Origin of the sequence: Serratia sp. BNK-4, from assembly GCF_048685115.1 — a bacterium.
GTDB lineage: Bacteria > Pseudomonadota > Gammaproteobacteria > Enterobacterales > Enterobacteriaceae > Serratia > Serratia bockelmannii.
The window spans coordinates 4021759-4137101 of record NZ_JBLQTM010000001.1 but is presented as its reverse complement, the minus strand read 5'-3'; the positions used below and the strand labels follow the sequence as shown (position 1 = coordinate 4137101).

At 59.7% G+C, this 115343-nt stretch carries 98 protein-coding genes and 1 tRNA gene (2 of these 99 only partly in view); 41 read left to right on the top strand and 58 right to left on the bottom strand.

Annotated elements, in window-relative coordinates:
* On the bottom strand, positions 1-1509 hold the 5' portion of the coding sequence (locus ACMGGW_RS19725; RefSeq protein ID WP_197832248.1) for an alkaline phosphatase. It extends 24 nt beyond the left edge of the window; only the first 1509 of its 1533 coding nucleotides appear in the window; its start codon is at positions 1507-1509; its stop codon lies beyond the left edge, outside the window.
* A gap of 325 nt (positions 1510-1834) precedes the next feature.
* On the opposite strand from ACMGGW_RS19725, the gene ygiD reads away from it, so the two are divergent.
* Positions 1835-2617 carry a 4,5-DOPA dioxygenase extradiol gene (gene ygiD, locus ACMGGW_RS19720; RefSeq protein ID WP_025304317.1) on the top strand — a complete coding sequence of 261 codons (783 nt, stop codon included), beginning with the start codon at positions 1835-1837 and terminating at the stop codon, positions 2615-2617.
* 47 nt (positions 2618-2664) lie between these two features.
* Here ygiD and ACMGGW_RS19715 read toward each other — a convergent pair whose 3' ends face one another.
* A complete protein-coding gene (locus ACMGGW_RS19715; RefSeq protein WP_025304316.1) occupies positions 2665-3825 on the bottom strand; it encodes a glutathionylspermidine synthase family protein in 1161 nt (386 codons plus the stop codon).
* Positions 3826-3828: 3 nt separating this feature from the next.
* Positions 3829-4491, bottom strand: a complete 663-nt coding sequence (locus ACMGGW_RS19710) for a DUF1190 family protein (protein WP_049208368.1) — start codon at positions 4489-4491, stop codon at positions 3829-3831.
* 353 nt (positions 4492-4844) lie between these two features.
* Between ACMGGW_RS19710 and ACMGGW_RS19705 the strand changes: the two genes are divergently transcribed.
* From ACMGGW_RS19705 to dhaM, 4 genes are read left to right on the top strand one after another with little or no spacing between them, the layout of a single operon-like run.
* Positions 4845-5945, top strand: a complete 1101-nt coding sequence (locus ACMGGW_RS19705; RefSeq protein ID WP_049296259.1) for a glycerol dehydrogenase — start codon at positions 4845-4847, stop codon at positions 5943-5945.
* A 51-nt stretch (positions 5946-5996) separates the two neighbouring features.
* Entirely contained in the window at positions 5997-7067 is a 1071-nt protein-coding gene (gene dhaK, locus ACMGGW_RS19700; protein ID WP_043142075.1) for a dihydroxyacetone kinase subunit DhaK, read from the top strand.
* Positions 7068-7076: 9 nt separating this feature from the next.
* Complete coding sequence (dhaL, locus tag ACMGGW_RS19695) at positions 7077-7709, top strand: dihydroxyacetone kinase subunit DhaL (protein ID WP_043142078.1); 633 nt, start codon at positions 7077-7079, stop codon at positions 7707-7709.
* Positions 7710-7720: 11 nt separating this feature from the next.
* Positions 7721-9151, top strand: a complete 1431-nt coding sequence (gene dhaM, locus ACMGGW_RS19690) for a dihydroxyacetone kinase phosphoryl donor subunit DhaM (protein ID WP_197832249.1) — start codon at positions 7721-7723, stop codon at positions 9149-9151.
* Here dhaM and dhaR read toward each other — a convergent pair.
* Both dhaR and hasF read right to left on the bottom strand, forming a co-directional pair.
* Positions 9148-11097, bottom strand: coding sequence for a dihydroxyacetone kinase operon transcriptional regulator DhaR (dhaR, locus tag ACMGGW_RS19685; RefSeq protein ID WP_197832250.1), 1950 nt, complete (start codon positions 11095-11097; stop codon positions 9148-9150). The two genes, dhaM and dhaR, sit on opposite strands and share 4 nt — an antisense overlap.
* A 151-nt stretch (positions 11098-11248) precedes the next feature.
* Positions 11249-12766 (bottom strand): multidrug efflux transporter outer membrane subunit HasF, encoded by a 1518-nt coding sequence (hasF, locus tag ACMGGW_RS19680; RefSeq protein WP_049296255.1) that lies wholly within the window; start codon positions 12764-12766, stop codon positions 11249-11251.
* Positions 12767-13113: 347 nt separating this feature from the next.
* Between hasF and nudF the strand changes: the two genes are divergently transcribed.
* The 6 genes from nudF to ACMGGW_RS19650 all read left to right on the top strand — a co-directional run bounded on the left by nudF (position 13114) and on the right by ACMGGW_RS19650 (position 18530).
* Positions 13114-13746 carry an ADP-ribose diphosphatase gene (nudF, locus tag ACMGGW_RS19675; protein ID WP_043142088.1) on the top strand — a complete coding sequence of 211 codons (633 nt, stop codon included), beginning with the start codon at positions 13114-13116 and terminating at the stop codon, positions 13744-13746.
* Positions 13746-14171, top strand: a complete 426-nt coding sequence (locus ACMGGW_RS19670) for a DUF1249 family protein (protein WP_004937244.1) — start codon at positions 13746-13748, stop codon at positions 14169-14171. The genes nudF and ACMGGW_RS19670 overlap by 1 nt, the downstream gene beginning before the upstream one ends.
* Before the next feature lie 27 nt (positions 14172-14198).
* Positions 14199-15026, top strand: a complete 828-nt coding sequence (gene cpdA / locus ACMGGW_RS19665) for a 3',5'-cyclic-AMP phosphodiesterase (RefSeq protein WP_197832251.1) — start codon at positions 14199-14201, stop codon at positions 15024-15026.
* Positions 15026-15610, top strand: coding sequence for an esterase YqiA (yqiA, locus tag ACMGGW_RS19660; RefSeq protein ID WP_025304306.1), 585 nt, complete (start codon positions 15026-15028; stop codon positions 15608-15610). The genes cpdA and yqiA overlap by 1 nt, the downstream gene beginning before the upstream one ends.
* Before the next feature lie 46 nt (positions 15611-15656).
* Positions 15657-17552, top strand: coding sequence for a DNA topoisomerase IV subunit B (gene parE / locus ACMGGW_RS19655; protein WP_025304305.1), 1896 nt, complete (start codon positions 15657-15659; stop codon positions 17550-17552).
* An 81-nt stretch (positions 17553-17633) separates the two neighbouring features.
* Positions 17634-18530 (top strand): LysR substrate-binding domain-containing protein, encoded by an 897-nt coding sequence (locus tag ACMGGW_RS19650; protein WP_420279526.1) that lies wholly within the window; start codon positions 17634-17636, stop codon positions 18528-18530.
* 8 nt (positions 18531-18538) lie between these two features.
* Here the strand turns inward: ACMGGW_RS19650 and ACMGGW_RS19645 are convergent, their stop codons facing one another.
* Positions 18539-18847 (bottom strand): putative quinol monooxygenase, encoded by a 309-nt coding sequence (locus tag ACMGGW_RS19645; protein ID WP_025304303.1) that lies wholly within the window; start codon positions 18845-18847, stop codon positions 18539-18541.
* A gap of 33 nt (positions 18848-18880) precedes the next feature.
* A complete protein-coding gene (locus ACMGGW_RS19640; protein WP_049204421.1) occupies positions 18881-19462 on the bottom strand; it encodes an NAD(P)H-dependent oxidoreductase in 582 nt (193 codons plus the stop codon).
* A gap of 325 nt (positions 19463-19787) precedes the next feature.
* On the opposite strand from ACMGGW_RS19640, the gene parC reads away from it, so the two are divergent.
* The 3 genes from parC (at position 19788) to ftsP (ending at position 24590) form a co-directional block, all read left to right on the top strand.
* The gene (gene parC, locus ACMGGW_RS19635; RefSeq protein WP_025304301.1) at positions 19788-22061 is read left to right on the top strand and encodes a DNA topoisomerase IV subunit A; all 2274 of its coding nucleotides are present in this window, start codon (positions 19788-19790) and stop codon (positions 22059-22061) included.
* A gap of 246 nt (positions 22062-22307) precedes the next feature.
* Positions 22308-23042 carry a 1-acylglycerol-3-phosphate O-acyltransferase gene (locus tag ACMGGW_RS19630; protein ID WP_025304300.1) on the top strand — a complete coding sequence of 245 codons (735 nt, stop codon included), beginning with the start codon at positions 22308-22310 and terminating at the stop codon, positions 23040-23042.
* A 132-nt stretch (positions 23043-23174) separates the two neighbouring features.
* The gene (ftsP, locus tag ACMGGW_RS19625) at positions 23175-24590 is read left to right on the top strand and encodes a cell division protein FtsP (RefSeq protein WP_025304299.1); all 1416 of its coding nucleotides are present in this window, start codon (positions 23175-23177) and stop codon (positions 24588-24590) included.
* A gap of 17 nt (positions 24591-24607) precedes the next feature.
* Here the strand turns inward: ftsP and ACMGGW_RS19620 are convergent, their stop codons facing one another.
* The gene (locus ACMGGW_RS19620) at positions 24608-25519 is read right to left on the bottom strand and encodes a LysR family transcriptional regulator (RefSeq protein WP_049296253.1); all 912 of its coding nucleotides are present in this window, start codon (positions 25517-25519) and stop codon (positions 24608-24610) included.
* Positions 25520-25656: 137 nt separating this feature from the next.
* Between ACMGGW_RS19620 and xapA the strand changes: the two genes are divergently transcribed.
* Together xapA and ACMGGW_RS19610 are read left to right on the top strand one after the other, a co-directional pair.
* Entirely contained in the window at positions 25657-26478 is an 822-nt protein-coding gene (gene xapA / locus ACMGGW_RS19615; protein ID WP_197832252.1) for a xanthosine phosphorylase, read from the top strand.
* 81 nt (positions 26479-26559) lie between these two features.
* Positions 26560-27810: a nucleoside permease gene (locus ACMGGW_RS19610; RefSeq protein WP_025304296.1), complete on the top strand. Its 1251-nt coding sequence runs from the start codon at positions 26560-26562 to the stop codon at positions 27808-27810.
* 34 nt (positions 27811-27844) lie between these two features.
* On the opposite strand, the gene ACMGGW_RS19605 is transcribed toward ACMGGW_RS19610, so the two are convergent.
* Positions 27845-28777 (bottom strand): PfkB family carbohydrate kinase, encoded by a 933-nt coding sequence (locus tag ACMGGW_RS19605; protein WP_049296252.1) that lies wholly within the window; start codon positions 28775-28777, stop codon positions 27845-27847.
* Positions 28774-30171, bottom strand: a complete 1398-nt coding sequence (locus ACMGGW_RS19600; protein ID WP_049296251.1) for a purine-cytosine permease family protein — start codon at positions 30169-30171, stop codon at positions 28774-28776. Before ACMGGW_RS19600 ends, ACMGGW_RS19605 begins: the two co-directional genes overlap by 4 nt.
* Before the next feature lie 657 nt (positions 30172-30828).
* On the opposite strand from ACMGGW_RS19600, the gene ACMGGW_RS19595 reads away from it, so the two are divergent.
* Entirely contained in the window at positions 30829-31563 is a 735-nt protein-coding gene (locus ACMGGW_RS19595; protein ID WP_043142111.1) for a GntR family transcriptional regulator, read from the top strand.
* An 80-nt stretch (positions 31564-31643) separates the two neighbouring features.
* Positions 31644-33812 (top strand): YgiQ family radical SAM protein, encoded by a 2169-nt coding sequence (locus tag ACMGGW_RS19590; RefSeq protein ID WP_197832253.1) that lies wholly within the window; start codon positions 31644-31646, stop codon positions 33810-33812.
* 63 nt (positions 33813-33875) lie between these two features.
* Here the strand turns inward: ACMGGW_RS19590 and ACMGGW_RS19585 are convergent, their stop codons facing one another.
* From ACMGGW_RS19585 to yqhD, 3 genes are all read right to left on the bottom strand, one after another.
* Complete coding sequence (locus tag ACMGGW_RS19585) at positions 33876-34481, bottom strand: transglycosylase SLT domain-containing protein (RefSeq protein ID WP_025304291.1); 606 nt, start codon at positions 34479-34481, stop codon at positions 33876-33878.
* Positions 34482-34624: 143 nt separating this feature from the next.
* Positions 34625-35449, bottom strand: a complete 825-nt coding sequence (dkgA, locus tag ACMGGW_RS19580; protein WP_016930128.1) for a 2,5-didehydrogluconate reductase DkgA — start codon at positions 35447-35449, stop codon at positions 34625-34627.
* Positions 35450-35736: 287 nt separating this feature from the next.
* Complete coding sequence (yqhD, locus tag ACMGGW_RS19575) at positions 35737-36900, bottom strand: alcohol dehydrogenase (protein ID WP_089181352.1); 1164 nt, start codon at positions 36898-36900, stop codon at positions 35737-35739.
* A 226-nt stretch (positions 36901-37126) separates the two neighbouring features.
* On the opposite strand from yqhD, the gene ACMGGW_RS19570 reads away from it, so the two are divergent.
* Positions 37127-38014 (top strand): AraC family transcriptional regulator, encoded by an 888-nt coding sequence (locus ACMGGW_RS19570; RefSeq protein WP_227255625.1) that lies wholly within the window; start codon positions 37127-37129, stop codon positions 38012-38014.
* Positions 38015-38021: 7 nt separating this feature from the next.
* On the opposite strand, the gene ACMGGW_RS19565 is transcribed toward ACMGGW_RS19570, so the two are convergent.
* A complete protein-coding gene (locus ACMGGW_RS19565) occupies positions 38022-39050 on the bottom strand; it encodes a zinc-dependent alcohol dehydrogenase family protein (RefSeq protein WP_060448055.1) in 1029 nt (342 codons plus the stop codon).
* A 107-nt stretch (positions 39051-39157) separates the two neighbouring features.
* Here ACMGGW_RS19565 and ACMGGW_RS19560 point away from each other — a divergent pair, with 107 nt between their 5' ends.
* Entirely contained in the window at positions 39158-40078 is a 921-nt protein-coding gene (locus tag ACMGGW_RS19560) for a LysR family transcriptional regulator (protein ID WP_025304286.1), read from the top strand.
* Positions 40079-40088: 10 nt separating this feature from the next.
* Here ACMGGW_RS19560 and ACMGGW_RS19555 read toward each other — a convergent pair whose 3' ends face one another.
* Positions 40089-40751 (bottom strand): DedA family protein, encoded by a 663-nt coding sequence (locus tag ACMGGW_RS19555; RefSeq protein WP_025304285.1) that lies wholly within the window; start codon positions 40749-40751, stop codon positions 40089-40091.
* Between the two features lie 145 nt (positions 40752-40896).
* Positions 40897-42093, bottom strand: coding sequence for a cystathionine beta-lyase (metC, locus tag ACMGGW_RS19550; protein ID WP_043142120.1), 1197 nt, complete (start codon positions 42091-42093; stop codon positions 40897-40899).
* A 431-nt stretch (positions 42094-42524) separates the two neighbouring features.
* On the opposite strand from metC, the gene exbB reads away from it, so the two are divergent.
* Entirely contained in the window at positions 42525-43502 is a 978-nt protein-coding gene (gene exbB / locus ACMGGW_RS19545; RefSeq protein ID WP_072269874.1) for a tol-pal system-associated acyl-CoA thioesterase, read from the top strand.
* Positions 43503-43505: 3 nt separating this feature from the next.
* On the top strand, positions 43506-43928 hold the full coding sequence (exbD, locus tag ACMGGW_RS19540) for a TonB system transport protein ExbD (protein ID WP_004937307.1): 423 nt from the start codon (positions 43506-43508) through the stop codon (positions 43926-43928).
* A 55-nt stretch (positions 43929-43983) separates the two neighbouring features.
* Here the strand turns inward: exbD and ACMGGW_RS19535 are convergent, their stop codons facing one another.
* The 8 genes from ACMGGW_RS19535 to ACMGGW_RS19500 all read right to left on the bottom strand — a co-directional run bounded on the left by ACMGGW_RS19535 (position 43984) and on the right by ACMGGW_RS19500 (position 54994).
* The gene (locus ACMGGW_RS19535; RefSeq protein ID WP_420279525.1) at positions 43984-45027 is read right to left on the bottom strand and encodes a LacI family DNA-binding transcriptional regulator; all 1044 of its coding nucleotides are present in this window, start codon (positions 45025-45027) and stop codon (positions 43984-43986) included.
* A 21-nt stretch (positions 45028-45048) separates the two neighbouring features.
* Positions 45049-46458: a glycoside hydrolase family 32 protein gene (locus tag ACMGGW_RS19530; protein ID WP_167325045.1), complete on the bottom strand. Its 1410-nt coding sequence runs from the start codon at positions 46456-46458 to the stop codon at positions 45049-45051.
* The gene (locus ACMGGW_RS19525) at positions 46458-47828 is read right to left on the bottom strand and encodes a sucrose-specific PTS transporter subunit IIBC (protein ID WP_043142125.1); all 1371 of its coding nucleotides are present in this window, start codon (positions 47826-47828) and stop codon (positions 46458-46460) included. Before ACMGGW_RS19525 ends, ACMGGW_RS19530 begins: the two co-directional genes overlap by 1 nt.
* Positions 47829-47891: 63 nt before the next feature.
* On the bottom strand, positions 47892-49301 hold the full coding sequence (locus ACMGGW_RS19520) for a carbohydrate porin (RefSeq protein WP_192974146.1): 1410 nt from the start codon (positions 49299-49301) through the stop codon (positions 47892-47894).
* Between the two features lie 197 nt (positions 49302-49498).
* On the bottom strand, positions 49499-50425 hold the full coding sequence (locus ACMGGW_RS19515) for an aminoimidazole riboside kinase (protein WP_025304277.1): 927 nt from the start codon (positions 50423-50425) through the stop codon (positions 49499-49501).
* Between the two features lie 177 nt (positions 50426-50602).
* A complete protein-coding gene (abgT, locus tag ACMGGW_RS19510) occupies positions 50603-52129 on the bottom strand; it encodes a p-aminobenzoyl-glutamate transporter (protein WP_025304276.1) in 1527 nt (508 codons plus the stop codon).
* Between the two features lie 100 nt (positions 52130-52229).
* On the bottom strand, positions 52230-53681 hold the full coding sequence (locus tag ACMGGW_RS19505; RefSeq protein WP_167324608.1) for a M20 family metallopeptidase: 1452 nt from the start codon (positions 53679-53681) through the stop codon (positions 52230-52232).
* Positions 53678-54994: a M20 family metallo-hydrolase gene (locus ACMGGW_RS19500; RefSeq protein WP_025304274.1), complete on the bottom strand. Its 1317-nt coding sequence runs from the start codon at positions 54992-54994 to the stop codon at positions 53678-53680. Before ACMGGW_RS19500 ends, ACMGGW_RS19505 begins: the two co-directional genes overlap by 4 nt.
* A gap of 272 nt (positions 54995-55266) precedes the next feature.
* On the opposite strand from ACMGGW_RS19500, the gene ACMGGW_RS19495 reads away from it, so the two are divergent.
* Positions 55267-56163 carry a LysR family transcriptional regulator gene (locus tag ACMGGW_RS19495; protein WP_025304273.1) on the top strand — a complete coding sequence of 299 codons (897 nt, stop codon included), beginning with the start codon at positions 55267-55269 and terminating at the stop codon, positions 56161-56163.
* A 28-nt stretch (positions 56164-56191) separates the two neighbouring features.
* On the opposite strand, the gene ACMGGW_RS19490 is transcribed toward ACMGGW_RS19495, so the two are convergent.
* From ACMGGW_RS19490 to ACMGGW_RS19415, 16 genes are all read right to left on the bottom strand, one after another.
* Positions 56192-58315, bottom strand: coding sequence for a TonB-dependent receptor family protein (locus ACMGGW_RS19490; RefSeq protein ID WP_089181349.1), 2124 nt, complete (start codon positions 58313-58315; stop codon positions 56192-56194).
* Positions 58316-58475: 160 nt separating this feature from the next.
* Positions 58476-59612 carry an ABC transporter substrate-binding protein gene (locus ACMGGW_RS19485; protein WP_099816624.1) on the bottom strand — a complete coding sequence of 379 codons (1137 nt, stop codon included), beginning with the start codon at positions 59610-59612 and terminating at the stop codon, positions 58476-58478.
* Between the two features lie 86 nt (positions 59613-59698).
* A complete protein-coding gene (locus ACMGGW_RS19480) occupies positions 59699-61843 on the bottom strand; it encodes a phosphocholine-specific phospholipase C (protein ID WP_197832254.1) in 2145 nt (714 codons plus the stop codon).
* Positions 61844-61965: 122 nt separating this feature from the next.
* The gene (queF, locus tag ACMGGW_RS19475) at positions 61966-62805 is read right to left on the bottom strand and encodes an NADPH-dependent 7-cyano-7-deazaguanine reductase QueF (RefSeq protein ID WP_141999303.1); all 840 of its coding nucleotides are present in this window, start codon (positions 62803-62805) and stop codon (positions 61966-61968) included.
* The gene (locus ACMGGW_RS19470; protein WP_004937338.1) at positions 62783-63679 is read right to left on the bottom strand and encodes a queuosine precursor transporter; all 897 of its coding nucleotides are present in this window, start codon (positions 63677-63679) and stop codon (positions 62783-62785) included. The genes queF and ACMGGW_RS19470 overlap by 23 nt, the downstream gene beginning before the upstream one ends.
* Complete coding sequence (locus ACMGGW_RS19465; protein WP_089196268.1) at positions 63680-64294, bottom strand: helix-turn-helix domain-containing protein; 615 nt, start codon at positions 64292-64294, stop codon at positions 63680-63682.
* Between the two features lie 530 nt (positions 64295-64824).
* Positions 64825-66126, bottom strand: coding sequence for a cytosine permease (locus ACMGGW_RS19460; protein WP_060434746.1), 1302 nt, complete (start codon positions 66124-66126; stop codon positions 64825-64827).
* Positions 66127-66146: 20 nt separating this feature from the next.
* Positions 66147-66836 (bottom strand): helix-turn-helix transcriptional regulator, encoded by a 690-nt coding sequence (locus ACMGGW_RS19455; RefSeq protein ID WP_025304266.1) that lies wholly within the window; start codon positions 66834-66836, stop codon positions 66147-66149.
* A gap of 27 nt (positions 66837-66863) precedes the next feature.
* A complete protein-coding gene (locus ACMGGW_RS19450; RefSeq protein WP_019453029.1) occupies positions 66864-67274 on the bottom strand; it encodes a GNAT family N-acetyltransferase in 411 nt (136 codons plus the stop codon).
* A gap of 421 nt (positions 67275-67695) precedes the next feature.
* Complete coding sequence (locus tag ACMGGW_RS19445) at positions 67696-68610, bottom strand: alpha/beta hydrolase (protein WP_025304265.1); 915 nt, start codon at positions 68608-68610, stop codon at positions 67696-67698.
* A gap of 617 nt (positions 68611-69227) precedes the next feature.
* Positions 69228-70112 (bottom strand): ATP-grasp fold amidoligase family protein, encoded by an 885-nt coding sequence (locus ACMGGW_RS19440; protein ID WP_043142145.1) that lies wholly within the window; start codon positions 70110-70112, stop codon positions 69228-69230.
* Positions 70113-70162: 50 nt separating this feature from the next.
* Entirely contained in the window at positions 70163-71458 is a 1296-nt protein-coding gene (locus ACMGGW_RS19435) for a lysine N(6)-hydroxylase/L-ornithine N(5)-oxygenase family protein (RefSeq protein ID WP_025304263.1), read from the bottom strand.
* Between the two features lie 929 nt (positions 71459-72387).
* Positions 72388-73248 (bottom strand): hypothetical protein, encoded by an 861-nt coding sequence (locus tag ACMGGW_RS19430; protein WP_230201426.1) that lies wholly within the window; start codon positions 73246-73248, stop codon positions 72388-72390.
* A gap of 36 nt (positions 73249-73284) precedes the next feature.
* Positions 73285-73767: an Hcp family type VI secretion system effector gene (locus ACMGGW_RS19425; RefSeq protein WP_025304261.1), complete on the bottom strand. Its 483-nt coding sequence runs from the start codon at positions 73765-73767 to the stop codon at positions 73285-73287.
* 47 nt (positions 73768-73814) lie between these two features.
* Entirely contained in the window at positions 73815-74297 is a 483-nt protein-coding gene (locus ACMGGW_RS19420) for an Hcp family type VI secretion system effector (protein WP_025304260.1), read from the bottom strand.
* Positions 74298-75231: 934 nt separating this feature from the next.
* Positions 75232-75307 (bottom strand) — tRNA-Phe (locus ACMGGW_RS19415).
* A 706-nt stretch (positions 75308-76013) separates the two neighbouring features.
* Between ACMGGW_RS19415 and speF the strand changes: the two genes are divergently transcribed.
* Positions 76014-78179, top strand: a complete 2166-nt coding sequence (gene speF, locus ACMGGW_RS19410) for an ornithine decarboxylase SpeF (protein ID WP_049208424.1) — start codon at positions 76014-76016, stop codon at positions 78177-78179.
* Positions 78180-78229: 50 nt separating this feature from the next.
* On the opposite strand, the gene mltC is transcribed toward speF, so the two are convergent.
* The 3 genes from mltC to mutY all read right to left on the bottom strand — a co-directional run bounded on the left by mltC (position 78230) and on the right by mutY (position 80739).
* On the bottom strand, positions 78230-79306 hold the full coding sequence (mltC, locus tag ACMGGW_RS19405) for a membrane-bound lytic murein transglycosylase MltC (protein ID WP_197832255.1): 1077 nt from the start codon (positions 79304-79306) through the stop codon (positions 78230-78232).
* Positions 79307-79369: 63 nt separating this feature from the next.
* Positions 79370-79642, bottom strand: coding sequence for an oxidative damage protection protein (locus tag ACMGGW_RS19400; protein WP_004937404.1), 273 nt, complete (start codon positions 79640-79642; stop codon positions 79370-79372).
* Positions 79639-80739, bottom strand: coding sequence for an A/G-specific adenine glycosylase (gene mutY, locus ACMGGW_RS19395; RefSeq protein WP_197832256.1), 1101 nt, complete (start codon positions 80737-80739; stop codon positions 79639-79641). Before mutY ends, ACMGGW_RS19400 begins: the two co-directional genes overlap by 4 nt.
* A 177-nt stretch (positions 80740-80916) precedes the next feature.
* On the opposite strand from mutY, the gene trmB reads away from it, so the two are divergent.
* The 6 genes from trmB (at position 80917) to ACMGGW_RS19365 (ending at position 84424) form a co-directional block, all read left to right on the top strand.
* On the top strand, positions 80917-81636 hold the full coding sequence (trmB, locus tag ACMGGW_RS19390; RefSeq protein WP_049204213.1) for a tRNA (guanosine(46)-N7)-methyltransferase TrmB: 720 nt from the start codon (positions 80917-80919) through the stop codon (positions 81634-81636).
* Positions 81636-81962: a YggL family protein gene (locus ACMGGW_RS19385; protein WP_004937412.1), complete on the top strand. Its 327-nt coding sequence runs from the start codon at positions 81636-81638 to the stop codon at positions 81960-81962. Before trmB ends, ACMGGW_RS19385 begins: the two co-directional genes overlap by 1 nt.
* 215 nt (positions 81963-82177) lie before the next feature.
* The gene (gene glsB, locus ACMGGW_RS19380; protein ID WP_004937414.1) at positions 82178-83101 is read left to right on the top strand and encodes a glutaminase B; all 924 of its coding nucleotides are present in this window, start codon (positions 82178-82180) and stop codon (positions 83099-83101) included.
* 30 nt (positions 83102-83131) lie between these two features.
* Positions 83132-83854: a DUF2884 domain-containing protein gene (locus ACMGGW_RS19375; RefSeq protein WP_025304254.1), complete on the top strand. Its 723-nt coding sequence runs from the start codon at positions 83132-83134 to the stop codon at positions 83852-83854.
* Between the two features lie 95 nt (positions 83855-83949).
* A complete protein-coding gene (locus ACMGGW_RS19370) occupies positions 83950-84192 on the top strand; it encodes a DUF4160 domain-containing protein (RefSeq protein WP_004937418.1) in 243 nt (80 codons plus the stop codon).
* Positions 84176-84424, top strand: coding sequence for a DUF2442 domain-containing protein (locus ACMGGW_RS19365; protein WP_025304253.1), 249 nt, complete (start codon positions 84176-84178; stop codon positions 84422-84424). The genes ACMGGW_RS19370 and ACMGGW_RS19365 overlap by 17 nt, the downstream gene beginning before the upstream one ends.
* 36 nt (positions 84425-84460) lie before the next feature.
* On the opposite strand, the gene hemW is transcribed toward ACMGGW_RS19365, so the two are convergent.
* The 6 genes from hemW to ACMGGW_RS19335 are packed head-to-tail and all read right to left on the bottom strand — an operon-like array spanning position 84461 to position 88628.
* Entirely contained in the window at positions 84461-85603 is a 1143-nt protein-coding gene (hemW, locus tag ACMGGW_RS19360; RefSeq protein WP_197832257.1) for a radical SAM family heme chaperone HemW, read from the bottom strand.
* Positions 85596-86189 (bottom strand): XTP/dITP diphosphatase, encoded by a 594-nt coding sequence (locus tag ACMGGW_RS19355; RefSeq protein ID WP_043141349.1) that lies wholly within the window; start codon positions 86187-86189, stop codon positions 85596-85598. The genes hemW and ACMGGW_RS19355 overlap by 8 nt, the downstream gene beginning before the upstream one ends.
* A gap of 17 nt (positions 86190-86206) precedes the next feature.
* Positions 86207-86497: a DUF167 family protein YggU gene (yggU, locus tag ACMGGW_RS19350; protein WP_004948014.1), complete on the bottom strand. Its 291-nt coding sequence runs from the start codon at positions 86495-86497 to the stop codon at positions 86207-86209.
* Entirely contained in the window at positions 86494-87048 is a 555-nt protein-coding gene (locus ACMGGW_RS19345; RefSeq protein WP_025304250.1) for a YggT family protein, read from the bottom strand. The genes yggU and ACMGGW_RS19345 overlap by 4 nt, the downstream gene beginning before the upstream one ends.
* Positions 87049-87079: 31 nt before the next feature.
* Positions 87080-87901 (bottom strand): pyrroline-5-carboxylate reductase, encoded by an 822-nt coding sequence (gene proC / locus ACMGGW_RS19340; protein ID WP_099817520.1) that lies wholly within the window; start codon positions 87899-87901, stop codon positions 87080-87082.
* A 19-nt stretch (positions 87902-87920) separates the two neighbouring features.
* A complete protein-coding gene (locus ACMGGW_RS19335) occupies positions 87921-88628 on the bottom strand; it encodes a YggS family pyridoxal phosphate-dependent enzyme (RefSeq protein WP_060434540.1) in 708 nt (235 codons plus the stop codon).
* 20 nt (positions 88629-88648) lie between these two features.
* On the opposite strand from ACMGGW_RS19335, the gene ACMGGW_RS19330 reads away from it, so the two are divergent.
* Positions 88649-89671, top strand: a complete 1023-nt coding sequence (locus tag ACMGGW_RS19330) for a PilT/PilU family type 4a pilus ATPase (protein ID WP_197832258.1) — start codon at positions 88649-88651, stop codon at positions 89669-89671.
* Here the strand turns inward: ACMGGW_RS19330 and ruvX are convergent.
* The 6 genes from ruvX to ACMGGW_RS19300 all read right to left on the bottom strand — a co-directional run bounded on the left by ruvX (position 89668) and on the right by ACMGGW_RS19300 (position 93872).
* Positions 89668-90090, bottom strand: coding sequence for a Holliday junction resolvase RuvX (ruvX, locus tag ACMGGW_RS19325; RefSeq protein WP_025304246.1), 423 nt, complete (start codon positions 90088-90090; stop codon positions 89668-89670). The two genes, ACMGGW_RS19330 and ruvX, sit on opposite strands and share 4 nt — an antisense overlap.
* The gene (locus ACMGGW_RS19320; RefSeq protein WP_004937452.1) at positions 90090-90653 is read right to left on the bottom strand and encodes a YqgE/AlgH family protein; all 564 of its coding nucleotides are present in this window, start codon (positions 90651-90653) and stop codon (positions 90090-90092) included. The genes ruvX and ACMGGW_RS19320 overlap by 1 nt, the downstream gene beginning before the upstream one ends.
* Before the next feature lie 147 nt (positions 90654-90800).
* Positions 90801-91751 carry a glutathione synthase gene (gshB, locus tag ACMGGW_RS19315; RefSeq protein WP_043141334.1) on the bottom strand — a complete coding sequence of 317 codons (951 nt, stop codon included), beginning with the start codon at positions 91749-91751 and terminating at the stop codon, positions 90801-90803.
* A 10-nt stretch (positions 91752-91761) separates the two neighbouring features.
* Positions 91762-92493 carry a 16S rRNA (uracil(1498)-N(3))-methyltransferase gene (gene rsmE / locus ACMGGW_RS19310; protein WP_197832259.1) on the bottom strand — a complete coding sequence of 244 codons (732 nt, stop codon included), beginning with the start codon at positions 92491-92493 and terminating at the stop codon, positions 91762-91764.
* A gap of 69 nt (positions 92494-92562) precedes the next feature.
* Positions 92563-93258, bottom strand: a complete 696-nt coding sequence (gene endA, locus ACMGGW_RS19305) for a deoxyribonuclease I (protein WP_025304243.1) — start codon at positions 93256-93258, stop codon at positions 92563-92565.
* A gap of 101 nt (positions 93259-93359) precedes the next feature.
* On the bottom strand, positions 93360-93872 hold the full coding sequence (locus ACMGGW_RS19300) for a SprT family zinc-dependent metalloprotease (protein WP_004937462.1): 513 nt from the start codon (positions 93870-93872) through the stop codon (positions 93360-93362).
* 349 nt (positions 93873-94221) lie between these two features.
* Between ACMGGW_RS19300 and fumA the strand changes: the two genes are divergently transcribed.
* Both fumA and ACMGGW_RS19290 read left to right on the top strand, forming a co-directional pair.
* Positions 94222-95868 carry a class I fumarate hydratase FumA gene (fumA, locus tag ACMGGW_RS19295; protein WP_025304241.1) on the top strand — a complete coding sequence of 549 codons (1647 nt, stop codon included), beginning with the start codon at positions 94222-94224 and terminating at the stop codon, positions 95866-95868.
* Positions 95869-96018: 150 nt separating this feature from the next.
* Positions 96019-96885, top strand: coding sequence for a helix-turn-helix domain-containing protein (locus tag ACMGGW_RS19290; RefSeq protein WP_049296235.1), 867 nt, complete (start codon positions 96019-96021; stop codon positions 96883-96885).
* Here the strand turns inward: ACMGGW_RS19290 and ACMGGW_RS19285 are convergent.
* Both ACMGGW_RS19285 and ACMGGW_RS19280 read right to left on the bottom strand, forming a co-directional pair.
* A complete protein-coding gene (locus tag ACMGGW_RS19285) occupies positions 96809-97861 on the bottom strand; it encodes an XdhC family protein (protein ID WP_099817519.1) in 1053 nt (350 codons plus the stop codon). The two genes, ACMGGW_RS19290 and ACMGGW_RS19285, sit on opposite strands and share 77 nt — an antisense overlap.
* A gap of 8 nt (positions 97862-97869) precedes the next feature.
* Positions 97870-98454: a nucleotidyltransferase family protein gene (locus ACMGGW_RS19280; protein ID WP_142591703.1), complete on the bottom strand. Its 585-nt coding sequence runs from the start codon at positions 98452-98454 to the stop codon at positions 97870-97872.
* 208 nt (positions 98455-98662) lie between these two features.
* Between ACMGGW_RS19280 and ACMGGW_RS19275 the strand changes: the two genes are divergently transcribed.
* From ACMGGW_RS19275 to ACMGGW_RS19265, 3 genes are read left to right on the top strand one after another with little or no spacing between them, the layout of a single operon-like run.
* On the top strand, positions 98663-101452 hold the full coding sequence (locus ACMGGW_RS19275; protein ID WP_060434526.1) for a xanthine dehydrogenase family protein molybdopterin-binding subunit: 2790 nt from the start codon (positions 98663-98665) through the stop codon (positions 101450-101452).
* Complete coding sequence (locus ACMGGW_RS19270) at positions 101449-102003, top strand: (2Fe-2S)-binding protein (RefSeq protein ID WP_127146935.1); 555 nt, start codon at positions 101449-101451, stop codon at positions 102001-102003. Before ACMGGW_RS19275 ends, ACMGGW_RS19270 begins: the two co-directional genes overlap by 4 nt.
* Positions 102000-103235 carry a c-type cytochrome gene (locus ACMGGW_RS19265; RefSeq protein ID WP_197832260.1) on the top strand — a complete coding sequence of 412 codons (1236 nt, stop codon included), beginning with the start codon at positions 102000-102002 and terminating at the stop codon, positions 103233-103235. Before ACMGGW_RS19270 ends, ACMGGW_RS19265 begins: the two co-directional genes overlap by 4 nt.
* Positions 103236-103298: 63 nt before the next feature.
* Here ACMGGW_RS19265 and ACMGGW_RS19260 read toward each other — a convergent pair whose 3' ends face one another.
* A complete protein-coding gene (locus ACMGGW_RS19260) occupies positions 103299-104675 on the bottom strand; it encodes an amino acid permease (RefSeq protein ID WP_025304234.1) in 1377 nt (458 codons plus the stop codon).
* Between the two features lie 630 nt (positions 104676-105305).
* Between ACMGGW_RS19260 and pdhR the strand changes: the two genes are divergently transcribed.
* The 5 genes from pdhR to acnB all read left to right on the top strand — a co-directional run.
* Positions 105306-106070, top strand: a complete 765-nt coding sequence (gene pdhR / locus ACMGGW_RS19255) for a pyruvate dehydrogenase complex transcriptional repressor PdhR (RefSeq protein WP_004937490.1) — start codon at positions 105306-105308, stop codon at positions 106068-106070.
* 165 nt (positions 106071-106235) lie between these two features.
* Positions 106236-108899 carry a pyruvate dehydrogenase (acetyl-transferring), homodimeric type gene (gene aceE, locus ACMGGW_RS19250; RefSeq protein WP_025304233.1) on the top strand — a complete coding sequence of 888 codons (2664 nt, stop codon included), beginning with the start codon at positions 106236-106238 and terminating at the stop codon, positions 108897-108899.
* Between the two features lie 13 nt (positions 108900-108912).
* Positions 108913-110796 carry a pyruvate dehydrogenase complex dihydrolipoyllysine-residue acetyltransferase gene (gene aceF, locus ACMGGW_RS19245; protein WP_197832261.1) on the top strand — a complete coding sequence of 628 codons (1884 nt, stop codon included), beginning with the start codon at positions 108913-108915 and terminating at the stop codon, positions 110794-110796.
* A gap of 233 nt (positions 110797-111029) precedes the next feature.
* On the top strand, positions 111030-112454 hold the full coding sequence (gene lpdA / locus ACMGGW_RS19240) for a dihydrolipoyl dehydrogenase (RefSeq protein ID WP_004937500.1): 1425 nt from the start codon (positions 111030-111032) through the stop codon (positions 112452-112454).
* 514 nt (positions 112455-112968) lie between these two features.
* Positions 112969-115343, top strand: the 5' portion of a protein-coding gene (gene acnB, locus ACMGGW_RS19235; RefSeq protein ID WP_043141310.1) for a bifunctional aconitate hydratase 2/2-methylisocitrate dehydratase. 223 nt of this gene lie beyond the right edge of the window; the window shows 2375 of its 2598 coding nt (coding positions 1-2375); its start codon is at positions 112969-112971; its stop codon lies off the right edge, out of view.

Here is a 115343-nt window from a genome sequence, read left to right as displayed (position 1 = left end):
GATGCGGCTGGCGTAATTCATCACGTGGAAGGTGTAGTTCTCCTCAACCGTACCCTGGAACAGATGCGCCCAGGGGCCGATGGCGTAGATGCCGAGATCTTCCCCGCCGTGCGTCTCGCTTTTCAGCGGCACCAGCGCCGGCTGAATAAAGTCGGGCGCGGTGGTTTGCTCCATGGTCAATGCCGGGCGCTCGGCCAGCGGGATTGTGCCGCCGGGGCCGTTGGCGAAACCGAGGGTGGTGTAGGGCTTGCCGTCGCTGCCCAGCCGAGGTTTACCGTCGACGCCGACGGAAATGCCGAGGATAGGATTGCCGCGCTTGGCATAGCCGGCGATGGTCAGCGTGTGGCTGTGATCGCCGGTCACGATCACCAGCGTTTCGTCCAGGTTGACCTTGCCGACGATGGTTTTCACCGCCTCGTTCAGGGCGACCGCGTCGCTCAGTGTGCGGTAGGCGTTGCCGTTATGGCTGCCGTGATCGACGCGCCCGCCTTCTACCAGCAACAGATAGCCTTCGGGATTCCTGGCCAGAATATCGATGGCCTTGCCGGTCATCTCTGCCAGTGAAGGTTCTCCCGCCGCGTCTTGCCGTCGATCGTGCTCGAAGTTCATGTGTGATGGCTCGAACAGGGCCAACAGGTGGTCGACCTTACCCGACTCGATTTTATCGAACTGTGCCTTATTCCATACGTATTGCCCACGCTCGCCGTAGCGCTGCAGCCAGGCCTGCGTCAGGTCGCGACCATCCTTTCTGGCGCCTGTTTTGCTGGGATATTCCGGATCGCTCACGCTGTCGGGCAGGAAGTTGGCGCGCCCACCGCCCATCGCCACGTTCAGGCCGTTGCCGTATTTCATTTCCACCAGCTGGCGCGCGATGTCGCGGCAGCCTGCGGCCAGGGCGTCCGCCGGCATTTTGGCGTCAGACTCCCAGTCGCGGTTGGCGATATGGGCATAGGTGGCGCCCGGCGTGGCGTGGGTAATGGTCGCGGTTGTCACGGCGCCGGTGGCCATGCCGAGCGTTGCGGCCATCTCCCAGAGCGTGGTGACGGCCTTGGTTTGCTGATCCTCGCAATTGTTGAGGGTGGCCGTATGGTTGAGGCCCATCAGATCGTTGATGGTTTTGACGCCGGTGGTCATTGCCACCGCGCTGGGCGCGGAGTCGGTGATTTGGGCGTCGGCGGAATAGGTTTTGGCCGCCGCCAAATAGGGGAAGGCTTCCCAGGCCAGCACGTTGGACTCGCCATCCACGCCGCGCTGCTGCCCTTCAAAAATGCGGGCGGCGGTCACGGTGGAAAATCCCATGCCGTCACCGACCACCAGAATGACGTTTTTGGCGCGGTTGGTGTTTGGCGTCTGCTTCAGCCGCTGTTGCAGCTGGGCTTGCGCCTGAAGGAAGTAAGGGTCTTCGCGCTGCGTCAGCGGCGCGTTGTCCACCGCGCCGGCGGCGACTGCCCCCGTGGCGAACAAGGTCATGGAAAGCGCCAGGCGGGTTGCCAGTGTGAGTCTGAACATGAATTCCTCCTTGGTGAGACGTGATTCCCGTAGCGCCGACGGGCTGCCAACACCCTGTCGACTGAAGGAGGAGTGTATAGATCGCGTTAACAAAGAGTACATAAATTGTTCACAAATTAGATCTGTGTGGCAGTAATGCCATGGTATTCACGTTGATTATTAATCATTTGAAAAATATGCATTTTTTAAATTTTTGTTTGCCAGTCTATTTTTCCGGCTTTTATTTCAAATTTATTGAATATCTTCATCACGGTTATCCGGCTGTGTTGATGCGTCAAAGCGCGTAATGTAGCGGCATAGCACAATTTGAACTGAGGATCCCACTATGAACACCTCTCGTATGCCGGCACTGTTTCTTGGCCACGGTAGCCCGATGAACGTGCTGGAAGACAACCGTTACACCCGGGCATGGCGTGCGTTGGGTGAGTCATTGCCGCGGCCGAAGGCGATCGTGGCGGTTTCTGCGCATTGGTATACCCGTGGCACTGCGGTCACTGCGATGGAAAAGCCCAAAACCATTCACGACTTCGGCGGGTTCCCGCAGGCGCTGTTTGATACCCGTTATCCGGCGCCGGGCTCTCCCGCGCTGGCCACGCAGCTGCAGCACATTCTGGCGCCGGTGCCGGTGACGGCCGATCTCGGTGAGTGGGGGTTGGATCACGGTACTTGGGGCGTATTGATCAAGATGTATCCCAATGCCGATATCCCGGTGGTGCAGCTCAGCGTCGACGGCACGCAGCCGGCAGCCTATCACTATGAGCTGGGTCGTAAACTGGCGGCGCTGCGGGATGAGGGTGTGATGATCGTCGCCAGCGGCAACGTGGTACACAACCTGCGCATGGTGAAATGGCAGGGCGATACCAGCGCCTACCCGTGGGCGGAATCGTTCAATAACTTTGTACGGGATAACCTGCGCTATCGAGGCGACAACCACCCGCTGGTGGATTTCATGCGCCATGAGGGCGCGGCGTTGTCGAATCCGACGCCGGAACACTATCTGCCATTGCTGTACGTGCTTGGCGGCTGGGATGGAAAAGAGGCCATCAGCGTGCCGATCGACGGTATCGAAATGGGGGCGCTGAGCATGCTGTCGGTGCAGGTGGGGTAAATAAAAAACGCCAGTCAGAGACTGGCGTTTTGTCTTCAGCGGGGTGATCAGCCGAGGATGGTGTGCGGATAGAAGCGCGACAGATCCTGCGTGATCAGTTCGCGATCTTCGCGCAGGCCGATGCCGCAGGGTTGATCGTTCACCAGCCAGCTGCCGATCAGCGTGTAGCTGTCTTCGAACTTCGGCAGCGGATGGAACTGCTGCACGATCATGCCTTCTTCACCGTACGGCCCATCGACGCGCGCCACTTCCTGACCGTTTTCGACGATCTGAATATTGGCGCCTTCGCGTGAGAACAGCGGTTTGGTGACGTAATGATCCATCGGCGGATGATCGTCTTGCGCGAAATAAGCCGGCAACAGGTTAGGGTGGTTAGGGAACATTTCCCACAGCAGCGGCAGCAGCGCCTTGTTGGAGATGATGCTCTTCCAGGCCGGCTCCAGCCAACGCACGCCGGCGTCTTCCAGCTTGGTGGAGAACATCTCGCGCAGCATGAATTCCCACGGGTAGAGCTTGAACAGGTTGCCGATCACCTGATCCTGCAGATCGGTGAACTGACCTTTCTCGCCAAGACCAATCTCTTCCATGAACAGGAACTCGGTCGGCAGACCGGCTTCCTGCGCGCAGTCCTGCAGATATTGCACCGTGCCGCGATCTTCTTCGCTGTCCTGGCAGCAGGCCAGGTGCAACAGGCCGAAGCCGTGATGCGCTTTCAGCTCGGCGAAACGCTCGATCAGCTTCTCCTGCAGGCTGTTGTACTGATCCGATTCCGGATCCAGCTTGCCGGCGTTGATCTGGTCTTCCAGCCACAGCCACTGGAAGAAGGCCGCCTCATACAGCGAGGTTGGCGTATCGGCGTTGTTCTCCAGCAGCTTCGGCGGGTTGACGCCGTCGTAGGCCAGATCGAGACGCGAATACAGCGACGGCTGGTTGGTGCGCCAGGAACTGCGCACGAACTCCCAGGTGTGTTTCGGAATGCAGAACTTGGCCATCAGCTCATCGCTGCCGACCACCTTTTCCACCACCTGCAGGCACATCTGGTGCAGCTCGGCGGTTGCGTTTTCGATCTCTTCAATCTGCGCCAGCGTGAACTGGTAATAGGCGTCTTCACACCAGTACGGCTCGCCGTACATGGTGTGGAAACGGAAACCGAACTCGGTCGCTTTTTCACGCCAGTCCGGGCGCTCGGTAATAGCAATACGTTTCATGCATCAACCGCCCATGCTGCGAGAGCCGGAGTTGGAAGTGGCGCTGCTGCGCTGCATGCTGGTCTGCTTGGCCACGGTCTCGCCGAAACCACCGCGGGTCACGGTGTTGGTGACCGCAGGCTTTGGCGCCATGGCGGTTTTCGGCACCGTCATGGTGCGGCCGCCGGCGGTGGCCGGGCCGTAGCTCTTGCCGCTGGCGTCGACAAACTTGCCGTTCGCCGGGCTGGCGGCGTTCTTGGAAGTGAACAGTGGCTGCTGCGCGAAGCCGGAACCGCCCATCAGGCGGCCCATCATGTAGCCCGCCATCAGCGGCATCCAGAAGCTGCCGCTGCTTTGCGATTCCGCCGCCATGCCGGCCTGTGCCGGCGCCTGGGTGCACTGCGCTTCGCCGAACTCGGCGACGCAGTCTTCGCGGGTGGCGTATTTCGGCGCGGTTTTCGCCGCTTCTTGCAGGGCGTTGTTGTAGGCGGTGGTGCACTGCTCGCTCATCGAAGGATTGGCGCGCGAACAGTCATCGGCATTTTGATACAGGGAGACCGTTTCATCGCTCTTCTCACAGCCGGCCAGCATAAAGACGGCGCTGATCGCCAAGGCCACGGGCGCGACACGGTAGCTGCGCCAGGATTTGCGGAACGTCTCTTGGTTGATGTTTTTTGTCCGTTTCATCGTTATCAATCCCATCATGCGGGCTGTTTTCGCCCTTTCCCAGTAGTGGCGCTAAGGATAGGGGAAACATGGTCAAAATTAAAGCTGAAACGTCCGTAGAATCCACTCTTTACGCAGTTATACGTTGGGGTGTGCGCCAGTTCGCTTTCGCGGCGAAAAAACGCGCGTTGGCGTTTCATCATGAAACGTTATCGCTATGATGATGTTCCATAATGGAACAAAAATCGCGAAGCTCGCCAGGCGGGTGGCAGGCGCTCATAGTCGAAGCACAACAACAAGCCGACGGCGAAGTCGGCGCGTCATCACCTGATATCTGAACGTTACCATCGCCAACTCCCTACAAGGATCCGGTTATGTTGAGAATCATCCAGTCACCAGGTAAATACATTCAGGGCGCCAATGCGCTAGCCGTCGTCGGCGAATACGCCAAATCCCTCGCCGATCATTACCTGGTGATCGCCGACGACTTCGTGATGCAGCTGGCGGGCGACACCCTAATGGGCAGCCTGCAGCAGCACGGCGTGAAACATCACGCGGCCCGCTTCAACGGCGAGTGCTGCCGCAAAGAGATAGACCGGCTCGGCCGCGAGCTGCAGGCCCACGGTTGCCGCGGAGTGATCGGCGTCGGCGGTGGTAAGACGCTCGACACCGCCAAGGCCGTCGCCCACTACCAACAGCTGCCGGTGGTGCTCATTCCCACCATTGCTTCCACCGATGCGCCGACCAGCGCGCTGTCGGTTCTCTACACCGAACAGGGCGAATTCGCCGAATACCTGATCTACCCGCGCAACCCAGATATGGTGGTGATGGACAGTTCCATCATCGCCAACGCGCCGGTGCGCCTGCTGGTGGCCGGCATGGGCGACGCGCTTTCCACCTATTTCGAGGCGCAGGCCTGCTTCGACGCTCAGGCCACCAGCATGGCCGGCGGCAAATCGACGCTGGCGGCGCTCAGTCTGGCGCGGCTGTGCTATGACACGCTGCTGGCCGAAGGGGTGAAGGCCAAGCTGGCGGTCGAGGCCGGCGTGGTAACGGAAGCGGTGGAGCGCATTATTGAGGCCAATACGTATTTGAGCGGCATCGGCTTCGAGAGTAGCGGGCTGGCGGCGGCGCACGCCATTCACAACGGTTTCACCGTGCTGGAAGAGTGCCACCACCTGTATCACGGCGAAAAAGTGGCGTTCGGCACCTTGGCGCAGCTGGTATTGCAGAACAGCCCGATGGCGCAGATTGAAACCGTGTTGGCGTTTTGCCATGACATCGGCCTGCCGATCACGCTGGCGCAGATGGGCGTCACCGGCGACGCGACGGCGAAGATGATGGCGGTGGCCGAGGCCAGTTGCGCCGCCGGCGAAACCATTCACAACATGCCGTTCAAGGTCACCCCTGCGGGCGTGCAGGCGGCGATCCTGACGGCGGACAGGCTGGGCGCCGCCTGGCTGCAGCGTCATTGATACCGTTGGGGCGCGGTGCGCCGCGCCCCTGGGCTTACAGAGGAAATCATCGTGAAAAAACTGATTAATCAGGTCGAGTCGGTGTTGGAAGAGCAGTTGCAGGGGTTGGCGGAGGCCCATCCCGAGCTGCTGGTGCACGCGGATCCGGTGTTCGTGACTCGCGCCGACGCGCCGGTGGCGGGCAAGGTGGCGATCCTGTCCGGCGGCGGTAGCGGCCATGAGCCGATGCACTGCGGTTTCGTCGGCGAAGGGATGCTCGACGGTGCCTGTCCGGGCGAGATTTTCACCTCGCCGACGCCGGATAAAATGTACGAGTGCGGTCAGGCGATCGACGGCGGCGCCGGCGTGTTGCTGCTGATTAAGAACTACACCGGCGACGTGCTCAACTTCGAAACCGCCACCGAACTGCTGCACGACAGCGGCGTCGCGGTGGCGACGGTGCTGGTGGATGACGACGTGGCGGTTAAAGACAGCCTGTTCACTGCTGGGCGACGCGGGGTGGCCAACACCGTGCTGATGGAGAAACTGCTGGGCGCCGCCGCGGCGCGCGGCGACGATCTGGACAGCGTGGTGACGCTGGGGCATCGCATCAACAACCATGGGCATTCGATCGGCATTGCGCTGGGTGCCTGTACCGTCCCCGCCGCCGGCAAACCGTCGTTCACCCTGGCGGAGAACGAGATGGAGTTCGGCGTCGGCATTCACGGCGAGCCGGGCATTGCGCGCCGCCCGTTCACCACGCTCAACGCGGCGGTGGACGACATGTTCCATACGTTGATCGACCACGGCCACTATCAGCGCACGATCCGCGTCTGGGATCGTCAGCAGGGCGAGTGGCGCGACGAGATGCAGACCAAGCAGCCGCTGACGCGCGGCGATCGGGTGATCGCGTTGGTCAATAACCTGGGTGCCACGCCGCTGTCCGAGCTGTATGGCGTCTACCATCGATTGGCGGAGCGTTGCGCCGAGGCGGGCATCATTATCGAACGCAACCTGGTGGGTTCTTATTGCACCTCGCTTGATATGCAGGGCGTGTCCATCACGTTGTTGAACGTGGACGACGAGCTGTTGTCCTTGTGGGATGCGCCGGTGAAAACGCCTGCGCTGCGTTGGGGTTGCTGAGGAGGAATTATGGCGTTGACCAAACAACAGGTCGTCGATTGGCTGATGCGTTGCGGCGAAGTATTCAACCGGGAGCGCGATTTTCTCACCCAACTGGACACCGAGATCGGCGATGCCGACCACGGTCTGAACATGAATCGCGGTTTCAATAAGGTGGTGGAAAAGCTGCCGTCGGTGGCGGACAAGGATATCGGCTTTATCCTGAAAAACACCGGTATGACGCTGCTGTCGAGCGTGGGCGGCGCCAGCGGTCCGCTGTTCGGCACCTTCTTCATCCGCGCGGCGCAGGCGGCGAACGCCAAGCAAAGCCTGGATCTGGTGGAGCTGCATCAGGTGATGCAGGAAGGGGTGGAAGGCGTGGTGATGCGCGGTAAGGCGGAGCCGGGCGACAAGACCATGTGCGACGTCTGGTGGCCGGTGGTGGAAAGCCTCGGCCAGTCCGCGCAGCAGAACCTGAGCGTGGCGGAGGCGCTGCAGCGTGCCGCCGACAGCGCCGAGCGGGCGGTGGAGAGCACCATTACCATGCAGGCGCGTAAAGGGCGGGCCAGTTACCTGGGCGAGCGTAGCATCGGCCACCAGGATCCCGGCGCCACTTCGGTGATGTTGATGATGAAAACGCTGGCCGAGGTCGCCGGCAGTTAGCAGGAGGCGAGATGATTAATATCGTGGTGGTTTCGCACAGCGCGTTGCTGGCGCGCGGCGTTGAGCAGTTGGCGCGGCAGATGATGCGCGGTGACGGCTGCAAACTGGCGCTGGCGGCGGGCGTGGATGACGAGCAGCACCCGATCGGTACCGACGCGGTCAAAGTGATGGAGGCGATCGAAGCGGTCGCCGGCGGCGACGGCGTTCTGGTGCTGATGGATCTGGGCAGCGCGCTGCTCAGTGCCGAAACCGCGCTCGATCTGCTGGACCCGGACCTGGCCGCCAAAGTGCGGCTGTGCGCGGCGCCGCTGGTTGAAGGCACCCTGGCGGCGGTGGTGGCCGCCAACTCCGGTGCTTCGCTGGAACAGGTGGTGGCGGAGGCGCAGGGGGCGCTGCAGGCCAAACAGGCACAGCTGGGTGAGGCTTCTCCGACGGCGAAAAGCGTGGCCTTACCGCTGGCGCAGGGCAAAAGCGTAACCTGGACGGTGCAGAACCCGCACGGGCTGCATGCGCGCCCGGCGTCGCGGCTGGTCGAGACGCTGGCGCCGTTCAAGGCCGAGCTGGTGCTGGAAAAGCAGGGGCAGTGCGTCGATCCGCGCAGCCTCAATCAGCTGGCGCTGCTGCAGGTGCGTCACGGCGACACCGTTCGCCTGATCGCCGACGGTGCGCAGGCGGACGAGGCGCTGGCGGCGTTCAAAGCGCTGGCGGAACAACATTTCGGCGAGACGGTCTCCGAGCGGCAGCAGCCTTCGCTGCACGGTATCCCGGTGGCGGAAAGCGTCACCAGCGGACCCGTGTTCCAGGCCCACAGCTTCTGGCCGCCAACCGCCGATCGGCGTATCGGCGCGGACGAGGTGCTGGGCGAACAGCAACGCCTGCGGGAGGCGTTACAGCACACGCTGAGCGATCTGAACCGGCTGGCGGAACGCACCGGCACGCTGATCGGCAAGCCGCAGGCGGCGATCTTCGGCGCCCACAGCATGCTGCTGGACGATCCGGATCTGCAGCAGGCGGCTTACACCCGCATCGCGCAGCAGCTGTGCTGCGCCGAGCAGGCCTGGCGGCAGGTGCTGGAGGCGATCGCCGAAGAGTACCGTGAGCTGGATGACGACTACATGCGGGCGCGCGAATTGGACGTGCGCGACATGCTGCGCCGCACGCTGTGCCATCTGCAGGGGCTGCCGCTGCCGGCCATGGCGCTCGCAGAACCGTCAATATTGGTGATGGACGAGTTGATGCCTTCAGAGGTGGTGATGCTCGACAGGCGGCTGGTGCTCGGCATCTGCCTGAGCGGCGGCAATGCCCTGTCGCACAGCGCCATTCTGGCGAAGGCGATGGGCATTCCGATGGTGGTCGGCATGCAGGATTGCCTGAGCAAAACCCGCAGCGGGCAGAAGGCGATGCTGGACGCCGCGCGCGGGGTATTGCAGCTCAGCCATTAAGCGCGCAGCTTGAACTGGCGGATGTCGATCCCGTGCTGTTTGATCTTCCGCCACAGCGTGGTGCGGCCGATGCCCAGCAGCTGCGCCATCTCCGTCACCTGGCCACGGCTGACGGTCGCCACGCGCAGGATCGCCTGGCGCTCCATGTCCGTCAGCGTCAACAGCGGTGCGCCGGGCTGCGGGTCGCTTTCCAGCAGCGACGGCTGGCCGAGCAAGTGTGCCGGCAGATCCGCCAACTGGATGTGGTGGCCGTGGCAAATCATTGCCGCGCGCTCCACCACCCCTTTCAGTTCCAAATCGTTGCCCGGCCATAGATAAAGCGCCAACTGGGCCATCACCTCGTCATCCACCCGGAAGCGACACTGAAAATGCTGCTCCAGCGTGCGCAGATGGTGTTTGACCAGCAGCGGAATATCGCTCAGCCGCTGGCGCAGCGGCGGGATCAGGATTTCGAACGCCTGCAGGCTGTAAAACAGCTGGCGGCGGAAGCGGTTTTGCTGCACCAGCAGCGGCAGATCGGCGGCGCTGCCGGCGATCACACGCACATCGACAGGGATCACCCGGCTGGAATTGAGGCGGATCACCACGCCGGTTTTCAACACCTGCAGTAGCGCCGACTGCATCTCCGCCGGCAGGTATTCGATCTGTTCGAGGTACAGCGTGCCGCCGTTGGCCAATTCGAATTTACTGAGCTGGCCCGCCTCTTCTTCGCTGGCGTCGCTGCCCAGCAGCTCACGCAGCCCCTGCGCCTGCGTCAGCAGCTGGCAGTTAAGAGCGATATACGGCCCGGCGGCGCGTTCGCCGGCGTTGTGGATGGCCTGGCTGAGCAGCTCTTTGCCAACCCCTTCCTCTCCGCGCAGCAGGATCGGATGCTGGCCCTTGGCCGCCTGCTGCCCGTAACGGATCAGCCGCCGCATTTCCAGCGAGGTAGAGGGCATCTGTTCGAAGCTGTGGCTGACGCGCCCCAGCTGGCTGCTGACATACTGGCGCAGCCGTTCGAGCGGGTGCAGCAGGGCGATGAAACTGCAGCGATCGCCGTCGAAAATCGGCTTGAGCGTCAGCAAGGCGGCGATAAATTGTCGCTGACTTTCGAAGGTGACTTCGACGTGTTGCAGCGGTTGGCGATCGGCGATGGCGCGCTTGAGCAGCGCGGGCAGCGTCAACAGCTGCGCCAGCGGCTTACCCTGGCTTTGCTGTTCGTCCAGCTTCAGCAGGCCGGCGGCGCGCTGGTTGATGTATTGCAGGTAGCCGCGGTGATCCCAGGCCATGACGCCGTCGTCCACGCCGTCCAGCAGGCCGTAAAGCTGATTTAGATGGCGGTTGGATTCCGCCAGCAGGCCGTCGGCGTTCAGCGAGTTGCCGATTTCGCGGGCGATGGCCAGCGTCAGCGACAGATCGCCGGCGGCGCAATCGGCCAGCAGGCAACCCAGGGCGATCGAGCCGCGCTGGCGGCCGCTGTTGTCGTAGACCGGCGTGGCGCAGAACGACCAGCCGTGCAGCGCCTGGCGCACATGCTCTTCACCGCTCACCCGTACCGGGTGGCCTTCCGCCGCCGCCAGCGCCGGAGCATTGGTGCCGATCTGTCCCTCGGCCCAGTAAGCGCCGGGGGCGAATCCCAGTTGCTGCAAATGCTCCCAGGTTTGGGCGTCGCCGCAATGCCACAGCGTGCAGCCGCTCTCGTCGAGGATCAGCAACAGACAACGTCGCGGCTCCATGTATTCGCAGGCGTCTTCCAGCGCCGCCTGGCCAAGCGTCAGCAGATCGTTCTTGCGGCGGCAAATCGATTCGAAGGTGGCGCCCTGAGCGCGGTGCGGTGCCTGCCAAACGTCTGGCTGCATCAGGCTGCGGCAGCGTAGCCAGGAGGCGTAAACGGCTTGTGTCGGGCGCAGCGGCGGCGGCAGTTCACCGTCGTTAATCAGCCGCTGCCAGCGTGAATCGTTGTCCATCGAACCTCATCCAGACTGCGAAAACGAGAGTGAAGATGATACCACCTGGTGTAGCGGCGGCTGTGAGGCGGTGGGCAGAAGCGGGGAAATCGGGGCAAAAAAAAACGGGGCGCGGCGCAGGCCGGACCCCGTGTTTATCAACGTGCGCGCATCAGTTGCGGAATGGGTTGCCGCTGTGGCGAGCCGGTTGGCTGGAGGTAACGGCCGGCGCGGATACGCGAGTGGCCGCCGGTGCCGGCGCCGCGGTTTGTTGCATCGGCGCATTGTCCTGATAACCGTCCGCATAGGCGTCCTGCGCGCGGTTTTGCGGTGCGACGGCGTCAGGCGCGGTCGACACCGGTTTGCCCAACGCGCCATTCAGCAGCAGCAGATCGTTCTGGTTCAGCGTGCCGAGCGCCGACTTGATGTTCAGCTGGTTGATCAGATAGGTATAACGCGCGTCGGACAGTTGACGTTTGGCGTTATACAGGGTGGTGGTGGCGTCCAGCACATCGACGATGGTGCGGGTACCGACCTGATAACCGGCTTCCATCGCGTCCAGGGAGCTCTGCGCGGAGATCACCGCCTGTTTGTAGGCGTTAATGCTGCTGATCGAGGCGTTAACGTTGTTGAACGACGAACGCACGGTCTGCACCACGCTGCGGTGGGAGCTTTCCAACTGCTCACTGGCGCCGACGAAGCCGTACTGCGCTTGTTTGACCTGCGAGTTGGTCGCGCCGCCGCTGTATAGCGGCAGGTTGAAGCTGATGCCGACCTTATTTTGGCCCGCATCGGAGTCGCTGTAGCGTGCGGCATTCGCGCCGCCGGTGTTGGAGCCGTTGTATTTGGTATTGCTGATGCCGGTCGACGCGCTGACGTCAATCGTCGGCATATAGCCAGTTTGGGCTGCGCGGATTTGCTCACGCGCCAGATCCTGGCTCAGACGGGCGGACAGCAGGCTCAGGTTGCGCGCTTCCGCTTCTTTCAGCAGGTTGTTCACCGCTTCCGGGCGCTGGGTACTGAAGCGATCGGTATTCAACGAGGCCAGCTCCGGGTAGAAGGCCCCGGTCACCTGGCGCAGCGTTTCCAGCGCGTTATCCAGATCGTTGCGGGCGGAGACTTCGGCCGCCAGCACGGTGTCATAGTTCGAACGGGCGTTCTGCACGTCGGTGATCGCCACCAGGCCCACGTTGAAGCGTTGGGTGGTTTGATCCAGCGTGCGGTAGACCGCGTCTTTCTGCGCCTGGGTATAGGACAGCGTGTCGATCGCTTTCAGCACGTTGAAGTAAGCGGTGGCAGTGTTGAGAATCAGCGACTGCTCTGCGGTCTGGAAGGTGACGTCGGAGATGCCGGCGGTCTTTTCCTGCAGCGTCAGCTGGCGCCATTTCGACATGTCGAAGAGGGTTTGCGTCAATGCCAGCGAACCGCTGGTCACGTTGCTGTTAACGCCATTGCTGTCACGATAACCGTTGGTGTAATCGTAACCTGCGGTTAAACCGAGCTGCGGCAACAGCGGGCTGCGCGCTTCATTGATCTTTTCGAATGCGGCGTCGCGGTCAGCAGCACTTTTGCGCAGATCCGGGTTACTTTCCCTGGCCTGTTTGTAGACCTGCAGCAGGTTCTCTGCCTGGCTCATTGCACTGAAGCCGCCCAGGCTCAGTCCGATAAGAAGGGGGAGCAGTTTCTTCATTTGCATTCCTTGTTGTGCAGCAATATTGCTATGTTAGCGCTGACGATAGACGAAATAGTTGCCGATTCTAGCAGAGTCTGCGGTACGCATCAGGTGGCTGAATGTGCCATCTCACGTAACTTTTACCTTTCAGACCGCCCATTTACCTTGGCGTACTGCCCCGGTCGACTGCAGCTGATATTATGGCTGACAATCCGGATTGTTTCCCGCTATTACCTGCGAGCGCACAAACGTGCCGCATCCGGCGGCGAGAAACAGCCTAACATAAAGCCGCGGCGGAGAGTCCCGCTGTTTCTGTCATCAAAACCGTTTATTTTATCGGCATACTCAAGCAGGAGAATTCGCGCATGAACCGTTCGCAGCCGTCGCCCGTTACTTTCGATAAAAAAGATGTAGAAATTATTGCACGCGAGACGCTGTACCGTGGTTTTTTTTCACTCAATTTATACCGGTTTCGCCATCGGTTGTTCAATGGCGAAATGAGCCCTGAAATCACGCGTGAAATTTTCGAGCGCGGCCATGCGGCGGTGCTGCTGCCCTATGACCCGGTGCGCGATGAAGTGGTGCTGATTGAACAACTGCGCATCGCCGCGGTCGATACCCGTAATTCGCCCTGGCTGCTGGAAATGGTGGCGGGTATGATCGAAACCGGCGAAAGCGTCGAAGACGTGTGCCGCCGCGAAGCGCAGGAAGAGGCCGGCGTGGTGGTCGGGCGCTGTAAGCCGGTGCTGAGCTACCTGGCCAGCCCCGGCGGTACCAGCGAACGTTTGTCGATCATGGTCGGCGAAGTGGACGCCCGCACCGCCGAGGGCATCCACGGTCTGGCGGAAGAGCATGAAGATATCCGCGTCCACGTGGTCAGCCGCGAGCAGGCTTACCGCTGGGTAGAGGAGGGCGCGATCGATAACGCCGCATCAGTGATTGCATTGCAATGGCTGGCGTTGCACCATGAATCGTTGAGAAAAGAGTGGGCCAACTAATGAAACAGCGCTATACCCCTGATTTCCCCGAAATGATGAGATTGTGCGAAACCAACTTCGCGCAATTGCGCCGCTTGCTGCCGCGCAACGATGAAGCGGGCGAAACGGTGACTTATCAGGTGAACGGCGCCGGCTATCGTTTGACCATCGTTGAGTCCACGCGTTACACGTCGCTGGTGGAGATCGAGCAGATCTTTCCGGCGGTCAGCTACTGGAGCCTGCCCGCGATGACGGTGCGGTTGTACCATGACGCCATGGTTGCGGAAGTGTGTTCCAGTCAGCAGATCTACCGCTTTAAAGCGCGTTATGATTATCCTAATAAAAAGTTGCATCAACGCGACGAAAAGCATCAAATTAACCAGTTTCTTGCTGATTGGCTGCGCTACTGTTTGGCGCATGGAGCGATGGCGGTTCCGGTTTGTTAGACAGACTGAAATAACAAAGGACACCATTTGGAAAGCCTGTTTAAACTGCCCGTGGCGAGTGGGGCCGCGGTCAGGATTCTACAAATAACAGATACCCACCTTTTTGCCGGCGAACACGAGACGTTGCTCGGCATCAATACCTATCGCAGCTATCACGCGGTGCTGGACGCAATCCAGGCGCAGCGCCGCGACGTTGATTTGATCGTCGCCACGGGAGATTTGGCGCAGGATCATTCGCAAGAGGCGTACCGCCACTTCGCCGCCGGCATCGCGCAATTGCCGGCCCCCTGCGTGTGGCTGCCGGGTAACCACGATTTCCAACCGGCGATGGTCAACGCGTTGGCCGCCGCCGGCATTGCCCCTTCCAAACAGGTGTTGCTGGGCGACGACTGGCAGGTGCTGATGCTGGACAGCCAGGTGTTCGGCGTGCCGCACGGCGAATTGAGCGAGTATCAGCTCGAGTGGATGGAGCGCTGCCTGCAGGCTCACCCCGAGCGCTATACGCTGTTGCTGCTGCACCATCATCCGCTGCCGTCCGGTTGCACCTGGCTCGATCAGCACAGCCTGCGCAACCCGCATATGCTGGGCGCGATCCTGCTGCGTTATCCGAAAGTGAATACCGTAGTGTGCGGGCACATTCATCAGGATCTGGATCTGGAATGGCAGGGCCGGCGCCTGTTGGCGACGCCGTCCACCTGCGTGCAATTCAAGCCGCACTGCACTAACTTTACCATCGACGACGTCTCGCCCGGCTGGCGTTACCTCGATCTGCTGCCGGACGGCCGCGTCGAGACGCAGGTGTTCCGCCTGGAAAACGACGATTTCCGCCCCGATATGGACTCGGATGGATACTGATGCCTTCGACGCTGCTCTACCTGCACGGTTTCAATAGTTCGCCGCAGTCGGCCAAGGCGGTGGCCTTCAAGGCCTGGCTGGCCGAGCACCATCCCGACATCGAGATGCTGGTGCCGCAGCTGCCGGCCTTTCCGGCGGAGGCCGCCGAGATGCTGGAAAATATGGTGCTGGAACGCGCCGGGCAAACGCTCGGGCTGGTCGGCTCATCGCTGGGCGGCTATTATGCCACCTGGCTGTCGCAGTGTTTTTCCCTGCCGGCGGTGGTGGTCAACCCGGCGGTCAAGCCGTTTGAGCTGCTGGTGGACTATCTCGGCGCCAACGAGAACCCCTACACCGGCCAGCAATATGTGTTAGAGTCTCGGCACGTTTACGATCTGAAAGTGATGCAGATCGATCCCTTGGAGTCGCCGGATTTAATCTGGCTGCTGCAGCAAACGGGCGATGAAATTCTCGATTACGGCCAGGCAGTGGCGTATTACACCGCGTGTCGGCAAACGGTGGAGTCGGGTGGAAACCACGCCTTCGTCGGTTTCGAGCACTACTTCCCCCAGATTGTGGATTTTTTAGGGCTAAACGCGGTCTGACGGACCGTTCCGGCACCTCCCTTTAACCACGAAAAAATAATCAACGATGACTCAATCCAGCTATAACGCTGATGCCATTGAAGTACTCAGCGGTCTAGAACCAGTGCGCCGTCGTCCCGGCATGTATACCGACACGACGCGCCCAAACCACCTCGGCCAAGAGGTGATCGATAACAGCGTCGACGAAGCGTTGGCCGGTCACGCCAAGCGTATCGACGTGATCCTGCACGCCGATCAGTCGCTGGAAGTGATCGACGACGGCCGCGGCATGCCGGTGGACATCCACCCGGAAGAGGGCGTGCCGGCGGTTGAGTTGATCCTGTGCCGGCTGCACGCCGGCGGTAAATTCTCGAATAAAAACTACCAGTTCTCCGGCGGCCTGCACGGCGTTGGGATCTCGGTGGTCAACGCCCTGTCGAAGCGGGTGGAAGTCAACGTGCGCCGCGACGGCAACGTCTACGGCATCGCCTTCGAAAACGGCGACAAAGTGCAAGACCTGACGGTGACTGGCACCTGCGGCAAACGCAACACCGGCACCAGCGTGCACTTCTGGCCGGACGAACAGTTCTTCGACAGCCCGCGTTTCTCGGTATCGCGCCTCACTCACCTGCTGAAAGCCAAAGCGGTGCTGTGCCCCGGCGTTGAGATCTATTTCATCGACAAGGTGAACAACACCGAGCAGCGCTGGTGCTACCAGGACGGCCTGACCGACTACCTGATGGAAGCGGTTAACGGCCTGATCACCCTGCCGGAAGCGCCGTTCGTCGGCAATTTCGCCGGTGATACCGAAGCGGTGGACTGGGCGCTGCTGTGGCTGCCGGAAGGCGGCGAGCTGCTGACCGAAAGCTACGTCAACCTGATCCCGACCATGCAGGGCGGCACCCACGTCAACGGCCTGCGTCAGGGGCTGCTGGACGCGATGCGCGAGTTCTGCGAATTCCGCAACATCCTGCCGCGCGGTGTGAAGCTGTCGGCGGAGGATATCTGGGATCGCTGCGCCTACGTGTTGTCGGTGAAGATGCAGGATCCGCAGTTCGCCGGGCAGACCAAAGAACGTCTCTCTTCGCGTCAGTGTGCGGCCTTCGTTTCCGGCGTGGTGAAAGACGCCTTCAGCCTGTGGCTGAACCAGAACGTTCAGGCGGCGGAACAGCTGGCCGAGCTGGCGATTTCCAGCGCCCAGCGCCGCCTGCGCGCGGCCAAGAAAGTGGTGCGCAAGAAGCTGACCAGCGGGCCGGCGCTGCCGGGCAAGCTGGCGGACTGCACCTCGCAGGATCTGGCCATGACCGAACTGTTCCTGGTGGAAGGGGACTCGGCGGGCGGATCGGCCAAGCAGGCGCGCGATCGCGAATATCAGGCGATCATGCCGCTGAAGGGCAAGATCCTGAATACCTGGGAAGTGTCCTCGGACGAAGTGCTGGCCTCGCAGGAAGTGCACGACATTTCCGTGGCGATCGGCATCGATCCGGACAGCGAAGATCTCAGCCAGCTGCGCTACGGCAAAATCTGCATCCTGGCGGATGCGGACTCCGACGGCCTGCACATCGCCACGCTGCTGTGCGCGCTGTTCGTACGCCACTTCCGTTCGCTGGTGAAAGGCGGCCACGTTTATGTCGCCATGCCGCCGCTGTACCGCATCGATCTCGGTAAAGAAGTGTTCTACGCGCTGGATGAAGAAGAGAAGGCCGGCGTGCTGGAACAGCTGAAGCGCAAGAAGGGCAAGCCGAACGTCCAGCGCTTTAAAGGGCTGGGTGAGATGAACCCGCTGCAGCTGCGCGAAACCACCCTCGATCCGAATACCCGCCGGCTGGTGCAACTGACGGTAGCGGAAGATGATGTCGATCAGACGCTGGCGGTGATGGACATGCTGTTGGCCAAGAAGCGTTCGGAAGATCGCCGTAACTGGCTGCAAGACAAGGGCGACATGGCCGAATTGGCGGTCTGAGCCTGACCCTGGTCCGGTGAACGCCGGGCCTGCTTTCCCGCAGGGCGTTCATGCGGCGCCCGATAACCTGGGCCGAAATGCATGAAGATCACGCTCGAAGAATTGCTGGCGTTCACCTCGGTGGTCGACAGCGGTTCCATCACCTCCGCTGCCGATCGGCTCGGCCAGACGACATCCGGCATCAGCCGCGCGCTCAGCCGCCTGGAGAACAAACTCGATACCACCCTGATGCGCCGCACTACGCGTCGCCTGGAGCTGACCGAAGAGGGGGAAAGCTTCCTGAGCCATGCGCGTACGATCATCAACTCGGTGGAAAATGCCGAAGAACAAATGGCGGTGCGTCGGCAGATGCCGGCCGGGCGGTTGCGGATAAATGCGGCTGCGCCTTTTATGGAGCACGTCATCGTGCCGCTGGTAGCGGGGTTCAGGGAACGTTATCCGCAAATTTCGCTCGAGCTGAACACCGACAACCTGGTTATCGATCTGCTGGAAAAACGCACGGATATCGCTATTCGCATCGGTGCGTTGCGCGATTCGACCATTCATGCGCGCGCGCTGGGCGCCAGCCGGCTGCCCATCCTCGCCAGCCCGGCTTATCTGCAGCAGCACGGCACGCCGCAGAGTGTGGAGGCGTTGCATCGGCATTGTCTGCTCGGTTTTACCCAGCCGGAATCACTGAACCAGTGGCCGTTGCGCTATCGCCAGGCGCCGCATTTCACCATCACGCCAACGATCTCGGCGTCCAGCGGTGAAACGCTGCGGCAATTGGCGCTGCGGGGCGAGGGGATCGTACAGCTGGCAGACTTTATGACCCGACGCGATCGGGAAGCGGGCAAGTTGGTGACGTTGCTGGAGCAGGAGACGCTGGACGTGCGCCAGCCGATTAATGCAGTGTATTACCGCAATACGCAATTGGCGGCGCGCATCACCTGTTTTCTTGACTACGTCAGCGCGCACATCGACGCGCAGACGTTATAAGGCGGGGCTTACAGGGCGTTTTCCAGGATGTAGATCTCGGTGTCCAGCACGCTGTCTTTGAGGGTGTCGCGGTGTTTGAGCATGTGTTCAATGGCCAGATGTTTTTCCAGATGCGCCATGCTTTCCCATTTCTCCAGCATGAACACCGAATCCGGCGACCGCTTCTGCCACGGCGCCTGGGTATTGCTGTCGACCATCGGCGTGTATTCGCCGCAGCCGTCTTCCGCCAGCACCAGCGGCACTAGTTTTTCAATGGCTTGCAGTACGGTGGCGCGGTGGCCGGGTTTCACTTTGATTTCTGCGATTACGGTGATCATGCTTACCTCGTTGATGAGAATGTTCTGCGTCAGTTAAGCAAAAATTTTCGCCAGATGCTCGCGATAACGCGTGATGTCGTCCGCGATATTCGGCTCTTTGATCACATTGTTGCAGATGAAGGTCGGCAGCGCTTCCATCCCCAGGAACTGGTTGGCCTTGTGGAAGTGCAGGTAAACGCCGTCGACGCCGACGCCGTGGAAGAACTGATCGGGATCGGTGAAGGCCTCCAGCGGGGCGTTCCAGGTCAGGCTCAGCAGGTATTTTTTGCCCTGGATCAGGCCGCCGGAGCCATATTTTTTGCTTTCGTCGGAACGAGAGCGGCCGTCGTTGGCATACAGGCTGCCGTGGCCGGCGGTGAACACTTCATCGATGTATTTTTTCAGGATCCAGGGTTCGCCCATCCACCAGCCCGGCATCTGATAGATGACCGCGTCAGCCCACAGGTATTTCTGTACTTCGGCTTCGATGTCATAGCCGTCGTCGACCACGGTGACCTGCACATCGTGCTGCAGATCGCGCAGGAAGCTTTCCGCCACGTCGCTCAGGGTTTGGTTGAGTTCGCCGTTGGAATGGCCGAATTGTTTTTTAGCGTTGATAATCAGGATATTGCTCATCTTTCGCGGCTCCCGTCAGAGTTAAGATATGGCATGCTTCCCGCCGAAAAGGCGGAAACCATTTCGCTGGTGACGAGTGTAATCGTTAGTCAGGCAAGTAAAAATGCGATCCGGCGCACAACAGTGTTGACTGCCAGTCAATAAAGAAGCCGCCAGGTAGCGAAATTTTGCATAAACCGCATCGCGGAATTGGCCGTCGCCGGCGATCCTTGCGCCAACTGTGACAGCTACCCCGCAGATGGGTTACTATCGCGGGCAGAATCGACAAGCGATGCCTTTTGTCGTCCAAGGGATTGCCAAGCCACGGTCTGAGGATAATTGAGTAATGAGTGATCTGACTCATGACGGTGTAGAGCGTTTACCGCTGCACACATTCACTGAAAACGCCTATCTGAACTATTCCATGTACGTCATCATGGATCGGGCGTTGCCGTACATTGGCGACGGTTTGAAGCCGGTACAACGCCGTATCATCTACGCCATGTCTGAGCTGGGGCTGAACAACAGCGCCAAATTCAAGAAATCCGCCCGTACCGTGGGCGACGTGCTGGGTAAATACCACCCGCACGGCGACAGCGCGTGTTATGAAGCCATGGTGCTGATGGCGCAGCCGTTCTCGTATCGCTATCCGCTGGTGGACGGCCAGGGGAACTGGGGCGCGCCGGACGATCCCAAGTCGTTCGCGGCGATGCGCTATACCGAATCGCGCCTGTCCAAATACGCCGAAGTCTTGCTGGCCGAACTGGGCCAGGGCACGGTCGACTGGATCCCGAACTTTGACGGCACGCTGCAAGAGCCGAAGATGCTGCCGGCGCGTCTGCCAAACATCCTGCTGAACGGCACCACCGGCATCGCGGTCGGCATGGCGACCGACATTCCGCCGCACAACGTACGTGAAGTCGCCGCCGCGGCGGTGGCGCTGCTCGACAAACCGGGCGCCTCGCTCGATGATCTGCTCGAGTTCGTGCAGGGGCCGGACTTCCCGACCGAAGCCGAGATCATCACTCCGCGCGATGAGATTCGCAAAATTTACCAGAGTGGCCGCGGCTCGGTGCGCATGCGAGCCGTGTGGAAGAAAGAGGATGGCAGCGCGGTGATCACCGCCTTGCCGCATCAGGTTTCCGGCGCCAAGGTGCTGGAGCAGATCGCCAGCCAGATGCGCGCCAAGAAGCTGCCGATGGTCGAGGATCTGCGCGATGAATCCGACCACGAAAACCCGACGCGTCTGGTGATCGTGCCGCGTTCCAACCGCATCGATCTGGAGCAGGTGATGAATCACCTGTTCGCTACCACCGATCTGGAACGCAGCTACCGCATCAACATGAACATGATCGGTCTGGACAACCGCCCGCAGGTGAAAGGGCTGGTGGAGATCCTCACCGAATGGCTGGCCTACCGTCGCGATACGGTGCGCCGCCGCCTGAACTACCGCCTCGAGAAAGTGCTCAAACGTCTGCATATCCTCGAAGGTTTGCTGGTGGCGTTCCTCAACATCGACGAGGTGATCCACATCATCCGCAGCGAGGATGAGCCGAAGCCGGTGCTGATGCAGCGTTTCGGCATCTCCGATACCCAGGCGGAAGCGATCCTCGAGCTGAAACTGCGTCACCTGGCCAAACTGGAAGAGGTCAAGATCCGCGGTGAGCAGGATGAGTTGGCGAAAGAGCGCGATCAGCTGCAGGCGCTGCTGGCGTCCGAGCGCAAGCTGAATACGCTGATCAAGAAAGAGATCCAGGCCGATGCGCAAACCTATGGCGACGATCGCCGTTCACCGCTGACCGAGCGTGCGGAAGCCAAGGCGATGAGCGAGCATGACTTCGTGCCGTCCGAGCCGGTGACCATTGTGCTGTCGGAAATGGGCTGGGTGCGCAGCGCCAAGGGCCACGATATCGATCCTGCCGGGTTGAGCTACAAGGCCGGCGACAGTTTCCGTGGTGCGGCACGCGGCAAGAGCAACCAGCCGGTGGTGTTCATCGATTCTACCGGGCGCAGCTATGCGCTCGATCCGATGACGCTGCCGTCGGCACGCGGGCAGGGCGAGCCGTTGACCGGCAAGCTGACACCGCCGCCGGGCGCCACCATTGAGCAGGTGCTGATGGCGGCCGACGATCAGAAGCTGCTGATGGCGTCCGACGCCGGTTACGGCTTCGTCTGTACCTTCAACGATCTGGTGGCGCGCAACCGCGCCGGCAAGGTGATGATCACGCTGCCGGACAACGCCAGAGCGCTGCCGCCGATGGAAATTCACGGCGCAGACGATATGCTGCTGTCGATCACCGCCGCCGGGCGCATGCTGATGTTCCCGGTCGCCGATCTGCCGCAGCTGTCGAAGGGCAAGGGCAACAAGATCGTCTCCATTCCGGCGGCGCAGGCCGCAGCCGGTGAAGACAAGCTGGCCTGGCTGTTCGTGCTGCCGCCGCAGGCGTCCGTCACGTTGCACGTTGGCAAACGCAAGCTGACGCTGCGCCCGGAAGATCTGCAGAAGTTCCGCGCGGAGCGCGGCCGCAAGGGGACCCAGCTGCCGCGTGGCCTGCAGCGCATCGATCGCGTCGAAGTGGATGCGCCGGTGCGGGCGTCGGGTGGCGACAGCGAAGAGTAAGCGTTGGCGCTAGCGTTAACGGGCGGTCGCAGCATGCTGTGGCCGCCTTATTTATTTTTGCTGGCGTTTATTTTCCAAATAGTTAACATTTCTGCGCATAAAATTATTGTGCGTACTGCCGCCTGGCAGGAAAATAGCGAGAAATGCGGGCGACATGGGCGTGCTTATCGCCCGGCCGGCAAATAATGAGTAAAGGAATCTGCGCAGCGAAGTAAACTGCGTTGGCAGTGTGCTAATGAGGTTGTTATGTTATTGATTTTGCGTGCCGTTCTCGCCACTCTCTTCTGTATTCTGGTGTGTATTTTCGGTTCTATTTATTGCTTGTTCAGCCCGCGCAACCCCCGCCATGTGGCGACCTTCGGCCATCTTTTCGGCCGCCTGTCGACGCTGTTCGGCATCAAGGTTGAAACCCGCGTGCCGGCCGATGCGGCCAACAACGGCAAGTGCATCTATATCGCCAACCACCAAAATAACTACGACATGGTGACGGCTTCTAATATTGTGCAGCCGCGCACCGTGACCGTCGGTAAAAAAAGTCTGGTATGGATCCCGTTTTTCGGCCCGCTGTATTGGCTGACCGGTAATCTGCTGATAGATCGTGATAATCGCGCCAAGGCGCACGGCACCATCGCCCAGGTGGCGGAGCAGTTCAAAAAGAAAGACATTTCTATCTGGATGTTCCCGGAAGGAACCCGCAGCCGTGGCCGTGGGCTGATGCCGTTTAAAACCGGCGCGTTCCACGCGGCCATCGCCGCCGGCGTGCCGATTGTACCGATCTGTGTATCCACCACCAGCGGTAATATAAATCTTAATCGCTGGAATAACGGGCATGTGATCGTCGAGATGTTGGCGCCGGTGGATACCAGCAAATACGGCAAAGAAAACGTGCGCGAGCTGGCGGCCCATTGCCGCGAGCTGATGGAGGCGAAAATCGCCGAATTGGACGCTGAAGTCGCCCAGCGCAACGCCGCCAAAAAATAAGAGTCTACCGGCTTCAAAGAATAAGGTTTTAATTGGCGTTCAGCGCCGTTAACGCCTGAACGCCTGCTAATCTTGATTGGCGGGCGTTTGGGTTTTGCACACGGTTTAGTTATTGCTTTTCATGGAGAAGATATGTCACTCAGTCGACGTCAGTTTTTACAGGCATCGGGCCTGGCGCTGTGCGCGGGCGCCGTGCCGCTGAGGGCTGAAGCGAGCGGAACGCAGACCCCGTTACCCATTCCTCCGCTGCTGGAGTCTCGCCGCGGTCAGCCGCTGTTCCTGACCTTGCAGCGCGCCCACTGGGCGTTTATGGATAACCGCAAAGCGGCGGTGTGGGGCATCAACGGCATGTACCTGGGGCCGACGGTGCGGGTTTACAGCGGTGACGACGTCAAACTGATTTACAGCAACCGTCTGCAGGAGCCGGTGGCGATGACCATCAGCGGTCTGCAGGTGCCGGGCACCCTGATGGGCGGCGCGCCGCGCATGATGTCACCCAACGTTGACTGGTCGCCGGTGCTGCCCATCCGTCAGGCGGCGGCTACCTGCTGGTACCACGCCAACACCCCAAACCGTATGGCGCCGCACGTTTACAACGGGTTGGCCGGGCTGTGGCTGGTGGAGGATGCCGTCAGCAAAGCGCTGCCGCTGCCCAACCACTATGGCGTCGACGATTTCCCGTTGATCATTCAAGACAAACGCTTCGATAACTTCGGCACGCCACAATACGACGCGCCGTCGCAGGGCGGCTTCGTCGGCGATACGCTGTTGGTTAACGGCGTGCAAAACCCGTATGTCGACGTATCGCGCGGCTGGGTGCGTTTGCGCCTTCTAAATGCCTCCAACGCGCGGCGTTATACCCTGCAGCTCAGCGACGGGCGGCCGTTCAACGTGATCGCCAGCGATCAGGGCTTCTTGCCTGCGCCGGTCGCGGTGCAACAGCTTTCGCTGGCGCCGGGCGAACGCCGGGAAGTGCTGATCGACATGTCGAAGGGCGAGGAGGTGACCATCACCGCTGGTGAAGCGGCGGGCATCATGGATCGCCTGCGCGGCCTGTTCGAGCCGTCGAGCATTCTGGTGTCCACCCAGGTGCTGACGCTGCGCCCGACCGGCCTGCTGCCGCTGGTGACCGACAACCTGCCGATGCGCCTGCTGGCGGATCAGCTGTTGGACGGCAGCGCCAGCCGCACCCGCGATTTCCGCCTGGGTGACGGCGGCGCCGGCATCAACGGCGCGATTTGGGACATGAACCGCATCGACGTACAGGCACAGCAAGGCACCTGGGAACGTTGGAACATTCATGCGGATACGCCGCAGTCGTTCCATATTCAGGGCGTGCAGTTCCTGATCAAACGCGTCAACGGCGCGCAGCCGATGGCGGAAGATCGCGGCTGGAAGGACACCGTCTGGGTCGATGGCGACGTCGAGCTGTTGGTGTATTTCAACCAACCTACCTCCGAACACTTCCCGTTCCTGTATTACAGCCAGACGCTGGAGATGGCCGATCGCGGCACCGCCGGCCAGCTGATGGTACAGCCGACAATGTAACCCGCTCTGCGGGCCGCTTAGGGCGCCCGCAGCATCTCCAGGAAGGCCTGCACCACCGGCGTGACGCTGTCTGAGCGGTAAACCGCGTACAGATCCGCCGGCGGCGCGTGCTGCAGCGAGCAAAAGCGTACGCCGGGCCACGGGATGCGGCCGTAGCTGTCCGGCAGCAGCGTAATGCCGCAGCCTTCCGCCACCAGCGCCAGCAGGGTTTGCGGCTCGTTGACCTGATAAGCGACGTCCGGCAAGAATCCCTGCTGCAAACACAGATTGTGCAGATACAGCCCCAGGCTGGCCTCATGCGGCGGCAGCACGATGAAGCTATCGTTCTGCAGCGCCGCCAGTGGGATGTTTTCCTGCTGCGCCAGTGGATGATCGAGCGGCAGCACCACGGCGATGCTTTCGCTCGCCAACCGTTGGCAGGTCAACCCCGGCAGCGTCTGCTGCTGCGCCTCTCGCCAGACCCCGATATCGATATGCCGCTTTTGCAGCGCGGCGATTTGCTGGCTGGGCGTCAGTTCGTTCAACGACCAGGTGACGCCGGCGCTTTGCTCGCTGAATCGCCGCAGCGCCGCGATCAGGCCGCCCCAGGCCGAGGTGCCGACCATGCCGACCACCATGTGGCCGCCTTCGCCGCGCCCCATCTGTTGCACCTGATGCAGCGCGCTGTCGGCCTGATCCAGCAGCCGCTCGACGTTACGCAGCAGCGTGCGGCCGGCCGGCGTCAGCGTCATGGAGCGGGTGGTGCGTTTGAACAGCACCACCCCGAGCTGGCTCTCCAGCTCCTTGATGTGTTTGCTGAGCGGCGGCTGTGACATATTCAGCCGCCGCGCCGCCTGGGTGAAGTTCATCTCTTCCGCCACCACGCGGAAATAGTGCAGCAGGCGGAAGTTAATCCGGCCGGGATCGGGCAGGGCATGGGGCTGATTCATCCGGGATATCGTCTCCTTGTGACGCAGCTCAACTTATAGGTAAATGGAATAAATCGGCCGCCAAGAATGTATTGGTCTCGGCTGAGCCTCGCTCTCTACTATGGGGATTATTATCCCCCGCTGAAAGAGAGAATACGATGTTTAATCAAGAAGATGCTTTTACCTGCGCCGATGTCGTCCGCGCACGCCTGCCGGGTTTCCAGCCGAAAGCGGCCTTGATTCTCGGCTCCGGGCTTGGCGCTCTGGCGGAGGTGATGACCGAAACCGTCACCATCGACTACGCGGAGCTGCCGGGCTTTCCGGTGAGCGGCGTCGCCGGCCATGCCGGGCAGCTGGTCGCAGGCAAGCTGGAGGGCGTACCGGTATTGTGCATGAAAGGGCGCGGTCATTTCTATGAAGGGCGCGGCATGCAGGTGATGACCACCGCGGTGCGCACCTTCAAACTGTTGGGCTGCGAATTCCTGCTGGCGACCAACGCCGCCGGTTCGCTGCGCCGCTCGGTGGCGCCGGGCAGCCTGGTGGCCATTACCGATCACATCAATTTCATGCCGGAATCGCCGCTGGTCGGCGCCAACGACGAGCGCTTCGGGCCGCGCTTCTTCAGCCTGGCGAACGCCTACGATCGCGATCTGCGCGCCCAGCTGGCGGGGGTGGCCGAAAGCGCGGGCATTCCGCTGGCGGAAGGGGTATTCGCCGCCTACACCGGGCCGAATTTCGAAACGCCGGCGGAGATCCGCATGATGCAGACCCTGGGCTGCGACGTGGTGGGCATGTCGATCGTGCCGGAAGTCCTGACGGCGCGCCACTGCGGTCTCAAGGTGTTGGTGGTGTCCGCGATGACCAACTACGCCGAAGGGTTGTCGGACACGCCGCTCTCCCATGAACAAACGCTCAGCTGCGCGGCGCTGGCGGCGGACGATTTCATGCGCCTTATCCGCGAGCTGTTCAAAACGCTGTAAGACCGCAAGCAAACCGGCGGCGGGCTGCAGGGGGCCTGCTGCACCAATCATCGTTGAAAGCATAATAACAAGGTGATGGCGATGGCGATAAAAACACGATTAAAAGTCATGATTTTCCTGCAGTTCTTTATTTGGGGCGCCTGGCTGGTGACGCTGGGCTCCTACATGATCAACACGCTGCATTTCAGCGGTATGCAGGTGGGAATGGTTTACAGCGCCAAGGGTATCGCCGCGCTGATCATGCCGGGGCTAGCGGGCATCATCGCCGATCGATGGATGAAGGCCAACTACCTGTATGCGCTTTGCCACCTGTTCGGGGCGCTGGCGCTGTACTGCGCGGCGCAGGTCGAGCAACCGATGCTGATGTTCTGGGTGATGCTGTTCAACGCCATGGTTTATATGCCGACCATCGCGCTCTCCAACGCCATTTCTTATTTTTGCCTGGAGAAGCACGGCTTTGACACGGTGAAGGACTTTCCGCCGGTGCGGGTGTACGGCACCGTGGGATTCATTCTGGCAATGTGGCTGGTCGGTTTCAGCCAAATCGAGCTCAGCAATCTGCAGCTGTATCTGGCTTCTGCGGCGTCGCTGCTGCTGTCCGCCTATTCGCTGACGCTGCCGCGCTGCCCGACCAACCGCGCGGCCGAGTCGAAGAGCTGGGTGAGCGTGCTGGGGCTGGATGCGCTGGTGTTGTTCCGCCAGCGGCGCATGGCGCTGTTTTTCCTGTTCGCCATGTTGCTTGGCGCGGCGCTGCAGATAACCAATACTTTCGGCAACCCGTTCCTGCACGATCTGTCGCTCAATCCGCTGTATCAGGACAGCCTCAGCGTCAGGTATCCAGCGGTGCTGCTGTCGCTGTCGCAGATCTCCGAAGTGTTCTTTATCCTCACCATTCCCTTCTTCCTGCGCCGTTACGGCATCAAGCAGGTGATGTTGATCAGCATGGCGGCCTGGACGCTGCGTTTCCTGTTCCTGGCTTACGGCACGCCGGTCGGCTTTGGTTTCGTGCTGCTGCTGTTGTCGATGATCGTCTACGGCTGCGCCTTCGACTTCTTTAATATCTCCGGCGCCATCTTCGTTGAGAAAGAGGCCGACCACCGCATCCGCGCCAGTGCGCAGGGGCTGTTCATGACCATGGTGAACGGGTTGGGCGCCTATGTGGGTGCGCTCGCCAGCGGCGAAGTGGTGGATTTCTTCAGTCATGACGGCGTGAAAGACTGGCAGAGCATCTGGCTGGTGTTTGCGCTGTATACACTGGTACTGGGGATTGTGTTCGCGTTGAGCTTCAACTATCGCCACTCGCCGCAGGAGAGCGCGGCGGCGGCGCACTAAGGCAGAAGGCGCCGAGTGACGGCGCCTTGAAACGTCAGGCCTGAGGGAAGCGCTGTTGCAGTTGGTGCCGGTCCGGCGGATTGGCGGCGCCGAGGCTGGCCACCACGCAGGCGGCGACCCGGTTGGCCAAATCGACCGCCTGCGGCAGCGGCCAGCCGGCGGACAGCCCCGCCAGCAAACCGGCGCAGTGGGCATCGCCCGCGCCGATGGTATCGATGACGTCTACCGGATAGGCGGGAACGTGCAGCGGCGGTGTGCGGCCGTCACAGATCCACGCGCCGTCGCGATCCAGGCGACAGATCAACGTCAGGTTACGGGCGGCGGCATAGCGCTGCGCGGCATCCACCGCGTCGCCGGCGCCGCACAGCGCGGCCACTTCGTCACGGTTGAGCGTCAGCAGGGTGTGGCTGTCGCTGAGCATGGCGAAGAAATCTTCGCTGAGCTGGGCGATGCGCGGGCCGGGATCGATCAGACGCGGTTGGTCGAACGGCATGCGCGTCAGCCACTCGCGCAGCGCTTCGCCGTTTTCGCCCGCCAGCTCGTAGCCGCTGGCGTAGATCAGGGTGTGTTCCGTCAGCGGCAGCGTGGCCAGCTGCGCTTTATTCCATTGGCTTTCGCAACCGGAAACCGTGATGAAGGTGCGTTCGCCGTTCGGCTCCACCAGCGCCAGGCACCAGCCGTTGTCCATCTGGCCGTGGCGCAACAGCACCTCCAGCCCCAGTTCGCCCATGGCGGCTTCGACAGCCGCGCCCCATTCGCCGTTGCCAACCGGCATGCCGTTGATCACCGGCACTTCAAGGCGCGTCAGCGCGCGCGCCACGTTGAACGCGCAACCGCCGATTTGCCGCGCCTGCGGCTGGGCTTCGATATCTTCGCCGCTGGTCGGCAGGCGGGGCAGCGTCATCACCAGATCGCCGACCGCGCCCCCAATCACCAGGACAGGTGTTACAGCTTCCCACTCACTCATTGATGTTCTCTGCGTTGGGTCAGGTACAGACCGTAAGCGATCAGACTCACCGCAAACGACACAAACAGCCCCAGGCTGGAATCGGCAAACAAGCCTTTGGCCAGCGGGCCGTCGATAAAACCAGTTTTAGTGACCAGCAGGCCGCACAGGGCGCCGAGGAACCAGCAAAACAGCGGGGCTTTGCGCACGCCGCGGTTCTGGCCATGCAGGCCGTACAAAGCGTTGCCATCATACCCGTGGCGACGGCGCAGGCACAGGTAATCGAGCAGGAAAATCGCCTCCCAGGCCGCCAGGAACACCCCGCAGAACACCAGGAAGGAGATGAACGGCCCCATAAAGTCGCCGGAGATGAACAGCACATACAGGGCGATGCCCAGCACCACGGCCGCGTCGATCGATACCGCCAACCACTGTTTGACCTGCACGCCGATGGTCAGCAGGTTAAGGCTGGCTGAATACAGGCTGAGCACCGCGATGGTGACGATGCCGGCGGTGGCGGCCAGCAGATAAGGGATCGCCATCCAGGCGGGCAGCACCGAACCAATCAGCGCGATGGGGTTGGCGGCGCTGGCCAGATCGGGCAGCTGCACGGAAAGCAGAATACCGGCCAGCATCAGCAGCATTAGCGGCAAACAGGCGCCGCCCATTACCGCGGCGAAAATGCTTTTGCTCGACGAGCTCGGGCTTTGATAGCGGCTGTAATCGGCGCCGGCGATTGCCCAGCTGATGCCAGTGCCGGCGGCGATCACCGATACCGCCGGCAGGAAGCCGGTCAACCAACTGCCGGAAGGCAGCGCCAACACCTGGCTCCACTCGGTGTTGAACAGGATATAGAGCACCACGATCAGCGTCATGGTGCCGAAGATGCGGCTGAACCAGCTTTGCATCCAGACCACGGTATTTTGCCCCAGCAGGCTGACGACGACAGTGAGCCCGCCGAACAGCAGCAGGCTGAGCGCGGTCAGCAGGTGACTGCTCCCCAGTCCGAAGGCCTCGAACAGCGCCGCCAGCGTCAGGGTGCCGGTGATCACGTTGACCGCTTCCCAGCCCATCAGATTGATCCAACTGAACAGGGTGGGCGCCACGTTGCCCTTCAGCCCGAAAATCACTCGCGACAGCGTCAGCGTAGAGGTGCGCCCGCGCTTGCCGGCGAAGCTGGTGAGGCCGACCAGCACGAAGCTGGCGACGCCGACCAGCGCGGCGAGTACCGATTGCAGAAAGGATAAGCCGAAGCCGACGATGATGGCGCCGTACACCACGCCGAGGATGCCGATATTGGCCGCCGACCAGATCCAAAATAGCTCGATGGGCTTGCCGGTCTGCTCCGCGTCCGGCACCCGGTCGATACCGGTGCTCTCTACCTTCCATGCTTCATTGCGATTGATATCGGTCATAGCAAATGATCCCTGTTGCGCAGGGCCGCGAGGGCCGCCGCAGTTGACTGAAAATCGATTCCGTTGGCGCGGTTGAGGCCGGCTATCCCGTTGTTGGGGGACGACGCTGATTCCGCGCAGTGTGTAGCGGCTGAGACCGCCAGGTCTGTCAAAATGAGGGCGGTATCCGCCTTATCGGGTGAGGCACGTCGGCCGCACGGCGCCAATGAGTGTAGCCAAAGAGTGGGTCTGCAGCGGGGGTTGGCGAAGCGGGTACGTTTCTATTTGCCGACATCAGTCCGGTTCGCTCACGCGATAGGATCCTGTGACGCGGCTATGAGCCGTGAGCAAGCTATCCATTAGCTCCGTTGCTTATTATCGGCCGTTTGTGCTGGCAGTATATGCCCGCTGCCGGCCATCAAGGGTATCCTTTAGGGCTGGCAGCGGGTTTTTTATTGTTTTTAAAGTGGGTCCCTGGTGTTGGTGCTATTGATGTATCAACATCAATAAGCACAGATTACGCGCGATCTAGATCCAATGAAAGTCCATTAGGCAAAAATTGTGATGCCACTCTGAAAACATTAGCGATATTTTAGTTAAGGTGAGGGGCTTATCGCTGGACAGGCGATAGGATAAAAATGAAATTCAGACAAATGGCATAAGCAGGAGGGCGGGCGAATGACGGATTTTATGGCCTGGCTGCGTGGCCATCTGGCGCAGGGGGCGGTAGCGCCGCGTTATATTCAGCTGGCGACGGCGATAGAAACTGCAATCAGGCAGCAGGTGTTGGCGGCGGAGGCGTTTTTGCCGCCGGAACGGCAGATGGCGGAAGGCCTGGCGCTGTCGCGCGTCACCGTCAGCAAGGCGATGAAGCTGCTGGAGGAGAAGGGGCTGATTTCGCGGCAGCAGGGCGTCGGTACCCGCGTGGCGATGCACATTGGTTATTCCCTCGATAAGGACAGCGGTTTCACCGCTCAGGCGCTGCGTCACGGCAGCCGCGTCAGCAATCGATGGCTGCTGCGCACCCGGGTCGGCGCACCGGCCAAGGCCGCGGCGGCGCTGGGGCTGGCGGAGGGAGACGAGGTGATTAAACTGCGGCGGTTGCGCTTGCTGAACGGCAGCCCGGTCTCGCTGGAAACTACCTATATACCGCCGCGCTTCCTGCCAGAACCGGGGCAGCTGGAACATTCGCTGTATGCGCTATGGCAATCGCGCGGCATCGTGCCTGAAGATAAACACTTTCTGTTGAAGGCGGTATCCTGCAGCGACGAGGTCGCCGAACTGCTCAACGTACCGTGCGGCGCGCCGTTGTTGCACATCATCCAGACCAGCCGCAACGCCCGGGGCGAGGCATTGGAGTACAGTGATATCTTGTGCCGCAGCGATGTTTATGAATTCGAGGTGAATGGTTAGCGAAATAACCATGCTCTTTTTGTCACTAGTGCGTATAATCGCCGCCCGGCGATTAATTAACCTGTAAAAAGAGCGGCAGAATGAGCACCACCAGCCTGATCCAACCCGATCGTGAACTGTTTTCCTATAAGCCTTATTGGGCGGAATGTTATGGCACCGCGCCGTTTTTACCGATGTCGCGAGCCGAGATGGATCAACTGGGCTGGGACAGCTGCGACGTGATCATCATCAGCGGCGACGCCTATGTCGACCACCCGAGCTTCGGCATGGCGATCATCGGCCGCATGCTGGAAGCGCAGGGCTTCCGCGTCGGCATCATCGCGCAGCCGGACTGGAGCAACAAAGAAGATTTCATGCGGTTGGGGAAACCGAACCTGTTCTTCGGCATCACCGCCGGCAACATGGACTCGATGATCAACCGCTATACCGCCGATCGCAAACTGCGCCACGACGACGCTTACACCGCCGGTAACGTCGGCGGCAAACGCCCCGATCGCGCCACCCTGGTCTACAGCCAGCGCTGCAAAGAAGCCTATAAAGACGTGCCGATCGTGTTGGGCGGCATCGAAGCCAGTCTGCGCCGCATCGCCCACTACGATTATTGGTCGGATACCGTGCGCCGTTCGGTGCTGGTGGATTCCAAAGCCGACATGCTGATCTACGGCAACGGCGAACGTCCGCTGGTAGAAGTGGCGCACCGTCTGGCCGCCGGCGAGAAGATCGGCGATATCCACGATATTCGCAATACCGCGGTGATGCGTAAAGAAGCGCTGCCGGGCTGGAGCGGCGTGGATTCCACCCGCCTCGACAAGCCGGGCCGCATCGAAACTATCCCGAACCCGTACGGCGAGGATCTGCCGTGCGCCGACGGCGCCAAACCGAAAGAGCCGGAAGCCAAGCCTGTCACGGTGCGCGCCGCCAAGCCGAAGCCGTGGGAGAAGACCTACGTGCTGCTGCCGTCCTTTGAGAAAGTGAAGGGCGACAAGGTGCTGTATGCGCACACCTCGCGCATTTTGCACCATGAAACCAACCCAGGCTGCGCCCGCGCGCTGATGCAAAAACACGGTGACCGCTACGTGTGGATCAACCCGCCGGCGATCCCGCTGACCACGCCGGAGATGGACAGCGTCTTTGCCCTGCCTTATCAGCGTGTGCCGCACCCGTCTTACGGCCAGGATCGCATTCCGGCCTATGACATGATCCGTTTCTCGGTGAACATCATGCGCGGTTGCTACGGCGGCTGTTCGTTCTGTTCGATCACCGAGCATGAAGGGCGCATCATCCAGAGCCGTTCGGAAGATTCGATCGTTCGCGAAATCGAAGAGATCCGCGACAAGGTGCCGGGCTTTACCGGCGTGATCTCCGATCTGGGCGGCCCGACCGCCAACATGTACATGCTGCGCTGCACTAACCCGCGCGCCGAGCAGACCTGCCGCCGCGCCTCGTGCGTGTATCCGGAGATCTGCACTTATATGGACACTAACCACGAGCCGACCATCAAGCTTTACCGCCGCGCGCGTTCGCTGGAGGGCATCAAGAAGATCCTGATCGCCTCTGGGGTACGTTACGATCTGGCGGTGGAAGATCCGCGCTATATCAAGGAACTGGCGACCCACCACGTCGGCGGCTACCTGAAGATCGCGCCGGAGCACACCGAAGAAGGCCCGCTGTCGAAAATGATGAAACCGGGCATGGGCAGCTACGATCGCTTCAAACAGCTGTTTGATCACTATTCGAAGCAGGCGGGCAAAGAGCAGTACCTGATCCCGTACTTCATCTCGTCGCACCCGGGCACCCGCGATGAAGACATGGTGAACCTGGCGCTGTGGCTGAAGAAGAACCGTTTCCGCCTCGATCAGGTGCAGAACTTCTATCCTTCGCCGATGGCCAACTCCACCACCATGTATTACAGCGGCAAAAACCCGCTGAGCAAGGTGGGGTACAAGAGCGAAGACGTGGTGGTGCCGCGCGGCGAGCGCCAGCGTCGCCTGCATAAGGCGCTGCTGCGTTACCACGATCCGGCCAACTGGGCGCTGATCCGCACCGCGCTGGAAGAGATGGGGCTGAAGCACCTGATCGGCAGCCGCCGCGAGTGTCTGGTGCCGGCGCCGAGCATCGACGAGCAGCGCGAGGCGAAACGGCTGCAGCGCCACACCCGGCCGGCGCTGACCAAACATACCGATATTAATCGGCAGCGCACGCCGTCCAACCGGCCGCCGCGCAAGCCGATTCGCAAGGCCAAGCCGTAACGACCACGCCGCGTGCGCAAACAAAAAGGAGAACCCCCGGGTTCTCCTTTTTACTTTAGCTAATTACAACCGTTCGTAAGCGGCTTCCACTTTCATCAAATGGCGCGGCGCCTGCGGTGCGGGATGGTATTTGCGCACGTGCCAGTTAAAGGCTTCTGGCGACAGGTTGTTGATCATCGCGATCGCCTGCTGGCGATTACTGGAGAAGGTGCGCAGCAGCGCGCCGGTGCCGTTGACGTAGGCGATGATGGTGGCGTAGCGCAGCGTGACGGGATTGGCGATCCCTTTAAGCTGTTGTTTTTGCAAGGTGGCCAGATAGGCGGCGCCGAGATCGATATTGGTGTCGGGATCCCGCAGGTCATCGTCGTCCGGGCAGCCGCGTTTGCCTTTGTAGCGGTAGGCATCGCAGCCGGCGGTATCGGCTTTCAGCTGCATCAGGCCGATCGCATTGGATCTGCTCACTGCGGAAGGGTTGAAGCCGGACTCCACCTGGATCATGGCGGTGATCAGCTTGGCGTCCACGCCGTATTCGCTGGCGGCGTCTTTGATGGCGCTATCGAAGGCGTGGCGATCGTAGCTGACGCGCTGTTTCTTGCCGGCGCAACCCGCCAGCACCAGCATGATGCAAAGCATGCCCAGCCGTGACCCGTGTGAGAAAGAGAATTTCATGGTGCTCCGTGCTTGTCTGTTTTTTAACGGCGTTAACCGGTGGCCGGAGCCTCCGGCGTCGTCATCATAACGTCAGGCGGCGCAAAGGAGCAATGTGTGGGAAGGAAAAGCCCCCTCCGGCGGGAGAGGGCTTGAGCGTGGGTTTACAGGGTATCCGGATCCGGCCCCAGGCGGTTGCCGACGTCCAGCTTGGCGATCTCGCCCAGTTCGTCCTTATCGAGTTTGAAATCAAATACCTCGAAGTTTTCGCGAATGCGCGACGGCGTGACGGATTTCGGGATCACGATAAGACCGCTGTCCAGGTGCCAGCGCACCACGATTTGCGCCGGGGTTTTCTCGTATTTCTCGGCCAGGGCCTTGATCAGCGGCTGGTCGAATACCCCTTCACCGCCCTGCGCCAGCGGGCTCCAGGATTCGGTGGCGATATGGTGCGTAGCGTTCCAGGCGCGCAGTTGGCGCTGTTGCAGCAGCGGGTGCAGCTCGATCTGGTTGACGACCGGCGCCACGTTGGTTTCATCCAACAGACGCTGCAGGTGCGGCGTATGGAAGTTGCATACGCCGATGCTTTTCACCAGGCCTTGTTCGCGCAGTTTGATCAGCTCGCGCCAGGCGGAGACGTATTGATCCTGCTGTGGGCGCGGCCAGTGGATCAGATACAGATCCACATAGTCCAGCTTGAGCTTTTCCAGACTGGTTTCCAGCGCCGCCAGCGGATCGCCCTGATCGTCGTTCCACAGCTTGGTGGTGATGAACAGGTCGCTGCGCGGCAGCGCGCTGGACTGCAGCGCGGCGCCGACGCCTTCCTCGTTCTTGTAGATCGCGGCGGTGTCGATGGAGCGGTAACCGATCTCCAGCGCTTTGCTGACCGCGCGGGTGGTCTCTTCAATACTCGCCTGCCAAACGCCGAGACCCAACTGCGGCATCAGATTACCATCGTGGAGTTTGATGATGGGTTGTTGCGTTGTCATGCGCATCTCCTTGTGTACGGATTGCGGCGCCTGCGGCACCGAAACGGCTATAGATAAATTCTAGTTGGCAAAATGGGCGGTTGCCGGGTTTGCCAGCCTAATTTCAGCGGTGGCGGGAGGGCGATTCTCTCCCCGCTCTCCCTGCGAATGAGCGGTAAGACGAAGGGTGCGAAACGATCGGCGGCGCGCTGAGGCGCCCGACGGCGCCCGGCGATCGGCCGGGCGCCGGATGCGGCGAAAAATGGCTGACGGAGACTAAAGCCTAGCAAAAAATCGCCGTTTTGCGATTAACGCGCCGCTTCATAAATGCGGCGGCTGACGTCCAGGGTGATGTCCTGATGCTCGCCCAGGGCGGTCATGCCGTGCTGATGCAGCTTGTCGAGCAACGCCGGAATGCTGCTGCCGTCGAGCTGATAATCCGCCATGCGGGTCGGTACACCCATCTGTTCGAAGAAGGCGCGGGTGGCGGCGATGGCGCCGTCGATGCGGCTGTCTTCGCTGCCTTCGCGCAGGTCCCAGATGCGGTCAGCGTACTGCAGCAGTTTTTCGCGCTTCTGCGCTTTCTTCTCGTGCAGCAGCGCCGGCAGCACGATGGCCAGCGTTTGTGCGTGGTCGAGATCGTGCATGGCGGTCAGTTCATGGCCCAGCATGTGGGTCGCCCAGTCCTGCGGCACCCCGGCGCCGATCAGGCCGTTCAGCGCCATGGTAGCGCTCCACATCACGTTGGCGCGCACCGCATAGTTTTCCGGCTCGGCCAGCGCGCGCGGGCCGTCTTCCAGCAGGGTCAGCAGCAGGCCTTCGGCGAAGCGATCCTGCACCTTGGCGTCGACCGGGTAGGTCAGATACTGCTCCAGGGTGTGTACGAAGGCGTCGACCACGCCGTTGGCTACCTGGCGCGGCGGCAGCGAGTAGGTCACGACCGGATCCAGCACGGCAAAGCGCGGCTGCACCAGCGGCGAGAAGAAGTGCTGTTTGTCGCCGCTGCTCTTCCGGGTGATCACCGCGCCGCTGTTGGACTCGGAACCGGTGGCCGGCAGCGTCAGCACGCAGCCCATCGGCACCGCGTCAGTGATGTGGCTGCCGACGGTCTGCAGAATATGCCAGGCATCGCTGTCGGCCGTATAACGGGCCGCGGCGGCGATGAACTTGGTGCCGTCAACCACCGAACCGCCGCCGACCGCCAGCAGGAAATCGATGTTTTCCGCTTTCACCACCTCGACCGCTTTCATCAGCGTTTCGTAGGTCGGGTTCGGCTCAATGCCGGAGAACTCCCGCACGTCGCGGCCGGCCAGCGCGCTGTACACCTGATCCAGCACGCCGTTTTTCTTCACGCTGCCGCCACCGTAGGTGATCAGGATGCGCGCGTCCGCCGGGATCTGGCCGGCCACGTCGGCGATTTGGTCCTTGCCGAACAGGATTTTGGTTGGGGTATGCAGAATGAAGTTTTGCATGGTTGATTTCTCTCTTTCTGTCAGGCGGGCGCCAACGCGGCGCAAAGGTGTCTGGCCCGTATTGTCAGGAACCTGGCGGCAACGCACAATGCACATTCCTGTTTGGTTCTTGCCTATTTCTACAACTGCCTGTAGAAATGGAGAGCTTTAAATTATGATTTATGCCGAATCGTTCTGACTGTAAGAGGGTGTTTCCGTGACTGAAATCGATGCGCTGCGCAGCCGCATGGCACGCCAGGCGATGGCTATCGCCACCGGCAACGGCTATACGCCGTCACCGGTGCCGCGGGTGAAGATCCTGTATGTCGATCGCCACTGCCCGCGTCAACCGGTAATGTACGAACCGGGGATCGTCATCATCTTTCAGGGGCACAAGGTCGGCTATTGCGGCAACAAGGTGTTCCAATACGATCCGCGCAACTACCTGCTGATGACGGTGCCGCTGCCGTTCGAGTGCGAAACCTTCGCCAGCCCGGAGTTGCCGCTGGTGGGGTTGGCGGTCAATATCGATACCCAAATGCTGCAGGATTTGCTGATCGACATCGGCGACGACGACTACCTGATGCAGCCGCGGGCGGAGAGCAACGGGGTAAATCTGGCCGAGCTGACGGAAGCGCTGCTGTGTGCCACTGAACGCCTGCTGGACGTGATGGCCAAGCCGCTCGACGCCCGGGTGCTGGGGCCGCAGATCGTGCGCGAGATCCTCTACTATGTGCTGCGCGGCACCTGCGGTGCGTCGCTGCAGGAGCTGGTTAATCGACATACCCACTTCAGCCAGATCGCCAAGGCGCTGCGGCGCATAGAAAATCAGTATGCCGACAATCTCAACGTCGAGCAGTTGGCCAGCGAGGTCAACATGAGCGTGTCGGCGTTTCACCATAACTTCAAGGCGGTGACCAACACCTCTCCGCTGCAGTACGTGAAATCGTACCGGCTGCATAAGGCGCGCCTGTTGATGGTGCATGACGGTCTGAAGGCCAGCACGGCGGCGATCCGCGTCGGTTACGAGAGCGCGTCGCAGTTCAGTCGTGAATTCAAACGGCTGTTCGGCATGACGCCGAGCGATGAAGTCGCCCGGCTGCGCGATGCCAATCCGCTGCTGCTGGAGGGCTGAGCCGCGTTTACGGGGTCAGAACGATCTTGCCGAACGGCCCGCGATCGAGATGATCCAACGCCTGCGGCAGCTGGTCGAAGCGGTATACCTGATCGATCACCGGCTGCAGGTTGACGGCGTCCACGGCGCGCACCAGATCTTCCAGCGCGCGGCGATGGCCGACGCCGATGCCCTGGATCTGCGCCGATTTCAGCAGCAGCAGGCCGGCGGGCGCGGAAATCTCGGCGCCCGCCAGCACGCCGATCACCGAGATGCGGCCGCCCACCGCCACGGCGCGTACTGAGTTGCCGAGATTCGGGCCGCCGACGGTGTCGATCACATGGTCGATGCCGCGATCCTGCGTCAGCGCATAAACCGCCTCCACCCAATCGCCGTTCAGCCGGTTGATGCCGTGACTGGCGCCCAGTGCCCGGGCGCGCGCCAGCTTTTCATCGCTGCCGGAGGTCACGTACACCTCGGCGCCGTGCGCTTTGGCGATCTGCAGCGCGAACAGCGCCACGCCACCGGTGCCTTGCACCAGCACCGTCTCGCCGGCATGCAGTTTGCCTTGCTCTACCAGCGCGAACCAGGCGGTCAGCCCGGCGCACGGCAGGGTGCTGGCCTGCGCGTCGTCCAGCGACGTCGGCGCCGCCACCAGCCAGTCTTCATGCAAAATCACGTATTCCGCCAGTACGCCCTGATAGAAGCCACCAAGGGTGTGGTAAGGCACCTGGCGCGCATCGCCGTACGGTTTTTGCCGGCCGTCGAGCCAGCCGGGGCTGAAGGTAGAGATGACCCGAGCGCCGGGTTGGAACCGGCTGACGCCGGGGCCGATAGCGTCGACCTCGCCGGCCATGTCAGAGGCGGGGGTGAACGACTGCGGCAGCGTCAGCCCCATGCCGCTTTCAATCATCATTTTGTCGCGGTAGTTGAGCGCTACCGCCTTCACTTTCACTCTGATTTCGTGTGGCCCCGGCTGCGGGATCGCGTCGGTGGTCAGCTGCAGGTGTTCACGCCCCAGGGCGTCCATCGTCCAGCGTTGCATCGTGTCGGTCATGATGTTCTCCAAAGTCAGCGATTAACGACCTGTCGATAATATCGTTGATAGAGGTTCGCCAGTGGCGATAAGATTTCCGCAGATTGTTTCTTTCAGAGCGACAAATCATGAGCGATCGATTGAGCGGCATTTCGGTATTCGTCACCGCCGTGGAGGCGGGCAGTTTTGCGTTGGCGGCCAGTCGGCTGCACCTGTCGCGTTCGGCGGTAGGGAAAACCATCGCCCGGCTGGAACAGCGGCTGGGCGTGCGGCTGTTTCATCGCACCACCCGCAGCCAGAGCCTGACCGACGACGGTGCGTTGTTCTATGAGCGCTGCCTGCGGGCGCTGGAGGAGATCCGCAGCGCGGAAACGTTGCTGGAGTCGGGCAAGCGGCAGGTCAGCGGCCGGCTGCGGGTGTCGATGCCGGTGCTGTTTGGCCGCATGTGTATTGCGCCGTTGCTGACCGATCTGACGCGTGAGCACCCTGGCCTGGAGCTGGAGCTGTCGTTCAGCGATCGGGTGGTGGATCTGATTGAGGACGGTTTCGATATGGCGATCCGTAACGGCACGCTGGCCAACAGCAGCGGGCTGGTGGCGCGTCGTATCGGCGATCACCGCATGACGCTGTGCGCCTCGCCGGCGTATCTGCAGCGATGCGGCGAACCGCACAGCATCGAGCAATTGGCCCAGCATGAGGCGGTGACCTATATGCGCGCCGGCGCGCGGCGCAGCTGGCGGGTGCTGGACGAGAACGGCAAACCGCAGGACGTGATGCCGAATAACCGGTTGCAGATGGACGATTTGCAGGCGATTGCGGATGCAGCGACGGCGGGTTTCGGCATCGCCTGGCTGCCGTGCTGGCTGGTGCGTGAGCAGCTGTTGAGCGGGGCGCTGGTACGCTTACTGCGCGATCGGCCGGGCGCCGCCTTTGATGCGCATGCGGTATGGCCACACACGCCCCACCTGCCGCTGAAGGTGCGGCTGGCGGTGGATACGCTGGTGAGCAAATTGCCCGCCAGTCTGGCGTTGGTTGAGAAGGCGCTGTAGTGCGCCTGGATCAGGAGGAGGAGGCGCGCTTTTTACGCCAGATCACCAGCATGGCGCCCAGCAGGCCGACGAACAGCAGCAACAGCGGCAGCAGCATCAGGCCTGTCATCACCTGGCTTTCGTAGCGTTTCACCAGAGGGATTTGGCTGAACGCGTAACCGAGACCGACCAGCGCGCAGACCCAGATCGCCGCACTCAGCCAGTTGAACACCTGGAAGCGCGAACTGTTGAGCCCGGAAATGCCGGCCATGGTCGGCAGCAGCGTGCGCACGAAGCCGAGGAAACGGCCGATCAGCAGCGCCGTCAGCCCGTGGCGATTGAACAGGTTATGAGCGCGCTGGTGATATTGCGCCGGCAATTGCAGCAGCCAGCCTTTCACCAGGCCGGTGTGGCCCAGCCAGCGGCCCTGGATATAGCTCAGCCAACAGCCGAGGCCGGCGGCGGCGGTCAGAATCAACAGGGTGGGGGCAAAGCCCATCACGCCTTTGGCGATCAGCGCACCCGACAGCAGCAGCAGGCTGTCGCCGGGGAGGAAGGAGGCGGGCAGCAGTCCGTTTTCCAAAAACAGGGTGGTGAAAAGCACGGCATAAACCACCCAAATCACGCTAGGATCGGCGAGGGCGATAAAGTCCTGTTGCCAAAGCGCATGAATAATCTCTCGTAATACATCCATTTTATGTCCTGTTGCATGCCGGTTGCGCCCGGGGTCACGTTCTCCAGGATGCGGCGGTTACCGTATCTGACAGTTATCCGGTTAGTGTACCGCTAATAGCTTAAGCCGACATTAAACGAGACGAAGAAAATTACCGGAATCCGCCTTAGCGCACGCCGTTGAGGCGATCGAAACCGGCCGCCAGATCGGCGATCAGGTCTTCGACGTTCTCCAGGCCGATGTGTATGCGCACCAGCGTGCCGGAGAAATCGACGCCGCCCGCCGGCCGGATGGCTTCCAGCTCTTCCGGCTGGTTGGCCAGGATCAGCGACTCGAAGCCGCCCCAGGAGTAGGCCATGCTGAAGTGGCTGAAGTTGTCCAGGTAAGCGGCCAACTGGGCATCATCCAGCCGCTCTTTCAGCACGAAAGAGAACAGCCCGTTGCAGCCGCTGAAGTCGCGGCGGTAGAACTCGTGGCCCTTGCAGCTGGGCAGGGCTGGGTGATTGACCGTCGCCACCTCCGGCCGTTCGGCCAGCCAGTTGGCGACCTCAATGCTGCTGCGCTCGTGCTGCTTCAGGCGCACGCTCAGGGTACGCAGGCCGCGGCTCGCCATGTAGGCGGTGTCGGCATCCACCATCTGCCCCATCAGATAGGAGTACTCGCGCAGTTGCTCCCAACAGCGCGCGTTGGCGACGGCGGTGCCGAGCATGTAATCGGAATGGCCGATCAGGTATTTGGTGCCGGCCTGAATGGAGATATCGATGTCGAAATCCAGCGCCTTGAACAGCACGCCCGCCGCCCAGGTGTTGTCGATCATGATCACCACCTCCGGCGCCACGGCACGAATGGCCTGCACCATGGCCGGGATATCCTGCACTTCCAGAGTGATGGAGCCGGGGGATTCCAGGAACACCACGCGGGTATTGGGTTGGATCAACGTGGCGATATCGGCGCCGATCAACGGATCGAAATAGGTGGTGCTGACGTTCATGCGACCGAGGATGTGAGTGCAGAAATCTTGGGTCGGTTCGTACGCCGAACCGGTGACCAGCAGGTGATCGCCGGCGCCGACGAACGACAGGATCGCATTGGCCACCGCCGCCGCGCCGCAGGGGTACAGCACGCAGCCGGCGCCGCCCTCCAGCTCGACCATCGCATCTTGCAGGGCGAAGTGGGTCAGCGTGCCGCGTCGGCCGTAAAACAGCTCGCCGTGGGCACGTTGCGCGGTGGCGTGCTTTTTGGCGGCGACGGAGTCGAAGACCAAAGAAGAGGCGCGTTGCGTGACGGGATTGACGGAGCCCTGGGTGTAGCGTTTGCCGCGGCCGGCGCCGATCAGCGTGGTTTCGATGTGTTTTGACGTCATGGTACCTGGCTCACCTCTGGTTGCTCTGCACGTGTCCGTTTACGATAGCCCTTACGTTAGCATGAGTTAATATAGCCATCCAGACGTTTTAACTTCTGGATATAGAAACGGCTATAATTGGCTGTCAGCGGCGCATTTCTCGCCTCATCCTTCTGCCGAGCGGCGAGAGAGAAGCCCATTCATCGGTCGAGACGTCGTTCGGCAGCGTGGTCTTGTTGCACCGTTGTGGGAGAAAAGTAACGAAATAACCCCATAAAAGGAGCGTTTGGCGGTGAACGGGCGCGGATTGGCGCTTTGCCGCGGGGCTGGCTAAAATTTTCGCGTTTATTTGGTAAATAATAATGAGAACTACTATCAATCCCCGGTTGGTTTGATATGATCGCACGCTGAATTATTCCTTAATTTTGATCGGTAATGGGTGGAGGCACAGCGTGAAAACGGCTGGCAAGAATTTAAATCAAGGATCGTTCGGTCAGGGCCGGGCGCAGTGGGGCAAGGCCTTTGGCCGCAGCCTGATGGCTTCTATGGTGCTGGTTGTGGGGCTGGCCGGCAGCGCGCAGGCAGCGCCGGCGGCCAATCCGGCCGTTACCGAAAGCGTTGCGCCGACCACCGCGCCTGCACCTGCAGCCGCTGCGCCGGAAAGCATCACGCCGGTGAACCCGGCACCGACGATCCAGCCACCGGAAACCCGCGGCATGGACCTGTCCATTTGGGGCATGTACCAGCACGCCGACGCGGTGGTGAAAGCGGTGATGATCGGCCTGGTGCTGGCGTCTATCGTGACCTGGACCATTTTGTTCGCTAAAGGCAGTGAACTGCTGCGCGCCAAGCGCCGTCTGCGTCGCGAGCAGTTGGCACTGGCCGAAGCGCGCTCGCTGGATGAAGCTTCCGAGCTGGCGCAAAACTTCTCCCCGGAGAGCGTCAGTGCGGTACTGCTGAACGATGCGCAAAATGAGCTGGAGCTGTCTGCGGAATCCAACGACAACAACGGCATCAAAGAACGCACCGGTTTCCGTCTCGAGCGCCGCGTGGCGGCCTACAGCCGTAACATGGGCCGCGGCAACGGCTTCCTCGCCACCATTGGTGCCATCTCGCCGTTCGTCGGCCTGTTCGGTACCGTCTGGGGCATCATGAACAGCTTTATCGGCATCGCCCATTCGCAGACCACCAACCTGGCGGTCGTGGCGCCGGGCATCGCAGAGGCGCTGCTGGCGACTGCGATGGGCCTGGTGGCGGCGATCCCTGCGGTCGTTATCTACAACATCTTCGCCCGCGTCATCAGCGGCCATCGCGCCCAGGTAGGCGACGTGGCGGCGCAGGTCTTGCTGCTGCAGGGCCGCGATCTGGATCTGGCCGCAACGGCGGAAGCCAAGCGCTCACAGCACGCACACCAACTGCGGGCGGGGTGAGTCATGGCGATGCGCTTAAATGAAGATCTGGACGACAGCGGCGAACTGCATGAAATCAACGTGACGCCGTTTATCGACGTCATGTTGGTGCTGTTGATCATCTTTATGGTGGCCGCGCCGCTGGCAACGGTAGATATTCGCGTCGATCTGCCGGCCTCCTCCGCCAAACCGCAGCCGCGGCCGGAAAAACCGGTGTTCCTGTCGGTGAAGGCCGACAAGCAGCTCTACGTCGGCGATCAGCCGGTGAATGCCGATCAGTTGACTTCGGTGCTGGATCAACGCACTCAGGCGAACAAAGAAACCACCATCTTCTTCCAGGCAGACAAGAGCGTGGACTATGAAACGCTGATGAGCGTGATGGACACCCTGCGTAAAGCCGGCTACCTGAAAGTGGGGCTGGTGGGCATGGAAGGCGCCGCCAAGTAGCGGTAGCACAACGATAAAGGGCGCTCAGGCGCCCTTTTTTATTGATTCAGAAATATCACTCCCCGGCCAACAACGCCCGGGAACCGGCATGGCGCCAGTGGATGCGGCCCGGCAGATAAAGCGCATGCTGTTCCAGCGGCCGCTCGTCGATGAGCGCGGTCACCTGGTCGAAGCTATGCTGCGCCAGCGCCCGGCAGTCTTGCGCGACCGTATCTATCTTCAGCGTCATGCAATCGAACAGGTAGTGATCGTCGAAGCTGCACAGGTGGATGTCGCTCTCCATCAACTGATGCTGCGTCAGATAACGCAATACGCCCTCCAGCAGGCCGCAGGCGGCGGTAAACAGCGCTTTGGGCGGACGCCCCAGCTGTGCGCACAGCTGAGCGAACATCTCGTAACCTGAGCTGGGGTGATAGTTGCCGTTGATGATCCATTCCGGTTTGCACGTGATGCCGGCGAGCTCCAGGCCAAGCTGGAAGCCGGCGAGGCGATCGCGGGTCGGCGAAATGCGCGGCTGCCCGCCGAGAAAATAGATCTCATCCGGATGTTGGCGCGCGACCTTTTCCACCAGGTCGGCGGTCGCATTAACCGAGTCGGTGATCACCAGCGGCAGTTCGGAGCCGGCGATCAGACGGTCCATCTGCACCACCGGTAGCCCGGCGTTGATCTTCTGGTATTCGGCATCGTTCAACTGGCTGGAGGCGACGATCAAGCCGTCCACCTGCCGCTGTACCAGACTGTTCACCGCCATCATCTCCTGCGCCGGGTTTTCATCGGTGCAGGCGATCAGCAGCTGCAGACCGGCTTCGCGGCACAGCGTTTCCAGCTCGCGCGAAATCACCGCAAAGCCGTAGTTGGTCATCTCCGGCACCACCAGCCCCAGCGTGTGGCTGCGGTTGGAGCGCAAAGAGCGGGCGTGGATGCTGGGCTGATAATGGTGTTCGTGCGCCAGCGCCAGAACGCGGTCGCGGGTGTCGTCGGACACCCGATATTCCTTGCTGCGGCCGTTCAGCACCAGGCTGGCGGTCGATTTCGACACCCCGGCCAGCGTGGCGATGTCACTGATGGTAATGCGTTTATTTTTTTTCACTGACGCCATCTGAAGTCATCGGAGGATGCGTCATTCTAGCATGCATGGCGTCAGCGGCCAGTATTCCAACGCCAGCGGCGCGCTTCCGGACAGCCGCAGTTGCGGCTCGCTGGCCGGGAAGTAGCGCGCGCTCATCACCGCCTCGCCGCGGTTGATGAAGATCTCCACGCTGGAACGATCGAACAGCAACTGCAGATGCGTGACCGGGCCGCGCCAGTAACGGTGCTCCGGCTGGCCGTCGGCCAGGGAAGCGCGCGTCAGCTGCAGCCTTTCGCCGTCCCAGTTCAGCGTCATTGCCTCGCCAAACGCGGCGCTGAACGCGCCCTGCGGCGTCAACTGCAGCTCCGCAGCCCCCAGCGCATAGGCGGGGGCATCATCGGCACAGCCTTGCCAGCCTGCTCGCTCGCCGCGCAGCTGTTGCAGCTCGCGCGCCGGGCGCTGGTGGAGGCGGCCATGCCGCAGCGACAGCTCGCGCGGGCAGGTCATGGTGTGGATCCAGCCGTAACGGCGCGTCGGATGGGCTTCTTCATCTTGCTCGGGCACGCCCATCCAGCCGAACAGCAGGCGGCGGCCATCTTCCGCCAGCGTCGTCTGCGGCGCATAGAACTCGAAGCCGGCGTCCAGCTCGCGAAATTCGCCGTGGCTGAAGGCCGGCTGCAGGTAATCCAGCTTGCCGAGCAGATAGCCGGCCTGATAACGGTTGAGATAGCGTTCCGGCTGCGGCGCCAGCCCCTGCGGGCAGCAGATCAACACGTCGGCGTCCTCCAGCGAGAACAGGTCTGGGCACTCCCACATGTAGCCGAATTCACCCAGGTCGTGCAGGCCGGAACCGGCGATTTCGCCCAGCGGTTGCCAGCCGCGCAGATCGCTGGAACGAAGCAGCAGCACCTTGCCGCGATCCTGCAAGTCACGTGCGCCGAGCACCATGTACCAGGTATTCTGATGACGCCATACTTTGGGATCGCGTACGTGCCCGCTGTAGCCGTCCGGCAGCGGCAGCACCGGCCCGAGCTTGCGGTATTCGCCCCGTTCGCTTTCCTGAGCCAGGCATTGATAGGCAGTGCGTGAGCCGTCGGGGAATTTCACATTGCCGGTGTAGATCAGCGTGATTTTATCTTCTGCCACCACCGCCGAGCCGGAATAACAGCCGTGGCTGTCGTAACAGGCACCTGGTGCCAGGGCAAGCGGCTGATGCGCCCAACGCAGCAAGTCGGTCGACTGCCAGTGTCCCCAGCACTTGTTGCGATGATCGCAGCCCAGCGGATTCCACTGATAGAACAGGTGATAAACGCCGTTGTGCTGGATGAAGCCGTTGGGATCGTTCAGCAGGCCAACGCTGGGCGCCAGATGCCAGGCCGGGCGGTGCGGATCGCGCAGCGCGCGTGGCTGGCCGTTCATGACCGCCTGCATCGCCTGTTTGATTAAGCTGAGTTCTTCCATCATTGCGCGTCCGTTTTATATTTCAACAGGAGGGAGAGTATGAAGGCGGTGCCAAACGCGATCGCCAGGCCGATGATATAGCTGACCAGCGAACTGGCCTGCACAATCGCCATGCCAGGGATCGCCGTCAGCCCGACCGCGTTCATGCCGACGTGGTTGGCCACCACCCAGGCGCCGCCGAGCGCGCCGCCCGCCAGCGCTGCCAGGAAGGGTTTCACGAAGCGCAGGTTGATACCAAACAGCGCCGCCTCGGTGATGCCGAGCATGGCGGAAAAGGCGGAAGGCACCGCGATGGCTTTGATTTTGGCGTCGCGGGTTTTGAAATACACCGCCAGGCAGGCGCCGCCCTGAGCGATGTTGGCCATCGACCAGATCGGCAGCAGGAAGTTGACGCCGATAGTGGGGTTGCCGAGCAGCCCGGCCTCTACCGCGTGGAAACTGTGGTGAATACCGGTGATGACGATAGCGGAATAGAGGCCGCCGAACAGCAGCCCGGCGAACCACCCCGCATGGGCAATCAGCGTGCTGAGCACGAAGGAGATGCCGTCACCCAGCGCGCGGCCGGCGGGGCCGATAAACAGCAGGGCGACAAAGCCTGAGATGACCACCGTCAGGAACGGCGTCAGGATCAGATCGAGCGCGTTGGGGATCACTTTTCGCAGCCGTTTCTCCAGCAGGCTCATGAACCACACCGTCAGCAGCACCGGGAACACGGTGCCCTGATAGCCGATCATGGCGATGTCCAGACCGAAGAAGTTCATAGTGTGGAACCCTCCCGCGACGCCCCAGGCGTTGGTCAGCGCCGGATGGGTCAAAATGCCGCCGAGCGTGGCCCCCAGATAGGGGTTGCCGCCGAATTCGCGTGCGGCGGTGAAGCCGATCAGAATCGGCAGGATAATGAACGCCGCCGAGCTGAACATATCCAGCATGATGAACAGCGCGCTGTTGGCATCGGCCCAGCCGTAGGTTTTCACCATGCCGAGCAGCCCCATCAACAGGCCGGAAGCGACGATCGCCGGGATGATTGGCACGAAGATGTTCGACAGCAGGCGGGCGATGCGCTGCAGCGGGTTGAGCTTTTTCGCCGCGATATCGGCGGCTTCGGCCTTGCTGGATTCGCTGACGCCCGCTGCCTTGATGAATTCCGCATGCACCTTGTTGACCAGCCCGGTGCCGAAGATTACCTGGATTTGACCGGCGTTGCTGAAGCAGCCTTTGACGCCGTCCAGTTTGCCGATGGCCTCTTTGTCCACCTTGCTGTCGTCCACCAGCACCAGACGCAGGCGCGTGGCGCAGTGGGCGGCGCTGGCGATGTTCTCTTTACCGCCGAGCAGCGGCAACAGCGCGTTGGCGGTTGCGGTAATGTCCATGTTGTCCCCTTGCTAAATAAAAATGCCGCCGCGCAGTTTGCGACGCAGCGTCGTGAATCGATGTCAGAAGAAATACTTGAATCTGGCGCGCATGCCGTAACGTTGATCGTTGTCGCCGTTGGCGATCTTGTTGTCGGCGTTGGCTTCCAGCAGCGACACATAGGCGCCTAAATACAGATTGAAATTCTTCATATTCATAATGTTAGGTATCTGATACGACGCGTGAACGGTATGGATGTCGTAGTTGCCCGGTTCGCTGAGCGGGTTGTGGATATCGGCGGCGATCCCGGCGGTATTGAACTCTTTGATATTGTTATGGGCATAGATATAACCCAGTTCGAAGCGCCGCCACAGCACGTTCACGCCGGCGGTGAAGTCTTGCTCGCCTGAGGCATCCAGATAGGCGGTGCTCAGGTTGGCCACCACGCCGTTATCCGGGTTAGCGGCGCTGTTGTTCCAGCTCATCGTCATGCCGTAACCGTTGCGCTTGGACTGATCGACGAAGCGGCCCTGGCTGTCCTGATACCCGTAGGCGTTATTTACCACGTTGCTTTCCATTGCCGCCGCGATGCTGAAGGCGTCTTTTTTCCAGGCGATCACCGGGCGCAAATAGGCGACGTTTTTCTTATTGTCCAGGGCGTTGCCGTGATAGCGGCTGTCCTGGAACAGCGAAGTGCCGTCCTCCACCAGCGTGTTCAGCTCGAAATAGACATCACCGGCGTATTTGCTCAACATCAGGTTGCCGCCGCTGCTGCTGCGGCCGCGGCCTTCTTTCATCATGTAGATATAGCCGAAGCCGTCGGCGTACAGATCGTTGGCGGTATTGCCGGAGTATTGAATGAAAGTGTCCTGATTCAGCGGGAACATGTCGTAGGCTTCGAAGCGGCCGATTTTGGTTTGCCAGTTCTTTTCATTGCCGAAGAAGAAGGCGGCGTCATCCAGGTTCATTTTGCCGCTCATGTCTGCCAGCGGTTGCACGCTGAAGCCGGAGAAGTTGCCGTCCGGATTGCGGCGGTAGCCGTCCAGCCCGACCAGAATGCGGCCGTTGATATCCCAGCGTTCTTTGTTGCCAGGCTTCCAGTCTTTGTGGTCGCTGCCTTTCAGCGACGTCAGCTGGCCGCTGCGGCTGGCGCCGTCCAGATTGAACTCCACGTCGCCGTACAGTTTCAGATCATTGAATCCATTCAGTTTCAGTGCGCTGATCGGGGCAATTGGCGTTTGCGGCGCGGCGGTATGCTGCGCAATCTGCGCGGTTTGCCGTTCCGTGTTGGCGGTGCGCTGCTCCAGCTGTTGCGCCCGGCGTTCCGCCGCCGTCGCGCGGGTTTCAGCCTGTGCGGTTTGCCGTTCCGCCTGCGCCAGGCGCTGTTCCAGCGCGTTGAGGCGCGCCTCGATGCTGCCGCTGCCCGAGGCCGCTGCATTGGAAGCAGAGAGGAAAAGCCCTGTTGTTATCGCCAAATAGCTGAGTTTTTTCATCATCGTCTATCATCCGGGTAAGGGTTGTTATTATTTTTTGCTAAATTGCTAAACCGGTTTTTCATGGCGAAAGATAACGATCAAGAAGCGGGCTGGCAATCAAGTTTGCTAACCCGATTCAGCTATTGTGATCGAGTGCGCAAATCGTGGGGAGTAAAAGACCACGGCGCCCAGGGGATCGCCGTGGATGCAGGGGATCAGCGCAGAAAAGCGGTGAGCTCTTCGGCGCGGGGCAGGGCGGTCATGGCGCCTTTGGCGGTGGTGGCCAGTGCGCCGCAGGCCTGAGCCTGGGCGATAACCGCCGGCCACTGCGTTTCCTGCGGCAATTCGTGAAGGCGTGCCAGCGCCGCTAACAGACCGGCGACAAACGCGTCGCCGGCGCCGGTGGTATCGACCGGCACGATCGACGGCGCGCGGAAATGGCGCAGGCGATGCCCATCGTGTACGCAGACGCCGTCGCCGCCCAGCGTCACCAGCAGCAGGCGTGTCGGGTAGGTTTGCATCATCCAGCGGATGCCGTTCTCTACATCGTCAAGGTGGCTGATGAAAGCCAGCTCTTCGCGCGACAGTTTCACCACGTCCGCCAGCAACAGCGCCTTTTGCAGGCAGGGGCGCAGCGCTTCCGGCTGGCGCCAGACCTCTTCGCGGATGTTGGGATCGAAACTGACCCGGCCACCGGCCGCCCGAATGCGTTCCATCGCCGCAAAGGCCGCGCTGCGGCTGGGTTCTTGCGAAAGCGCGATGGAGCAGAGGTGCAGCCATTCGCCCCGTTGGAAAGCCGGCAGATCGTCGGGCTGCAAAAACAGATCGGCGCTGGGCTGCACCATAAACGTGAATGAGCGCTCACCCTGCAGATCGAGATCCACCACCACCGTGGAAGTGTGGTGGTCGGGATCCGGTCGCATATGACCGATATCCACCCCTTCATCGCTCAGTACCTGCTGCAGAAAGGCGCCGAAGCCGTCTTGCCCCACACGCCCGATAAAAGCGCTGTCGCCACCGAGCCGGGCGATACCCACCGCCACGTTCGCCGGCGCGCCGCCGGGGCATTTGAGATAACCGTTGGCATTTTCCGGCACCAGGTCGATCACGGCGTCGCCCAGTACCCATACGCGATTCATCATGCTTAATCCCTATTTTTGTCGTTGTCAGATGGTTAGCTAAAATAGAAGAACCGATTTAGCAAGGCAATGAAATAATCCTCAGAGCCGCTTGGGCAGTGAGGAAGATCAATCTTTCTGCTGGGCTTGGGGGGAGGGAATCTGCCCCGCGAAACAGCGCGGGGCGAGATAGCAGGGCATTTAGCCCAGCTTCGGATAGACGCCGGGACCGATTGGCAAGCCTAGCGCATACCAGACCAGCAGCAGCAAAATCCACACGCTGAAGAACACCAAAGGATAGGGCAGGATCAGCACGTAATAGGTGCCGAGCTGCGCGTCTTTGCGGTAGCGCTGCAGGAAGCCGAGGAACAGCGGCAGGAACGGCGACATCGGCGCCAGCGGCAGCACCGCAGAGTCGGCGATGCGAAAGATCATCTGGGCGAACGCCGGGTGGAAACCGAGCAGCATAAACATCGGCACGAAGATCGGCGCTAAAATTGACCAGATCGCCGAGCCGCTGGCGATGAACATGCACAGGAAGGCGGAGAGGAACATCAGGCCGAGAAATGCCGGTGCGCCACTCATGCCGGCGGCTTCCAGCATATCGGTCAGGCCGACGGCCATAAACTTGCCCATGTTGCTCCAGTTAAAGAACGCCACGAACTGCGACAGCGGAAATACCATCACGATAAAACCCGCCATGCTTTTCATCGGATCGAGCAAGTGGTGGGGAATATCGTCCGGCCGACGGATCTGTTTGGTGACTACGCCATAGGTAATGGCGACGGTGAAGAAGAACAGGATGATGATCGGCACGATACCCTTGATGAACGGGGAAGGGATCACCGAACCGGTGTTCGGGTCACGCAGCGGCGCGGCCTCCGGCACCACCAGAGCGGCGATGATGGCGATAAACACCAGCGCGGCGATACCGCTCATCATCAGCCCCCGGTTTTGCAGCGGGGTCAGCGCTGCGATTTTGTCTTCGGCGCTGCCTTGCCACTTCGGCAGACGGGGCTCGATAAATTTGTCGGTGAGCAGCGCACCTGCGATGGTCAGCACGACCACTGAGGTGGCCATAAAGTACCAGTTGTCGATCACGCTGACGTGAACCGCGCCATCCACCGCTTTGGTGGCTTCGGTACTGATACCGGAAAGCAATACGTCGGTGGTGACGATCAACAGGTTGGCGGTAAAGCCGGAGGCGACGCCGGCGATCGCCGCCAGCAGTCCGGCTATTGGGTGGCGGCCCACCGCCACGAACATCAGTGCGCCAAGGGGCGGCATCACCACCAGCGCGGCGTCCGACGATATATGACTGAAGAAGGCGATAAACAGCACCATATAACTGGCGTAGCGGGCGCTGACGCGCGAGGCCATTTTGTACATCAGCGCCTGCAGCAGGCCGACCTTTTCCGCCAGGCCGGCGCCTATCACCAGCGCCAAAATAGCCCCCAGCGGCGCAAAGCTGCTGAAGTTATGGATGATGTTGGGAAATATCCACTGCATGCCCGCCACGCTCATCAGATTATTCACCTTGATGAGCTCGCCGGTGGCCGGATTTTTCACCGCCACGTCGAGCCAGGAAAATAGCGCGGTGGCCAGCATAAGCACCAGGATCAAATAGACGAACAGTAAAAACGGATTAGGGATCTTATTGCCGATGCGTTCCACCCAGTAAAAAACGCGTCCGGGGCTTTTATTGATTGGCGTTGTGGCCTCACTCATGATTTTACCCTCTGTGTTTGCTCTGTTGTGTGATTGTTATTATTTGATTTATTTATAATTATGCTTAGTGGCCCGGTGAACCGGGCCCTGTCTGTTCATGCTATTTCAATGGGGAGGGTTTTACCCCCTGTGGGATAGGGCATCGATACGGCTGTTCGGCGCGTTGGTGCTCAAACTCGCTGCGGCAGCTCGCCAGCAGGGCGCTGTCGCTCAGTAGATCGATGGCGGTCGCCGCCATCACCTTGCCGGCCAGGCACATGCCCTTATGGGCGATAGCGGTGCGGCCCTGCGCCACCAGTTGCCAGGTGTGCAGAGGAGTGCCGAGTGCGAAACAGGGGCTAAAGCATTGGGCGGTTGGCGCCACCCAGCTCACGTCGCCAACGTCGGTAGAACCGTACAGCAGGTCGTCGGACTCCACATAAGGAGCGACCTCGTCCATCAGCACCTTATCTCCCAGCAGTTGTACCCACTCGCGCCCGGCTGCGCCACCGGTGCGGGCTATGTTGAGTTTGGCGTTGCGCAGATCGTCGCGGCTCAGCGTCTGGCGGATTTCCTCGGCGAAGCGGCGTTCGGCGTCGCTGTACTCGGGCAGACCGAAATCACACAGGTTTTGATACATCGCGCGTTCCAGACTGCGGTTCGGCACATAGTTGGAGCAGGCCTTGTCGAAGCGCACGTCCATCTGAGTGTCAGTCATCAGCGCTGCGCCCTTGGCGATGTTAATCACCCGTTGGTAAATGTCCTGCGCCTGGTCGAGCTGCGGCGCGCGGATCAGGTACAACACCTCGGCGTCGGCCTGCACCACGTTGGGGGAGCTGCCGCCGGTGTGGGTGACCGCGTAGTGCAGCCGCGCTTCCTGCACGATATGTTCGCGCAGGAAGTTGGCGCCGGTATTCATCAGCGTCACCGCGTCCAGCGCGCTGCGCCCCAGGTGTGGCGAGTTGGCGGCATGGGCGGCGACGCCCTTAAAGTGAAACGCCGCCTGAATGTTGGCCAGCGTGCTGGTGTTGAACATGCCGCTGAAGCCTTCCGGGTGCCAGGTGAGGGCGGCGTCGACGTCGTCGAACAGGCCTTCGCGCACCATAAAGGTTTTGCCGGAGCCGCCTTCTTCGCCTGGGCAACCGTAGAAGCGCAGGGTGCCGGTCAGCCGGTTCTGCTGCATCCACGCCTTGGCGGCGAAGGCGCCCGCCAGCGCCGCAGTGCCCAGCAGGTTGTGGCCGCAGCCATGGCCGTTGCCGTTTTCCACCAGCGGCTGCGGCGTGGCGCAACCGGACCGCTGGCTCAGCCCGGCCAGCGCGTCGTACTCGCCCAGCAGCGCGATAACCGGGTGGCCGCTGCCGTAGCTGGCGATAAACGCCGTCTCGATGTCGCCCACACCGCGTTCGACCGAGAAGCCTTCCTGTTCCAGCGCATCGGCCAGCAACGTGGCGGAATAGGTCTCGTTGAAGCGCGTTTCCGGGTGATCCCAAATCGCGTCGCTCAGCGTGCTGAAGCGGGGTTGACGTTGGTCAATGTAGTCGTCGATAAATGCCTGCAGTTTTGAGTTGCTCATGCTCCGCTCCCGAATGTCGGCAGGTTCAGCGCCAGCGACGCCAGCGTTTTCACCGCCACCGCCATCACCTGTTCGTTGAAGTCGAATTTCTCGTTATGGTGCCCGGCGCTCAGCTCGGTGCCGAAAATGACGTATGAGGCCTGGCCGCCGCGGGATTTCACCCGTTCCATCATGTAGGTGGCGTCTTCTGAACCCGCCGCCTGTTCGCGGCGATCGACCACCGAGGTCAGCTCGGTTATCTGCTGCGCCTGGCGGCGGATATAATCCACCCACGGTTGGGTCGGTTTGCTGCTCTGCGCCGCGCCCATCAGCGCGATGTCGCAGGCGACGCCGTGCATTTTGGCGGCGCCTTCGATGGCGTTCAGGGCCTGCTGATAGACGAACGTGTTGATCTCATTGGTGGCGCCGCGCGTCTCCACCTTCATAAACGCCCGATCGGCGATCACGTTGCGGCCGGTGCCGGCCTGCAGCACGCCGACATTGATGCGTGAGCTGCCTTCGCTGTGGCGCGGGATGGCGTAAAGCCCTAGCGCAGCCTGCGCCGCCGCCAGCAGTGCGTTGCGACCGTCTTCCGGCTTGGCGCCGGCGTGGGAGGCGACGCCGCGGAAGGTAACGTCCAGCTTGCTGGTGGCCATAAAGCTGTCGCTGCCACATACCAGCTCACCGGCCGGCACGCCGGTGCCGATATGCACCGCGGTGAAGAAATCGACGTCGTCCACCACGCCGGCCTCCACCATCGATTTTGCGCCGCGTGTGCCTTCCTCCGCCGGCTGGAAGATCAATTTGACGGTGCCGCTAAGCTGGGACTCCAGGCTTTTGAACACGTGCGCCAGCCCCAGGCCGATGGTGGTATGGCCGTCATGACCGCATGCATGCATCATGCCGCTGTTGCAAGAGGCGAAGCCTTCACGGAACGGCAGGTGTTCGGGTTCCAGCAATTCGTTGAGATCGAGGGCGTCCATATCCACGCGGTAGGCGATAGTCGGGCCGGGGCGGCCGGTATCGAGCGTTGCGACGATGCCGGCGAAGCCGCCGGAAAAATGCGGCAACCATTTTTCCAACGCGCCCTGATTGCGGGCGCGCAGTTCCTGCGCCTCCAGCTCATCGGACGAGGGCAGTCCCATGCGCGCCTCGGCCTTGATGACCTCGCGGCCTAGCTGCAGGCGGTAACCCAGCCGATCGAGTTCTTCCGCCACCAGGGTGGCGGTGCGGAACTCAAACCAGCCGGATTCGGCATAGCGGTGGAAGTCGCGGCGCCAGGCCTGCAATTGCGGGTACAGATCGGCCACCAACATCGAAAGCGAATTAGTCATAGTGATATCTCATAAGTTATCGCGCGCTGGATCGCTCCAGGCAGCAGTTATGCTCTGAACTGAAATCAGACGGTGATGCTCTTGCAAATAAAAAGGTGTATTTGGTTACTAACTGCCGTGAATGGCGCTTATTGGCGCAGAAAATGCGCTTAATTAAGCGAAATAAGAATTTGGTTATTTATTATGTTTTTTCCGAATGTACACAATGGAATCTGGCTAAATAAGATGCCAATATCTTGCTATTGATAAATAACGGTTATCGCCTTTCGCCTATGCCAGCCTCGATAAAATTGCACCAATTACGTGCATTTGTGGACGTTAGCCGCCAGGGCAGCATCCGCGCCGCTAGCCGTACCTCACGCCTTTCCCAGCCTGCACTGACCAAAGCCATTCAGGAGCTGGAAGAGGTGCTGGGCGCCAAGTTGTTTATTCGCCGTAGCCAGGGTGTGGTATTGACCGACTGTGGCGATAACTTTTTCCAGCATGCCAGCCTGATCCTTGAGGAGCTGCGGGTGGCGCAGGAAGATATCCAGCAGCGGCTGGGGTTGGCGGGCGGCACGGTGAATATCGGCGTTGGTGGCAGCATTGCGCGTACTGTGATGCCGCAGGTGGTCACTCAGTTTCATCGTGAGTATCCCAACGTGAAGGTGCGCATCGTCGAGGGGCAGCTGGTGTCGATGATCCCTGAACTGCGTCAGGGCGAGCTGGATTTTACCGTCAATACCTATTACCCCAGCAGCCTCGACAACGAGTTGCAGTACGAACGGCTGATGGAAAAAGAGTATCGGGTGGTGGTGCGCAAAGGGCATCCGATGGAGGGGGCAACCTCGCTGAAACAGCTGCAGCACTGCGACTGGACCATGCCGACGCCGAAAGGCAGTTATTACCGGCTATTGCACGATCTGTTCGGGGACTTGGGCATGGCGCCGTCGATCAGCGTAACCTGTGAGACCTTTATGGCCTGTACCAGCCTGGTGGCGCAGAGCGATTTTGTTAGCATTCTGTCGGTGGACGTGATTTCGGATCCGATTCTGGGCAAGCATTTGGTGCCGCTTGAGCTGGAAGAGAGTCTGCCGAAAGCGACGTTTTATCTTATCCAACGCAAGGACACCACCCTGACGCCGATGGGCGCGCACTTGGCGCGCCTGTTTCGTCTTTATTGTCGGTGATACCGAGGCCCCATCGGGGGCCTGGGTATCAGAAGGCGATCGACCCCTGCACGAAGAAGGTGCGTGGTTCGCCGACGTACTTGCCGAAGTTATTGTCGTTGGAGCGGGTAAAGTAGCGCTGATCGAACAGGTTTTTTACCCCAGCGCCCAGCGTCAGGTTCGACAGCTGCGGCCCGAAGTTATATTCCCCGCGCATATTCCACACCATGTAACCGGCGATGTTGCCGAACTGGCCATCGGCGCTTTCCTGCGTGATGTACTCCGGCCCGGTGCCCGGCGAATGCTGTTTCGACTGCGCATAACCGTCCAGATTCCATACCCAGCTGCCGGTGGCGTAACGCGTGCCGACGGTATAGACCTGGCGCGAGTAGAACGGCAGATCTTTACCGGCGAAGTCGCCCTTGTCGGTGCTGGCTTTGGTGTAGGTATAGCTGGTGTAGACGCTGGCGCCGTCGAGCGCCCGATTCAGCTCGCTGAGATCGTAGCTGAGCGCCAGCTCGATGCCTTTGTGCTTGGTGGCGCCCATGTTGGTCCAGCCCACGTCGTTGCTGATGTACTGCAGCTGGTTATCGAAGTCGATGTAGAACAGCGTGGCCTCGGCCTTGACCACGGTGTCGTCGTAGCGGGTGCCGAACTCATAGGTGCGCGCTTTTTCCGCCGTCAGCCCCGGCGCCGGCTGGTTGCCGTTGCCGCCTTTGGTCAGTTGGAAATACTGCATGCTGCCGAACGAGGTGTTGGCGTTGGCGAACAGTTTCCAGGCGTCGGACAGGTGGTACATCACGTTCAATGACGGCAGCGGCTCGCTGTAGCTTTTCTCGCGGCTGATGTTGTTGAACGAATCGTCCACGTGGGTGCGAATGCTTTCATAACGCAGGCCCGGCGTGACCGTCCAGTTGCCGACGTTAATGGTGTCGTCGATATAGAACGCGTTGGCTGCGGTACCGCCGGAGGTATGCTGGTAATAGTCCGGGGTATCCGGCGTCGAGCCGATATTCGCCGGATTATACCAGGCGGAACGCGATGCTTTTTCGTCCATGGTTTCATTCAGGTAGCGGTAACCGAGGGTGATCTCGTGCGCCATATTCCAGAAGCGAAACAGCTGCGAATAGCTTGGTTCGATCGCCCAGGTTGAATAGTGGCGCGGATAGGAGACCATGCGCCGCTGGCCCGCGTTTTTGCCGGTGCCTTCCGATTCGATGTTGCTGCCGCGGTAGCTGTCGGTGAAGTAGGTCAACACTTCGAACTGCTTGTCGTCTTCCTGATGTTTGTATTTGAACGACATATCCTTGCGGCGGCCTTCGAACTGATCCCACGGCCGCGTGGACTGGAACGGGTTCTGCGCGTATTGCGCGCTGCTCAGCCCGCCCGGCATGCCGGCTTTGGCGTCGTAGTAGTGGAAATTGGCCAGCAGTTCGTCGCGATCGGTGAACGCATAACGCGTTTTCAGCATGAAATCGTCGATGTCGGTGTTGTCGTTGTTGTCGCGGTAGCCCTGGCCGTGCAGGCCGGAATAGAGCAGCTCGGCGCCGAGGCCGTTGTCTGCGGTGCCGCCCACGGAGGCGCTGGTCAGGGTCTTCAGGCCGCCGTGGCTGGCGCCCTGGGTTTGTACGCTGGCGGTGCCGCCAAACGTTTTGGGAATGTCGCGGGTAACGAAGTTGATCACGCCGCCGACGTTTTGCGGCCCGTAGCGCACCGCACCGCCGCCGCGCACCACGTCCACCGATTGCAGGTTACCGATCGATAGCGGCGCCATCGACAGCTGCGGCTGGCCGTAAGGCGCAACCGCCAGCGGGACGCCATCCATCAGAATGGTGGAGCGCGGAGAAAGACGCGATGTCAGGCCGCGCACGCCGACGTTGAGCGAAATATCGCTGCCGCCGGTGCCGTTGCTGTCGCGCACCTGCACGCCGGGCACACCGCGCAGGCTGTCGGCGATGGTTTGGTCGCCTTGCTCATGCATCTGCTGCTGGGTGACGATGGAACGCGCGCCCGGATGGTTGAGCAGCACCGAACTGGTATCAGGGTTGTCCAGCCAGTTGCCGACGACGGTCACGGTGTCGGTATCGTTCTGAGATGAGTTATCAGTAGCAAGGACAGGGAATGCGATGGCGATGGAAGCCGTCAGCAGGGAAAGCCGAAAAAGAGGTGACATAATAATGCCTTAAGAGTTTCAGACCCGGATGTGTTTTTTTAGAAAAGACAATCTTAATGATAATTATTGGCAAGTAAATAGAATTGTTACGGGATAGTTAAGTGGGTAACTAAATAATGAATGCGGGAAACAGGACCCGACTGGCGGGCCCTGCGGGAGGTTATTGTGGCGTAAGCCAGAAGACGCCGCTGTAATCCAGCGCGGTGAATTTCTGGTGCACCATTTCGATATCCGCTTGCGGATCAATATCTTTAAACAGCGCCGGGTGCAGGAATTTGGCGATCGCTTCAACCGCGATAAAGTTGAGCGGTGTGTCGTAAAATTGATGATAAATCGCCATCACGCGTTTTTCTTTCACCGCTTTCAGCACGTTAATACCGGTACGATCCAGCAGATGCGCCAGTTTCTTTTGGCTGGTGGCTATATCGGTGGTGTAACCCAGCGGTACCGCCAGCGTGCCGCGATGGCCACGGCTCCAGTCGGCACCGGTCAGCAGATAGAAATCCGGGTTGCTGCTGATCACCTGCTCGACGTTCACTTCTCCACCCATGTCTGAAAACAGCTTGCTGCCGATATTGTTGCCGCCGGCGGTATCGATGAACTGGCCGAAGCTGCCTTTGCCGAAGGTGTTGCAGCACTGTTCGCCTTTGATGCCGGCGCTGCGCTCGATGAAGACGCTGGGGCGCTGCTCCGGTTTCAGCGTGGCGACCCGCTGGCGCACCAGTTCGAGGCGTTGCTGATAGAGGCGGATAAAAGCATCGGCGTTGGGCTGCTCGTCAAACACTTTTCCCAACAGCGCCATGCTGGCGACGGTGTTGGTCAGCGGCTGCTGGCGAAAATCGATGATCAGCACCGGGATGCCGACTTTTTCCAGCTGGGTCAGCACGCCGCTGTCTTTCAATTTGCTCAGCAGGCCAATGTCGAAAATGATCAGATCCGGTTGGCGCACCACCGCGCTTTCCACGCTGAAATCACTGGTGTAGGGGTTGTCGAAGGTGGGGATCTGCATGACCTGCGGGAATTTTTTCGCGTAGGCTTCCACCAGATCCGGCGCTTTGACCTTCAGCGAGTTGTCCCAGGCGATGATGTTTTTCAGCGGCTCCTGCGGATGCAGAATATTCAGCGCCAACAGCGCACGGGCATCGGCCAGGATAACGCGTTTGGCCGGTTGCGGCAGGGTGACCTGGCGGCCGGCGACATCGGTGACGACGATCGGCGCGGCTTGAGCGGTGCCGGCCAACAGCAACACACAGGCGGCCAACCAGCGGCCGGCTTTAGCGATAAGAACAGCGGGCATGAAGATCCTTGGGTAATCGGCGAAGAACGAGAACGCAATGATAAGCGATATCCTTTCGCTTTTTGAACTCCCTTGATGCCGATAGATCATCCCTGGCCCATCAGCGGGTCGCTGACGCTGTGCTCACCGTCCTCCAGCCGCCCCGCCAGGCGTCGCAGCCAGCCGGGGCCTCGCAGCGTAAGATCATACCAGCCGCCGCTGGTGCGGGCGTCAAACGTTTGCTGGTGGCTGCCGCCCGCAGGCAGCGTAATAGGCCACGGGCCTTGCTGAGTGTAAGGGCAGAGTTCGAGGGTGACCGCTATCGCTTCGGTGCCCGGATTATTCAACTGCAGCTGCAGGCTGCGGCCCGTTGGGCGCAAACGCACTTCCGGCTGCGGCCGACTCAGGACGCCGCGCAGCTCGCGATGAAAGCCGTTGGGGCCGAGCAGCCATAGATGGTACTCATTGTCCGCCTGCCAGTCGTCGCTGACCGCCTTGCCGGCCTCGACGGTATAGCGGCGCGGGATTTGCGTCAGGTCTCGCCGGTCGTAGACGTGAAATACCGCTCCCTGCTCGCCGGTATTGAACAGGTTCAACGTCACGCGGCGCTGCTCGGTCGCGACGGTGGCCTCGACGTGCAGCTGGTAGGGCAGTGCGCGGGAAGGGCGCGCCAGGCGGCGTTGGTGCGGCAAACGCTGGTGGGCGGGCGATGGCAGCGGCACCTGCGGCAGCTGTTCCTGGCGCTGGCGCAGGCCATCGGCGGCGTGGCGGCTGGTGGCGGGCAGGCTTGGCAGCGCTTCGCCGTTAGGGTCGACAAAGTTGAACGCTGAGGTGAGATCGCCACACACCGCGCGGCGCCAGGCGCTGATGTTGGGTTCATGCACCTGAAAGCGCTTTTCCAGGAATTGCAGCACCGAGGTGTGATCGAAGACCTGCGAATTGACCCAGCCGCCGCGGCTCCAGGGCGATAGCACCAGCATCGGCACCCGCGGGCCGGGGCCGTAGATGCGGCCGTCCGGCGGCGGCTGATCCTGCGAGCCGGGCGGCGCCACGTGCTGGAAGATCTCGGTATCGAACGGCACCGTCGATTTACCGGCGAAGCTGCCGTCTTCGCGCAGCGACGGCGCGGAAGGCGAAGGCATATGATCGAAAAAGCCGTCGTTTTCGTCGTAGTTGACCAGCAGGACGGTTTTGCTCCACACCTCCGGGTTATCGGTCAGCGCGTTGAGGATCTCTTGCGTGAACCAGCTGCCCTGCACCGGGCTGGAGGGATCGGGATGTTCCGAATAGGCCGCCGGCGCGATGATCCAACTGACCTGCGGCAGTTTGCCCTGCTGCACGTCGGCACGGAATCCGGCCAGCATGGCGTCCAGATCGTTGCCGTCGGCGGCCGGCAGGGTGTTGCCGTTGCCCTTGTACAGCGGCGCGGTCGCGTTGAGCTCGTCGCGATAAGGTACGAAGGCGTTGAAGCCTTTCGGCGGCCGCGCCGGGTTGCCCACCTGAATGCTGGCGGCGCGGTATTGGCGGAAGCCCGCCAGCGGGTTGTCGGTAAAGTTGTCCGGCAGGAATTGGTACACCTTCCAGCTGACGCCGCTCGCCTCCAGCCGTTCCGGATAGGTTGTCCACTGGTAGCCGATCTCCGCCGGGCCGGGGCTGTCCCACTCGTTGACCACCACCGCCACGTCGGCGGCGGACGGGCCGTTGGTGCCGGTCCAGTGGAACAGCCGGTTGGTGTTGGTGCCGGCGTGGATAGCGCAGTGATAGGCGTCGCACAGGGTAAAGGCGTTGGCCAGTGCGAACTGGAACGGCAGCTCCTGCTGGCGGTAGTAGCCCATCGAGGCCGGCGTTTTGTAGGTGGGCCAGGCGCTCATGCGGCCGTGATCCCAGGCGGCTTGCTCATCCACCCACGAGTGCGGCGTGCCAGTGACGCGCTGTGCGTTGCCGCGTTTGCTGTCCAGATGGTAGGGCAGCACCAGCCGCTCGGCGCCCTGCTGCTGCCAGACGAAGCGATCGCCGGGCAATGGGATGGTAAAGCGATCGCTGAAGCCGCGTACACCCGGCAGGGTGCCGAAGTAGTGGTCGAAAGAGCGATTCTCCTGCATCAGGATTACCACGTGTTCGACGTCGCGCAGGGTGCCGGTGCGGTTATTGGCGGGAATGGCCAGCGCTTTGCGAATCGAGGCGGGCAACAGCGTGAAAGCCGATCCAATGGCGGCGGCCCGCAGTAGGTCTCTGCGAGAAAGGTCAGGCATGCGTCGTTAATCTCCGTCAGTGTGCTTTGAAGATAGCCGCTGACGACGATAATGGCGAAAAATAACAGGGAGATGAAAGCGAGGAAACAATGCTCCCTGGCGGGAGCATTGGGGGGTAACGCTTACTGCCTGATCAGGCGGCCGAGCGCTGGCGCCGTTTCGAAATCGCTGCGGAAGGGGTTGATGTCCAGGCCGCCACGGCGGGTGTAGCGCGCGAACACGCTGAGTTTTTCCGGGCGGCAGCTCTGCTTGATGTCGTTGAAAATGCGCTCGACGCACTGCTCGTGGAATTCGTTGTGCTGGCGGAAGGAGATCAGGTAGCGCAGCAGGCTTTCGCGATCGATTTTGCGGCCTTCATAGCGGATCACCACGCTGCCCCAGTCCGGCTGGTTGGTGACCAGGCAGTTGGATTTCAGCAGATTGGAAGACAGCGTCTCCGACACCGGTTCCCCTTGATCGGCCGCGCCGCTCAGGTACTCCGGTTTGAAGGCGAAGTCGTCGACCGCGATATCCAGATCGTCGATGTTGATGCCCGGCAGGCGATCGATCTGCGCGGGGTAACCTTCCAGCCCCGGATAGAGTTTGACGGTGACCTGGCCATTGGCCGCCTGCGACAGATCCTTCTGCATGGCGGCGCTCACCTGTTCCACGCTGTCGAAGCGCGTTTGGTTGAAGCTGTTGAGATACAGCTTGAACGATTTGGATTCGATCAGGTTGGAAGAAGAGTGCGGGAAGGTAAATTCGCCGATGCCCACCACCGGTTTGCCCTTGCCGTTGAGCCACGACAACTCGAAGGCGGTCCACAGATCGAAGCCGCTGAATGGCAGCTGCCGCTCGTCCACGCCGATCAGATCGCGGCCGCGCGCGCGCGGCAGGGCTTCGAGCAATGCGGGAGCATATTGATCCGGATAATCGGAGTTCGCGCCAAGATGGGTGATCTTATCTTGCTTTTGGATATGCATATTCATTGCCCTTTGCTTGTTCGGTATTGATGTAGCGGTTAAACAGACTGCGGGTGGCGTAGATCGGCCCGACGCCCAGTAGGGCGTAAACCACCTTGATCAGGAACTGCGACAGGATCATGGTTTTGATGATGTCCCAGCTCAGCACGTTGTAGAACGCCAGCGTACAGAACACCACGCTGTCGATGGCCGACGCCACTACGGTACTGGTGATCACGCGCACAAACAGGTAGCGGGAGTTGGTCAACTCTTTGATTTTGCAGAGCAGGTAGGAGTTGACGTTCTCGGAGATCAGATAGGCCGCCGACGAGGCCACCAGCACCGCCATGATGCTGTGCACGATGCCGTTGTAGGTCTCGCTGTACTCCCACTGCGGAATACTCGGCACCAGCGTTGTTACCCAGACCCCCAGGACGAAGGTCAGGTTGGCGATAAACGAGATGATAATCGTGCGCCGTGCCAGCCGCAACCCGTAGAATTCGTTGAGGATATCCACCAGAATGAACGTGAGCGGGTAGATGAAGATCGCCGGCGGCGTGATGAGATTCAGCACCGGGATTTGGATCGGCTTGACGCCGCACAGCGTTGAGAAAATATAAATCACGCTCAGCGCCACGGTAATAATCAGGTAGGCGTACCAGGAGCGTTCGTGGCGATCGCTGAGCTCGTAGGCGGTTTTTTGTTGGTTATCGCCATAGAGTTTGCGGTACAGCGCCTGCAGCTCGTGCCGGCTCAGATCTTCTGATATTTCGCTGTCGGCCAGCTCATTCAGCCCCATGGTAATGGTTTTGCCGGTGGCCAAAACCATGACATTGGCCGCGATGGTGCCATGCCGGGTGAAGCCCAACAGCTTGAACTTCTGATTCGGTTCCATTTATAACCTTTCTCCAACGATGTAACCCAGGAATTGCACGGTGTCCTGAGGGCGTTTGTCCATGCTTTCGCTGTCTTTGTCGTCAACCACAAAGAAGCCGCGTTTTCCCGAGTGATACAGCAAAGGTGAATCGCAAATCAGTACCGGCGGCCTTTTGATGATGATGACCTCGCCGGGAATAAATGACCCTTTAATTTCGGTCTCTATTTTTATTGCCAACATGTTCGACTCATCGCCGAAGAAATAAGTCAGAGGAAACTCGGTGACCAACTGCCCGATCTTGCGCTGCGAGACGGCCAGATAGCGCGACTGGGGGATCACCGGAATGGCGGAAGGGTTCTTGTTGCCTTCGGTGGACAGCGTTTCGTTGAGCAGCTCCAGTTTTTCCAGATCGTAGTCTTCGATCTCTTCACAGGAGACACCGAAGAAGTCGGAGATCCGATTCACGGTGGATTGCTGAACGTTGTTCACTCTTCCGTCAAGAATTTTGTAGAGGGTAGTGCGCGTCAGGCCGCTGCGATTGGAAAAGGAAGCCTTGGTTTCACCGCGGGTACGCATCAGATATTCAATATTTTTAATGATGTTGATTTTGCGCTGTGCGTTGGTGGTTTTCATTGGCTGTCCTTACAAACATTACGCAGGCTTCACTATATCTTACGCATTGGCGTTGTCCAGATAAAAAGGCGCAGACGAGCGGGTAACGAACTGATTATTAGCGGTAATTATTGTTTACCGTCAGCCGTTTAGCGCAGTGATGTCAGCGGGGGTAGCCTGCTTCCTCTGCGAGAAAGATAAAGCCGTGCAAATCAATTGATTAGGTTTTACTTATAGAAAAGTGAACACAAAAGCCGGTTTTATGTTTACTTTTATGTTGACCAAAGCCGATTTCATGGGCTACTGTTCATGCAAGCTGAAGTTTTTCTTTACGATCAAAATACGGAAGCCGACAGTTTTTATAATAAAAAGCTCAGAGGGGGCATTGCCACACTCTGAGCATAAATGGATAGCTTGCTACCGACACCAGGGACCCTAAACACCACGGCCGTTTGTCTGCGCGATCGGCCCCATCTTTTGCATTGAATCCCCTTTTCGAGCGTCAAACACTCCCCCGATACCGGAGGAGTGCATTACCGCGTGCGCGAAAATCAGAGAGACTTCTGCGAGGCCAGCGGTTTTTGCGCCCGACTGAAGGCCAGTTTAAGCACCCAATACAGCAGGCTGGCCGCTACCAGGGAATTGATGGTCGGTACGCCCCATTCGGTCGCCAGGCCAACGGCGCCGCCGGCGATGCTGGCGACGATCGCCGCCCAGCCGATGGTTGGCGTTTCGTTCGGCAACTGGCCCATGCGGCGGCTCTCGTCCAGGATCTTGCGGTGGCTGCGCAGCAGGTAATAGTCCACCAACATGATGCCGATAATCGGCGGGAAGACCACGCCAAGCACCGTCAGGAAGTCGACGAAGCGGTCGAGAATGCCCAGCACCGACAGCGTAGTGCCCAGAATCCCGATCACCAACGTGGTGTAGGTGTACTTCAGCTTTTTGCCGGTGATGCCTTCCACCGCGTTGACGATGCCCAGCGAAGAGGAATACAGGTTGAGATCGTTGACGCGCAGGGTGGAGAACACCACTACCAGCAAACCGGCGCCGCCGGCCGCTTGTGACATGATGGTGACTACATCCGCGGTGCCCAGGGTTTTGGCGATCAGGATCGCCAGGCCGTTTACCACGAACTCGCCGGCGATGATGGTGAAGAGCGTGACGCCGAGCACGTGCTTGCCGTTTTTGGAGTAACGGGTCAGATCGGGGGTCATCAGGCTGGCCACGATGGCGCCGCCGACGACGATGGTGATGCCGGCGCTGATGGTCAGCGGTTCACCCGGCGGCGCCAGCTGGATGATCTCCTGCAGGTTATGCCCGGAAAGCGCGGTCACTGAAATAAAGGCCACCAGCATGATGAACATCGGCACCGCGATACGTGCGGCGATGCGCAGCGCCTTGAAACCGAATGCCACCAGGATAGTCAACAGCGTGCCCGAGAGCCCGGCGGCCAAGCCAAAGCCCAGCTTATTGCCGAGCGCGAAGTCGAGCGACTTGGCGAAAATGGCGTTCTGAATGCCGAACCATCCCAGCAGGCTGACGGCCACCACCACGCCGATCAGCACCGAGCCCAGACGGCCGAAGCCGCACCAGCGCGCCAGCAGGCTGCCGGAAATGCCTTCACGCATGCCCGCCAGCCCCAGGCCGTAGGTCACCACGCCGAAGATCAGGCTGCCGACGAAAATGGCGGTGAAAGCGTCAATCAGCGTCATGGAGTTGCCGAGTACGGCGCCGAGCATGAACTGGTCCAGCGCGGTCAACATGCCCATATGCACGATGGCCACGCTTAAAAACGAGACTCTTTTATCCTGCGGCACCCGGGTGAGCGGATAATCTTCGATCTTTATCACGGTGAGATCTTCCTTGCGGTTCAAATAAACTGAATGCCTTTGGTTATCAGGCGATCGGGAATGTAGTTATCCAGATTGGCGTATTTGCAGTATTCCTCAAATTGTTGCTGAGTATGCACGTTGGCCTTCTGGTAAATGTTATAAATGCGGTTTTCGATGGTCTTATTGCTGACGTTATAGATTTTTGCGATCTCTTTTACCGTAAATCGTTGCAGCATAAGAAAAATGACATCGAGTTCGGCACGGGTGAACAGCTCGTTATTGACTTCGGTGGTCAACACGCTGGGTTTTTGCTGATTGATGTATTTCAGCGGTGACAGGCTGTTCATCGGCTTGGCGTTCCAGATCACGCCAATCACCTGTTTGTCATCGTTGTACACCGGTAGCTTTTCGCTGATAAACGGCGTCAGGCTGTCTTTGCCGTACCAGTAGTGGGTTTCTATGACCGTGACCCGATCGCGCGCTGCTTCGGTCATCTTGTCATGCTCGATAAAGTCGGCGGCGGAGTCGGCCCAGTCGGCGGGGAATTCGTGGTCATATTTGCCGGCGACGTCGAAATTCAGCGGCGTATTGGTATAGAGATAAGCGGCACGGTTCATATAGAGGTGGCGGGACAGCTGGTCTTTGATGCCCCAGGGCTCGCTCAGGTGCTCCATCATGGTGATGAGGCCCTTAAAATAAGATTCATTATTTTTATGCGATGAATCCATACCTACCTCTGCGCCGCTCAGGCCGCGTTACAGGCTTTTAGCCAGGTAATGGCGGGTGTGGCGATGCGCGTAGTCGCCCAGCTCGCCGTAGACCCGGTAGCCCAGTTTTTCGTAGAAGCCTCGGGCCTGGAAATCGAAAGTATCGACATAGGCCATATGGCAACCGCGCTTGCGGGCTTCTTCTTCGGCCAGTTGCATCAGCTGGCGGCCGTAACCGCTTTTGCGACATTGATCGCCGACCCACAGATACTGCACTTCCAGGCCGCCCCACCAGGTGCGTGCGACCAGGCCACCGACGATCTGCTGGTTGTCGTCAGTGACGGTCAGGAACAGTGGGTGAATGTCTACGGGCTGGGTTTTATGGTTGTGAGCCCAGAGGCTGTCGATAACGAACTCTTCATCCTGCGGGTTGGGTTTGTCGGTGATATTAATATTCATTTTTAATATAATTCCCTGATTTAATTATTCAAAACTGAACTAGGCGCTTTCGCCCTAACCGCTTCTAATATCACTTTCATTAATGTATTTCAAGGGTGGTTTTCACCCTTTTCCGCCAGGTGAGAGGCCGCTTATAGTAGGTGCCACAGGGAGAAGAAAATAGTGAAACAGGCGGTATTAAAACGCTGAAATGCCCTGCTAACACCATCTTTTCCTACTTGCGCCTCACCAGGGCCCCACCGGGAAAACTGCAGTACTGTATGGCTCCACCGGATAGAGCAAGCTCACTTGCCGACGGGGGAGCCACTTTGTTTTTTGACGCCCCCACCCGCCATTCTCTGTCTCAGATAGTAAACACTCTTCTTATCAGAAGATATGCGCCGCAGATGAAAATATGGCCGATAGCTTCTGATCCGCTGATTTAGTCCTCTGCAATGACGCTGCCCAGCGCCGGCTCGATGGCCGCACCCAGCATGGCGCCGTGTCCCAGGGCAGGCCATTCGCGATAGCCGACGGTGAGACCGTCGAGCTGTGCCAGGTGTTCGGCCAATAAACGCGTTGCGTCCGCCGGCAGAGCGGGGCTCTTCACGCCGGGCGGGGCAGCCCGATCGCGTTCTGCCAGGCCAACCCACAGTTGCAACCTGGCCGCCGGCGCCGCGCGCCGTTCTGTCATCTGCTGTGCTTCTTGCAGGATCATGCCGTCGCCCCACCACAGCGAGGGTTCCACGGCGATGTAGCGCTGAAAGGCGGTGGGATGGGTGAACAACGTATGCAGAACGAAGAGCCCGCCGTAGGAGTGCCCCCACAGCGTTTGCCGCTGAGGATCGACCGCCAGTTTGGCGGCGATCGCCGGTTTGATCTGGGTCTCAATCAATTGCAGGAACGCATCCGCGCCCCCGACGGCCCGCGGCGGTTTCTTCATGCCTGCCGGCAGAGGGAGCGTATAGTCGTAGGTGCGGCCGGCGGCATCGATGCGCAGATCGTTGTCATAGCCGATCATCACCAGCACCGGTGGCCGCTTCGTTGCTGCCAATTTGGCCAGTAAGGCGGCGTTCAACTCCATCAGCACCGCATTGCCGTCGAGGAAATAAACCGTTGGATAGCCGTCTGGCACAGGCGCCTGACGCGGTTGGGCGATGCGAACACGATAATGCCGTTGGCCATCGGCGGAGGTGAATCGCAGATCGCTGAAGCGGTAATCCGCAGTATCGCTATCGGCTACGGTAGTGCCGATCTTGCGTTCCAAATCGGGCCTGGCCATCACGGAGCCCGGCAGCCAAAGGCCGATGGCGAGCGCCAGAAGCGCGGAGATAAAATGCCGGTTGGACAATAACATGCGGATCAACATCCTCGAAAAAGGCCGATAGTAGCATCCGTTCGCGCCCGGTAAAAACCTACCTTTAGGGCGGGCATTCCGGTCGCGAAGCGCTGCCAGCCGTTGCTTTGCCAGGTTAATAGCAACTCATTGTTATTATTGGTAAGTCAGGAATAAGAGGGATTACAATTAATTAGAAATGGTTATGGTTTTTATGGAGGGGGAAATGGTGAAGGTAGGTAAAAACACACGGTTATCAACGATTTTTAGCGAAAAAAGCCCTATAAAATAGGGCAAAGACACACAACAACACCAGGGAAACTTTCCTGTATCTTATATTATAGCTTCCTATACATATAGAACATTTTATTATAAATATGTAAGTGATTCTTATTAATCATTTAATACCATTGTTTTTCAAATGGTTATGTGATCTGACTGGCGTATTGCACTTGGGTCGGGTGTGGGCTGCCAGGGATAGGCAGCAGAGATTTTGCTGTAACGGTGGCATGAACAGGCGAGGTCATCGGCCCGATATCCCTCAGGGCAATACCGGCCCGCGGGCTGCAAAAAGGCCGGCCGGTATTTATCCTCAGGCGCAGCCGATCTTCACTGTGGGATGTGGGACCAGGTGAAAATCAGTGCTGTTGCAACGTCAACATCTCGCCAAGCAAAACATCGGTTGGCGGCAGAATATCCGTATCCAGCCCGGCGGATGGGGTAAAGGTCAATTCGCCGAAAATGATCTGGCCTTTGGAGATGTAGAAATCAACGCGAACAAACTCGAAGGGCGCGGACAAGCGTGAGGCGTACTCAAACAGCTCATCGTAGCCTTCTGGCTTCACGAAGGCGTCTATTTCTTCCTGGCTCAAGGCCAGGCAGTCATCGCTGTAGCACAGAAACTTGAAATCTTTGTCAAAGAAGTAATACTTCGGCGACCCGGTTTCTCTGCCGACACACAGCAACGTGCAGTAAGGTACACCGCGGAAACAATAGATTTTATAGTCTTCAGGTCCGTGACCATTGGCCGATTCGATATATTTCTCCCCAATGATCTTTTTTTGTATCCCTTTGTAGTTGAGCTCTACATAAGTTTTCCAATAATCGTCTTTCATCCAACCGTCGATCAATTTTTTTGCGCTCTTGATATTCAGCAATTTTTTATTCTGGCAAATCAGGTTATACCCGGAACCGTGATTCCCTTTGATCACAAACTTATCCGGCAATGCGTCCCACGGAATATCGTTTACTGAATCACAGGCAAAGTACAATTCATTAAGGATCTCTTCGCACCCTTGATCTTTGATGTACTGTCTTACCGCATATTTATCTGCACACTGCTTCACCAACGCATTGTGACTATAGCCATTCAATTTCAGGTGATTGATCTTTTCATTCCAGGTGGACGGCGCCTGCAAGTTTAACGGTTTGCCAAATGCTTTTTTGTAGAGCAATCTGGCCTTGAATTCGGGGGCCAATACGGCCAGCTGCTTCGTAATAAATTTAATGACTTGTCTTTTCATATACGTAATTCCATCAAAGCGTAGTGACAATGATTAAGTCGTTCTTGTATTTAAAACGCGGGTGGTGCGCTTTCACTGCGCCATTGAATGGCTGTCGGCGTTGTTCCCAGATCAAATGGCTTGTGGTCTAACGCCCGATTAAGAATGCGAGCCGACCGCCATGCCATCAGGCTCAACTGCGGATCGGCAATGCCGTGATTGTGCATACTGGCGTTCATGGCGAATAAGCAGTTCTCCGCCGGGCCTTCCCACTCAAAGGTAAAGTCTGGGGCGATGCGGTATTCGCCCTCCGCAGTGGTTAGTAAGCGGTGGGCCAAAGGTTCAAGGAACTCTGGCGTGGCCGATTGATAACCGGTGGCAAAGATCACCACGTCCGCCTTGAAGGCTTCTTCGCCGTGATCGAGATGATGACGCGTTTCGAGTTGGTAGGCGTTATCCAGCGTGTGTTTCACGGCCGTCAGCGAACGGCTGGGCAGCAGGCGCACCCATAATTTCTCGCGCAGGACGTCGAAGCGGTGGTACATGGCGCGATAAATCGCTAGCAGCGACTCACTGGTGATGCCGTCTGAGGTCATTTTCTGTTCGGCCAGCATATGCCGTTTGGCCGCGCTATCCAGTGAGTAAAAGCTCTCGACGTAATCGGGCGTGAAGTATTCGTTGGCAAAGGCCGCTTCATCGAGCGCATTATAGTTGTTGCGGCGCGATATCCAGTCGAGCTGCTCCGGTTGCCCCCATTCCCCTTTAAAAATATTGAGGAACAGGTCTGCGCCGCTCTGGCCGCCACCGACGATCGCCACGCGTTTGCCGGTCAGATCGGGGTTGCGCAGCATCATTTCGCTGGCGTGGAAACAGCGATCGCTTTGCGTCGTCACGCAATCAGGCAGCTTTATTTTCTTGCCAATACCGATACTTACGTGCCTGGCGTGGAAGACCTTATTCGAGGTGGTCACCACGAACTGGCGCTGCCGATCGTCAAATTCGACCCGCTGAACGTCTTGATTGAATGCCAATGATCCCATCCCGGCGGCGGCCCAGGTGAGGTAATCGGCGAACTCTTCGCGCGATGCGGTGCGCTGCTCCGTCGTCAGGAAACGATAAAATTTTCTGTTTTTTACCAGATAGTTGAGAAAGCTGTAGCGATTGGTTGGGGCAACCGCGCTCACTAAATCTTTTAAAAAGTTGGTCTGCATACTGCAGTCCGCCAGGATCATCCCTGGGTGCCAGGAGAAATGAGGTTTGCGTTCAAGGAATTGTCCCGTAAATCCCTCTATTTCACTTCCTAAGGCTGCCAGGCTAAGATTCGACGGGCCAAGGCCAATACCGATGATATCCAAATGCTGATTCATTAATAAGCTCCAGTATAATGAGAATAATACCCAGAAATACGGCCGCAGATAGGGTGGCTTATAGCAACCAGGCTGCCTTTTTCTTATAAGTAAGCTTCACGAATTAAATGTAATTAAACGGTGTGCAGGCCAAAAATACCGCACTTTTAAATGCCCGTTTAGAATTCGGTAGCGCATTAGGTAAAGGCTACGGGTGTATTTCTTTCCATGAAAATTCCTATGAAGGTTTTGCGCGTGTATTTAATGAATATTCCTAAGTAAAAATCCGATCTCTCCCTGATTCATCAAGCCATGAAAACGGCCACCAGGGAGGATGCCCACCGTATGAGTTCTTATCTGCTTATCTGGTGTCTATGCCATTGCATTGCCGGGATCGGTGTATTCGTTGCTTAGAATAGCCTTAAAATAGGCACGGGGAAGGTGAAATAACGTGATATTAGAGGCAGGATGCTTTTTGCAAAGATGAAATCGGAAGTGAAATTATGAAATCTGCGCGTTGTGATTTGGTTTTTATCATTAAATTCAATGTGTTATTTTGTTTTTTGCGGCAGGGTATCACACTCTTTCACTAAGGTGATACGCACACTTCTGTACCTTTATCTCTTCTTGTTGCCCCCCGAATGGCAATATTTTACCCCGAGTTGCATCACCCTATGGGCGCGGATGGTTCGCGTTAACTACCGGTGTTAGGGTTCGTTTAATTAATGCCGGGCAAAGGCTGGCCGGAGAGGACGCTTGCTCGAGGCGAGTGTGAAAAACCTGGCCACGCTGGCGCAACGGTTGAATCCGATCCGGCAATCTGCCTTGTCATCATCATTGACCATTCTTACCGACAATAAAAATCTTTTGGTCAGCTCGAGGCATTTTTGCCCCCTGGACTGAATGGCTACCGTTGCGCCACAAGCGTGAAGACCTGCCAGGTTGATCAATCACGGGAGCTTCAAATTGCTGAGATAGTCATACTGGGCTTTCGAAATGTCCAGTTCCCCATCGCTGAAAAAAACTTTTATAAACATATCGCCCTGGCCGACGATATCTACACGCTCGTAGGTTCCCGTTACAAAACGGCGCACGATGGCCTGAATGGCCTCGGCATAGTTAGCAGGAACTGCATTATTATCCGTGACTTTTTGTTCAAATGTAATAGGGTACTCTGCTTGAGGATCGGGGCTGTATTGTGCGCGTTTGGCTGCGCTTTCAAACTTGAAATCATTAAAGGCATTGTGGGTAGAGTTAAACATATCGGCAAGGTTTTTGATATGCGCCGCCATCTGATTCACGACCATGGTTTTATTGGTCACGAAGCGTTTACCCAAATAAGTGCCTGTCACTACAGCGAGCTGGGCGGCATTTCGGCCTAAAATGCTGCCAACGCCAGAACCGGCTCCCGTCCATAATCCCGCGATCAAAACCAGACCGGCCCCGCCTACGGTACTCGATGCGATATTCTCAAAATGCTGAACACGGGCTCCCATTTGCCATGAGGTTCCGGGAAAAGAGACATTAATTCGGTTATCCAGGTGATTAATTCTTCCGCCTGGTCGTTGTCCTGACTCAATAGTATTGGCTGTCAACCGGCGGTTGTTTTCATCTTTGAGTTCACCCAGCGTAAACGCGATCTGGCCGGTCTCCGTTTTTGTTAATCGAAAGACTTCTTCTGGTGACAGAGACCTGACGAGGATCAGCGCCTCATTTAAAATCTCGCGGGTCAAAAAGTTGGCTGACACCCGATTATTCGATTCGTGTTGCGATGTCAGAGCTAGAATTTCATGTGACTTAGGAAATGCCATAACGCCCCCGTCATTACGATATGCACCGTAATATGATTAGCTTTCTTTATTTTGCTTAATATCCCAGCCCATCTGCACCGAAGCCCCTTTATTACCTTGCTTCGCTTGCTCCCAGTATTCCATCGACACTTTACCGGCCTGAAAAGAGTACTCAATGCCTAGCGTGGAACCGTGCTCGACACCGATGAAGTCGGTATGAGTCACCAATACATCTTCCAGGGTAATGCGGGTATATTCCACTTCCTGCCCACCGGCTTTGCAAAGAGACAACTGCACCTTGGCGAGATGTTTACCGGCCGAGCAGTATTTCAATAAGGCAGGTGTCGCTTTATCTATCAGAGCCTGTACGGTCAGATCGCGAAAGTTCACTTTACCCGCACCGCCGCCGCCGCCAACGGCCATATTGCCAGGCTGTCGCGCTCCCCAGTTAAAGGAAAAGACATCGATCCATTGCTTGTGATTCGCATTTTTCGATTCACCATTAATGCCTTCAACTTTTAAAAACATATCCATTGCCATGATTTTATCACCCGATCATTAACGTATTGTTAGGTGCCAGAATGCGCTTAGCTCTCTTTATTCTGCTTGATATCCCAACCAGATTTGCTTTCCGCGCCTTTAGTGCCGCTGCTGCCTTGTTCCCAGTAACTCATGGTGACTTTTGACGCCTGGAAGGCGTAATCAACCACGATCGCATCATTTTGGCCTACACCGTTAAAATCAGTTTGCGTCACCAGAACGTCTTCGAGAACGATTTTGGAATACTCCACCTGGTTGCCGCCCGCTTTGCATACGGAAAGCTCGATTTTCGCGACATGTTTTCCACTGGAACAATATTTGAGAATAGCGGGCGTAGATTTGTCGATAAGGGCTTGAATACGGAGGTCTTGATAATTCACTTTTCCGGAGCCACCCCCGCCGCCAACAGCCATATTTCCTGGCTGTGAAGCGCCCCAGTTAAACGAAAGTACGTCGGTCCATCCTTTATGATTGCTGTCTTGGGACTCGCCCGTCATTCCTTCAACTTTCATATACATATCAATGGCCATTGTCGCCGGATCCTCCATTATTTCGTGTTGGCAGCGGAATAGGTTAAAAATGCCTTATCAATGGGTAAAATTCAGCATAGCCCTATATGAATGAATTGACAGTAATGTCGTTTTTATTCGGAATGTTCCTAGTTTTTGTGCGATATATTATTATTTAACAATGGGGTGCGGTTATATGTTCGTAACTGTATCCCATCACCGTTCGACAATAAAACACTCAATAAACACGGAATATGAGCGCGTTCGTTTGACGTTCGGATAGTCGGGGATTAGGGGCGCTCTTTCGAGAGAGTCCACCTGTAATGCGAAGTTACACCCCATAGGATGAAGCGATGGCGCTTCAGCGCTGGCCCGCAGGGTGAGGCCGTAAGATCGAATAATCGAACGCAGTTCGATGGAGAGTCCGTACTCCAGAAAGCGAAAAACCCGCCATAGGCGGGTTCTTCTGAATAGGGCGACCGGACTCGGACAACCGGCGCTGGCGCCGTGTTGAACAGCGCTTCAGTGCTGGCCCGCAGGGTGAGGCCTTTAGGCCGAATAATCGAACGCAGTTCGATGGAGAGTCCGTACTCCAGAAAGCGAAAAACCCGCCATAGGCGGGTTCTTCTGAATAGGGCGACCGGACTCGGACAACCGGCGCTGGCGCCGTGTTGAACAACGCTTTAGCGCTGGCCCGCAGGGTGAGGTCTCAGACCGAATAATCGAACGCAGTTCGATGGAGAGTCCGTACTCCAGAAAGCGAAAAACCCGCCATAGGCGGGTTCTTCTGAATAGGGCGACCGGACTCGGACAACCGGCGCTGGCGCCGTGTTGAACAGCGCTTCAGCGCTGGCCCGCAGGGTGAGGTCTTCAGACCGAATAATCGAACGCAGTTCGATGGAGAGTCCGTACTCCAGAAAGCGAAAAACCCGCCATAGGCGGGTTCTTCTGAATATGGTGCCCGGACTCGGAATCGAACCAAGGACACGGGGATTTTCAATCCCCTGCTCTACCGACTGAGCTATCCGGGCAACGGGGCGCATTAAACCGTATTGGCCGGATGGCGTCAATCGCTTTCTGTCACAAAGCCGATCGGTTGCTCTATTTTCAGGCAGATAACCAAAAAGGGAGTGGCGCAGGGAGCCAACGCCACTCAATAAATATGCATATAAAACGTGTATTTATACCACTTTAAAATGCGTGATTTCTTGTTTTTAAATTAAATAACAATTAGTTATGCTTGGTTCAATAGGCGTTCAATCAAGACGATTCTTGCTTGAACCCCGCAACGAATCATGCAATCATTGCGCAAATTTTAGCACTCTCCGTTCCCTGACGGTGTTCCCGCTTCTTATAAGCCAGAGGGTTATTGGCATGACTGGTTTTGTTGCTCAAGCGCTGCTGCGCACCAGACATCTGACGCCGTCACCGTTCCGTCGTTGTTTCCTCCGCACGTCCTCCGCCCGAATACGCCTGCCGGCCATGCGGTAAGGCCGCCTGATGCTCGCTGTTAGGCATGCGTAAAGCCAGCGCTTCTGCCCTGATTTTACTGATGCCTGTCGGATGCTGCCAAGACCAGTTCCCCCGATAGCCGCCTGATGATCCCCCGATCATGAGCCGGTCACGCACGCCGCTTATGCTGCCGTGCCCGGGTATCGCTTTTACCGGGATAACCGCGTTATCTCATTACCGTGCCGGTGGCACACCCTCATCCTTCACCGTTTGAGAGTCAGCATGATGAAAGAATTGAAAATCGCGACCAGCGCCAGCCTGGTCGCCACCATTGAGACGCTGCGCCAGATCGTGCGCGTAGAGCAGACGGACTACACTGACGTGGCGGCGGTGGTGGTGTCGGTCGCCGACGTGGACGCCGGCATTCTGGCGCGCTTGCAGGCGACGGGGTTCGATATTCCGACCTTCGTGGCGGTGGAAGGGGACGAGCATCTTTCCCCGGATTATCTGCCGTTTGTCAGCGGGGTCTTCGCGCTGCTGGCCGGCGCCAGCAAGCCATTCTACATGGCGCAGCTGGAGGCCGCCGCCGACGCCTACGAGCAGGCGCTGCTGCCGCCGTTCTTCAAAACGCTGAAGACCTACGTCGAGATGGAAAACTCGACCTTTGCGTGCCCGGGGCATCAGGGCGGAGAGTTCTTCCGCAAACACCCGGCCGGTCGGCAGTTCTTCGATTTCTACGGTGAAACCCTGTTCCGTTCCGATATGTGCAACGCCGACGTCAAGCTGGGCGATCTGCTGATCCACGAAGGATCGGCCAAGGATGCGCAAAAGCACGCGGCGCGGGTATTCAACGCCGATAAAACCTACTTCGTGCTCAACGGCACCTCGGCGGCCAACAAGGTGGTGACCAACGCGCTGCTGACCCGTGGCGATCTGGTGCTGTTCGATCGCAACAACCACAAATCCAACCACCACGGGGCGCTGATCCAGGCTGGGGCCACGCCGGTCTATCTGGAAACCGCCCGCAACCCGTTCGGCTTTATCGGCGGTATCGATGCGCACTGCTTCGATGAACGCTACCTGCGCGAGCAGATCCGCGAAGTGGCGCCGGAGAAAGCCGCAGCGGCACGGCCGTTCCGGCTGGCGATCATTCAGCTCGGTACCTACGACGGCACGATTTACAACGCTCGCCAGGTGATCGACACCATCGGCCACCTGTGCGATTACATCCTGTTCGACTCCGCCTGGGTGGGCTACGAAGGCTTTATTCCGATGCTGAAAGAGTGCTCGCCGCTGCTGCTGGAGCTGGACGAGCACGATCCGGGCATTTTTGTCACCCAGTCGGTGCATAAACAGCAGGCGGGGTTCTCGCAGACCTCGCAGATCCACAAGAAAGACGACCATATCAAAGGGCAGAAGCGCCACTGCAACCATAAGCATCTGAACAATGCGTTCATGCTGCATGCGTCGACCAGCCCGTTCTATCCGCTGTTCGCCGCGCTGGACGTAAACGCCAAGATGCATGCCGGCGCCGCCGGACGTCGCATGTGGATGGACTGCGTCAAGCTGGGCATCGAGACGCGTAAACAGCTGCTCACGCGCTGCTCGCAGCTGAAGCCGTTTATTCCGCTGCAGGTGGCGGGCAAGGACTGGCAGGATTACGATACCGATCTGATTGCCAACGACGCGCGTTTCTTCACCTTCGTACCGGGGGAAACGTGGCACGGCTTCGAAGGCTATGCCCAGGATCAGTATCTGGTGGATCCGTGCAAGTTGCTGCTGACCACGCCGGGGATTGACGCCGCGACTGGCCAATACACCGAGTTCGGCGTGCCGGCCACCATTCTGGCCAACTTCCTGCGCGAGAACGGCATCGTGCCGGAGAAGTGCGATCTCAACTCGATCCTGTTCCTGCTGACTCCGGCGGAAAACCCGGCCAAGATGGAACAGCTGGTGGAGATGCTGGCGCAGTTCGAGCGCTATGTTGCAGAAGACGCGCCGCTGAGCGTGGTGCTGCCAACGGTGTACCGCAAGAACGAGCAGCGCTATCGTGGCTACAGCATTCGCCGGCTGTGCCAGGAGATGCACGATCTGTACGTCAGCTTCGACGTCAAGCAGCTGCAAAAAGAGATGTTCCGCCAGGATCATTTCCCGCCGGTGGTGATGAACCCGCAGGACGCCAACGTGGAGTTTATCCGCGACAACGTCGAGCTGGTGCCGATCGGCCAGGCGGAAGGGCGCATCGCGGCGGAGGGGGCCTTGCCGTACCCGCCGGGCGTGCTGTGCGTGGTGCCGGGCGAAGTGTGGGGCGGCGCGGTGCAGCGCTATTTCCTGGCGTTGGAAGAGGGCATCAACCGCCTGCCGGGCTTCTCGCCGGAGCTGCAGGGAGTCTACATCGAGAAAAAAGATCACGGCTGGAAGCGCATCTTCGGCTATATGATCAAGCCATAGAAAAAGGGCCGGTTCGCACCGGCCCTTCTCATTTATCCACGCGGGAAGCGTTACTTTCTGCGGTAGCTCTTCTGCGCGGTATTTACTTTCACCAGATAGCGGCGCGACTCGGCGGCCGGGTGCTTGGTGGTCAGCGTTTGGTACACGTCGCCCGGCTGCATGCCGTTGATGATGCCCACCGCACGCGTTCTGTCGCTGGAGAACACCCGCAGCACGCTGCCTGCGCCGCCGTTGTAAGCGGTGATCACCGCATAGCGGCGCGAGGTCGGGTTCTGAATGCCGCCCAGGTAGTTGTTCTGCAGGATAGCCAGATAGGCGGTGCCGGTGTCGATGTTGTTCTCCGGATCGAACAGGTAGCTGCGGCTCGGGGTGCCCCATTTGCCGCGCATCTGGAACACATCCTTACCGGCGGTGTGCTGCACCACCTGCATCAGGCCCAGCGCGTCCGAACCGCTCACCGCATACGGGTTGAAGCTCGATTCGGTCTGCATGATAGCCAGGATCAGCGACTCGTCCACGCCGTATTTTTCCGACGCCTTGCGCACCATCGGCAGGTATTTATGCGCACGTTTGTCCAGGTGGTTCGGCACCAGTTGGATGGTGACCGAGTAGATCACGTGCAGGCCGGAGGTGCGTTTTTGCAGCTTGGTCTGCAGCAGGTAATCGGCGAAGTGCGCCGCGCGCCATTCCCAGCGGATCGGCGCGCCCTTGTTATCCAGCACCTGGCCGTACAGGAACGGCTCTTTGCTGATCTGGATATCGTTGGCGTCGGAATAGAGGTCGATCGAACCCGGATCGTCACCCATCAGCAGCGTGCTGATGATCGCCTGGCGCAGGTGCGCAGCCGGATCGGTGGTGGCGATGGTCTCGATGGTAATGGCGCCGGTGTCGAAGTTGATGTGGCTGCGGGTTTGGTATTGGTCGGTATATTTAACGTAGTCTTTCGGCCCGGCGATCAGAACTTCATTCAGACCCCAGATGTTCTCGATGTTGTGGGCAAATTGGCCCATCAGAATGTCGAAGCCGTTGGTATCTTTGATCCAGGCTTCGTTGATTTCGTCACTTTTTTTGCCGGAACAGGAGATCAGCAAAGGCGCTATTACGAGCAAAGCTAAAATTTTCTTCATCTTAAAGCCGTTTGGAAGAAGTATAAGAGGATTGAAGCGGGCCAGCGCCTGGCCCCAACAGCATTATTCGCTCGGCGGCGTATAGCCTTCGATGTGTACGTCGTGCCCTTCGAACAGGAACTTGATCATTTCCTCTTCCAGCAGCTTGCGGTCATCCACGTTCATCATGTTCAGCTTCTTCTCGTTGATCAGCATGGTCTGCTTCTTCATCCACTCGCCCCAGGCTTCCTTGGAGATCTCGTTGTAGATGCGCTTGCCGACGTCGCCGGGATAAAGCTGGAAGTCCTGGCCTTCGGCGTCGCGCTGCAGGAAAGTACAAAAAATGGTGCGGCTCATGCTAATTCCTCATCGATGGCGCTATCGCCATATAAGTTTTGTTGGATCGGGGGCTGCTTCGCCAGCTGTTGCAACAGGCGGTCCACCGGCGCTGCCAGCCCGACCGATGGCGGCTGCGCTAAGTTATACCAGAGACCCGCGCCCTCATCCATGCCACTGCCCGCCGCGTCGAGCGACAGCCACATCGGCACGATATCGAGATGGAAATGGCTGAACGTGTGGCGAAACGCGGTCAGCTGTTCCAGGCGCTTGCCTTTCAGACCGCGCTGCTGCAGCCAGAGTTCCAAATCCACGCGCGCGCTGAACTGCGGGAAGCAGAACAGGCCGCCCCACAGGCCCACCGCCGGGCGCTGCTCCAGCCACACGCGGTCGCCGTGCTGCAGCAATAAGAAGTAGGCGCTTTTTTCCGGCAGGGTCTGCTTGGGCTTCTTGCCGGGGTAGTTGGCCCAGTTGTGGTTGGCGTAAGACAGGCAGCCGACGTTGAGCGGGCAGAGTTCACACTTGGGCTTGGAGCGGGTGCAGACCATGGCGCCCAGATCCATCATCGCCTGGTTGAACTGGCCGACGCCCTGGGCCGGGGTGACTTCTTCGCTGATTTTCCACAGCCGGTTTTCGATTTCTTTCTTGCCCGGCCAGCCTTCCACCGCGTAGCAGCGGGCCAGCACGCGCTTCACGTTGCCGTCGAGGATCGGATAGTGTTGGCCCAGCGCCAACGACAGCACCGCGCCGGCGGTAGAGCGGCCAACGCCCGGCAAATCGGCGATTTCTGCGAAGGTTGTCGGGAACTCGCCGCCGTGCTGTGCGACAATGGTCTGCGCAGCCTTGTGCAGGTTACGGGCGCGGGCGTAATAGCCGAGACCGGTCCACAGATGCAGCACTTCGTCCAGCGGGGCCTCCGCCAGCGCGCGCACGTTAGGAAAACGGGCCATAAAGCGCTGAAAATAAGGAATGACGGTGGCAACCTGGGTCTGTTGCAACATCACCTCGGAGAGCCATACTTGATAGGCGGTTTTCTCCAGCTGCCATGGCAGGGTCTTGCGGCCGTAGCGCTGGTACCAGTCAAGCACCACCTGTGCGAATTGTTGTGCTTGCATCATGAGCAGCGTCGTTATCCGGCAGAAAATGAAGCGAGATTGCAGCATAGAGTCATGATGCTGTAAACCGGAACTTTCCGACGCCGCACGGCGGGTACAGAAGATGAACACTTGCTAAACCAATGTATCTTTGCATAATGCGCGTTTCCCTAATTGGCAGCCAAACAGACAGAAAGCACTATGATTAATGACGTCATCTCCCCGGAATTTGATGAGAACGGCCGCGCGATGCGCCGTATCCGCAGTTTTGTCCGCCGCCAGGGGCGGCTGACCAAAGGCCAGCAGCACGCGCTGGAGAACTATTGGCCGGTGATGGGCGTGGAGTATCAGACTGACGCTGTCGATCTCGCTGCGCTGTTTGGCCGCGAAGCGCCGACGGTGCTGGAGATCGGTTTTGGCATGGGTGCCTCGCTGGTGACCATGGCGGGCAACAACCCGCAGCAGAACTTTTTAGGGATCGAAGTGCACTCGCCGGGCGTGGGTGCCTGCCTGGCCGACGCCCACGAGGCGAAGTTGAGCAACCTGCGCGTGATGTGCCACGATGCGGTTGAAGTGCTGGAAAACATGATCCCGGACGGCTCGCTGGACATGGTGCAGCTGTTCTTCCCCGATCCGTGGCACAAGGCGCGCCACAACAAGCGCCGCATCGTGCAAACGCCGTTTGTCGAACTGGTGCTGCGCAAGCTGAAGACCGGCGGGGTCTTCCACATGGCCACCGATTGGCAACCTTATGCGGAACATATGTTAGAGGTTATGAACGGGGTCGCAGGCTACCGTAATCTTTCCAGCGATAATGATTATGTGCCGCGTCCGGATTCGCGCCCACTGACGAAATTTGAATTACGCGGCCAGCGCCTGGGACATGGCGTTTGGGACTTGATGTTTGAGAGGAAAGAATAATGGCTAAGAACCGCAGTCGTCGTTTACGTAAAAAGTTGCACATTGAAGAATTTCAGGAGCTGGGTTTCTCCGTAGCCTGGCGCTTCGCCGAAGGCACGTCGGTGGAAGATATCGACAGCACGCTCGATACCTTCATCGATGAAGTGATCGAGCCGAACGGTCTGGCGTTTGACGGCAGCGGCTACCTGCAGTGGGAAGGTCTGATCTGCCTGCAGAAGATCGGCCACTGCACCGACGAGCATCGCGAACTGGTGAAAAACTGGCTGGAAGCGCGCAAACTGACCGACGTGAAGGTCAGCGATCTGTTCGATATCTGGTGGGATTGATCGCGTTTGCCCGATGAGCGCGGCTTCGCGCCGCTTATTTCCCCCTAAATAATTGGATTTGCATCACGGCGGCAAGAGTGTGAGTCCCCAGGAGCTTACTTCAGTAAGTGACTGGGGTGAGCGCTCGCAGCCAACACAGATGCGGATTCAAGTATGACGGGGATGGATTTAAGGTGCCTTAACGGCGCCTTTGTTTTGCCCGGAGTGTGACCGAGGTGGTAACAACATTGGATAACGCGTTGCTGGAAGAGATCCTGCAACAGGTGCGCCCGCTGATTGGCCAGGGAAAAGTGGCCGACTACATCCCGGCGTTGGCGGAAGTGCCCGCCGATCGGCTGGCGATCGCCGTCTGCACGGTGGATGGCGAACTGTTCCAGGCCGGCGACGCCGCGGAGCGCTTCTCCATCCAGTCGATCTCCAAAGTGCTGAGCCTGACGCTGGCGCTGACGCGCTATCAGGAGCCTGAGATCTGGCGGCGCGTCGGCAAAGAGCCTTCTGGCCTGCCGTTCAACTCGCTGCTGCAGCTGGAGATGGAGCAGGGCAAACCGCGCAATCCGTTTATCAACCCCGGCGCGCTGGTGGTGTGCGACATGCTGCAAACCCGGCTCAGCGCCCCCAAACAGCGCATGCTGGAGGTGGTGCGTCAGTTGGCCGGTGAAGACGACCTGGCCTATGACCTGCGGGTGGCGCGCTCCGAGTTCGAACACTCCGATCGCAATGCGGCCATCGCCTATCTGATGAAGTCGTTCGGCAACTTCGAGAACGATGTGATTACCGTGCTGCAAACCTATTTCCACTACTGCGCGCTGCGCATGAGCTGCGTGGAACTGGCGCGCAGCTTCGTCTATCTGGCCAATCACGGCCGCGATCTCAGCGGCGAGGCGGTGATCAGCCCGCTGCAGGCCCGGCAGATCAACGCCCTGATGATGACCAGCGGCATGTACGACGGCGCCGGCGAATTCGCCTATCGGGTGGGGATGCCGGGCAAGTCCGGCGTGGGCGGCGGCATCGTGGCCATCGTGCCGGACGAACTGTCGATCGTCGTTTGGTCGCCGGAACTGGATGCTTCCGGCAACTCGCTGGCGGGAACTGCGGCGCTGGAACTGTTGTCTCAACGTATCGGTCGTTCGATTTTTTAATCCCAATCTGGATGGGAGTCAGGAGAAGCTATGTTGAAGAAAACCGGGTTAGCCTTACTGCTGCTGGCGGCGACTGCCGCACAGGCCCACGCTGAGTACCAATGCAGCGTTAAACCCCAGGATGATGTGATCATCAGCCCGCAGAGCGTGCAGGTGAAAGGCGCCAGCGGCGACCTGCAAATTTCGCCGGATGGCGACGTGATCCGCAACGGCCAGGCGCTGAGCCTGAGCGACAGCCAGCGGCAGAAAGCCTTCAGTTACCAGAGCGCCTTGCGCAAGCAGCTGCCGTGGATCGACGACGGCGCGCAGAAGCACCTGGAGAAAGCCCGCTCGGCGCTGGATAAGGTGATCGTCAAAGAGCTGGGCAGCAACAGCAACGTGCGCAACCGGCTGACCACCCTGAACGGCCAGCTGAAACAGCAGATGAACCGCATCATCGAACACCGCAGCGACGGTCTGACCTTCCACCACCAGGCGATTGACCAGGTGGAACAGGACGGCCGCAACATCGTGCAGCAGAGCATGGGCGGGGTGCTGCAGGACAGCCTGAACGAGATGGGCGTCAAACAGGCCGCCAACAGCGGCGGCAACCCGCTGCAGGCGATCATGGGCAACCTGGGCGGCTTGCAGAAGGCGATCCAGAACGAATGGAACAACCAGGAGCAGGACTTCCAGAACTTCGGTCATGACGTGTGCAACCGCGTCACCGCACTGGAAACCCAGCGCAAGGATCTGCTGAAGGCGTTGAAGTAACGGATAGGCATAGTCGCCGTGCGTTCTTTGACCTCACGACGGCTATCTGAGAAACTGGCTAAACTATAATCAATCGGCAAAAGGATTTTGCATTGATGCCAGTGATATTCCGTTATAAAGGCTATAGGTTCTTTTTTTATTCAAATGAGGGTGACCCGCTTGAGCCGCCGCATGTTCATATCAGAGACGCTGAGGCTGAAGCGAAATTTTGGTTGGTTCCTGGCGTGCAGTTGGCGCGTAATGATGGCTTTAACGCCAGAACGCTAAAAGAGTTGGCTGGTCTGGTTGATACCTATCAGGCATTGTTTTTGGAGGCTTGGCATGAGTATTTCGGCTAAACGCGTCAGCTTTGACGATACGACGATGTGGGTCGAACTAAGTGACGCCAGAATTATTGGCGTGCCGCTGGCCTGGTTTCCCCGTTTGTTGAACGCGACGGAAGAACAGCGGGCGGGGTATGAGCTCAGCGCTCGCGGCATCCATTGGGACGCGTTGGACGAGGATGTTTCCGTTGAGGGATTGCTGAAGGGGCGTGGCGACGTGACGCACCGCCCTCATAATGCCGCCTGAACATGAAAAAAAGCGCTGATCATTCAGCGCTTTTTTTTACTCGTCGTCCGCCAGGAACAGTTCCAGCAGCGAGTTGAGGAACAGCTTGCCCTTCTCGGTAATTTGCCAATGCTCCGCGGTTTCTTCCAAATAGCCTTTGGCCAGCGCTTCGTCCAGCTGCGGGCGAATAACGCTTTCCGCCAGCCCGGTGTAGTTGACGAAGTCGGCGCGCGGCGCGGCTTCCAGCAGGCGGAAGCGGTTCATGAAGAACTCGAACGGCCGATCCGCCGCCGCCACCTCATGCTGCTTGTCCATGTAGTCGCCGCGCATAAAGCCGCGCGGGTGCTTGGTCTTGGCGGTGCGCAGGATGCGTCCGTCGCTGAAGGTCACCTTGCCGTGCGCGCCGCAGCCGATCCCCAGATAGTCGCCGAAGCGCCAGTAGTTGAGATTGTGCTGGCATTGGTAGCCCGGCTTGGCGTAGGCCGAGGTTTCATACTGCTGGTATCCGGCGGCGCTCAGCAGCTGGTGGCCGCGTTCGAAGATGTCCCACAGCGCGTCGTCGTCCGGCAAGACCGGCGGGCGTGAGCTGAACAGGGTGTTCGGCTCGATGGTCAGCTGATACCACGACAGGTGCGGCGGATTGAGGGCGATCGCCTGGCGCAGATCGTCCAGCGCCTCTTCCAGCGACTGATCCGGCAGGCCGTGCATCAGATCGAGGTTGAAGCTGCGCAGGCCAAGGCCGGTCGCCAGCGTCGCCGCGCGTTTGGCTTCTTCCGAGCCGTGGATGCGCCCCAGGCGGGTCAGCTTCTCGGCGCTGAAGCTTTGCACCCCAATGGAGATGCGGTTGACGCCGGCGCGCTGGTAGCCGCTGAAGCGATCGGCTTCCACGGTGCCGGGGTTAGCCTCCATGGTGATTTCGGCGTCGTCGGCGACGCGAATGCGCGCCCGCACGCCGTCCAGCAAGGCCTGCATCGCCTCGGCGCTCAGCAGGCTGGGGGTGCCGCCGCCGATAAAGATAGTGCTGATTTCCCGGCCGCCGGCCAGCGGCAGGTCGGCATCCAGATCCGCCAACAGATGATCGACGTACTCCTGATGCGGTACGTCACCCTTCAGCGCATGGGAGTTGAAGTCGCAATACGGGCATTTCTGCACGCACCACGGGATGTGGATGTAGAGACTCAGCGGGGGCAGCTTAAGCATTGCGCATGGCTTCCAACATCAGCTTCAGCGCCTTGCCGCGGTGCGAAATCGCCCGCTTCTCGTCGCGGCTCAGCTCGGCGGCGGTGCGCCCCAGTTCCGGCACGTAGAAGACAGGGTCGTAACCGAAGCCGCCTTCACCGGCGGCCTGTTCGGTGATTTCGCCGGCCCAACTGCCGTGGAACACCAGCGGCGTCGGGTCTGCCGCATGGCGCAGATAGACCAGCACGCAGTGGAATTGCGCGCCGCGCTTGCCCAGCGCCACGTCTTTCATCGCCGCCAGCAGCTTGTCGAGGTTCTGCCGATCGTCGGCGTCTTCACCGGCGTAGCGTGCGGAGTAGATGCCCGGCGCGCCGCCCAGCGCGTCGACCGCCAGACCGGAGTCGTCGGCGATCGCTGGCAGGCCGGTGACCTGTGCCGCATGGCGCGCTTTCAGAATGGCGTTTTCGATAAACGTCAGGCCGGTCTCTTCGGCGGATTCCACGCCCAGATCGGTTTGCGCGACCACGTCCAGGCCGAAATCGGCCAACAGGTCGGCAAGTTCGCGCACTTTGCCCGGGTTACCGGTGGCAAGAACGACTTTTTGCATAATGACTACCTTGAAAATTATTCGATGAGCGCCGCGACCACGGCGGGGATCTGTTGCGGATTCACGATGCGTAACTGTTTATGCCGCCCCAGTTCGCCTTTCTCGATGGTGACGTTGCTTTTCGCCACTTTGAACTGCTTGGCGATAAACTTGATCAAATGGGCGTTGGCTTGGCCGTCGACCGGCGGGGCGGTGATGGCGACTTTTAGTTCGTCGCCATGCAAGCCGATAATTTGGTCGCGGCTGGCTTTCGGCTGAATATATAGCCTGATCGCCAGCCCGTCCAGCACCGGAGTGACGGCACTCACAGCAGGAACCAGATCTCGCCGAACAGATCCATGCCCAGGTAGTTGATCAGATAGAGGATCAGGATCACCACCATGGCGGAAAAGTCGATACCGCCCATCGCCGGAATGATGCGACGGATCGGCGCCATCAACGGTTCGGTCAGCTGGTACATCACGTAGTCGATCGGGCTGCGGCCCTGGCTTACCCAGCTCATCAGCGCACGAATGATCATCACCCAGAAGATCAGGTAGCCGGCGGACTTGACCAGCGAGATCAGGCCGAACAGCAGGTTATACGGGCTGAGCGATATCGCGCCGCCCTGGATCAGTAGCAGCAGCGGGTACTTGATGGTCATCAACAGGAACGCCAGCAGCAGAGAAGCGCTGTCGATAGGCCCCAGCGATGGGATGATGCGGCGCAGAGGGCCGACCACCGGTTGGGTGATCTTCACCACAAACTGCGAGAACGGGTTATAAAAATCGGTGCGCGTCCATTGCATCCAAATGCGCAGCAACAGCACCATCACGTACAGATCAATAACGGTCTTGACCAGGAAAGTCAGCGTTAGCATGAAGTGGTCCTTCTCCTTAACTCGGGGTTATTTAAAATAATTTTTCCATTTCTTGCGCACGGGAAACGGCGGCCTGCATCGCTTGCGCCACGGTTTCCGGCAGTTGGCGTTCGTTGAACACCCGCAGCGCTTCGGCGGTGGTGCCGCCTTTGGAGGTCACCTGCTCGCGCAGCGTGCCCAGCGGTGTATCCGGGTTGGCTTCCACCAGTGCGGCGGCGCCGGAAGCGGCCTGCTGCACCAGATCGCGCGCGGTCTGGCTGTCGAAGCCCATGCGTTCGGCCTCTTTTTGCATCGCTTCCATAAACAGGAAGAAATAAGCCGGGGCGCTGCCCGCGGCGGCGATCACGCCGTTGATGCCATTTTCGTCATCTACCCAGCAAACTTTACCGACCGACGCCATTAAATCGCCGGTGTAGTCGCGATCCTGTTGGCTGACCTGCACCGGCGCGTACAGCCCGCTCATGCCCTTGCCGACCAGCGACGGGGTGTTGGGCATGATGCGCACGATGTTCAGTTGGTCGCCGAGCAACTGATAGAAACGGCTGACCTGAATGCCGGCGGCGATCGACAGCACCAGTTTGCCGCCGAAATCGACCTGTTCGCGCAGCGGCTGACACACGTCGGCCATCATTTGCGGTTTGACCGCCAGCACCACGACGTCGGCTTCACGCGCGCAGGCGACGTTGTCGCCGCTGCTGACGATGCCGTAGTCCGCCGCCAGCGCGTCACGGTTTTTCGGCGAAGGGGCGCAGACGCTGATGGATTTGGCCGGATAGCCGCCCGCCACCAGGCCGGCGATGATTGCACGCGCCATGTTGCCGGCGCCGATAAAGGTAATCTTGCGATGTTGCATCAAATCCCTCGTCTGTTTGTCAGGCCTGCGAGTAGTCGCGGGCGCCAAAAATTGCGGTGCCGATGCGCACCAGGGTGCTGCCTGCGGCGATCGCCGCCGCCATATCGTCCGTCATGCCCATCGACAGCGTATCGGCCTGCGGATAACGCTGACGCAGGGCGAGAAAGGCGTCGTTCATCCGGCTGAATACCGCCAGCTGCCGCTGATAATCCGTTTCCGGCGCCGGGATGGCCATCAGGCCGCGCAGCGTCAGGTTCGGCAGCGCAGCGATCGCCTCGGCCAGCGCCGGCAGTTCGCTCAACGCGATACCGGATTTGCTCTGCTCATCGCTGATGTTGATTTGAATCAGCACGTTGAGCGGCGGCATGTCGGCCGGGCGCTGATCGCTCAGGCGCTGGGCGATGCGCAGCCGATCCACGGTATGACACCAGGCGAAATGTTCTGCCACCAGCCGACTCTTATTGGATTGCAGCGGGCCGATAAAGTGCCACACCAACTCACCGCCCTGAGGCGACTCGGCGAAATGCCGGATCTTGTCTACCCCTTCCTGCACGTAGTTCTCGCCGAAGGCGCGCTGGCCGGCGGCGATGGCTTCTTCGATCGCCGCCACAGGTTTGGTTTTGCTGACTGCAAGCAGAGCAACTTCTTCTGGCGCCCGCGCGCAGTTTTGCGCGGCGGCCGCGATGCGGTTTCTGACATCCTGCAGGTTCTGTTGGATAGTGCTCATTATTGACCCGGGAGAGTGATATGGATATCGATGAATTCGTGGCCCTTAGTGTAAAGCATAATGCTTCCGATCTGCACCTTTGTGCCGGTCATCCGCCGATGTTGCGCATCGACGGTGAACTGCAGCCGCTGGCGGCGGCGCCAACGCTGACGGCGCAAGGCGCGCAGGCCCTCTGCGATGGATTGCTGAATGCGCAGCAGCGCGAGAGCCTGCGGCGGCTGGGGCAGGTCGATCTGGCGTTGCACAGGCCGGGCGGGGAGCGGTTGCGCGCCAACATTTTTCAACAAAGCGCGGGGATGTCTCTCGCGTTGCGGCGTATTGCCGGGCAATCGCCTTCGCTTGCCGAGCTGGCAGCGCCGGCCATCGTGCCGGCGCTGCTGCGGCGCGACGATGGGCTTCTCCTGGTCACCGGCGCCACCGGCAGCGGCAAGTCCACCACGCTGGCGGCGATGATCGACGAGATCAACCGGCACCAGCAGCGGCACATTTTGACGCTGGAGGATCCGATTGAATTCCTGCACCGCAGCCGGCGATCGCTGATCCAGCAGCGGGAGATCGGCCGCGACAGCCACAGCTTTGATGCGGCGTTGCGCGCCGCGCTGCGCGAAGATCCGGATGTGATCCTGCTGGGCGAGCTGCGCGATACCACCACCATCCGGCTGGCGCTCACCGCGGCGGAGACCGGCCACCTGGTGCTGGCGACGCTGCACACCCGCAGCGCGTCGCAGGCAGTGGAACGGTTAGTGGACGTGTTTCCGGCGGAAGAAAAACCCTATGTGCGCGCCCAGCTGGCCGGCAGTCTGCAGGCGGTGATCGCGCAAAAGCTGATGAGGCGGCCCGGCGGCGGACGCGTGGCGATCTTCGAAGTGCTGACGGCGACGGCGGCGGTCAGCAACCTGATCCGCGAAGGGAAAACGCATCAGTTGGCGAGCGTGTTGCAAACCGGCGCACAGTCCGGCATGCAAACCTTTGAGCAAGGTTTGCAGCAGCGGATTGACGCCGGTGTGTTGGGGGACTGTGCGGGGGAGGGAAAGGGTGTTTAGCCCAGCTGCCGTTCGAACCAGCTCTCGAGGATCACTACCGCGGAGGCGGAATCCACGCTGCCTTTATCAAGGGCGCGGAAGCCGCCGCGGTCGAACAGGTTGGCGCGCGCTTCCACGGTGCTCAGGCGCTCGTCATGCAGATCGATCTGGATGCCGAAGCGGCCGTGCAGGCGGTTGGCGAACTTGCGCGCCTGGGCGGTAACGGGTTGTTCGGTGCCGTCCATGTTCAGCGGCAGGCCGACCACCACCAAATCCGGCTGCCACTCCTTCAGCAGTTTTTCAATTTTCAGCCAGTCCGGCGAGCCGTCCTGCGCTTTGAAGGCCGGCAGGGCGCGGGCGCTGCCGGTCAACTCCTGGCCGATGGCCGCGCCAATGCTTTTGGTGCCGAAGTCGAAGGCGATAATGGTGCGGTTGCTCATCAGGCGTGTCCTGCGTGGTTGGCGATGCTGCGAATGTCGATACCCAATAGGTTCCCCGCCTCGCGCCAGCGGCTGGCGATCGGCGTGCGGAACAAAATGTCGGTGTTGGCTTCGATGGTCAGCCAGGCGTTTTCCAATACTTCCTGCTCCAACTGGCCCTTTTCCCAGCCCGCATAACCCAGCGCCACCAGCACGTCGTCCGGTTGCTCTGGCGTGCCGAGCGTTTCCAGCACGTCTTTCGAGGTGGTGATCATGGTGTTGGGCGAAATTTGAATGCTGGCGCCGAAGCCGTGGCGCGGCGTATGCAGGATAAACCCGCGATCGTCCGCCAGGGGGCCGCCGGCGAACACCGGCTTGTCCAGGCTGATGGCCGGATCGCGCGCAGGCGGCATGATCTTCAGCTTGCTCAGCACCGTGGCTACCGTGAACTGCTCCACCGGTTTATTGATCACCAAACCCATGGCGCCTTCTTCATTGTGCTCGCAAATGTAAATCACCGAGCGCTTGAAGCGAGGATCCTGCAGCGTTGGCATGGCGATCAGAAAATGGTGCTGTAAATTCATGGCGTTAGTATAAGGTAATCAATGGGTGAGAAAATAAACAGCCGCCAGTATGCGGCTATACCCGCCGCCTTTCAAGCTGCTGCCGGAAAGGCGGGCTTTGGCAGGCGCGATACAGGATAGCGGGCGGCATGCCGCCCGCATGACGCATTACTTCGCCGCCAGGCGCTTTTCAATCGCGTCCATCAGCATGCCGGTAATCGAGATAGGGAATGCCGCCTCGATCTCGCGTGCGCAGGTTGGGCTGGTCACGTTGATCTCGGTCAGGCGATCGCCGATCACGTCCAGGCCGACGAAGATCAGCCCTTTCTCTTTCAGCGTCGGGGCGACGGTACGGGCGATTTTCCAGTCGCTCTCGCTCAGTGGACGCGCTTCGCCGCGGCCGCCGGCCGCCAGGTTGCCGCGGGTCTCGCCCTGCGCCGGAATGCGCGCCAGGCAGTAAGGCACCGGCTCGCCGTCCACCACCAGGATGCGCTTGTCGCCGTCCTTGATCGCCGGCAGGAAGTTCTGCGCCATGCAGAAACGGCTGCCGTGTTCGGTCAGGGTTTCGATGATCACCGACAGGTTAGGATCGTCCTGCTTCACGCGGAAGATAGACGCGCCGCCCATGCCGTCCAGCGGTTTCAGGATGATGTCGCCGTGCTGTTGGTGGAATTTGCGGATGTGTGCGGCGCTGCGGCTGACCAGCGTATCCGGCGTCAGTTCCGAGAACCAGGCGGTGAACAGCTTCTCATTGCAGTCGCGCAGGCTTTGCGGCTTGTTGACCACCAGCGTGCCTTTGACTTCGGCGCGTTCCAGAATGTAGGTCGCGTAGATGTATTCGGTATCGAACGGCGGATCCTTGCGCATCAGGATCACGTCCAGATCGTGCAGCGCCAGATCCTGCTCGGCGCCGAAGCTGAACCAGCTCTCCTTGTCTTCCTTCACGCTCAGCAGGCGGGTACGGGCGCGCCCGTCGCCGGCGTGCAGATAGAGATCGTTCATCTCCATGTAGTGCAATTCGTAACCGCGGCGCTGCGCTTCGAGCAGCATGGCGAAGCTGGTGTCTTTCTTGATGTTGATGGAATCGATAGGATCCATCACGATGCCGAGCTTAATCATCTTTTCTCCTTTAACCCAGGTCGCCGAAGCGGACCTGCAGAGCGGTAATGGCGGTGAGCGCTGTGGTTTCGGTACGCAGAACGCGTGGTCCCAGCAGAATATCAGTAAATCCGTGGTCGGTGGTCATGGCGATTTCGTCGGCGGACAAACCGCCTTCCGGGCCGATCAGCAGGCGGACGCGGTCTACCGGCTGCGGCAGCGTGTTGATGCTGTGGCTGGCGCGCGGATGCAGGTTGAGCTTCAGGCTGCCGTCCTGCTCGGCGCACCAGGCCTCCAGCGACATCGCCTCGCGGATTTCGGGAATGCGGTTGCGGCCGCACTGCTCGCAGGCGGCGATGGCGATTTTTTGCCATTGCTGGATTTTCTTCGCCAGACGCTCGCCGTCCAACTTGACGCCGCAGCGCTCGGAAAACAGCGGGGTGATGACGTTGACGCCCAGCTCGATGGATTTCTGGATGGTGAACTCCATCTTCTCGCCGCGCGAGATCACCTGGCCCAGATGCAGGTTGAGCGGCGATTCGATGTCCTCCACGCGGCCGTCGCCGAGGCGCACCACCACGCTCTTTTTGTCCACCCGGACTATCTCGGCGTCGAACACCTGGTTGCTGCCGTCGAACAGCTGCAGCGCCTGGCCGGCGCTCATGCGCAGCACGCGCCCGACGTGGTTGGCGGCGTCCTCGCTGAGGGCGATCTCCGCCCGATCGGTCAACGGCTGCGGATGGTAAATGCGGGGTATGCGCATGGGTAGTCTGATCCTGACGAAACGGCGCCGCGGGTTGGCGGCGCCATGAAAGATAAAGGCTATAGTAGGTTAGCTTTTCCGCTGCTGACAAGCCTGTTGAATATAGGGGTTGTGGTTGCCCTGCACCTTGGCGATACGTGCTTCACGCTGACATTCCCATTGGCTCACCGGATATTGCCGGTTCCACACCTCGAACAACTGGGTTTGCTGGCGTGACAGCCGCAGCTGGTAGCGATCGCGCATGTAGAAGTAGGTGCGGGCAATGGCGCCGCGGGCGCGGGCGGGCGGCTCCGCCTGTTTATTCTTGAAGTCCACCTTCATTGGGCATTGCCCGTACTGGCCTGCGCCGCCGTTCCATTGGCTGTACATGAAGTTGTTGCGGTCGCCGTTCACTTCGCCGATCGCCGGCTGCAGGTTGTGCAGATCGGTTTCTATCTGGCGATAGGTGGCGTCCTTGTTGCAATTTTTGCGCCCGCCGTCCTGCCAACACTGCAGCTGGTGACCGAACTGCCAGGCCGGCACTACGTGTTCCCATTCGATGCGCTGTGCGCGCTGGGCGTTTTTACGTACCTGATAGCCGCAGCCGGCGAGATCCGGGATGCCCTTCTTGCCCTGCCAGTCGATGCGGCAGCCGCAGTAAAAGCTGCCCGGCGCATCCTGATTAATCTTGGCCGCCGCCGCTTTGGCCTGAGAGAAGTTATTGATGCCGTGCGCCTGTACGGCGCCTGCGGCGAAAACCGCCATAAACAAAATTCTGCGAAGCATATTCCAAAACAGCTCAAAATTGGAAAAGCAGGCAGGGTAACGGAACTTGCCGGCAGTGGCAAATGGCGATATTTGCTTGTTTTAACGTATAAATCGTTTAACTAAAGGTTCTCGCTAGCAAGAAATTTCAGTTTTTCGCCGCACCGGCGGCAGCGGTATTCGCTTTCGCCGCGCAGCACGCGGTTATGGCGGCGAATGGTGAGCTGGTGCTGCCCGCAGCCGCAGCGGTAGGGGAAGGTTTTGCTTTGCACCGAGGCGGTTTCGAAACGGTGAGTGCGGCTGGCGGGGGTCAGTAGCACGCTTTCCATCATCCAGCGCCATTCGCGGCCGTGCGGCGCCACCCGGCCGAATTGGCGAAACACCAGCAGGTGCGCCAACTCATGCGGCACCACCTCATCGATAAACGGCTGTTGGTTTTCCAGCAGCAGCACCGGGTTCAGACGGATTTCCCAGCTTTGCAGCCAGGCGGTGCCCGCGCTGGTGCCGCGTTGCTGATAGACGATGCTGGGTTCGGGGAACTCGACGGCAAAATGCTGGCGTGCCAACTGCAGCTTTTCTCGCAGGCAGCGCATCACCGCTTGTTGCAGCGCGATGGGGATTCTTGGTTTGTTCATTGCGGCTAGCTTAAGCAATGGCACGGCGGCTGACAATATGCTCCGACGCAAATCCGCATCCGCGTTTTTTCGCCACATTGATAAAGCGATCGCCGTCGATGGATTGTAATCAATGTGTTAACTGCGGGATAATAAAGCGTGCATGATGAGCCTGTACCCGCAGTTCTCACCGAGCAAGGTTGAAACGCCGCCTGTGGTAATCCCTTACGCAAAGAGCGGTTATTTTGCGATTTGGCGCAATAACTGACTGATTAAAAATACGTAAGGTGGAGGCAGTTTTTTGACAAGGCGCCGCCTCGCGCGCCACAAGTGTGAATTTAACGCAGCTGATGTTGCAAGTGAGAGATCAATGTCGAATAAACCGTTCCACTATCAAGATCCGTTCCCGCTGAAGAAAGACGATACCGAATATTATCTGCTGAGCCGCGACCACGTTTCCGTGAGCGAGTTTGAAGGCCAGGAAATACTGAAAGTTGCCCCTGAAGCGTTAACCCTGCTTGCCCAGCATGCGTTCCACGACGCCTCGTTCATGCTGCGCCCGGCGCATCAACAGCAGGTGGCCGATATCCTCGACGATCCGGACGCCAGCGAAAACGACAAGTACGTTGCGCTGCAATTTCTGCGTAACTCAGAAATCGCCGCCAAGGGTATTTTACCGACCTGCCAGGATACCGGCACGGCGATCATCGTCGGCAAAAAGGGCCAGCGCGTCTGGACCGGCGGCGGCGATGAAGAAGCGCTGTCGCGCGGGGTGTACAACACCTACATCGAAGAGAACCTGCGCTATTCGCAGAACGCTGCGCTGGATATGTACAAAGAGGTCAATACCGGCAGCAACCTGCCGGCGCAGATCGATCTCTACAGCGTGGACGGCGAAGAATACAAATTCCTGTGCATCGCCAAGGGCGGTGGTTCTGCCAACAAAACCTATCTGTATCAGGAAACCAAGGCGCTGCTGTCGCCGGGCAAGCTGAAAAACTACCTGGTCGACAAGATGCGCACGCTGGGCACTGCGGCCTGCCCGCCGTACCACGTGGCGTTCGTCATCGGCGGCACCTCGGCGGAAGCGACGCTGAAAACCGTCAAACTGGCCTCGACCAAGTATTACGATGGCCTGCCGACCGAAGGCAACGAGCATGGTCAGGCGTTCCGCGATCTGGAACTCGAAGCGGAACTGCTGCAAGAAGCGCAGAACCTGGGGCTGGGCGCGCAGTTCGGCGGCAAATACTTCGCGCACGATATCCGCGTGGTGCGCCTGCCGCGCCACGGCGCGTCCTGCCCGGTCGGCATGGGCGTTTCCTGCTCGGCAGACCGCAACATCAAAGGCAAGATTAACCGCGACGGCATCTGGCTGGAAAAACTGGAGCACAATCCGGGTAAATTCATTCCTCAGGAGCTGCGCCAGGCCGGGGAAGGCGAGGCGATCAAGGTCGATCTCAACCGTCCGATGGCCGAGATCCTCAAACAGCTGTCGCAGTACCCGGTTTCCACCCGCCTGTCGCTGAGCGGCACCATCATCGTCGGCCGCGATATCGCGCACGCCAAGCTGAAAGAGCGCCTGGATCGTGGTGAAGGCTTGCCGCAGTACGTCAAGGATCACCCGATCTACTACGCCGGCCCGGCCAAAACGCCGGAAGGCTACGCGTCCGGTTCCTTGGGGCCAACCACCGCTGGGCGTATGGACTCCTACGTCGATCTGCTGCAATCCCACGGCGGCAGCATGATCATGCTGGCGAAAGGCAACCGCAGCCAGCAGGTGACGGATGCCTGCCACAAGCACGGCGGCTTTTACCTCGGCAGCATCGGCGGCCCGGCGGCGGTGCTGGCGCAGCAGAGCATCAAGAGCCTGGAGTGCGTGGAGTACCCTGAGCTGGGCATGGAAGCGATCTGGAAAATCGAAGTGGAAGATTTCCCGGCGTTTATCCTGGTGGATGACAAAGGCAATGACTTCTTCCAGAAGATTCAGGCCGGTCAGTGCTCCAGCTGTCTGAAATAATCGCTGCCCCCTTCGCCGCCCGCGGGCGGTGAAGGGGAGTGTGTAAAGTCCTGTAGCTTGCTGGACGTCGAGTTTTAACCTGTATACCCTACGCGGGTAGCACTAAAATTCGACTAATGGAATATCGGCAACAGAAGGTTCGGCAAGCACATGGGAACGCAGGAAAGTCACATCAAGGAATTGCTGGTCTGGATTGAAGATAACCTGACCAATCCGCTGTCGTTGGATATCGTTTCTGCCAAGTCAGGCTACACGAAATGGTACCTGCAGCGCATGTTCAAAAAGCAGACCGGATTATCGTTAGCCTCGTATATCCGCGCTCGCCGCCTCTACCTCGCCGCCTTCGCCTTGCGCTTCACGCAGAAGAGCATTCTAGACATTTCGGTTGAATATCAATTCGATAATCAGCAGACATTCTCGCGCTGTTTCAAAAAGCACTTCGCCGAATCGCCCAGCGTGTATCGCCATGCCCGCAAGCAGGACTTCAGCAATCTGGTGCGTTCGCTGGCGGCCAGCCAGCCCGGCGATATTCAGGTCGAACGCGTCAGCATCGCCAGAGGGCAATATGCCTTTCACGGCAAACATTACGCGTACCATCTGGATATCGAGAAGCTGGACAAGTCGCACCTGCCGCAGCGCAGCGCGCTTCGGGCGCAGTTCTACACCTTGTTGGGCGAGCGCCCGGCACAAACCTATTCGTTTACCCAACTGGTGCCGGACGGCGAGCGGGTCAGGGTCGATTATACCCTGGGCGTGACGACGGACTACCCGCTACGCGAAGGCGTGGCGCTGGAGCCGCTGCCGGAGATCCACGGCGAGTTTTGCCGTTTTCGCTATTCCGGCAAGCCGGTGGCGCTCAATGATCACATCATTAAAATTTACACGCAGGTACTGCCCGAAATGGGGCTGGCCCGCGGTGACGGGCCGGACATGACGGTATTCAGCTATTCGCTGAGCGGGAAAGAGGAGCTGCATCTGGAGCTGCAACATCTGGTGCCGGTGGTGCCGCTGCACTGATCCCGTCGGCGGCCGGCAGCCGGTTTTTTTGCTGCACGATCGCCGCCATCACCGCCAGAGCGATCTCCGCCGGGGTTTTGCTGCCCAGCGGCAGGCCGATCGGCGCATGAATGCGTTCCAGCTCCTGCGGCGTGAATTCGGCAATCTGCTGCAAACGCTGGCGCCGCCGCGCGCTGTTTCTCAGCGAGCCCATGGCGCCGATGTAAAACGCCGGGGTGTGGATCGCTTCCATCAGCGTCAGGTCGTCCATGCGCGGATCGTGGGTCAGCGCCACGACGGCGGTATTGGCGTGGCAACCGCCGTCCTCAATGAACTTGGCCGGAAACTGGCGCAGCAGCGTCACGCCCGGTTTCAGCTCGGCGGCGAAGTTATCCAGCGCCTCCGGGCGGCTCTCGCACACCAGCACCTCAAACCCCAGTGCCACGGCGAAGTCGGCGCAGTACAGCGCCACGCTGGACAACCCGGCGATCAGCAGGCGCGGCGCGGCCGCGATGTGCAGGGTGATCTGCTCGAGCCGGCGTTCGACCTGGGTGGCGCTGGTGAAGTGGCTCTGCTCAAGGCTGTGGCAGGCGTGGGGCAGCGTCAGGCGTTTGATCAACGCGTGATGCCCTTCCAGCGCGCCGGCGATGCGTTGCAGATAAGCGACGCTGGCTTCTCCCGCCGGCAGATACTCGATCAGCACGTCCAGCACGCCGCCGCAGGGCAGCGCCACGTTGGGCGTCATGCCGCCTTCGCCATAACGGATCACCTGGCTGGGCGCCTGATACTCCCCGGCGGCTACGCGCCGTAGAAAGTCCTCCTCCACGCACCCGCCCGACAATGAACCGCTGTAGCGGCCGTCTCGGGTCGCGGCCATCAACGCGCCCGGCGACCGCGGCGAAGAGCCGTAGGTACTGAGCACGGTGCATAACCAGACCGGCTGTTGCTGCAGCCAGCTTATCGCCTGGCTGACCACGGTGACATCAAGATGTTGCATAGGTGAGTTTACTCGCTGGCCGGGAGTTGCGATGGAAGATCAATATCCTGCACGACGCCGGGGTACTCAAGCGGCAGCAGGTGTACCGCCGCGCCTTGCAGCAGTTCACGCGCGCCATTATCGCCGCGCAGTTGGCAAAGCGGTTTGCGCAATTGGGCGGAAAAGCCGACCGGGTGACCGGGCTGTTGCGCATAGCAGGGGCGCACGATCGAGTGCTGCCGTAAGGCATCCGCCACCTGTCGGAAAACGTCGGCGCCGACGAACGGCATATCGGCCAGGTGGATCAGCCAGCCCTGCCAGTGCGGCGTGGCCGCAACGCCCGCGGCGATCGAGTCGCCGAGGCCCCCGCTGGCGAGCAGGGTGACCGGCACTTGCTTGGCGGCGCAGGCTGCCAGCACCGGCAGATTATCCGGCCGGGTTACCACCTGTACCGGCAGGCCGGAAGCCAGCGCCTGGCGCAGAGTGTGTTCGAACAGCGATCGCTGCTCGCCCGCCGCATCGGCGAATCCGGCGTTCAATTTGTTGCCCTGGCCGCCGGCCTGGATAAAGCGCTCCCCGCGTCCGGCGGCGGTAATGACAATGCCCGTGGTCATGGTTGAAGTCCGCGTTTGCGCAAATTATTTATTAGCCTACAAACTACCTGTGTTTTGCAAATGTTTTTTTGTTGAAAACAGTCTGTTAATCATCACATAATTTTAGTTATAAGCATATGCTTATGACGTCTACGGCAAGGTCGTCAGCGTTTGCGCAACAACACCGCGAACAAAAACCAATTACAAGAAAGACGTGAAGGACTTATTTATGAGCAATTTCAACCCGTCGCGGCGCCGCTTTATCAAAAGCGCCGTGATTGCGGGGGTCTCCGTGTACCTAGCCCCCCTGTACAGCCGCGCCTACGCCGCGCTGTTCGAGCAAAAAATCCTCCAGTCACCTAACTGGGATCCGCAGACCAAGCGCGTCCGTTTCCGCATCGATGGCCGCGCCAAGGTTATGGGGCAGAAGGTGTTCGCGCGCGATATCCGCGCGGTGGACATGCCGCACTGGCCGCAGAAACAGGCGCACGCCTTCATTCTGCGCGTCACCAAAGCCGACCGGCTGTTCGAAGGGGTCGATCTGTCGCTGTTGGGGGACGACCTGCAGCCGGATCGCCTGGTGACGGCGGAAGATCTGGCGCGCGATGGCCTGGCCTTCCCGGCGTTCTACGGTGACGACATGCTGCTGCCGAGCGGCAAAACCCCGGCCTACCTCGGCCAGGCGGTGGCGATCCTGATCTATCACGACTTCGCCCGATTCCGCTTTGCCAAGGACAAGCTGAAATTCCGTGAAGAGACCATCAAATTCGGCGCGGTCACCGGCCCGCTGGAGCGCGATCCCTGGGGCAGCTTCCGCTATGTGCGGGTGGGGGGCGATCAACCGTTCGACGACGATCGCTTCTCCAGCCTGAAGGACACGCCAATCTTCCCGGTATCGATGAAAAAGCACCTGCCGGTGTGGCCGGAAGGGCGCGAGGGCGGCAAGCTGGATCAGGAAGGCATGCGCTATGCGGGCCAGATCGCCGACGAGATGGCCAACCCGCCGGCCGACTGGCTGGTGATGTCACGCCGCTACACCACGCAGTCGATCGATACCTCGGCGCTGGAGCCGGACAACGCCAACGGCTGGTTCGACGCGCAGACGCAAACCCTGCATCTGGTGGTGCCGACCCAGTCGCCGCAGGAAGTGGCCGACGAGATGCCGCGCATGCTGGCCAAGCGCAACCCGCCGGTGAAACAGCTAATCCTGCACCCGTGCTACACCGTGGGCTACGGCTCGAAAGATCACTACAACTTCCCCTATTACGGCGCAGTGGCGGCGATGTACGGCGACGGCCACCCGGTGCGCCTGGCCAATGACCGCTTCGAGCAGTTCCAGACGGCGCTGAAGCGCCACGCGTTCGACATGAACTATCGCATCGCGGTGAATCGCCAGACCGGCGTTATGCAGTCGTTCCTCGGTGACATGACGGCGGACGGCGGCGGCCGCAGCAACTTTACCCCTTCGGTGGTGATGGTTGGCGCGACCGCCGCCCAGTCGATTTACTACTTCCCAAAAAGCGATCTGTCGTCGGTCGGGCTGGCCTCACGCGCCATCGACGCCGGTTCGGCGCGCGGTTACGGCACGCTGCAGAGCATGGCCGCCACCGAGATGATGGTGGATGAGCTGGCCGCCGAGCTGAAGATCGACCCGATCGAGTTCCGCCTGCGCAACGTGCTGAAATCCGGCATGAAAAACACCCAAGGGGCGATCCCGGCCGGTGCGATCCGCGCCGATGAAGTGCTGGAGAAGGCGGCGAAGCATGAGATGTGGCTCAAGCGCGCCGAACGCAAGGCCGAGTTTGAGAGCCGCTATCCCGGCAAGCGCTATGGCGTTGGCTTCGGCTGCGTGCAGAAAGACTTCGGCACCGGGGCGGAAACCTCGTTCGCCCGGGTGGAGCTGAGCGAAGACGGGCGCATCACCCTGCATCACAGCGGCGCGGAGATGGGCACCGGCATGTCGACCTCGCAGTCGGTACTGTGCGCGCAGTGGCTGGGCAAACCGGCCGACGAAGCGCACTTCTCGGTCACCGACTGGTCGGTACTGCCGATGGTCACCAGCGGCGATCCTTACCTGATGTCGCAAGAAGAGCAGGACAAGCTGCAAACCAACCCCAACTGGACGCCGAGCTACTGTTCGCCGTCGAGCGCCAGCAATTCGGCCTATTACTTCTCGCACAGCACCCGCGAAGCGGCGCGCCTGATCTTCGATCACGGCCTGTGGCCGGCGGCGATGGCGCTGTGGCAGGCCGGTATCGGCGGCGGCCAGGCGGCGCCGCTGGTGGTGCGGCGCGAAGATGCGCGTTGGGTCGAAGGCGGCCTGACGGCGGCGGGCATGTCGGTGCTGAGCCTCGAGCTGCTGGCCAAGACGGCTTATCAGATGGGCGGCGTCACCGGCGCGGCGGTGCACGTGTTCAACCGCTGGCAGTGGGCGGAGGCCGATTTCACGTTGAACGGCAAAAGCGAGCGCCTGCCGGTCGACGGCATGGCGCTGCGCAACGCCGGCGGCGAATTCAAACCGCTGGCGCGCGGGCAGGTCTATTATCCGCCGACCCAGCGCAACAATGCGGCGGTGACCTACTACAGTGCCGTTGGCACGCTGGCGGAAGTGGCGGTGGATATCGCCACCGGCCAGGTGGAATTGCTGAATCACCACTCGATCATGGAGTGTGGCAACCTGATCGTGCCGGAACTGGTTTCCGGCCAACTGCAGGGCGGGCTGGCGATGGGGATCGGCCATGCGCTGCACGAATATTTACCGCTGTACGAAGACGGCCCGGGCAACGGCACCTGGAACTTCAACCGTTACCACCTGCCGCGCGCTAGTGACGTGGCGGTGTGGAAGCAGAGCGGCGACATCCTGCCGGCGCTGTCGGAAACCGATCCGCCGAAAGGCATGGCGGAGGTGGTGATGATCCCGATCGTGGCCGCGCTGGTCAACGCCATCGCCGACGCCACCGGCCACCGTTTCCGTGATTTGCCCGTTCGTGCAGAAAATATTCGTGAGGTATTACAATGAGCATTAAAACCCAGCCGATTTCCCTGACCATCAACGAAAAGCAGTACGGCCCGATCGAGGTGCCGGAAGGCTTGATGATGATCGATTTCCTGCACGAGTACCTTGATCTGACCGGTTCGCGCCTCGGCTGCGGGCAGGGCATTTGCCACGCCTGCGTGGCGATCGTCGATCACTCGAGCGGCACCAGCGAAGAGGTGCGCACCTGCATCACCGGCGCGCATTTCTTCAACGGCAAGAAAGTGCGTACCGTCGAAGGCCACGCCAAGGTGGACGAGCAGGGCGAGGTGGTTGAACTGTCGCCGATCCAGCAGGCGTTTCTGGAGCACTACAGCTTCCAGTGCGGCTACTGCACGCCGGGCTTCGTCAACGCCGCCACCATTTTTGTGGAAAAGCTCAAGCGTGAACCTATCGCTCGCGAGCAGCTGGAAAGCGCCATCGAGCAGGCGCTGGACAGCCACATCTGCCGCTGCACCGGTTATGTGCGCTACTACGAAGCGGTGCGCGACGTGGTGCTGAAAACGCCGGGCCTGCTGAAGGAGACGGCGCAATGAAAAAACGTCTCGCAGTATTGATTGTGCTGGTGGCGATCGTGGTGATTGCGCTGCTGTGGTGGCGGGAAAACCGGCGTTACGACGGCCCGGTGCAGCAGGTGAGCGCCGGCGCCGAACAGATCGCCCGCGGCCGCTATCTGGCGCAGGCAGCCGACTGCGCCGCCTGCCATACCGCCAGCGGCGGGGCGCCGTTGGCCGGCGGCTATCCGCTGGACACGCCGTTTGGCACGATTTACGGCAGCAACCTGACGCCGTCGGCCGACCACGGCATCGGGCGCTGGACCAAGGACGACTTCTTCCTGGCGCTGACGCAGGGCGTGGCGCCGGGCGGGCGACACCTGTACCCGGCGATGCCTTACACCTCGTACAAGGGCATATCGCGTCAGGATGCCGACGACATCTACGCTTACCTGATGACGCGCCCGGCGGTGGACGTCGCCATTCCGGCCAATGAGATGCCGTTCCCGTTCAACCAGCGCATGGCGCTGATCGGCTGGAACCTGCTGTTCCGCAGCCAGGATCCGCTGCCGGCCAGCTCGCAGGGCAGCTCGTCGCAATGGCAGCGCGGTCGCTATCTGGCCGACGTGCTGGGCCACTGTGGCGAATGCCACACGCCGCGCGGCGCGCTGGGGCAGATGGATCTCGGCAAGCCGATGCAGGGCGGCGATCTCGGCCGCTTCATGGCGCCGGACATTACGCCGCACGGCCTGGCGCAGCGCGGCTGGACACCGCAGGACGTCAGCCGCTTCCTTGGCACCGGCCTCGCGCCGCAGGGTTCGGCCTTCAGTGAGATGCATATGGTGGTGGATCTCAGCACCCGTCATTTGACGCCAGAAGACCATCAAGCGCTGGCGCAGTATCTGATGGGCGAGCAGCCGCCAGCGGCGGTGCCGGTGAAAATGGGGCAGGGCAGCGATGCCGGGCGCATGACCTATCTGGATCAGTGCGCCGGCTGTCATGCGCGCGAAGGCGAAGGCAAACCGCACGTCGCACCGGCGATGCGCGATAACGCCACGCTGCGCCAGGCGGACGGCAAGAACCTGATCGTGTCGGTGCTGGACGGCCTGCCGGCCCAGCAGTTCCCGAACGGTGAAAGCATGCAGAGCATGCCGGGCTTCGGCGAGCGTCTGAGCGATGCCGACGTGGCGGAACTGGTAAATTACCTGCGGGTGACCTGGGGCGGTTTGCCGGCGGACGTCACCGCCGAGCAGGTGAAAGCGCTGCGCAAGTAAGCGGCGTTCAGACGAAAAAAATGGCCCGCATCTGCGGGCCATTTTATTGCGCGGTCACGGGATTCAACGGCTGGTGACGCCGTCGACGCGTTGGCTGCGCTGTTTGATGGCGTAACCGACGGCCAGGATCGCCACCCATACCGGGATCAGCAGCACCGAGATTTGAATGCCCGGCGTCAGGTACATGATCACCAGGATGCCGGCCATGAACAGCAGGCACAGGTAGTTGCTGAACGGGTACCAGAACGCTTTGAACTTCGGCACCACGCCTTCGCGGTTTTTGGCGGCGCGGAACTTCAGGTGCGCCAGGCTGATCATCGCCCAGTTGATCACCAGCGCCGACACCACCAACGCCATCAGCAGTTCGAAGGCACGGCCCGGGATCAGGTAGTTAATCAGCACGCACAGCGCGGTGGCGAGGGCGGAGATGCCGATGGCCACCACCGGCACGCCGCGGCCGTCGACCTTCAGCAGGCTTTTCGGGCCGTTGCCCTGCTGCGCCAGACCGTACAGCATGCGGCTGTTGCAGTAGACGCAGCTGTTGTACACCGACAGCGCGGCGGTGAGCACCACGACGTTCAGCACGGTCGCCACCAGGTTGCTGTTCAGCGCGTGGAAGATCAGCACGAACGGGCTGCCGCCTTCGACCACTTTGCCCCACGGGTACAGCGACAGCAGAATGGCCAGCGAACCGATATAGAAGATCAGGATGCGGTAGATCACCTGATTGGTGGCTTTCGGAATGCTCTTTTGCGGGTTGTCGGCTTCGGCGGCGGTGATGCCAACCAGTTCGAGGCCGCCGAAGGAGAACATGATCACCGCCATCGCCATCACCAGGCCCATGACGCCGTTCGGGAAGAACCCGCCCTGCGCCCACAGGTTGGTGACGGTGGCTTCCGGGCCGCCCATGCCGCTGAACAGCAGGTAGGCGCCGAACACGATCATGCCGATAATCGCCACCACCTTGATGATGGCGAACCAGAACTCCATCTCGCCGTAAACTTTAACGTTGGCGAGGTTGATGGCGTTGATCGCCAGGAAGAATACCGCGGCGGAGACCCAGGTCGGGATCTCCGGCCACCAGTACTGCACGTAGATGCCGACCGCGGTCAGCTCCGCCATCGCCACCAGGACATACAGCACCCAGTAGTTCCAGCCGGAGGCGAAGCCGGCGAAGTTACCCCAGTATTTGTAGGCGAAGTGGCTGAAGGAACCGGCGACCGGCTCTTCCACCACCATTTCCCCCAGCTGGCGCATGATCAGAAACGCGATGAAGCCGCCGATGGCGTAGCCGAGAAGCACTGACGGGCCGGCCATTTTTATTGTTTGAGCGATACCGAGAAATAACCCGGTACCGATTGCGCCACCTAAGGCGATGAGCTGAATATGGCGGTTTTTCAGGCCGCGTTTCAGCTGGTCACCCTGCTGTTGACCATCCATCAATCTAACCCTCTGTCGTTGTGAATGCCATCTGCCTGTAAAGCAGTGGTTACGATGTGTGTTTTGTTTTATTTACGGCGTTATAGCTATTAATTCCACGGCGCCGCTACCGTTTGGCAGAGAATAATGTTATGCGCGTCGGTTTGCACCTGCTTTGTCGTGTGAGTGATTAAGATTGCAGCAGTTTAGGAAACAAAATGCGGGTTGTGTGACGGCGGGGGGGATTCAGTGCATGAAATAAGCAACAAATCACATAATGCGCAAAAATAACGTAGATCTGAACGGTGGGGTGCGTTCAAATAATGAACGAACCGCCGTTGCGCTGCTCGCCAAATAGCCATTCATTAAAGCGTCATAACCATGCAATAAAACTCGGGCAAAAAGTTTGCACTCTGCCTTGCGTAAGGTTTGGTAAAAGTTAAATCCCCAACCCGCCGCGTAAATGGTAATACCATCACGGCGTTACCGGTTTGCAGCGGGGTTTTCAGCGGGGTGTTAAAATGTGCGGGTAACCTGATTTCGATCAAGGCCCGTATGGACAGGAGGTGAATACTTTGTTACTTTACCGTCACGTTTTTGAAATTGGTATTACCAATTGACTCCGCGCCATTCGCAGAGAAGAATTCACTCATGGCCTACAGCAAAATCCGCCAACCCAAGTTGTCAGATGTTATCGAGCAACAGCTCGAATACCTGATCCTCGAGGGGACACTGCGCCCAGGCGAAAAACTGCCTCCGGAGCGCGAGCTGGCGAAACAATTTGATGTCTCCCGTCCTTCTCTGAGAGAGGCCATTCAGCGCCTTGAAGCGAAAGGGCTGCTCCTGCGCCGTCAGGGCGGCGGCACCTTCGTGCAAACTAATCTGTGGCAGAGCTTCAGCGATCCGCTGGCCGAGCTGCTGGCCGACCATCCCGAATCACAGTTCGATCTGCTGGAAACCCGTCACGCGCTGGAAGGCATTGCCGCCTATTACGCGGCGCTGCGCGGCACCGATGAAGATCTGGCGCGCATCCGCGATTGCCACATCGTGATTCAACAGGCTCAAGACAGCGGCGATCTCGACGCCGAGGCCGATGCGGTCATGCAGTATCAAATCGCCGTGACTGAAGCCGCTCACAACGTTGTGTTACTTCACCTGCTACGCTGCATGGGGCCGATGCTGGAACAGAACGTGCGTCAGAACTTTGAATTGCTCTACTCGCGCCGTGAGATGTTGGCAAAAGTGAGCAGCCACCGCGCCGGAATTTTTGAGGCGATTGTGGCACGCGAGCCGGAAAAGGCCCGTGAAGCCTCGCATCGCCACTTGGCGTTTATCGAGGAAATCTTGCTGGATCTCAGCCGGGAGCATACTCGGCGCGAGAGATCGCTACGGCGTCTCCAGCAACGCAAGGATTAAGAGCTGTCCTCTTCAGGGTACACCAGCCTGCGGGGGTTAAGTTCGAGGTACTTAGTTAAGTACTTAAGCGGCAACTAAACTGATGGGCCTGTCTTCGTGTGTTTTTGCACAGAGCACAGGAAGACAGGCTCCAAACAAACCATTAGACAGATAAGGAATACCACCATGTCAGAACGTTTAAACAATGACGTGGATCCGATCGAAACCCGCGACTGGCTGCAGGCGATCGAATCGGTCATCCGTGAAGAGGGTGTTGAGCGAGCTCAGTTTCTGATTGATCAGGTATTGGGAGAAGCCCGCAAAGGCGGCGTTAACGTTGCGGCCGGTGCTGCAGCGCACAACTACGTCAACACCATCGCGGTAGAAGACGAACCGGCCTACCCAGGCAACCTGGATCTGGAACGCCGCATTCGCTCTGCGATCCGTTGGAACGCGATCATGACCGTTCTGCGCGCATCCAAAAAAGACCTGGAGCTGGGCGGCCACATGGCTTCCTTCCAGTCTTCCGCGACCTTCTATGAAGTCTGCTTTAACCACTTCTTCCGCGCACGCAACGAGAAAGACGGCGGCGACCTGGTGTACTTCCAGGGCCACATCTCTCCGGGCGTTTACGCGCGTGCCTTCCTTGAAGGCCGCCTGACCGAAGAACAGATGAACAACTTCCGTCAGGAAGTGCACGGCAACGGCCTGTCCTCTTACCCGCATCCTAAGCTGATGCCGGAATTCTGGCAGTTCCCGACCGTATCCATGGGCCTGGGCCCAATCAGCGCCATCTATCAGGCGAAGTTCCTGAAATACCTGGAACACCGCGGCCTGAAAGACACCTCTGAGCAGACCGTTTACGCCTTCCTGGGCGACGGTGAGATGGATGAGCCGGAATCCAAAGGCGCCATCACCATCGCGACTCGCGAGAAGCTGGACAACCTGGTGTTCGTCATCAACTGCAACCTGCAGCGCCTGGACGGCCCGGTCACCGGTAACGGCAAGATCATCAACGAACTGGAAGGCATCTTCTCCGGCGCAGGCTGGCAGGTGCTGAAAGTGATCTGGGGCGGCCGTTGGGACGAGCTGCTGCGCAAAGACACCAGCGGTAAACTGGTTCAGCTGATGAACGAGACCCTGGACGGCGACTACCAGACCTTCAAATCCAAAGACGGCGCTTACGTGCGCGAGCACTTCTTCGGCCGTTACCCGGAAACCGCTGCGCTGGTCAAAGACATGACCGACGACGAAATCTGGGCGCTGAACCGTGGTGGTCACGATCCGAAGAAAATCTTCGCTGCACTGAAAAAAGCGCAGGACACCAAAGGCAAACCGACCGTTATCCTGGCCCACACCATCAAAGGTTACGGCATGGGTGAAACCGCGGAAGGTAAAAACATCGCTCACCAGGTGAAGAAAATGAACATGGAAGGGGTTCACCACTTCCGCGATCGTTTCAACGTGCCGGTTGCCGATGCTGACATCGAAAAACTGCCGTACATCACCTTCGAGAAAGAGTCCGAAGAGTACAAATACCTGCACGAACGTCGCCAGGCGCTGAAAGGCTACGTGCCTACCCGTCTGCCGGAGTTCACCCAGAAGCTGGAAATGCCGGCGCTGGAAGATTTCAGCTCGCTGCTGGAAGAGCAGAACAAAGAGATCTCCACCACTATCGCCTTCGTGCGTGCCCTGAACGTGATGCTGAAGAACAAGTCGATCAAAGATCGCCTGGTGCCAATCATCGCCGACGAAGCGCGTACTTTCGGTATGGAAGGTCTGTTCCGTCAGATCGGTATCTACAGCCCGAACGGCCAGCAGTACACCCCGCAGGACCGTGAGCAGGTTGCTTACTACAAAGAAGACGAGAAAGGCCAAATCCTGCAGGAAGGCATCAACGAACTGGGCGCAGCTTCTTCCTGGCTGGCCGCAGCGACTTCCTACAGCACCAACGATCTGCCGATGATTCCGTTCTACATCTACTACTCGATGTTCGGTTTCCAACGTATCGGCGACCTGTGCTGGGCAGCGGGCGACCAACAGGCGCGTGGCTTCCTGATCGGCGGGACCTCGGGCCGTACTACCCTGAACGGCGAAGGTCTGCAGCACGAAGATGGCCACAGCCACATTCAGTCTCTGACCATCCCTAACTGCATCTCTTACGATCCGGCTTACGCGTACGAAGTGGCGGTGATCATGCACGACGGTCTGGTGCGCATGTATGGCGACAACCCAGAAAACGTGTACTACTACCTGACCACGCTGAACGAAAACTACCACATGCCTGCGATGCCGCAGGGTGCGGAAGAAGGTATCCGCAAGGGTATCTACAAGCTGGAAACGCTGGAAGGCAGCAAAGGCAAGGTACAGCTGCTGGGCTCCGGCGCTATCCTGCGCCACGTGCGCGAAGCTGCGCAGATCCTGGCGAAGGACTACGGCGTGGGTTCCGACACCTACAGCGTGACCTCGTTCACCGAACTGGCGCGCGACGGCCAGGATTGCGAGCGCTGGAACATGCTGCACCCAACCGAAACGCCACGCGTGCCTTACATCGCTCAGGTGATGAGCGACGCGCCAGCGGTAGCGTCTACCGACTACATGAAACTGTTCGCTGAACAGGTTCGTACTTATGTGCCGGCCAGCGATTATCGCGTACTGGGCACCGACGGCTTCGGTCGTTCGGACAGCCGCGAAAACCTGCGTCACCACTTCGAAGTCGATGCGTCCTACGTGGTGGTTGCTGCTCTGGGTGAACTGGCTAAACGCGGTGAGATCGAAGCTTCTGTGGTTGCTGATGCAATCAAGAAATTCGACATCAACCCGGAAAAAGTTAACCCGCGTCTGGCCTAAGAGGTACTGAATAATGTCTATCGAAATCAACGTACCGGACATCGGTGCAGATGAAGTCGAAATCACCGAGATTCTGGTGAAGGTCGGCGATAAAGTTGAAGCGGAACAATCGCTGATCACCGTGGAAGGCGACAAGGCTTCCATGGAAGTGCCCTCCCCGCAGGCGGGCGTGGTGAAAGAGATCAAAGTGGCGGTCGGCGATAAAACCGAAACCGGCAAACTGATCATGATCTTCGAAGCGGCAGGCGCAGCGGAAGCTGCACCGGCGGCGAAAGCGGAAGAAAAACCGGCGGCAGCAGCAGCTGCTCCGGCTGCCGCTGCGGCCAAAGACGTTGCCGTGCCGGACATCGGCGCCGACGAAGTCGAAGTGACCGAGATCCTGGTGAAAGTGGGCGACAAGGTGGAAGCTGAGCAGTCCCTGATCACTGTGGAAGGCGACAAGGCTTCCATGGAAGTCCCTGCGCCGTTCGCGGGCACCGTGAAAGAGATCAAGATCGCGACCGGCGACAAAGTGAAAACCGGTTCCCTGATCATGGTGTTCGAAGTGGCCGGCGCCGCTTCCGCTGCGGCCCCGGCTGCGGCGCAAGCCCCTGCCGCCGCTGCAGCACCTGCGGCCTCTGCAGCCAAAGACGTCGCCGTGCCGGATATCGGCGGTGACGAAGTCGAAGTGACCGAAGTGATGGTTAAGGTGGGCGACAAGGTTGCCGCCGAGCAGTCTCTGATCACCGTGGAAGGCGACAAGGCCTCCATGGAAGTGCCTGCGCCGTTCGCGGGTACCGTGAAAGAGATCAAGATCGCGACCGGCGACAAAGTGAAAACCGGCTCCCTGATCATGGTGTTCGAAGTGGAAGGCGCTGCGCCTGCCGCTGCCGCCGCTCCAGCCGCTAAAGCGGACGCTGCGCCGGCGCCGGCCGCCGCTAAAGCCGCCGCTCCGGCTGCGAAAGCTGACGATAAAGGCGAGTTCGCCGAGAACGCGGCATACGTGCACGCGACCCCTGTCATTCGTCGTCTGGCGCGTGAATTCGGCGTTAACCTGGCGAAAGTGAAGGGCACCGGTCGTAAAGGCCGCATCCTGCGCGAAGACGTTCAGACTTACGTGAAAGACGCGGTGAAACGCGCTGAAGCAGCTCCGGCTGCTGCTGGCGGCGGTCTGCCAGGCATGTTGCCATGGCCGAAAGTGGACTTCAGCAAGTTCGGCGAGATCGAAGAAGTCGAAATGGGCCGCATCCAGAAGATCTCTGGCGCGAACCTGAGCCGCAACTGGGTGATGATCCCGCACGTGACTCACTTCGACAAAACCGACATCACCGATCTGGAAGCGTTCCGCAAGCAACAGAACGAAGAAGCGGCCAAGCGCAAGCTGGACGTGAAGTTCACGCCTGTCGTGTTCATCATGAAAGCCGTTGCTGCCGCTCTGGAGCAGATGCCGCGCTTCAACAGCTCGCTGTCCGAAGATGGCCAGAAGCTGACGCTGAAGAAATACATCAACATCGGCGTGGCGGTAGATACCCCGAACGGCCTGGTGGTTCCGGTGTTCAAGGACGTGAACAAGAAGAGCATCACCGAGCTGTCTCGCGAACTGATGGCCATCTCCAAGAAAGCGCGCGACGGCAAGTTGACCGCGGGCGAGATGCAGGGCGGCTGCTTCACCATCTCCAGCCTGGGTGGCATCGGGACGACTCACTTCGCGCCGATCGTCAACGCGCCGGAAGTGGCTATCCTGGGCGTCTCCAAGTCTGCGATGGAGCCGGTCTGGAACGGTAAAGAGTTCATGCCGCGCCTGATGATGCCGATGTCGCTGTCCTTCGACCACCGCGTTATCGACGGTGCCGATGGTGCGCGCTTCATCACCATCATCAACAACATGTTGTCCGACATTCGCCGTCTGGTGATGTAATGCAAAAGGGGCGCAGCATGCTGCGCCCCTGATGATTCTGTAGCAGTTTTGTCGGATTTTGCACAACTCGACAAAATTGTTGAGACACGGGTCACTCGAACACGCTTTGCAGATTATTAACAATTCTGTAAACTGCTCGCGGTGTAAGCGTCCCGGTGGATGAAGGGCGTTATGAGATCGATTAGCAATAAAAATGACGTCTGACCCGCCGGACAATCAATTAAGAGGTCATGATGAGTACTGAAATTAAAACTCAGGTCGTGGTACTTGGGGCGGGCCCGGCAGGTTACTCTGCAGCCTTTCGTTGCGCTGACTTAGGTCTTGAAACCGTTCTGGTTGAACGTTATTCCACTCTGGGCGGGGTTTGCCTGAACGTGGGATGTATCCCTTCCAAAGCACTGCTGCACGTTGCCAAAGTGATCGAAGAAGCCAAAGCGCTGGCCGAACACGGCATCGTTTTCGGCGAGCCGAAAACCGACATCGACAAAGTGCGCGTCTGGAAAGAAAAAGTCATCACTCAGCTGACCGGCGGTCTGGCTGGCATGGCGAAAGGCCGTAAAGTGAAAGTGGTCAACGGCTTGGGCAAGTTCACCGGCGCTAACACCCTGGTTGTGGAAGGCGAAAACGGCCCAACCACCATCAACTTCGACAACGCCATCATCGCTGCAGGTTCTCGTCCGATCCAACTGCCATTCATTCCTCATGAAGATCCACGCGTGTGGGATTCCACCGATGCGCTGGAGCTGAAAACCGTCCCAGAGCGTCTGCTGGTTATGGGCGGCGGCATCATCGGCCTGGAAATGGGCACCGTATACCATGCACTGGGTTCACAGATCGACGTCGTTGAAATGTTCGATCAGGTTATCCCGGCGGCAGATAAAGACGTGGTGAAAGTCTTCACCAAGCGTATCAGCAAGCAGTTCAACCTGATGCTGGAAACCAAAGTGACCGCGGTAGAAGCCAAAGAAGACGGCATCTACGTCACGATGGAAGGTAAAAAAGCGCCAGCAGAACCACAGCGTTACGACGCGGTGCTGGTGGCGATCGGCCGCGTGCCGAACGGCAAACTGCTGGATGCTGGCAAAGCCGGTGTTGAAGTTGACGAGCGTGGCTTCATCAACGTCGACAAACAGCTGCGTACCAACGTGCCGCACATCTTCGCTATCGGCGACATCGTCGGTCAGCCGATGCTGGCGCACAAAGGCGTGCACGAAGGCCACGTTGCCGCAGAAGTTATCGCCGGCATGAAGCACTACTTCGATCCGAAAGTGATCCCATCCATCGCTTACACCGAGCCGGAAGTGGCATGGGTGGGTCTGACCGAGAAAGAAGCGAAAGAGAAAGGCATCAGCTACGAAACCTCCACCTTCCCGTGGGCGGCTTCCGGCCGTGCGATCGCTTCCGACTGTGCAGACGGCATGACCAAACTGATCTTCGACAAAGAAACTCACCGCATCATCGGTGGCGCGATTGTCGGCACCAACGGCGGTGAACTGCTGGGTGAAATCGGTCTGGCTATCGAGATGGGCTGCGACGCGGAAGACATCGCGCTGACCATCCACGCTCACCCGACCCTGCACGAATCCGTGGGCCTGGCGGCGGAAATCTACGAAGGCAGCATCACCGACCTGCCTAACCCGAAAGCCAAGAAGAAGTAATTCTGCTGGTTTGACCGGTTAACAAGCGGCTCCTGAGAAGGGGCCGTTTTTTTTGCTCAGATGCACCAAGCGGTATTTTTGTGGCAGTTGCGCCAAATTCCGATCCTCATGCTTATATCCATTTTAATTATGTGGATATAATGCCCTGTTTGTCCGGCAGCCGATTACGCTGCGCTCAACGATTCAGCAAAGATTTAATGTTGCTTTTATGTGAACGAATTAACAACCGTTTCAAATCCTGATATGCTGGCTGAGCGGAACCGGGCACTGTACCTTACAGTCCAGGACATCGACAGCAGTGCCCCGTCAGGATAGATGGCATCAATATCGCCGTGCGCTCTACCCATCAGTCTTTCATGCTGTAACGCTGTTTGACCGTGCTTGTTTGCCCCAATCACCGTTTCGGGGCCTTTACGGGCCGATCGCCTAGCCACAGAGTGAAACCCCAAGGGTATAAACCCGGTTTGCATATACGCCAGGCACAATAAATGACAATGAGAGCGAGGAGAACGTCGTGCTAGAAGAATACCGTAAGCACGTAGCCGAGCGTGCTGCTGAGGGCATCGCCCCTAAGCCGCTAGACGCCACCCAAATGGCCGCGCTGGTCGAACTACTGAAGAATCCGCCAAAAGGCGAAGAAGAATTCCTGTTAGACCTGCTGATTAACCGTGTTCCACCGGGCGTCGACGAAGCCGCCTACGTTAAAGCAGGTTTCCTGGCGGCCATCGCCAAAGGCGAAGCGACATCCCCCCTGGTTACCCCCGAGAAAGCCATTGAACTGTTAGGCACCATGCAGGGCGGCTATAACATTCATCCGCTGATCGAAGCCCTGGACAACGAAAAGCTGGCGCCTATCGCCGCCAAAGCGCTGTCCCACACGCTGCTGATGTTCGACAACTTCTACGATGTGGAAGAGAAGGCGAAAGCCGGCAACGCGCACGCCAAGCAGATCATGCAGTCCTGGGCCGATGCTGAATGGTACCTGTCGCGCCCGGAGCTGGCGGAAAAGATCACCGTCACCGTGTTCAAAGTGACCGGCGAAACCAACACCGATGACCTGTCTCCGGCGCCGGACGCCTGGTCGCGCCCGGATATCCCGCTGCACGCGCTGGCGATGCTGAAAAACGAACGTGAAGGCATCGTGCCGGATCAGCCGGGCAGCGTCGGCCCGATAAAACAGATCGAGCTGCTGAACAAGAAAGGCTTCCCGCTGGCCTACGTCGGCGACGTGGTCGGCACCGGTTCCTCCCGTAAATCCGCCACCAACTCGGTGCTGTGGTTCATGGGTGATGACATCCCGCACGTGCCGAACAAGCGCGGCGGCGGCGTGGTGCTGGGCGGCAAGATTGCACCTATCTTCTTCAACACCATGGAAGATGCCGGCGCATTGCCGATCGAAGTGGACGTGTCCGAGCTGAACATGGGCGACGTGATCGACGTTTACCCGTACAAAGGTGAAGTACGCAACCACGAGACTGGCGCGCTGATCGCCAACTTCGAGCTGAAAACCGACGTGCTGCTGGATGAAGTGCGCGCCGGCGGCCGTATCCCGCTGATCATCGGCCGCGGCCTGACCACCAAGGCGCGCGAAGCGCTGGGCCTGCCGCACAGCGACGTGTTCCGTATCGCCAAACCGGTTGCCGCGAGCAGCAAAGGCTTCTCGCTGGCGCAGAAAATGGTCGGCCGCGCCTGCGGCGTCGCCGGCATTCGCCCTGGCGAATACTGCGAGCCGAAGATGACCTCCGTCGGCTCTCAGGACACCACCGGCCCGATGACCCGCGATGAGCTGAAAGACCTGGCCTGCCTCGGCTTCTCCGCCGATCTGGTCATGCAGTCGTTCTGCCACACCGCCGCGTACCCGAAACCGGTCGACGTGACCACGCACCACACGCTGCCTGACTTCATCATGAACCGCGGCGGCGTCTCGCTGCGCCCGGGCGACGGCGTGATCCACTCCTGGCTGAACCGCATGCTGCTGCCTGACACCGTCGGCACCGGCGGCGATTCCCACACCCGCTTCCCGATCGGCATCTCCTTCCCGGCCGGTTCCGGCCTGGTGGCGTTTGCCGCCGCGACCGGCGTGATGCCGCTGGATATGCCTGAGTCGGTGCTGGTGCGCTTCAAAGGCAAAATGCAGCCGGGCATCACCCTGCGCGATCTGGTGCACGCCATCCCTTACTACGCGATCCAGCAGGGTCTGCTGACCGTCGAGAAGAAGGGCAAGAAAAACATCTTCTCCGGCCGCATTCTGGAGATCGAAGGCCTGCCGGATCTGAAGGTCGAGCAGGCGTTTGAGCTGACCGATGCGTCCGCCGAACGTTCCGCCGCCGGTTGTACCATCAAGCTGGACAAGGCGCCGATCGAAGAGTATCTGAACTCCAACATCGTGCTGCTGAAGTGGATGATCTCCGAAGGCTACGGCGATCGCCGTACGCTGGAGCGCCGTATTCAGGGCATGGAAAAATGGCTGGCGGATCCGCAACTGCTGGAAGGCGATGCGGATGCGGAATACGCAGCGGTGATCGACATCGATCTGAACGAGATCAAAGAGCCGATCCTGTGCGCGCCGAACGATCCTGACGATGCACGCCTGCTGTCGGACGTGGCTAACAGCAAAATCGATGAAGTGTTCATCGGTTCTTGCATGACCAACATCGGCCACTTCCGCGCGGCCGGCAAGCTGCTGGATCAGCACAAGGGCCAGCTGCCGACCCGTCTGTGGGTGGCGCCGCCAACCAAGATGGATGCGGCTCAGCTGACCGAAGAAGGCTACTACAGCGTCTTCGGCAAGAGCGGTGCGCGTATCGAGATCCCGGGCTGCTCGCTGTGTATGGGCAACCAGGCGCGCGTGGCGGACGGCGCGACGGTGGTATCCACCTCGACCCGTAA

Excerpts from the sequence above, each read along its gene's own strand:
- ACMGGW_RS19420 (WP_025304260.1), bottom strand. The coding sequence starts at position 74,297 with ATGGCCATTGATATGTATATGAAAGTTGAAGGAATGACGGGCGAGTCC.
- lpdA (WP_004937500.1), top strand. The coding sequence starts at position 111,030 with ATGAGTACTGAAATTAAAACTCAGGTCGTGGTACTTGGGGCGGGCCCG.
- ACMGGW_RS19480 (WP_197832254.1), bottom strand. The coding sequence starts at position 61,843 with ATGCCTGACCTTTCTCGCAGAGACCTACTGCGGGCCGCCGCCATTGGA.
- ACMGGW_RS19530 (WP_167325045.1), bottom strand. The coding sequence starts at position 46,458 with ATGGAAGAACTCAGCTTAATCAAACAGGCGATGCAGGCGGTCATGAAC.
- ACMGGW_RS19465 (WP_089196268.1), bottom strand. The coding sequence starts at position 64,294 with ATGAAAACCACCAACGCACAGCGCAAAATCAACATCATTAAAAATATT.
- hemW (WP_197832257.1), bottom strand. The coding sequence starts at position 85,603 with ATGCTTAAGCTGCCCCCGCTGAGTCTCTACATCCACATCCCGTGGTGC.
- rsmE (WP_197832259.1), bottom strand. The coding sequence starts at position 92,493 with ATGCGCATACCCCGCATTTACCATCCGCAGCCGTTGACCGATCGGGCG.
- ACMGGW_RS19525 (WP_043142125.1), bottom strand. The coding sequence starts at position 47,828 with ATGGACATTACCGCAACCGCCAACGCGCTGTTGCCGCTGCTCGGCGGT.
- ACMGGW_RS19495 (WP_025304273.1), top strand. The coding sequence starts at position 55,267 with ATGCCAGCCTCGATAAAATTGCACCAATTACGTGCATTTGTGGACGTT.
- hasF (WP_049296255.1), bottom strand. The coding sequence starts at position 12,766 with ATGAAGAAACTGCTCCCCCTTCTTATCGGACTGAGCCTGGGCGGCTTC.
- ACMGGW_RS19645 (WP_025304303.1), bottom strand. The coding sequence starts at position 18,847 with ATGATCACCGTAATCGCAGAAATCAAAGTGAAACCCGGCCACCGCGCC.
- aceF (WP_197832261.1), top strand. The coding sequence starts at position 108,913 with ATGTCTATCGAAATCAACGTACCGGACATCGGTGCAGATGAAGTCGAA.
- ygiD (WP_025304317.1), top strand. The coding sequence starts at position 1,835 with ATGAACACCTCTCGTATGCCGGCACTGTTTCTTGGCCACGGTAGCCCG.
- ACMGGW_RS19650 (WP_420279526.1), top strand. The coding sequence starts at position 17,634 with ATGAAGATCACGCTCGAAGAATTGCTGGCGTTCACCTCGGTGGTCGAC.
- ACMGGW_RS19605 (WP_049296252.1), bottom strand. The coding sequence starts at position 28,777 with ATGAGTGAGTGGGAAGCTGTAACACCTGTCCTGGTGATTGGGGGCGCG.
- proC (WP_099817520.1), bottom strand. The coding sequence starts at position 87,901 with ATGCAACATCGCAAGATTACCTTTATCGGCGCCGGCAACATGGCGCGT.
- ACMGGW_RS19345 (WP_025304250.1), bottom strand. The coding sequence starts at position 87,048 with ATGCTAACGCTGACTTTCCTGGTCAAGACCGTTATTGATCTGTACGTG.
- ACMGGW_RS19290 (WP_049296235.1), top strand. The coding sequence starts at position 96,019 with ATGGGAACGCAGGAAAGTCACATCAAGGAATTGCTGGTCTGGATTGAA.
- parC (WP_025304301.1), top strand. The coding sequence starts at position 19,788 with ATGAGTGATCTGACTCATGACGGTGTAGAGCGTTTACCGCTGCACACA.
- ACMGGW_RS19445 (WP_025304265.1), bottom strand. The coding sequence starts at position 68,610 with ATGTTATTGTCCAACCGGCATTTTATCTCCGCGCTTCTGGCGCTCGCC.
- ACMGGW_RS19670 (WP_004937244.1), top strand. The coding sequence starts at position 13,746 with ATGAAACAGCGCTATACCCCTGATTTCCCCGAAATGATGAGATTGTGC.
- ACMGGW_RS19335 (WP_060434540.1), bottom strand. The coding sequence starts at position 88,628 with ATGAGCACTATCCAACAGAACCTGCAGGATGTCAGAAACCGCATCGCG.
- ACMGGW_RS19450 (WP_019453029.1), bottom strand. The coding sequence starts at position 67,274 with ATGAATATTAATATCACCGACAAACCCAACCCGCAGGATGAAGAGTTC.
- yqiA (WP_025304306.1), top strand. The coding sequence starts at position 15,026 with ATGCCTTCGACGCTGCTCTACCTGCACGGTTTCAATAGTTCGCCGCAG.
- mltC (WP_197832255.1), bottom strand. The coding sequence starts at position 79,306 with ATGAAGAAAATTTTAGCTTTGCTCGTAATAGCGCCTTTGCTGATCTCC.
- ACMGGW_RS19600 (WP_049296251.1), bottom strand. The coding sequence starts at position 30,171 with ATGACCGATATCAATCGCAATGAAGCATGGAAGGTAGAGAGCACCGGT.
- speF (WP_049208424.1), top strand. The coding sequence starts at position 76,014 with ATGAAAGAATTGAAAATCGCGACCAGCGCCAGCCTGGTCGCCACCATT.
- ACMGGW_RS19385 (WP_004937412.1), top strand. The coding sequence starts at position 81,636 with ATGGCTAAGAACCGCAGTCGTCGTTTACGTAAAAAGTTGCACATTGAA.
- mutY (WP_197832256.1), bottom strand. The coding sequence starts at position 80,739 with ATGATGCAAGCACAACAATTCGCACAGGTGGTGCTTGACTGGTACCAG.
- ACMGGW_RS19275 (WP_060434526.1), top strand. The coding sequence starts at position 98,663 with ATGAGCAATTTCAACCCGTCGCGGCGCCGCTTTATCAAAAGCGCCGTG.
- yqhD (WP_089181352.1), bottom strand. The coding sequence starts at position 36,900 with ATGCAAAACTTCATTCTGCATACCCCAACCAAAATCCTGTTCGGCAAG.
- ACMGGW_RS19490 (WP_089181349.1), bottom strand. The coding sequence starts at position 58,315 with ATGTCACCTCTTTTTCGGCTTTCCCTGCTGACGGCTTCCATCGCCATC.
- ACMGGW_RS19455 (WP_025304266.1), bottom strand. The coding sequence starts at position 66,836 with ATGGATTCATCGCATAAAAATAATGAATCTTATTTTAAGGGCCTCATC.
- ACMGGW_RS19570 (WP_227255625.1), top strand. The coding sequence starts at position 37,127 with ATGGCACGCCAGGCGATGGCTATCGCCACCGGCAACGGCTATACGCCG.
- ACMGGW_RS19710 (WP_049208368.1), bottom strand. The coding sequence starts at position 4,491 with ATGAAACGGACAAAAAACATCAACCAAGAGACGTTCCGCAAATCCTGG.
- ACMGGW_RS19485 (WP_099816624.1), bottom strand. The coding sequence starts at position 59,612 with ATGCCCGCTGTTCTTATCGCTAAAGCCGGCCGCTGGTTGGCCGCCTGT.
- ACMGGW_RS19640 (WP_049204421.1), bottom strand. The coding sequence starts at position 19,462 with ATGAGCAATATCCTGATTATCAACGCTAAAAAACAATTCGGCCATTCC.
- ACMGGW_RS19330 (WP_197832258.1), top strand. The coding sequence starts at position 88,649 with ATGGATATCGATGAATTCGTGGCCCTTAGTGTAAAGCATAATGCTTCC.
- ACMGGW_RS19375 (WP_025304254.1), top strand. The coding sequence starts at position 83,132 with ATGTTGAAGAAAACCGGGTTAGCCTTACTGCTGCTGGCGGCGACTGCC.
- ACMGGW_RS19400 (WP_004937404.1), bottom strand. The coding sequence starts at position 79,642 with ATGAGCCGCACCATTTTTTGTACTTTCCTGCAGCGCGACGCCGAAGGC.
- metC (WP_043142120.1), bottom strand. The coding sequence starts at position 42,093 with ATGACGTCAAAACACATCGAAACCACGCTGATCGGCGCCGGCCGCGGC.
- ACMGGW_RS19585 (WP_025304291.1), bottom strand. The coding sequence starts at position 34,481 with ATGAAATTCTCTTTCTCACACGGGTCACGGCTGGGCATGCTTTGCATC.
- ACMGGW_RS19470 (WP_004937338.1), bottom strand. The coding sequence starts at position 63,679 with ATGGAACCGAATCAGAAGTTCAAGCTGTTGGGCTTCACCCGGCATGGC.
- ACMGGW_RS19565 (WP_060448055.1), bottom strand. The coding sequence starts at position 39,050 with ATGACCGACACGATGCAACGCTGGACGATGGACGCCCTGGGGCGTGAA.
- ACMGGW_RS19320 (WP_004937452.1), bottom strand. The coding sequence starts at position 90,653 with ATGAATTTACAGCACCATTTTCTGATCGCCATGCCAACGCTGCAGGAT.
- ACMGGW_RS19260 (WP_025304234.1), bottom strand. The coding sequence starts at position 104,675 with ATGGATGGTCAACAGCAGGGTGACCAGCTGAAACGCGGCCTGAAAAAC.
- xapA (WP_197832252.1), top strand. The coding sequence starts at position 25,657 with ATGTTTAATCAAGAAGATGCTTTTACCTGCGCCGATGTCGTCCGCGCA.
- parE (WP_025304305.1), top strand. The coding sequence starts at position 15,657 with ATGACTCAATCCAGCTATAACGCTGATGCCATTGAAGTACTCAGCGGT.
- ACMGGW_RS19595 (WP_043142111.1), top strand. The coding sequence starts at position 30,829 with ATGACGGATTTTATGGCCTGGCTGCGTGGCCATCTGGCGCAGGGGGCG.
- abgT (WP_025304276.1), bottom strand. The coding sequence starts at position 52,129 with ATGAGTGAGGCCACAACGCCAATCAATAAAAGCCCCGGACGCGTTTTT.
- trmB (WP_049204213.1), top strand. The coding sequence starts at position 80,917 with ATGATTAATGACGTCATCTCCCCGGAATTTGATGAGAACGGCCGCGCG.
- ACMGGW_RS19440 (WP_043142145.1), bottom strand. The coding sequence starts at position 70,112 with ATGAAAAGACAAGTCATTAAATTTATTACGAAGCAGCTGGCCGTATTG.
- ACMGGW_RS19365 (WP_025304253.1), top strand. The coding sequence starts at position 84,176 with ATGAGTATTTCGGCTAAACGCGTCAGCTTTGACGATACGACGATGTGG.
- ACMGGW_RS19280 (WP_142591703.1), bottom strand. The coding sequence starts at position 98,454 with ATGACCACGGGCATTGTCATTACCGCCGCCGGACGCGGGGAGCGCTTT.
- ACMGGW_RS19270 (WP_127146935.1), top strand. The coding sequence starts at position 101,449 with ATGAGCATTAAAACCCAGCCGATTTCCCTGACCATCAACGAAAAGCAG.
- endA (WP_025304243.1), bottom strand. The coding sequence starts at position 93,258 with ATGCTTCGCAGAATTTTGTTTATGGCGGTTTTCGCCGCAGGCGCCGTA.
- ACMGGW_RS19560 (WP_025304286.1), top strand. The coding sequence starts at position 39,158 with ATGAGCGATCGATTGAGCGGCATTTCGGTATTCGTCACCGCCGTGGAG.
- ACMGGW_RS19535 (WP_420279525.1), bottom strand. The coding sequence starts at position 45,027 with ATGGCGTCAGTGAAAAAAAATAAACGCATTACCATCAGTGACATCGCC.
- ACMGGW_RS19520 (WP_192974146.1), bottom strand. The coding sequence starts at position 49,301 with ATGAAAAAACTCAGCTATTTGGCGATAACAACAGGGCTTTTCCTCTCT.
- dkgA (WP_016930128.1), bottom strand. The coding sequence starts at position 35,449 with ATGACAACGCAACAACCCATCATCAAACTCCACGATGGTAATCTGATG.
- ACMGGW_RS19300 (WP_004937462.1), bottom strand. The coding sequence starts at position 93,872 with ATGAACAAACCAAGAATCCCCATCGCGCTGCAACAAGCGGTGATGCGC.
- aceE (WP_025304233.1), top strand. The coding sequence starts at position 106,236 with ATGTCAGAACGTTTAAACAATGACGTGGATCCGATCGAAACCCGCGAC.
- ACMGGW_RS19555 (WP_025304285.1), bottom strand. The coding sequence starts at position 40,751 with ATGGATGTATTACGAGAGATTATTCATGCGCTTTGGCAACAGGACTTT.
- ACMGGW_RS19705 (WP_049296259.1), top strand. The coding sequence starts at position 4,845 with ATGTTGAGAATCATCCAGTCACCAGGTAAATACATTCAGGGCGCCAAT.
- exbD (WP_004937307.1), top strand. The coding sequence starts at position 43,506 with ATGGCGATGCGCTTAAATGAAGATCTGGACGACAGCGGCGAACTGCAT.
- ACMGGW_RS19620 (WP_049296253.1), bottom strand. The coding sequence starts at position 25,519 with ATGAATCAGCCCCATGCCCTGCCCGATCCCGGCCGGATTAACTTCCGC.
- queF (WP_141999303.1), bottom strand. The coding sequence starts at position 62,805 with ATGCATATCCAAAAGCAAGATAAGATCACCCATCTTGGCGCGAACTCC.
- ftsP (WP_025304299.1), top strand. The coding sequence starts at position 23,175 with ATGTCACTCAGTCGACGTCAGTTTTTACAGGCATCGGGCCTGGCGCTG.
- ACMGGW_RS19435 (WP_025304263.1), bottom strand. The coding sequence starts at position 71,458 with ATGAATCAGCATTTGGATATCATCGGTATTGGCCTTGGCCCGTCGAAT.
- fumA (WP_025304241.1), top strand. The coding sequence starts at position 94,222 with ATGTCGAATAAACCGTTCCACTATCAAGATCCGTTCCCGCTGAAGAAA.
- ACMGGW_RS19500 (WP_025304274.1), bottom strand. The coding sequence starts at position 54,994 with ATGACTAATTCGCTTTCGATGTTGGTGGCCGATCTGTACCCGCAATTG.
- ACMGGW_RS19430 (WP_230201426.1), bottom strand. The coding sequence starts at position 73,248 with ATGGCATTTCCTAAGTCACATGAAATTCTAGCTCTGACATCGCAACAC.
- ACMGGW_RS19265 (WP_197832260.1), top strand. The coding sequence starts at position 102,000 with ATGAAAAAACGTCTCGCAGTATTGATTGTGCTGGTGGCGATCGTGGTG.
- ACMGGW_RS19285 (WP_099817519.1), bottom strand. The coding sequence starts at position 97,861 with ATGCAACATCTTGATGTCACCGTGGTCAGCCAGGCGATAAGCTGGCTG.
- ACMGGW_RS19610 (WP_025304296.1), top strand. The coding sequence starts at position 26,560 with ATGGCGATAAAAACACGATTAAAAGTCATGATTTTCCTGCAGTTCTTT.
- ACMGGW_RS19590 (WP_197832253.1), top strand. The coding sequence starts at position 31,644 with ATGAGCACCACCAGCCTGATCCAACCCGATCGTGAACTGTTTTCCTAT.
- ruvX (WP_025304246.1), bottom strand. The coding sequence starts at position 90,090 with ATGAGCAACCGCACCATTATCGCCTTCGACTTCGGCACCAAAAGCATT.
- ACMGGW_RS19630 (WP_025304300.1), top strand. The coding sequence starts at position 22,308 with ATGTTATTGATTTTGCGTGCCGTTCTCGCCACTCTCTTCTGTATTCTG.
- gshB (WP_043141334.1), bottom strand. The coding sequence starts at position 91,751 with ATGATTAAGCTCGGCATCGTGATGGATCCTATCGATTCCATCAACATC.
- ACMGGW_RS19355 (WP_043141349.1), bottom strand. The coding sequence starts at position 86,189 with ATGCAAAAAGTCGTTCTTGCCACCGGTAACCCGGGCAAAGTGCGCGAA.
- ACMGGW_RS19370 (WP_004937418.1), top strand. The coding sequence starts at position 83,950 with ATGCCAGTGATATTCCGTTATAAAGGCTATAGGTTCTTTTTTTATTCA.
- dhaR (WP_197832250.1), bottom strand. The coding sequence starts at position 11,097 with ATGGACAACGATTCACGCTGGCAGCGGCTGATTAACGACGGTGAACTG.
- ACMGGW_RS19715 (WP_025304316.1), bottom strand. The coding sequence starts at position 3,825 with ATGAAACGTATTGCTATTACCGAGCGCCCGGACTGGCGTGAAAAAGCG.
- ACMGGW_RS19425 (WP_025304261.1), bottom strand. The coding sequence starts at position 73,767 with ATGGCAATGGATATGTTTTTAAAAGTTGAAGGCATTAATGGTGAATCG.
- ACMGGW_RS19515 (WP_025304277.1), bottom strand. The coding sequence starts at position 50,425 with ATGATGAATCGCGTATGGGTACTGGGCGACGCCGTGATCGACCTGGTG.
- dhaL (WP_043142078.1), top strand. The coding sequence starts at position 7,077 with ATGGCGTTGACCAAACAACAGGTCGTCGATTGGCTGATGCGTTGCGGC.
- pdhR (WP_004937490.1), top strand. The coding sequence starts at position 105,306 with ATGGCCTACAGCAAAATCCGCCAACCCAAGTTGTCAGATGTTATCGAG.
- dhaM (WP_197832249.1), top strand. The coding sequence starts at position 7,721 with ATGATTAATATCGTGGTGGTTTCGCACAGCGCGTTGCTGGCGCGCGGC.
- ACMGGW_RS19505 (WP_167324608.1), bottom strand. The coding sequence starts at position 53,681 with ATGAGCAACTCAAAACTGCAGGCATTTATCGACGACTACATTGACCAA.
- nudF (WP_043142088.1), top strand. The coding sequence starts at position 13,114 with ATGAACCGTTCGCAGCCGTCGCCCGTTACTTTCGATAAAAAAGATGTA.